Source organism: Pelomonas cellulosilytica (assembly GCF_021353265.1).
GTDB classification, from domain to species: domain Bacteria; phylum Pseudomonadota; class Gammaproteobacteria; order Burkholderiales; family Burkholderiaceae_C; genus Pelomonas; species Pelomonas cellulosilytica.
The window spans coordinates 459,153-573,083 of sequence record NZ_JAJTWU010000003.1; the positions used below are offsets into that span (position 1 = coordinate 459,153).

Annotated in this window: 100 protein-coding genes and 4 tRNA genes (2 of these 104 running past the window's edge); 47 read left to right on the top strand and 57 right to left on the bottom strand. The window is 68.6% G+C overall.

The window, feature by feature from the left end; translation table 11 throughout:
- Both LXT13_RS09515 and LXT13_RS09520 read left to right on the top strand, forming a co-directional pair.
- Positions 1-117: the 3' portion of a protein kinase domain-containing protein gene (locus LXT13_RS09515; protein ID WP_233371688.1), read on the top strand. It extends 2,235 nt beyond the left edge of the window; the window shows 117 of its 2,352 coding nt (coding positions 2,236-2,352); its start codon lies off the left edge, out of view; the stop codon is at positions 115-117.
- Positions 118-223: 106 nt separating this feature from the next.
- A complete protein-coding gene (locus LXT13_RS09520; RefSeq protein WP_233371689.1) occupies positions 224-2,140 on the top strand; it encodes a PEP-CTERM sorting domain-containing protein in 1,917 nt (638 codons plus the stop codon).
- A 33-nt stretch (positions 2,141-2,173) separates the two neighbouring features.
- On the opposite strand, the gene LXT13_RS09525 is transcribed toward LXT13_RS09520, so the two are convergent.
- From LXT13_RS09525 to hmgA, 11 genes are all read right to left on the bottom strand, one after another.
- A complete protein-coding gene (locus tag LXT13_RS09525; RefSeq protein WP_233371690.1) occupies positions 2,174-2,473 on the bottom strand; it encodes a hypothetical protein in 300 nt (99 codons plus the stop codon).
- A 299-nt stretch (positions 2,474-2,772) separates the two neighbouring features.
- Complete coding sequence (locus LXT13_RS09530; protein ID WP_233371691.1) at positions 2,773-5,217, bottom strand: hybrid sensor histidine kinase/response regulator; 2,445 nt, start codon at positions 5,215-5,217, stop codon at positions 2,773-2,775.
- 240 nt (positions 5,218-5,457) lie between these two features.
- Positions 5,458-5,691, bottom strand: a complete 234-nt coding sequence (locus tag LXT13_RS09535; RefSeq protein ID WP_233371692.1) for a hypothetical protein — start codon at positions 5,689-5,691, stop codon at positions 5,458-5,460.
- Positions 5,692-5,852: 161 nt separating this feature from the next.
- Positions 5,853-6,263 carry a GNAT family N-acetyltransferase gene (locus LXT13_RS09540; protein WP_233371693.1) on the bottom strand — a complete coding sequence of 137 codons (411 nt, stop codon included), beginning with the start codon at positions 6,261-6,263 and terminating at the stop codon, positions 5,853-5,855.
- Between the two features lie 358 nt (positions 6,264-6,621).
- Positions 6,622-7,314 carry an urea ABC transporter ATP-binding subunit UrtE gene (gene urtE, locus LXT13_RS09545; RefSeq protein ID WP_233371995.1) on the bottom strand — a complete coding sequence of 231 codons (693 nt, stop codon included), beginning with the start codon at positions 7,312-7,314 and terminating at the stop codon, positions 6,622-6,624.
- 1 nt (position 7,315) lies between these two features.
- On the bottom strand, positions 7,316-8,149 hold the full coding sequence (gene urtD / locus LXT13_RS09550) for an urea ABC transporter ATP-binding protein UrtD (RefSeq protein ID WP_233371694.1): 834 nt from the start codon (positions 8,147-8,149) through the stop codon (positions 7,316-7,318).
- A complete protein-coding gene (gene urtC / locus LXT13_RS09555; protein ID WP_233371695.1) occupies positions 8,146-9,192 on the bottom strand; it encodes an urea ABC transporter permease subunit UrtC in 1,047 nt (348 codons plus the stop codon). Before urtC ends, urtD begins: the two co-directional genes overlap by 4 nt.
- A complete protein-coding gene (gene urtB, locus LXT13_RS09560) occupies positions 9,189-10,730 on the bottom strand; it encodes an urea ABC transporter permease subunit UrtB (protein ID WP_233371696.1) in 1,542 nt (513 codons plus the stop codon). Before urtB ends, urtC begins: the two co-directional genes overlap by 4 nt.
- Before the next feature lie 128 nt (positions 10,731-10,858).
- Complete coding sequence (gene urtA, locus LXT13_RS09565; RefSeq protein WP_233371697.1) at positions 10,859-12,109, bottom strand: urea ABC transporter substrate-binding protein; 1,251 nt, start codon at positions 12,107-12,109, stop codon at positions 10,859-10,861.
- A gap of 242 nt (positions 12,110-12,351) precedes the next feature.
- Complete coding sequence (gene fahA / locus LXT13_RS09570; RefSeq protein ID WP_233371698.1) at positions 12,352-13,581, bottom strand: fumarylacetoacetase; 1,230 nt, start codon at positions 13,579-13,581, stop codon at positions 12,352-12,354.
- Positions 13,578-14,861, bottom strand: coding sequence for a homogentisate 1,2-dioxygenase (hmgA, locus tag LXT13_RS09575; protein ID WP_233371699.1), 1,284 nt, complete (start codon positions 14,859-14,861; stop codon positions 13,578-13,580). The genes fahA and hmgA overlap by 4 nt, the downstream gene beginning before the upstream one ends.
- A 161-nt stretch (positions 14,862-15,022) precedes the next feature.
- On the opposite strand from hmgA, the gene LXT13_RS09580 reads away from it, so the two are divergent.
- On the top strand, positions 15,023-15,730 hold the full coding sequence (locus tag LXT13_RS09580) for an aspartyl/asparaginyl beta-hydroxylase domain-containing protein (RefSeq protein WP_233371700.1): 708 nt from the start codon (positions 15,023-15,025) through the stop codon (positions 15,728-15,730).
- 35 nt (positions 15,731-15,765) lie between these two features.
- Here the strand turns inward: LXT13_RS09580 and LXT13_RS09585 are convergent, their stop codons facing one another.
- The 4 genes from LXT13_RS09585 to LXT13_RS09600 form a co-directional block, all read right to left on the bottom strand.
- Complete coding sequence (locus tag LXT13_RS09585; RefSeq protein ID WP_233371701.1) at positions 15,766-16,503, bottom strand: SapC family protein; 738 nt, start codon at positions 16,501-16,503, stop codon at positions 15,766-15,768.
- A complete protein-coding gene (locus tag LXT13_RS09590; RefSeq protein WP_233371702.1) occupies positions 16,500-17,807 on the bottom strand; it encodes a hemolysin family protein in 1,308 nt (435 codons plus the stop codon). The genes LXT13_RS09585 and LXT13_RS09590 overlap by 4 nt, the downstream gene beginning before the upstream one ends.
- An 85-nt stretch (positions 17,808-17,892) precedes the next feature.
- Entirely contained in the window at positions 17,893-19,110 is a 1,218-nt protein-coding gene (locus LXT13_RS09595) for a glycosyltransferase (protein WP_233371703.1), read from the bottom strand.
- A gap of 69 nt (positions 19,111-19,179) precedes the next feature.
- Positions 19,180-20,166: a PEP-CTERM sorting domain-containing protein gene (locus LXT13_RS09600; RefSeq protein WP_233371704.1), complete on the bottom strand. Its 987-nt coding sequence runs from the start codon at positions 20,164-20,166 to the stop codon at positions 19,180-19,182.
- Between the two features lie 218 nt (positions 20,167-20,384).
- Here LXT13_RS09600 and LXT13_RS09605 point away from each other — a divergent pair, with 218 nt between their 5' ends.
- Together LXT13_RS09605 and LXT13_RS09610 are read left to right on the top strand one after the other, a co-directional pair.
- Positions 20,385-21,209 (top strand): symmetrical bis(5'-nucleosyl)-tetraphosphatase, encoded by an 825-nt coding sequence (locus tag LXT13_RS09605; protein ID WP_233371705.1) that lies wholly within the window; start codon positions 20,385-20,387, stop codon positions 21,207-21,209.
- Positions 21,210-21,224: 15 nt separating this feature from the next.
- A tRNA-Ser gene (locus tag LXT13_RS09610) sits at positions 21,225-21,314 on the top strand.
- An 874-nt stretch (positions 21,315-22,188) separates the two neighbouring features.
- Here LXT13_RS09610 and LXT13_RS09615 read toward each other — a convergent pair.
- From LXT13_RS09615 to LXT13_RS09625, 3 genes are read right to left on the bottom strand one after another with little or no spacing between them, the layout of a single operon-like run.
- Entirely contained in the window at positions 22,189-25,302 is a 3,114-nt protein-coding gene (locus LXT13_RS09615; RefSeq protein WP_233371706.1) for an efflux RND transporter permease subunit, read from the bottom strand.
- 11 nt (positions 25,303-25,313) lie between these two features.
- Positions 25,314-26,432 (bottom strand): efflux RND transporter periplasmic adaptor subunit, encoded by a 1,119-nt coding sequence (locus LXT13_RS09620; RefSeq protein ID WP_233371707.1) that lies wholly within the window; start codon positions 26,430-26,432, stop codon positions 25,314-25,316.
- Complete coding sequence (locus LXT13_RS09625; RefSeq protein WP_233371708.1) at positions 26,429-27,889, bottom strand: efflux transporter outer membrane subunit; 1,461 nt, start codon at positions 27,887-27,889, stop codon at positions 26,429-26,431. The genes LXT13_RS09620 and LXT13_RS09625 overlap by 4 nt, the downstream gene beginning before the upstream one ends.
- 124 nt (positions 27,890-28,013) lie before the next feature.
- Here LXT13_RS09625 and LXT13_RS09630 point away from each other — a divergent pair, with 124 nt between their 5' ends.
- The 4 genes from LXT13_RS09630 to LXT13_RS09645 all read left to right on the top strand — a co-directional run bounded on the left by LXT13_RS09630 (position 28,014) and on the right by LXT13_RS09645 (position 30,710).
- Positions 28,014-28,718: a response regulator transcription factor gene (locus LXT13_RS09630; RefSeq protein ID WP_233371709.1), complete on the top strand. Its 705-nt coding sequence runs from the start codon at positions 28,014-28,016 to the stop codon at positions 28,716-28,718.
- A 2-nt stretch (positions 28,719-28,720) separates the two neighbouring features.
- The gene (locus tag LXT13_RS09635; RefSeq protein WP_233371710.1) at positions 28,721-29,782 is read left to right on the top strand and encodes a HAMP domain-containing sensor histidine kinase; all 1,062 of its coding nucleotides are present in this window, start codon (positions 28,721-28,723) and stop codon (positions 29,780-29,782) included.
- Between the two features lie 71 nt (positions 29,783-29,853).
- A complete protein-coding gene (locus LXT13_RS09640) occupies positions 29,854-30,054 on the top strand; it encodes a hypothetical protein (protein ID WP_233371711.1) in 201 nt (66 codons plus the stop codon).
- 8 nt (positions 30,055-30,062) lie between these two features.
- Positions 30,063-30,710, top strand: coding sequence for a hypothetical protein (locus tag LXT13_RS09645; RefSeq protein ID WP_233371712.1), 648 nt, complete (start codon positions 30,063-30,065; stop codon positions 30,708-30,710).
- A 267-nt stretch (positions 30,711-30,977) separates the two neighbouring features.
- On the opposite strand, the gene LXT13_RS09650 is transcribed toward LXT13_RS09645, so the two are convergent.
- Entirely contained in the window at positions 30,978-31,214 is a 237-nt protein-coding gene (locus tag LXT13_RS09650) for a hypothetical protein (protein ID WP_233371713.1), read from the bottom strand.
- A 163-nt stretch (positions 31,215-31,377) separates the two neighbouring features.
- Between LXT13_RS09650 and LXT13_RS09655 the strand changes: the two genes are divergently transcribed.
- Positions 31,378-32,361, top strand: coding sequence for a diacylglycerol/lipid kinase family protein (locus tag LXT13_RS09655; protein ID WP_233371714.1), 984 nt, complete (start codon positions 31,378-31,380; stop codon positions 32,359-32,361).
- A gap of 10 nt (positions 32,362-32,371) precedes the next feature.
- A complete protein-coding gene (locus LXT13_RS09660; RefSeq protein ID WP_233371715.1) occupies positions 32,372-33,196 on the top strand; it encodes a metallophosphoesterase family protein in 825 nt (274 codons plus the stop codon).
- On the opposite strand, the gene LXT13_RS09665 is transcribed toward LXT13_RS09660, so the two are convergent.
- The 4 genes from LXT13_RS09665 to LXT13_RS09680 all read right to left on the bottom strand — a co-directional run bounded on the left by LXT13_RS09665 (position 33,187) and on the right by LXT13_RS09680 (position 38,846).
- Complete coding sequence (locus LXT13_RS09665; protein ID WP_233371716.1) at positions 33,187-35,097, bottom strand: carboxypeptidase-like regulatory domain-containing protein; 1,911 nt, start codon at positions 35,095-35,097, stop codon at positions 33,187-33,189. The genes LXT13_RS09660 and LXT13_RS09665 overlap by 10 nt on opposite strands.
- Before the next feature lie 76 nt (positions 35,098-35,173).
- On the bottom strand, positions 35,174-36,742 hold the full coding sequence (locus LXT13_RS09670; protein WP_233371717.1) for an ABC transporter substrate-binding protein: 1,569 nt from the start codon (positions 36,740-36,742) through the stop codon (positions 35,174-35,176).
- Positions 36,743-36,802: 60 nt separating this feature from the next.
- On the bottom strand, positions 36,803-38,065 hold the full coding sequence (locus LXT13_RS09675) for an HD-GYP domain-containing protein (RefSeq protein ID WP_233371718.1): 1,263 nt from the start codon (positions 38,063-38,065) through the stop codon (positions 36,803-36,805).
- A 136-nt stretch (positions 38,066-38,201) separates the two neighbouring features.
- Positions 38,202-38,846: a c-type cytochrome gene (locus LXT13_RS09680; protein ID WP_233371719.1), complete on the bottom strand. Its 645-nt coding sequence runs from the start codon at positions 38,844-38,846 to the stop codon at positions 38,202-38,204.
- 85 nt (positions 38,847-38,931) lie between these two features.
- Between LXT13_RS09680 and LXT13_RS09685 the strand changes: the two genes are divergently transcribed.
- From LXT13_RS09685 to LXT13_RS09715, 7 genes are all read left to right on the top strand, one after another.
- On the top strand, positions 38,932-39,786 hold the full coding sequence (locus LXT13_RS09685; RefSeq protein ID WP_233371720.1) for an AAA family ATPase: 855 nt from the start codon (positions 38,932-38,934) through the stop codon (positions 39,784-39,786).
- Positions 39,786-40,013 (top strand): hypothetical protein, encoded by a 228-nt coding sequence (locus LXT13_RS09690; protein WP_233371721.1) that lies wholly within the window; start codon positions 39,786-39,788, stop codon positions 40,011-40,013. The genes LXT13_RS09685 and LXT13_RS09690 overlap by 1 nt, the downstream gene beginning before the upstream one ends.
- Positions 40,010-40,606, top strand: coding sequence for a GNAT family N-acetyltransferase (locus LXT13_RS09695; protein ID WP_233371722.1), 597 nt, complete (start codon positions 40,010-40,012; stop codon positions 40,604-40,606). The genes LXT13_RS09690 and LXT13_RS09695 overlap by 4 nt, the downstream gene beginning before the upstream one ends.
- Entirely contained in the window at positions 40,603-42,594 is a 1,992-nt protein-coding gene (locus LXT13_RS09700; RefSeq protein WP_233371723.1) for a S9 family peptidase, read from the top strand. Before LXT13_RS09695 ends, LXT13_RS09700 begins: the two co-directional genes overlap by 4 nt.
- Before the next feature lie 75 nt (positions 42,595-42,669).
- The gene (locus LXT13_RS09705; RefSeq protein ID WP_233371724.1) at positions 42,670-43,860 is read left to right on the top strand and encodes a vWA domain-containing protein; all 1,191 of its coding nucleotides are present in this window, start codon (positions 42,670-42,672) and stop codon (positions 43,858-43,860) included.
- Positions 43,857-45,671 (top strand): autotransporter assembly complex protein TamA, encoded by a 1,815-nt coding sequence (locus tag LXT13_RS09710; RefSeq protein WP_233371725.1) that lies wholly within the window; start codon positions 43,857-43,859, stop codon positions 45,669-45,671. The genes LXT13_RS09705 and LXT13_RS09710 overlap by 4 nt, the downstream gene beginning before the upstream one ends.
- Before the next feature lie 94 nt (positions 45,672-45,765).
- Positions 45,766-49,698, top strand: a complete 3,933-nt coding sequence (locus tag LXT13_RS09715) for a translocation/assembly module TamB domain-containing protein (RefSeq protein WP_233371726.1) — start codon at positions 45,766-45,768, stop codon at positions 49,696-49,698.
- A 155-nt stretch (positions 49,699-49,853) separates the two neighbouring features.
- Here the strand turns inward: LXT13_RS09715 and LXT13_RS09720 are convergent, their stop codons facing one another.
- Both LXT13_RS09720 and katG read right to left on the bottom strand, forming a co-directional pair.
- A complete protein-coding gene (locus LXT13_RS09720; protein WP_233371727.1) occupies positions 49,854-50,204 on the bottom strand; it encodes a GFA family protein in 351 nt (116 codons plus the stop codon).
- Between the two features lie 62 nt (positions 50,205-50,266).
- Positions 50,267-52,480 (bottom strand): catalase/peroxidase HPI, encoded by a 2,214-nt coding sequence (gene katG, locus LXT13_RS09725; protein WP_233371728.1) that lies wholly within the window; start codon positions 52,478-52,480, stop codon positions 50,267-50,269.
- A 109-nt stretch (positions 52,481-52,589) separates the two neighbouring features.
- On the opposite strand from katG, the gene LXT13_RS09730 reads away from it, so the two are divergent.
- The 16 genes from LXT13_RS09730 (at position 52,590) to LXT13_RS09805 (ending at position 71,088) form a co-directional block, all read left to right on the top strand.
- A complete protein-coding gene (locus LXT13_RS09730; RefSeq protein ID WP_233371729.1) occupies positions 52,590-52,862 on the top strand; it encodes a hypothetical protein in 273 nt (90 codons plus the stop codon).
- A gap of 4 nt (positions 52,863-52,866) precedes the next feature.
- The gene (locus LXT13_RS09735; RefSeq protein WP_233371730.1) at positions 52,867-53,172 is read left to right on the top strand and encodes a hypothetical protein; all 306 of its coding nucleotides are present in this window, start codon (positions 52,867-52,869) and stop codon (positions 53,170-53,172) included.
- A gap of 10 nt (positions 53,173-53,182) precedes the next feature.
- Positions 53,183-53,707: a cell division protein FtsI gene (locus LXT13_RS09740; protein ID WP_233371731.1), complete on the top strand. Its 525-nt coding sequence runs from the start codon at positions 53,183-53,185 to the stop codon at positions 53,705-53,707.
- Positions 53,708-53,736: 29 nt separating this feature from the next.
- A complete protein-coding gene (locus LXT13_RS09745; protein WP_233371732.1) occupies positions 53,737-54,432 on the top strand; it encodes a flagellar basal body L-ring protein FlgH in 696 nt (231 codons plus the stop codon).
- A gap of 148 nt (positions 54,433-54,580) precedes the next feature.
- The gene (locus LXT13_RS09750; protein WP_233371733.1) at positions 54,581-55,333 is read left to right on the top strand and encodes a Crp/Fnr family transcriptional regulator; all 753 of its coding nucleotides are present in this window, start codon (positions 54,581-54,583) and stop codon (positions 55,331-55,333) included.
- A 45-nt stretch (positions 55,334-55,378) separates the two neighbouring features.
- Positions 55,379-55,453: transfer RNA gene (locus LXT13_RS09755), tRNA-Arg, on the top strand.
- 800 nt (positions 55,454-56,253) lie between these two features.
- The gene (locus tag LXT13_RS09760) at positions 56,254-56,451 is read left to right on the top strand and encodes a hypothetical protein (RefSeq protein WP_233371734.1); all 198 of its coding nucleotides are present in this window, start codon (positions 56,254-56,256) and stop codon (positions 56,449-56,451) included.
- 12 nt (positions 56,452-56,463) lie between these two features.
- The gene (locus tag LXT13_RS09765; protein ID WP_233371735.1) at positions 56,464-56,676 is read left to right on the top strand and encodes a hypothetical protein; all 213 of its coding nucleotides are present in this window, start codon (positions 56,464-56,466) and stop codon (positions 56,674-56,676) included.
- 112 nt (positions 56,677-56,788) lie between these two features.
- Positions 56,789-57,340 carry an NADPH-dependent FMN reductase gene (gene ssuE, locus LXT13_RS09770; protein ID WP_233371736.1) on the top strand — a complete coding sequence of 184 codons (552 nt, stop codon included), beginning with the start codon at positions 56,789-56,791 and terminating at the stop codon, positions 57,338-57,340.
- 125 nt (positions 57,341-57,465) lie between these two features.
- A complete protein-coding gene (locus LXT13_RS09775; RefSeq protein WP_233371737.1) occupies positions 57,466-58,440 on the top strand; it encodes a sulfonate ABC transporter substrate-binding protein in 975 nt (324 codons plus the stop codon).
- Between the two features lie 204 nt (positions 58,441-58,644).
- Positions 58,645-59,817, top strand: coding sequence for an FMNH2-dependent alkanesulfonate monooxygenase (gene ssuD / locus LXT13_RS09780; protein ID WP_233371738.1), 1,173 nt, complete (start codon positions 58,645-58,647; stop codon positions 59,815-59,817).
- Between the two features lie 63 nt (positions 59,818-59,880).
- On the top strand, positions 59,881-60,642 hold the full coding sequence (ssuC, locus tag LXT13_RS09785) for an aliphatic sulfonate ABC transporter permease SsuC (protein ID WP_255719355.1): 762 nt from the start codon (positions 59,881-59,883) through the stop codon (positions 60,640-60,642).
- 2 nt (positions 60,643-60,644) lie between these two features.
- Positions 60,645-61,436 carry an ATP-binding cassette domain-containing protein gene (locus LXT13_RS09790; protein WP_233371740.1) on the top strand — a complete coding sequence of 264 codons (792 nt, stop codon included), beginning with the start codon at positions 60,645-60,647 and terminating at the stop codon, positions 61,434-61,436.
- Between the two features lie 27 nt (positions 61,437-61,463).
- Positions 61,464-62,033 (top strand): DUF1439 domain-containing protein, encoded by a 570-nt coding sequence (locus tag LXT13_RS09795; RefSeq protein WP_233371741.1) that lies wholly within the window; start codon positions 61,464-61,466, stop codon positions 62,031-62,033.
- A 26-nt stretch (positions 62,034-62,059) separates the two neighbouring features.
- Entirely contained in the window at positions 62,060-62,413 is a 354-nt protein-coding gene (locus LXT13_RS09800) for a thioredoxin domain-containing protein (RefSeq protein WP_233371742.1), read from the top strand.
- Between the two features lie 137 nt (positions 62,414-62,550).
- On the top strand, positions 62,551-71,088 hold the full coding sequence (locus LXT13_RS09805; RefSeq protein ID WP_233371743.1) for a GH36-type glycosyl hydrolase domain-containing protein: 8,538 nt from the start codon (positions 62,551-62,553) through the stop codon (positions 71,086-71,088).
- A 48-nt stretch (positions 71,089-71,136) separates the two neighbouring features.
- Here the strand turns inward: LXT13_RS09805 and LXT13_RS09810 are convergent, their stop codons facing one another.
- A complete protein-coding gene (locus LXT13_RS09810; protein ID WP_233371744.1) occupies positions 71,137-71,502 on the bottom strand; it encodes a S41 family peptidase in 366 nt (121 codons plus the stop codon).
- A gap of 183 nt (positions 71,503-71,685) precedes the next feature.
- Between LXT13_RS09810 and atzF the strand changes: the two genes are divergently transcribed.
- Genes atzF through hpxZ form a run of 4 tightly spaced genes read left to right on the top strand, consistent with a single transcriptional unit; the run spans position 71,686 to position 75,528 of the window.
- Positions 71,686-73,497, top strand: coding sequence for an allophanate hydrolase (gene atzF / locus LXT13_RS09815; RefSeq protein WP_419964659.1), 1,812 nt, complete (start codon positions 71,686-71,688; stop codon positions 73,495-73,497).
- Positions 73,498-73,523: 26 nt separating this feature from the next.
- Positions 73,524-73,733: a DUF4089 domain-containing protein gene (locus tag LXT13_RS09820; RefSeq protein ID WP_233371746.1), complete on the top strand. Its 210-nt coding sequence runs from the start codon at positions 73,524-73,526 to the stop codon at positions 73,731-73,733.
- Entirely contained in the window at positions 73,730-75,142 is a 1,413-nt protein-coding gene (locus LXT13_RS09825; protein ID WP_233371747.1) for an AtzE family amidohydrolase, read from the top strand. The genes LXT13_RS09820 and LXT13_RS09825 overlap by 4 nt, the downstream gene beginning before the upstream one ends.
- 8 nt (positions 75,143-75,150) lie before the next feature.
- A complete protein-coding gene (hpxZ, locus tag LXT13_RS09830) occupies positions 75,151-75,528 on the top strand; it encodes an oxalurate catabolism protein HpxZ (RefSeq protein WP_233371748.1) in 378 nt (125 codons plus the stop codon).
- A gap of 4 nt (positions 75,529-75,532) precedes the next feature.
- Here the strand turns inward: hpxZ and LXT13_RS09835 are convergent, their stop codons facing one another.
- On the bottom strand, positions 75,533-75,733 hold the full coding sequence (locus LXT13_RS09835; protein WP_233371749.1) for a hypothetical protein: 201 nt from the start codon (positions 75,731-75,733) through the stop codon (positions 75,533-75,535).
- Positions 75,734-75,876: 143 nt separating this feature from the next.
- Between LXT13_RS09835 and LXT13_RS09840 the strand changes: the two genes are divergently transcribed.
- Positions 75,877-77,403: an ABC transporter permease/substrate-binding protein gene (locus LXT13_RS09840; protein WP_233371750.1), complete on the top strand. Its 1,527-nt coding sequence runs from the start codon at positions 75,877-75,879 to the stop codon at positions 77,401-77,403.
- 203 nt (positions 77,404-77,606) lie between these two features.
- Positions 77,607-79,205, top strand: coding sequence for a hypothetical protein (locus LXT13_RS09845; RefSeq protein WP_233371751.1), 1,599 nt, complete (start codon positions 77,607-77,609; stop codon positions 79,203-79,205).
- A gap of 237 nt (positions 79,206-79,442) precedes the next feature.
- Here LXT13_RS09845 and LXT13_RS28790 read toward each other — a convergent pair whose 3' ends face one another.
- The 16 genes from LXT13_RS28790 to LXT13_RS09930 form a co-directional block, all read right to left on the bottom strand.
- On the bottom strand, positions 79,443-79,940 hold the full coding sequence (locus LXT13_RS28790; RefSeq protein WP_349254831.1) for a hypothetical protein: 498 nt from the start codon (positions 79,938-79,940) through the stop codon (positions 79,443-79,445).
- 40 nt (positions 79,941-79,980) lie between these two features.
- Entirely contained in the window at positions 79,981-80,262 is a 282-nt protein-coding gene (locus tag LXT13_RS09860) for a hypothetical protein (protein WP_233371752.1), read from the bottom strand.
- Between the two features lie 164 nt (positions 80,263-80,426).
- Positions 80,427-80,502 (bottom strand) — tRNA-Lys (locus LXT13_RS09865).
- 73 nt (positions 80,503-80,575) lie between these two features.
- Positions 80,576-80,651, bottom strand: a tRNA-Lys gene (locus LXT13_RS09870).
- A gap of 51 nt (positions 80,652-80,702) precedes the next feature.
- Complete coding sequence (locus LXT13_RS09875; protein WP_233371753.1) at positions 80,703-81,497, bottom strand: tRNA threonylcarbamoyladenosine dehydratase; 795 nt, start codon at positions 81,495-81,497, stop codon at positions 80,703-80,705.
- Positions 81,498-81,499: 2 nt separating this feature from the next.
- Positions 81,500-82,264, bottom strand: a complete 765-nt coding sequence (gene ybgF, locus LXT13_RS09880; RefSeq protein ID WP_233371754.1) for a tol-pal system protein YbgF — start codon at positions 82,262-82,264, stop codon at positions 81,500-81,502.
- 101 nt (positions 82,265-82,365) lie between these two features.
- Positions 82,366-82,899: a peptidoglycan-associated lipoprotein Pal gene (gene pal, locus LXT13_RS09885; RefSeq protein ID WP_233371755.1), complete on the bottom strand. Its 534-nt coding sequence runs from the start codon at positions 82,897-82,899 to the stop codon at positions 82,366-82,368.
- A 96-nt stretch (positions 82,900-82,995) separates the two neighbouring features.
- On the bottom strand, positions 82,996-84,285 hold the full coding sequence (gene tolB, locus LXT13_RS09890) for a Tol-Pal system beta propeller repeat protein TolB (protein WP_233371756.1): 1,290 nt from the start codon (positions 84,283-84,285) through the stop codon (positions 82,996-82,998).
- A 74-nt stretch (positions 84,286-84,359) separates the two neighbouring features.
- Entirely contained in the window at positions 84,360-85,853 is a 1,494-nt protein-coding gene (gene rng, locus LXT13_RS09895; RefSeq protein WP_233371757.1) for a ribonuclease G, read from the bottom strand.
- Between the two features lie 48 nt (positions 85,854-85,901).
- Positions 85,902-86,504, bottom strand: coding sequence for a Maf family protein (locus tag LXT13_RS09900; RefSeq protein ID WP_233371758.1), 603 nt, complete (start codon positions 86,502-86,504; stop codon positions 85,902-85,904).
- A complete protein-coding gene (rlmH, locus tag LXT13_RS09905; protein WP_233371759.1) occupies positions 86,497-86,964 on the bottom strand; it encodes a 23S rRNA (pseudouridine(1915)-N(3))-methyltransferase RlmH in 468 nt (155 codons plus the stop codon). The genes LXT13_RS09900 and rlmH overlap by 8 nt, the downstream gene beginning before the upstream one ends.
- Positions 86,964-87,647 (bottom strand): ribosome silencing factor, encoded by a 684-nt coding sequence (rsfS, locus tag LXT13_RS09910; protein ID WP_233371760.1) that lies wholly within the window; start codon positions 87,645-87,647, stop codon positions 86,964-86,966. The genes rlmH and rsfS overlap by 1 nt, the downstream gene beginning before the upstream one ends.
- Positions 87,648-88,241 (bottom strand): nicotinate (nicotinamide) nucleotide adenylyltransferase, encoded by a 594-nt coding sequence (nadD, locus tag LXT13_RS09915; RefSeq protein WP_233371761.1) that lies wholly within the window; start codon positions 88,239-88,241, stop codon positions 87,648-87,650.
- Positions 88,232-89,167 (bottom strand): oxygen-dependent coproporphyrinogen oxidase, encoded by a 936-nt coding sequence (gene hemF, locus LXT13_RS09920; protein ID WP_233371762.1) that lies wholly within the window; start codon positions 89,165-89,167, stop codon positions 88,232-88,234. The genes nadD and hemF overlap by 10 nt, the downstream gene beginning before the upstream one ends.
- Positions 89,164-90,450, bottom strand: a complete 1,287-nt coding sequence (gene purD, locus LXT13_RS09925) for a phosphoribosylamine--glycine ligase (RefSeq protein ID WP_233371763.1) — start codon at positions 90,448-90,450, stop codon at positions 89,164-89,166. Before purD ends, hemF begins: the two co-directional genes overlap by 4 nt.
- 5 nt (positions 90,451-90,455) lie before the next feature.
- A complete protein-coding gene (locus tag LXT13_RS09930) occupies positions 90,456-91,178 on the bottom strand; it encodes a YebC/PmpR family DNA-binding transcriptional regulator (protein WP_233371764.1) in 723 nt (240 codons plus the stop codon).
- Between the two features lie 77 nt (positions 91,179-91,255).
- On the opposite strand from LXT13_RS09930, the gene LXT13_RS09935 reads away from it, so the two are divergent.
- From LXT13_RS09935 to LXT13_RS09955, 4 genes are all read left to right on the top strand, one after another.
- Positions 91,256-92,782 carry a helicase HerA-like domain-containing protein gene (locus LXT13_RS09935; protein ID WP_233371765.1) on the top strand — a complete coding sequence of 509 codons (1,527 nt, stop codon included), beginning with the start codon at positions 91,256-91,258 and terminating at the stop codon, positions 92,780-92,782.
- Positions 92,783-92,910: 128 nt separating this feature from the next.
- Positions 92,911-94,470: a methyl-accepting chemotaxis protein gene (locus tag LXT13_RS28665; protein WP_304622807.1), complete on the top strand. Its 1,560-nt coding sequence runs from the start codon at positions 92,911-92,913 to the stop codon at positions 94,468-94,470.
- A gap of 64 nt (positions 94,471-94,534) precedes the next feature.
- Positions 94,535-95,368 carry a hypothetical protein gene (locus tag LXT13_RS09950; protein ID WP_233371766.1) on the top strand — a complete coding sequence of 278 codons (834 nt, stop codon included), beginning with the start codon at positions 94,535-94,537 and terminating at the stop codon, positions 95,366-95,368.
- Positions 95,369-95,438: 70 nt separating this feature from the next.
- Positions 95,439-97,208: a glutamine--tRNA ligase/YqeY domain fusion protein gene (locus tag LXT13_RS09955; RefSeq protein ID WP_233371767.1), complete on the top strand. Its 1,770-nt coding sequence runs from the start codon at positions 95,439-95,441 to the stop codon at positions 97,206-97,208.
- Between the two features lie 89 nt (positions 97,209-97,297).
- Here the strand turns inward: LXT13_RS09955 and LXT13_RS09960 are convergent, their stop codons facing one another.
- The 6 genes from LXT13_RS09960 to LXT13_RS09985 all read right to left on the bottom strand — a co-directional run bounded on the left by LXT13_RS09960 (position 97,298) and on the right by LXT13_RS09985 (position 102,351).
- Entirely contained in the window at positions 97,298-97,528 is a 231-nt protein-coding gene (locus LXT13_RS09960) for a hypothetical protein (RefSeq protein ID WP_233372005.1), read from the bottom strand.
- A 346-nt stretch (positions 97,529-97,874) separates the two neighbouring features.
- Positions 97,875-99,221, bottom strand: coding sequence for a type II toxin-antitoxin system HipA family toxin (locus tag LXT13_RS09965; protein ID WP_233371768.1), 1,347 nt, complete (start codon positions 99,219-99,221; stop codon positions 97,875-97,877).
- Positions 99,222-99,224: 3 nt separating this feature from the next.
- The gene (locus LXT13_RS09970; protein WP_233371769.1) at positions 99,225-99,491 is read right to left on the bottom strand and encodes a helix-turn-helix domain-containing protein; all 267 of its coding nucleotides are present in this window, start codon (positions 99,489-99,491) and stop codon (positions 99,225-99,227) included.
- 233 nt (positions 99,492-99,724) lie between these two features.
- On the bottom strand, positions 99,725-101,119 hold the full coding sequence (gene dbpA / locus LXT13_RS09975) for an ATP-dependent RNA helicase DbpA (RefSeq protein ID WP_233371770.1): 1,395 nt from the start codon (positions 101,117-101,119) through the stop codon (positions 99,725-99,727).
- Between the two features lie 46 nt (positions 101,120-101,165).
- Positions 101,166-101,378, bottom strand: coding sequence for a hypothetical protein (locus LXT13_RS09980; protein WP_233371771.1), 213 nt, complete (start codon positions 101,376-101,378; stop codon positions 101,166-101,168).
- 121 nt (positions 101,379-101,499) lie between these two features.
- Complete coding sequence (locus LXT13_RS09985; RefSeq protein ID WP_233371772.1) at positions 101,500-102,351, bottom strand: hypothetical protein; 852 nt, start codon at positions 102,349-102,351, stop codon at positions 101,500-101,502.
- Between the two features lie 266 nt (positions 102,352-102,617).
- Between LXT13_RS09985 and LXT13_RS09990 the strand changes: the two genes are divergently transcribed.
- Positions 102,618-103,103: a hypothetical protein gene (locus LXT13_RS09990; RefSeq protein WP_233371773.1), complete on the top strand. Its 486-nt coding sequence runs from the start codon at positions 102,618-102,620 to the stop codon at positions 103,101-103,103.
- Here the strand turns inward: LXT13_RS09990 and LXT13_RS09995 are convergent, their stop codons facing one another.
- The 5 genes from LXT13_RS09995 to LXT13_RS10015 all read right to left on the bottom strand — a co-directional run bounded on the left by LXT13_RS09995 (position 103,104) and on the right by LXT13_RS10015 (position 108,228).
- A complete protein-coding gene (locus LXT13_RS09995) occupies positions 103,104-103,697 on the bottom strand; it encodes a hypothetical protein (RefSeq protein WP_233371774.1) in 594 nt (197 codons plus the stop codon).
- Positions 103,698-103,709: 12 nt separating this feature from the next.
- Entirely contained in the window at positions 103,710-104,855 is a 1,146-nt protein-coding gene (locus LXT13_RS10000; protein ID WP_233371775.1) for a M48 family metallopeptidase, read from the bottom strand.
- On the bottom strand, positions 104,852-105,559 hold the full coding sequence (locus LXT13_RS10005) for a hypothetical protein (protein WP_233371776.1): 708 nt from the start codon (positions 105,557-105,559) through the stop codon (positions 104,852-104,854). The genes LXT13_RS10000 and LXT13_RS10005 overlap by 4 nt, the downstream gene beginning before the upstream one ends.
- 99 nt (positions 105,560-105,658) lie before the next feature.
- Positions 105,659-106,003 (bottom strand): translation initiation factor Sui1, encoded by a 345-nt coding sequence (locus LXT13_RS10010; protein ID WP_233371777.1) that lies wholly within the window; start codon positions 106,001-106,003, stop codon positions 105,659-105,661.
- Positions 106,000-108,228, bottom strand: coding sequence for a S9 family peptidase (locus tag LXT13_RS10015; protein ID WP_233371778.1), 2,229 nt, complete (start codon positions 108,226-108,228; stop codon positions 106,000-106,002). Before LXT13_RS10015 ends, LXT13_RS10010 begins: the two co-directional genes overlap by 4 nt.
- A gap of 106 nt (positions 108,229-108,334) precedes the next feature.
- Between LXT13_RS10015 and LXT13_RS10020 the strand changes: the two genes are divergently transcribed.
- Together LXT13_RS10020 and LXT13_RS10025 are read left to right on the top strand one after the other, a co-directional pair.
- Entirely contained in the window at positions 108,335-109,831 is a 1,497-nt protein-coding gene (locus LXT13_RS10020) for a protein adenylyltransferase SelO (RefSeq protein WP_233371779.1), read from the top strand.
- A 102-nt stretch (positions 109,832-109,933) separates the two neighbouring features.
- Complete coding sequence (locus LXT13_RS10025; RefSeq protein ID WP_233371780.1) at positions 109,934-110,593, top strand: peroxiredoxin; 660 nt, start codon at positions 109,934-109,936, stop codon at positions 110,591-110,593.
- Positions 110,594-110,807: 214 nt separating this feature from the next.
- Here the strand turns inward: LXT13_RS10025 and LXT13_RS10030 are convergent, their stop codons facing one another.
- The 3 genes in view from LXT13_RS10030 to LXT13_RS10040 are tightly spaced (at most 38 nt apart) and all read right to left on the bottom strand, a layout consistent with a single transcriptional unit that may run on beyond the window.
- A complete protein-coding gene (locus LXT13_RS10030; protein ID WP_233371781.1) occupies positions 110,808-112,499 on the bottom strand; it encodes a hypothetical protein in 1,692 nt (563 codons plus the stop codon).
- A gap of 38 nt (positions 112,500-112,537) precedes the next feature.
- Positions 112,538-112,873 carry a hypothetical protein gene (locus LXT13_RS10035; protein ID WP_233371782.1) on the bottom strand — a complete coding sequence of 112 codons (336 nt, stop codon included), beginning with the start codon at positions 112,871-112,873 and terminating at the stop codon, positions 112,538-112,540.
- An 18-nt stretch (positions 112,874-112,891) separates the two neighbouring features.
- Positions 112,892-113,931: the 3' portion of a hypothetical protein gene (locus LXT13_RS10040; RefSeq protein WP_233371783.1), read on the bottom strand. The gene runs 184 nt beyond the window's last position; only the last 1,040 of its 1,224 coding nucleotides appear in the window; the start codon falls outside the window, past its right edge; it ends in the stop codon at positions 112,892-112,894.

Genomic DNA, 113,931 nt, shown 5'->3' on the forward strand with positions numbered 1-113,931 from the left:
CGCCAGGGCCGGGCCGCCGAAGCCAGGCCGCTACGACAGGCCGCGGCCGCCACGCGCGAGCGCCTGCTGCCGGCGGGCCACCCGCTCCGGGCCACTAGCCCCTCCAACGCCCCCTGATCGCGGGGGACGGTGGGGCGTGGCTGACAGGCGGCCCCGCTTTCCTGCGTTGAGGCCACCACGGCGGGCTTCGCGGCCCGCGCCACGCCTCACCCGGAGAAGACTGATGAAAGCATTCCAACGCCTGGCGCTTTGCGCCGCCCTGTCGACCGCCCTGCCTGCGTTTGCGGACCTGATCGATGACCTGAACGGGGACGGAACGACTGCGCCGCCGACGCCGCGCGTGTGGTGGACGGGCGGCCCCAAGGTATCGGTGGACCAGCCGCGTTTCCGCCTGGACCTGAGCCAGAACTGGAGCTCGGCGCTGGCCATGCCGGACGACGTGGGCTTCGGTTCCGGCGCCCGAACGACCTCGCTGACCAACGGTGGCAGCTTCGTGGCACGCAGCATGCGCTTCGATGGCTACGAGGCTTACACGCTCGACGGCAATGCCATCCAGCTGCAGGGCAACCTGTACAACGGCAGCACGGTGCGCCAGATCATCGCGGCCGAGCTGGTGCCCACTGGCGGCAGCTCGCAGTCCTGGGACGGTGGTGGCGCGGGCATGGACGTGCGGCTTACCTCCCAGGTCGCCGACCGGCTGACGATGATGAACATCAACGCCAACGTCGTCGGCACGTTCAAGCTCAAGCGCGAAATCATGTCGCCCGACTACGGCCGGGGCGTGGCACTGAACCTGACCTATGGCGGACTCAACACGCCCGGCGGCGCGGCCATCACCGGCGGCTGGGAGCAGGCTTCCATGCTGCTGGTGCGCAGCACGTGGACGAGCGGCAACACCTTGCAGATCGGCGGCGGAACGAAGAGCGCGCAGGTCGAACTGCAGAAATCGGCCCGCATCGATGCGCACCAGCTGACGCTGGCCCAGAACGGCCGCCTGACGCTGGACGGCGGCGACCTGAGCTTCGACAGCATGAGCCGCAGCGGCAACGGCCTGCTGAACTGGGTGCGCGGCACGGTCGAGGCGCGCGGCGCGCTGGAGCTGGGCGCGCTCGGTCCCACCGTCGCACTCAGCAACGACCGCTTCCTCAAGGTGGCCGGCACCCTCACGGTGGCCAGCGGCCAGACGCTGACGATGACCGGCAAGAGCCTGCTGACGACGCCCGAACTGCACCTGGCCGGCGGCGTTCTGCAGGTCAACATGCTGGGCGGCGAGGCCCCGGTGCTCAGCGGCTACGGCCAGTGGCGGGGCAGCGTCACCGGCGCCACCACCATCAACGCCGCCGGCGGACGACTGCGCATCGGCGACGAGACGCGAGCCGGTGCGGTGATGCTGTCCGGCCCGATGACGCTCGCCGCCGGCGCCAGCGTGCAGTTGGACAGCCTGGACCTGGCCCACCTCGGCAGCAGCACGACGCTAGTGGCTGGCAACGTCCTCGCGTCGGCGCATGGCATCGCGCTCGATACCGGGCGCCAGCTGTTCGCGCGCAACGGCGGCACGCTGCAGGGCCTGTTCGTCAACGACGGGACGGTGAGCACCCGCCGGCGCCAGGGCGGCAGCAGCGCGGGCGCCGGCCTGCTGACGCTGGTCGGCGACGTGACAGGTACCGGGCGCTTCGACGGCGCCTTCAGCTTTCTCGACGGGCTGAGCCCGGGCGCCAACCTGGGCACCGGCATGGGCACGCTGGCTTTCGGCGGCAGCGAGGTCTGGCTGGGCCCGCAGTCCAGCCTGACGCTGGACATCGCCGCCGGCCCGAATGGCTGGACGGGCGACCGGCTCGACGGCATTGGCCGCCTGCATGCCGGCGGCGAGCTGCACCTGCGCTTCCACGGCGTGGTGCCGCAGGCGGGTCAGAGCTGGCAGGCGTTGAGCTTCAGCCAGCTCGACGGCAGCTTCAGCCACATCACCCTGGAAGGCCTGGACGGCTGGCAGGTGGACGGCACGCAGTTGCTGGCCAGCGGCCGCATCAGCGTCACGGCCGTGCCCGAGCCCGCCTCGGTGGCGCTGCTGGCCCTGGGTCTCGCCGTGCTGCCCTGGTGCCGCCGCCGGTCGAGCTCGTGGAATCAGAACGCGGCTCGCTGAACGGCCCAGCGCCTGGCGACGCCGGCTGGCGCTTCAGTCCCGGCGCACCCGAGCGCAAGCGGGAGTGCGCCGACGCCAGGCGGCGATACCCCCCAGCGCGAGGCTCCCGGCCAGCAACTGCGCCACGCGACCGGGTTCGGGGACCGGCAACGGTGCGGCGTTGAAGACGACCGGCACCTCGGTCAGTCCCGCGGCTGTGACGGACACCTCCATGTAGCTGGCAGGCGTCAGGAAATCGGCGAAGTACGGATTGGCGTAGCCACCCGCTGTGGCAAAGCCAAAACCGTTCATCGTCAGCTGCCGCGTGCTGTCGACGCGGATGAGGTTGTCCACTGCAAAAGGCTCGTTGCCCGGAATGGCGCTCCCCGCGGGATGGAGGGCAACGATGGACTGACCGTTTCTCGTGCCGGTGAGGGACGTTATCGCATGGAAGCCATTGGCGTCGGCCTGGTCCGCTACGACGAAGCTGCCTTGCGCCGCGACGCCGACGCCGACGCCGACGCCGCTATAGCCCCACTGCCAGGTGGTGTCCGCCGACGCTTACTGGGCCATGGAGCACCCCGCCACGCAACCCGCGGCGATCAGAACCTTCAAATCCATCGCGTCCTCCCACAATTCAAGCTCGCCGGGATTTATCCCGGCGAACCCTCTCCTGGTCGAGCCGCCACGGACATCGTGGCCATCAGCGTGGCCAGAAGCGCGAGGTCGACGGGTTTCACGAGGAAATGGTCGAAGCCCGCGCGCCGGGCGCGCTCGCGGTCGCCGGCCTGCCCGTAGCCGGTGACGGCCATCAGCACGGTGCCGGCCGTGGCGGCATGGCCGCGCAGCTGCTGGGCCACTTCGTAGCCGTCCATGCCGGGCATGCCGATGTCGAGAATGACCACCTGCGGATGCCACCGATTGGCGCGGTCCAGCACGTGCATTGCGACCGTTTCGATGGCGACGTCATGCCCTTCGCTCTGCAGCAGCAGCGCCAGCATCTGCGCGGCGTCGACGTTGTCGTCGACGACGAGGATGCGTTTGCCGGGGCTCATCTGCTCCGCCTGCAGCGGTGGCTCGACGGGCAACACGGAAGCCTGCACCAGCGGCAGCCGGACCGTGAATCGGCTGCCGTGGCCCGGCCCCGCGCTTTCGCAAGCCACCGTGCCGCCATGCAGTTCGGTCAACCGTTTGACGAGGGCGAGGCCAATGCCCAGGCCGCCCTCGGCCCGGTCGGCGCCACGCTGGGCCTGCACGAAGAGCTCGAAGATGTGCGGCTGCACCTCCGGCGCGATACCGATGCCGTTGTCGCTGATCCACAGCTCGACGTGGCTGTCGCCCGTCGTCATGGACAGCGCGATGTCGCCGCCGTCGGGCGTGTACTTGGCCGCGTTGGTCAGCAGGTTGGCGACGATCTGGACCAGCCGCTTGCGGTCGCCCAGCACGACGGGGTTGTGCGCCGAGAACCGCGATGCCAGCCGGTGGCGGCGCGACTCCATCAGCGGGCGCACCTGCTCGATCGCATCGAAGGCCACCGCGGCCATCGCCTGCGGCTGCCGGTCGATCTCCACAAGTCCGCGCGTGACGCGCGACACGTCCAGCAGATCGTTCACCAGTGCGGCCATGTGACGCACCTGCCGTGCGATGGTGGCGCTCGCCGTCATGACGGCGACGGAGTCGGCACGGCCTGACCGCAACAGCTCGGCCGCGGAGCTGATCGGCGCCAGCGGATTGCGCAGCTCGTGTGCCAGCATGGCCAGGAACTCGTCCTTGCGCCGGTGCTCCAACTGCAATTGCTCGGCCAGCGCCTGGGCCTCGCGCTGTGCGCGCACCTGGTCGGTCACCTCGTGGAAGAACACCAGGATGCCGGTCGTGCGCCCCTCCGCGTCGCGTGTGGGCTGGTAGACATAGTTGAAGAACTTCTCTCGCAGCACGCCCTGCTCATCGACCAGCTGTGCCACCTCGCCGCGCCCGACGTAGGCCTCGCCCGTGCGGTAGACGTCGGCAAGGATCTGCAGGAAGGGCTGGCCCTGCAGCTCGGGCAGCAACTCCCGCAACGAGCGGCCGATGACGATGCGCCCGCCGACGCTGGCCTGGTACAGCGGGTTGGCCAGCGCGAAGACGAGATCGGGCCCCTCCAGCAGCGCGATGCCGGCAGGCGCCTGCAGGAACAGGTCCGACAGGGAGGCCTGCTGCCGCTCGACGGCCCGCTGCATGGCCAGCTTCTGCAGCAGCCCGGCCACCTGGCGCGCGACGCTGCGCTGGAACTCGCGGTACTTATCGTCGAAATGCAGTCGCGGGTTGATGCCCAGCGCCAGCGCGCCGACGATGCGGCGCTCCTGCAAGGACGGCAGCGGCAGCACGTGAACACGGGGTTGGTCCAGAAGCACCGACTCCCCGGTGGCACAGGCACGTATGGCAGCACTCCGTACCTGTTGTAGCTCGGTGTCGTGCCAAAGCCTGCCGATGACGCCCACCAGCGCATCGCATGAGCCCGGCCGTTCGCCGTCGAGAAACAGCGCTGCGCTCGGCACGTCCTCGCTGGCGGCCTCCAGAACGCGCAGCACGTCGTCAGCGCTCCGTGCGCCATGCCGGTCGGGCGTCAGCTCGGCCAGCACGGCGGTGCGCCGTTCGCTGAGCACCGCATCGGTCACCTCGAACACCGGCTGCAGGATGCCGGCTATGCGCCCCTCATCGTCACGCAGCGGGCTGAAAGTGAACGTGAAATAGGCATCCTCCTCGAAGCCGTACCGCGTTACGGAGATCGGCTCCCGCACCACCTCGACGACCTCACCGTGGTCCAGCACGCGGCGCATCCACGGATAGATCAGCGGGTAGGTGTCGGGCCAGCAGTCGCGGTAGGGTGAACCGAAATACCGCGGATGCCGCGGCCCCATGATGGCCGCATAGCCGTCGTTGTAGATCTGGATCTGCTCGTCGCCCCAGAAGATGATCGCCGGCGATGGCATCTCCATCACCATGGCGGCATGACTGCGCAGGCTGGTGGGCCAGTTTTCCATCGGCCCCAGCGCCGTGCGGCGCCAGTCGGTGCTGCGCAGCAGCGAGGCCGTGGCGCTGCGAAGGACGCGAGCTTTCATGCGGGGAGCGCCGGGGCGCGGGTCCGGACGAGTGCGGCAGTGTAGGCCGCCCGTGGCCACATCATCCCGTCGCTGAGGCGATCTCCTAACGCCACTGCCAGGTGGCCGCGTAGCCATCTCGCACAGCGAGGTGTCAGGCCGTACCAAGCGCCGGCGCCGGCAACACTTTGTTCCCAGTCGTGTATCTGAATGGCGAGGACCAGCCGAGCCTCGCTGGCAGTCCTCGCCGGCATGACCTACCTACTTCATTGCTTCTTCCGTGATCCGAACATGGGCGTCGGTCACGTGCAACCCATAGGTCTCAATGTCGTCGAGACACTCCTCCACATTGAGTCCGGGCGCCTTCTCTCCGCGATGTAGGTCAAGCGCTTTGAAGCTGACCCATGGCGCGTATTTTTCAGGAAGATTCGAGGCGTCGGAATTTTCCGTGACGCCAAAGATGCGGCCAGAGCCGCGAAAAATGAACAGCTGCATTGTGTATTCCGGAAGTTGAAACTTCAGTCACTTGGGCAAACCTCCTTTCATGAAGTAGCTGGAATTGCGCGCCGGCTGCTAACTTGAGCAAACAGCAACGGCGAGCATCGAACACCGCCCGCACCATCCCGCTTGATGAACGGGGAAGTCCATACGGAGTTTCAGGCCTCGCCCGCGACATTGAGGACACCCGCTTCCGAAGCGCGGAAGCCGCACTCGGCATAGAAGGGCTTGAGGTGCGGCTCGTAGTCCACATGCACCCACGCGACTCCGCGCAACCTTGCTTGGCGAGTTGCTTGGTTCACCAACTCCTTGCCGATGCCTTGGCGTCGCTGTTCCGGGTGCACGGTGGTATCGAGGATGAAGGCGTGCGTCTTTCCGTCCCACGCGACGTTGACGAAGCCAATGAGCTTCGTTCTTCGGTAGGCGCAGACATAAGCCATGCTGTAGCTCAGAATGGCCTTGAAATCGCGGGGGCGATGACCTGGCCACGAGGCAGTGAACAGCTCGTTCAACTCTAGGTTGTCCACCGGCTCGGAGACCGTGTATTCAATGGATGAACCGGGACTCACGATGCTTCTGCCTCGACCCTGCTATTCGCTTGAGAAACGCTTCATCCGAGCTGCGTCGTGAGTTGGTTCCACAGAAAAGCCAACCCCAACATCGGTCGAAGTCCACGGCGATTCTGACCGTGGGAGTCGACCTCGCCAAGAACGTTTTTGCGGTTCACGGCTTCAATGAAGTGGGCCGGGCCGAGTAGGTGCGCCCTGCCGTGCTGCGGACGGACAGTGAGTCCGCACGGCGCGGGTGCCGCCGGGCTACTCGGACGTTTCCACGACCACGATCTGCACCGCCCGTGCTGAGCTGGGCGGCGGCGCGGTGCGCCGCCCGCTCACCACGCTGGCGACGGCTGCGCCGGCTACTTGCTGATCAGATCGCCAGCCGCTCCCGCACCCCGTCCGCCGCCATGTCCTTGCCGCGGCCACACATGACGATCTCGCCGCGCTGCATCAGCAGGTACTGGTCGGCCAGTTCGGCGGCAAAGTCGTAGAACTGCTCCACGAGCACGACGGACAGTCCCTTGTCGTGCGCGAGGTGTTTGATGACGCGGCCGATGTCCTGGATGACATTGGGCTGGATGCCTTCGGTCGGTTCGTCCAGCAGCAGCACCTTGGGCCCGGGCGCGAGAGCGCGGGCGATGGCGAGCTGCTGCTGCTGGCCGCCTGAGAGGTCGCCGCCACGGCGGCCGCGCATCTGGTCGAGCACCGGAAAGAGCTGGAACAGCTCTGGTGGCAGCGGCGTGCTTGCCGGCTGGCTGGCCAGGCCCATCTGCAGGTTCTCCATCACCGTGAGGCGGCCGAAGATCTCGCGCCCCTGCGGCACGTAACCGAGGCCGGCGCGCACGCGCTGGTGTGAGCGCAGCTTGGTGATGTCGCTGCCCGCTAGCGTGATGCTGCCGCGGCTGGTGGTCACGACGCCCATCAGGCTCTTCAGCAGCGTCGTCTTGCCGACGCCGTTGCGCCCGAGGATGACCGTGATCTCACCGGGCTGCAGTGCAAAGCTCAGGCCCCGCAGGATGTGCGAACCGCCGTAGTGCTGGTGAAGGTCGTCGACCTTGAGGATGTCATCGGCCAAGGTACACCTCGATCACCTTCTCGTCGGATTGAACTTGCGCCATCGTGCCTTCGGCCAGCGTCTTGCCCTCATGCAGCACCGTCACCGTGCGGTGCGTGCTGGCGAGCGTGGCCACGAAGCTCATGTCGTGCTCGACGACGACGAGGCTGTGCTTGCCTTCCAGGCTCAGGAACAGCTCGGCGGTCCGCTCGGTCTCTTCGTCGGTCATGCCGGCGACGGGCTCGTCGAGCAGCAGCAGCTTGGGGTCCTGCGCCAGCAACATGCCGATCTCCAGCCACTGCTTCTGGCCGTGGCTGAGCAATCCGGCGCCCCGGTCACGCTGGTCGGCGAGGTGCACCGTCTTCAGCAGTTCGGCCAGCCGATCACGCTGCTCGCCGGTCAGGCTGGCGCGCATCGCGAAACGGGCACGGCGGTCGCCGGCCAGCGCCAGTTCCAGGTTCTCGGCCACGGTCAGCGCCTCGAAGACCGTGGGCTTCTGGAACTTGCGGCCAATGCCGGCGCGGGCGATCTGCTGCTCGTTCATCTGCCGCAGGTCGAGGTTGCTGCCGAAGAAGACGCGGCCGCTGTCGGGCTTGGTCTTGCCGGTTATGCAGTCCATCGTCGTCGTCTTGCCGGCACCGTTGGGGCCGATGATGCAGCGAAGCTCTCCGACGCCGATCGTGAAGCTCAGGCCGCCCAGCGCCTGGAAGCCGTCGAACGCGACCTTGAGGTCTTCCACGTACAGCGCCACGCCCTGGTTGAACACCGGCTCGCCCGAGGTGGCGATGCGCGTGAACGCGCGAGCATGGGCCTCGGCACCCGCTTCTAGCAACTCAGGAGTCATTTCTTGAACCTCCGCGCCAGGCCCACCAGGCCGGTCGGCAGGAACAGCGTCACCGCGATGAACAGCGCGCCGAGCACGTACAGCCAGCCCTCGGGCCACACGGCCGTGAAGACCGACTTGGTGCCGTTGACGAAGAACGCGCCGAGCACGGGGCCGATCAGCGTGCCGCGCCCGCCGACCGCCGCCCAGATGGCCATCTCGATGCTGGCCGCAGGGCTCATCTCGCCGGGGTTGATGATGCCCACCTGCGGCACGTATAGCGCGCCGGCCAGCGCGCACATGACGGCAGAAATGACGTAGGCGCTGAGCTTGAAGGCCACTGGGTCGTAGCCCAGGAAGCGCACGCGCCCTTCGGCGTCGCGGATGGCCTGCAGGATGCGGCCCCAGCGGCTTTGCGTCAGGGCGCGAGCCACCAGGTAGCAGCTGATCAGCGCCACGCCGCTGGCGACACACAGGCCCACCTTCATGCCCGGCGTGTTCAGCGGCATACCGGCGATGCGCTTGAAGTCGGTGAAGCCGTTGTTGCCGCCGAAACCCGTCTCGTTGCGGAAAAACAGCAGCATCGCGGCCACCGTCAGCGCTTGCGTGATGATGGAGAAATACACCCCCTGTATGCGCGAGCGGAAGGCGAACCAGCCGAACACCGCGGCAATCAGGCCGGGTACCGCGAGCGCCAGGATGAGCTGGGCGACGAGCGAGTCGCTGAGCGCCCAGTGCCAGGGCAGCTCCTTCCAGTTCAGGAACACCATGAAGTCCGGCAGGTCCGACTGGTATTGCCCTTCGCGGCCAATCTGGCGCATGAGGTACATGCCCATGCCGTAGCCGCCGAGCGCGAAGAACAGCCCGTGGCCCAGCGACAGAATGCCGCCGAAGCCCCAGATCAGGTCCAGCGCCAGCGCGCAGATGGCAAAGCACAGGAACTTGCCGAGCAGGCCGACGTAGAACTCGCTGAGGTGCAGCGGGTGGCCAGGCGGGAAGACGAGATGCAGCAGCGGCGCGAGCAGCAGCACCGCGGCCACGGCGATCAACAAGGGCTTCTTCATTCGACGGACCTGCCCTTCAGTGCGAACAGGCCTTGCGGCTTTTTCTGGATGACGAGGACAAGCAGCATCAGCAGCGCGATCTTGGCCAGCACGGCGCCCTGCCAGCCTTCCAGCAGCTTGGACAGCACGCCCAGGCCCAGGCCCGCGTAGACCGTGCCGGCGAGCTGGCCGACGCCGCCCAGCACAACCACCATGAAAGCGTCGACGATGTAGCTCTGGCCGAGATCCGGGCCGACATTGCCGATCTGGCTCAGGGCACAACCGGCCAGGCCTGCGATGCCCGAGCCCAGCGCGAAGGCCATCGTGTCGACTTGCGCGGTGTTGACACCCACACAGGCCGCCATGCGGCGGTTCTGCGTGACACCGCGCACCATGAGGCCCAGCCGCGTCTTGGCCAGCAGCGCGCCCATGCCGAGAAGTACCAGCGCTGCGAACGCAAGAATGGCCAGCCGGTTATAGGGCAGCGTCAGGTTGGGCAGCAGCGCCCAACCGCCGGACAGCCACGCGGGGTTCTCGACCGCCACGTTCTGCGCGCCGAACAGGCTGCGTACCGCCTGCATCAGCACGAGCGAAATGCCCCAGGTGGCCAGCAGCGTCTCCAGCGGCCGGCCATAGAGCCAGCGGATAACGCTGCGCTCCATGGCTGCACCGACGAGCGCAGCGGCAAGAAAGCTGGCCGGCAGTGCGACCCACAGGTAGTAGTCGAAGGCGCCCGGTGCCCAGGCACGGAAGGCCTGCTGCACGCTGTAGGTGGCGTAGGCGCCGACCATCAGCAGCTCGCCGTGGGCCATGTTGATGACGCCCATCAGGCCGTAGGTGATCGCCAGGCCCAGCGCCACCAGCAGCAGCACCGAGCCGAGGCTCAGGCCCGAGAACAGCAGCTGCGCGCGCTCGCCCCAGGCCAGGCGCGCGCCGATGGCGTCGATGGCCTGCTGCATGGCCACCTTGGTGGCAGCGTCACTCTCGCTGCCGAGCTTGTCGAGCAACAGCGCGCGGGTGGCCGGATCGGCACTGCCCGCAAGTTCCAGCGCGGCGGCCTTGCGCTGCGCCGCGTCGTTGGACGACAGCTTGGCACCGGCCACGAGTGCATTCAGTTGCGCCTTCAGCGCGGCGTCGCTTTCGGCCGCTAGCGCCTTCTCGAACAGCGGCAGCTTGGACGCATCGGCATCGTCGCGCAGCGTGGCCAGCGCCTTGGCGCGAACGTCGCGGTCCTTGGACAGCAGGTCCAACCCGGCCAGCGCGCTCTCGACCTCGCGCCGCATGCGGTTGTTGAGCATCGGCTCTTCGGCATCCGCCGGCGGCGTGGTGCCTTCCGCGATGACGAGCGCCTGACCCGCCTTCAGGCGGACGCGCCCGTCCTGCAGCGCGCGAAGGAAGGGCCCGAGCGATTCATCGCCCGCCGCCAGCGCCTGCTGCAACGCCGCGACGCGGTCATCGCCCTCGCCCGCCGCGATGCGGTTGGCCAGCTCGGGGGGCAGGGCCCACGCCGAAACCAGGCCCAGCGCCAGCACGCACCCAACAAATAGTCGTTTGATCATGAAGATCCAAGCGAACACAAACAGCGCCGTGCGCAGCACGCGCGCTCCTCAAGCGGCTGCCATGGATCCGGCTTTGCCGGTCCATCGGCAGCGCCCCCTGGGGGGAGGCGCCTTGGCGCCTCGGGGGCTTACTTCGCCGGCTCGTCCTTCTTGCCCTTGTTCTCGGGGATGTACGGACTCCACGGCTGGGCCTTGACCGGGCCCGGCGTCTTCCACACCACGTTGAACTGGCCGTCCGCCTTCACTTCGCCGATGAACACCGACTTGTGCAGGTGGTGGTTCTTCTCATCCATCTTGGACGTGATGCCCGACGGTGCCGTGAAGGTCTGGCCGGCCATCGCGGCGATGACCTTGTCGGTGTCCGTGCTGCCCGCCTTTTTGACGGCCTGCGCCCACATGTTGATGCCGATGTAGGTAGCTTCCATCGGGTCGTTGGTGAGCGGCTTGTCCTTATGGCCGGCGATGCCCTTGGCCTTGGCGTAGTCGCTCCACTTCTTGATGAAGGCGTCGTTGGCCGGGTTCTTGATGGACATGAAGTAGTTCCATGCGGCCAGGTGGCCCACCAGCGGCTTGGCATCCACGCCGCGCAGTTCTTCTTCACCCACCGAGAACGCGACGACCGGCACGTCGGTCGCCTTCAGGCCTTGGTTGCCCAGTTCCTTATAGAACGGCACGTTGGAATCGCCGTTGATGGTCGACACGACAGCCGTCTTCTTGCCTTCAGCCGAGAACTTCTTGATCTTGGCAATGATGCTTTGGTAGTCGGAGTGTCCGAACGGGGTGTACTCCTCCATGATGTCCTCGTCCTTGATGCCCTTGGAGTGCAGGAAGGCGCGCAGGATCTTGTTGGTCGTGCGGGGGTAGACGTAGTCAGTGCCCAGCAGCACGAAGCGCTTGGCGGCACCGCCGTCCTTGCTCATCAGGTATTCGACGGCGGGAATGGCCTGCTGATTGGGCGCCGCACCCGTATAGAACACGTTCTTGGACAGCTCTTCACCCTCGTACTGGACGGGGTAGAACAGCAGCGAGTTGGTCTGCTCGAAGACCGGCAGCACGCTCTTGCGGCTGACCGACGTCCAGCAGCCAAACACGACGGCAACCTTGTCCTGCGAAATGAGCTGCTTGGCCTTTTCAGCGAACAACGGCCAGTTGGAGGCCGGGTCCACCACCACGGGCTCCAGCTTCTTGCCGAGCAGGCCACCCTTGGCATTGATCTCGTCGATGGCCATAAGCACCGTGTCCTTGAGCACGGTCTCGGAGATGGCCATGGTGCCGGACAGCGAGTGCAGCACGCCGACCTTGATGGTGTCGGCGGCAAAGGCGGCGGGAGCGAACAGGCTGGCAGCGGCGGCCAGGGCAAGTGCGGAACGGCGAAGCATCGTTGAATCCTCCAGTGTTGGATGTCGAGGGGTCGGAGTAGCCGTAGGGGCTAAGCGCAAGCGCCGTGCCAGCCCATGACCGATGTCACACCCTTCAGCACCGGCAGATGCGCACACATCTGGCCCATTCAGCACCCATGTCGTGCGTCAAGCACCAGTGGAGCGCCAAACAGGCCTCCGGCCGCACGGAAACGGCCCAGCACGCCCCGGTTTAGGCGCCTGCTGACCACCGCGTGAGCACGTCAGACCGCCGCGGTGATGACGCCGTCGCAGGGACCGAAGCCAAGGCGCCGGAAGCCTGGCTTCTCGGCAAACGCCCGCAAGCCAAGCTGGTCACCGTCGCGCAGGAAGGTGCGCTGCTCGCCGTTCGCCAACGTGACCGGCTGCCTGCCGCCGGCCGTCAGTTCCAGCAGCGATCCGGCCTCTTCCGGCGCCGGGCCGCTGATGGTGCCGGTGCCCAGCAGGTCGCCCGGCTGCAGGTTGCAGCCGTTGCTAGCGTGGTGCGTCAGCATCTGCGCCAGCGACCAGTACGCATGTCGCAGGTTGGAGCGCGAGAGGCGGGTCGGCGCCGCCATCGCGGTGGTCTGCAGCCACACTTCCAGCGCGATGTCGTAAGCCGCGCCGGCGCGATGGGTCGGCGAGTCCAGGTAGGGCAACGGCTGCGGGTCTTCCGGCGGCCGCGTGAACGGCAGGCGGAACGGCTCCAGCGCCTCCATCGTGACGATCCACGGCGAGATCGTCGTGCCGAAGTTCTTCGCGAGGAACGGGCCCAGCGGCTGGTACTCCCAGGGCTGGATGTCGCGGGCCGACCAGTCGTTGAGCAGCGTCAGGCCGAACGCATGGTCGTCGGCCTCGTCGATGGAGAACGGCTGGCCCAGCGCATTGCCGGGGCCGACGAACAGGCCCAGCTCCAACTCGCAGTCGATGCGCGCGCTGGGCTGGAAGACCGGCCCGTCGGCATCCGGTGGCTTGACCTGGCCGCGCGGCCGGCGGATGGGCGTGCCGCTGACCACGATGGACGAGCTGCGCCCGTGGTAACCGATGGGCACCCACTGATAGTTGGGCAGCAACGGGTTGTCGGGGCGAAACAGCCGCCCCACGGCGCGGGCGTGGTGGATGCCGGTGTAGAAGTCGGTGTAATCGCCAATGCGGCACGGCAGCGCAAACTCGGCCTGCGCCTGGAGCAGCAACGGGATCTCCGGCGCGCCGGCCTTCAGCGCGTCGAACAGCCGGTGGCGCAACGCCACGCGTTCGGCACGCGGCCGGCCCATCAGTGCGTTGAGGTCGTCGATGCCCCAGCCGGCGAGGTCCAGGATGCGATCGCCGATGCCGACACCGATGCGCCAGGGTGCGAGGCTGCCGCGCTCGCGGAAGCGGCAGAACGGCAGGTTCTGCAGCGGGAAGTCAGTGGCGGGGTCGTTGGCGGCGGCCACCCAGGACAGGGCCGCGGGGTCGTGCGTGTGGTCAATCATGGCTGGAACTGGTCCTTCAGGTCTTGCCAGCAGTCGGCATAACTGGCCTCCAGCGGCGCCTCGCGCAATGCCCATGGCGTGGGCTTGAGCGGCCAGCGCGTCTCGAACATGAAGGCCAGCGTCGCGTCGAGCTTGTGGGGCTTCAGCTCGGCATTGCTGGCCTGGCCGAAGGCCTCGCTGTCGGGGCCATGCGGCACGTAGCTGTTGTGCAGGCTGGCGCCGCCCGGCTTGAAGCCCCCGGGCTTCGCGTCGTACTGGCCCGTCACCAGGCCCATGAACTCGCTCATCACGTTGCGGTGGTACCAGGGCGGTCGGAACGTGTCCTCGGCCACCATCCAGCGCGGCGGGAAGATGACGAAGTCCACGTTGGCCCAGCCGGGCGTGTCGCTAGGGCTGGTCAGCACCGTGAAGATGCTCGGGTCGGGGTGGTCGAAGCTGACCGTGTTGATCGTCATGAAGCGCGCCGTATCCCAGCGATACGGCGCCAGATTCCCGTGCCAAGCGACGACGTTGAAGGGGCTGTGTTCTTGCGTGGCGCGCCACAGCCGTCCGCCGAAGCGCTTGACGATTTCGTACCCGCCGGCTTCCGGCTCATGCCAGGCGACCGGCGCCTCGAAGTCGCGTGGGTTGGCCAGGCCGTTGGAGCCGATGGGCCCCAGCTCCGGCAGCCGGAAGGCGGCGCCGCAGTTCTCGCAGACATAGCCGCGCGCCAGCGCGTCCAGCGGGTCGACCTTGAACGCCATGCCGCGCGGCAGCAGCACGATGAAGCCAGGCGCCACCTCCAGCCGGCCCAGCTCGGTCGTCACGAGCAGCCGCCCTTGCTGGGGCACGATCAGCATCTCCGCATCGGCATTGACGAGCGCGCGGCGGCCCATCGCGCGGGTGGCGACATAGGCCAGCGCGCCCATGCCTTGCACGCCAGGCTCGCCATTGACGGCGTAGCTGCGCAGGCCGTCGATGAAATCGCCGCCGCCGTCCACCGGCAGCGGGGCCCAGCGCAGCGGCTCGGGCGGCGCGGCCTCGCCCTCGGCGGCGCCGCTCTTCCAGCCGCCGTGCGGCAACGGCGCATAACGGCCCACGACGACGGCGGGCCGGCGGCGGTACATCCAGGTGCGACGGTTGTCGGCCCGCGGCGCCGTGAAGGCGCTGCCGGACAGCAGTTCGGCATACAGGCCCAGCGGCGCCCGCTGCGGGCTGTTGCGGCCGATGGGCAGCGCGCCCGGCTCGGCCTCGCTGCTGTGTTGATTGCCAAAGCCGGTCAGGTAAGTCAAAACGGTCATGGTGTCCGGTCAGCCATCGCGGCTCGACCCGAAGCGGTGAACCCGGCAATTTAGCGCGCGGCGGCGGTACTTCGGCCGGGGGCTTGCAGGTGTTGACGCAGCCGGCCACGGCACGCCGATTGCCGCGTTTGGGCTGCTCGTCACCTCCATCCCACACCGCCGTGGACTACCACTCTCCCAAACGCGCCGTGAATCACCTGCTGCTGCGCTACGCCGGCCAGCAGCAGCGGCCGGTGTTCTTCGACATCGACGTCGTCTACCCGTCGCTGCGCGCGCTGGAGCGCGCTTATGCGCTGATCCGCGCCGAGTGCGATGCGCTGCTGGCCGAGCGGGTCGACATGCCGCGCTACCACGACGTGAACCGACCCGCCACGGCCATCTCCGCGACGACCCCGGGGGATTGGAAGGTGTTCATGCTGGAGCTGCTGGGGCACCGTCCCGGGACCAACCGCGCACTCTGCCCGGCCACCTGCGCGGCGCTGGCCGAGGTGCCTGGCGTACTGCAGGCGTTCTTCTCCGTGCTGGACCCGGGCAAGTCCATCCCGGCGCACGACGGCCCCTACTTGGGCTATCTGCGCTATCACCTCGGCGTGCGCGTGCCGCGCCGCAACCCACCCATCATCCGCGTGGCCGGGCAGCGCTACGAATGGAAGGAAGGCGAAGGCGTGCTGTTCGACGACTCCTGGCCGCACGAGGTCATCAACGAGGCCAGCGAGCCGCGCGTCGTGCTGATCGTCGACGTACCCCGCCCGCTGCCGCTGCTGCCGCGGCTCGTCAACCACTTCGTGCTGTGGGGTCTGGCGGCGCCGCTGTACGGCAAGAAAGTGGTCCAGAAGGCCGACCGCCATGGCGGCGACCTGCTGGCGTGACGCGGGCCGGCCCCTCGGGCCGGCCCGCGAGCCGCTCAGGCGGCGTAGCGCGACGCGAGGCGGTTCATGTTGCTCATCGAGAGGCGGTGCATCTCGATCAGCGCCGTGAGGCCGTTGCGGTGCAGTTGCAGCACCTTGTCATCGGCCAGCTCGGCGTACTTCTTCTCGTCCAGAGCGAGGAAGCCTTCGACGTCGATCTTCTCGCCGCCGGGCAGCGTGGCCTCGAAGCGCATGTCCTGCAGCAGGTCCAGCTCGACGAGCAGGTTGCAGATCAGCCGCGTGCGCTCGGACTCCTGCTCGAAGTTCTCGAGGAAGGTGCGCGCGTTCAGCAGGAACTCGGTCGGCTCGCCGTCCTTGAACAGCGCCTCGCCGCTGGCGTCGTTGAAGCCGCTCCACTTGGCGTCGTAGCAGACGGCCAGGCTGTCTTCGCGGCTGCCGTCGATGCGGGCCATCGCGAAGGGGTAGCGGCGGATGTAGGCCGGCACGTAGTTGCCGGTCCACTTGTCGCCGTCGACGAACAGGTTGGAGCCCGGCTTCAGGCCCAGCACGGCCAGCGGCGCGATGGGCGCCTTGCCGTCGGGGCCCGGCTGGCCGGCGCGCACGAAGACGACGGGATATTCCTTGCAGGCATCACCGAACTCGACCGCGGTCAGGAAGACCGAGTTCTGGTCCGCCACCTGGCCGACGACGGCCTTGTTGACGTCCAGCTTCAGGTTCTTGTGGACTTCACGGTCCAGCGGCTGCAGTTCGCCGTACATCGGGGGGTTGCTCATGTGTTTCTCTCTTCAGGTTCCTCGGCCAGCCGACTGACCAGCACTTTATCCACACGCTTGCCATCGAGGTCGACGACCTCGAATCTCCAAACGTCCCACTCCACCACGTCGGTCGTGCGCGGCAAGCGCCCCAGCAGCAGCATGATCATGCCGGCCAGGGTGTTGTAGCGCCCACGATCCTCCTCGGGCAGTTCCTTCAGGCCCAGGCGGTCCTTCAGCTCGGGCACGGGGATCAGGCCGTCGATCAGCCAGCTCCCGTCCTCGCGCTGCACCGCCCAGGCATCGCCGTCGCTCGGGGCATTGAACTCCCCGGCGATGGCTTCCAGCACGTCGCGCACGGCGATGACGCCCTGCACCTCGCCGTACTCGTCGACGACGAAGACCAGCGGCGCATCCGACACGCGGAAATGTTCCAGCAGCTCCATGCCCGACAGCGTCTCGGGCACGAACAGCGGCGCCTCCAGGCCCACGGTCAGGTCCAGCGGCTGGCCTTCGAGCATGCGCGCCAGCAACGTCGGCGCGTTGGCCACGCCCAGTACATCGTTCAGGCCGCCGCGGCAGACCGGATAGCGGCTGAACCCATGCTCGCGCAGCACGGCCAGCACCTGGGCGGGCGTCGCGTCGGCATCCAGCCAGGCGATCTCGGCGCGCGGGATCATCATCGAGCCGATCTGGCGCTCGTCCAGGCGGAACACGTTGCGCACCATCTGGTGCTCGTGCTGCTCGATGACGCCAGCGTCCAGGCCTTCCTCCAGGCTCGCGGCGATCTCTTCTTCCGTCACGCCGCGCGAGCCCTTGTTGCGAAGGCCCAGCAGGCCCAGCGTCGCCTCGGTCATGAAGCTCAGCGCCTTCACAAGCGGCCGTGCCGCGATGGAGATGAAGTTCATCGACGGCGCCACCAGTCGCGCCACCGTCTCGGGGTAGATCTGGCCGACGCGCTTGGGCACCAGCTCGCCGAAGACGATGGTCAGCAGCGTGATGATGACGACCACCAGCGCCGTGGCAGCGATGTCCGTGGCATGCGGGTTCAAATGGAAGGTCTCGGTCAGCCACTTCGACAGCGGGCCCGAGAACGCAGCGTCACCGACGATGCCGTTCAGCACGCCGATGCCGGTGATGCCGATCTGCACCGTGGACAGGAACTTGGTGGGGTTGTCGTGCAGGTCCATCGCGGCCTGCGCGCCGCCCTCGCCGCTTTCCACCATTACCTGTAGCCGCGCCTTGCGGCTTGCGGTCAGGGCCATCTCCGACATTGCGAACAGGCCGTTGATCAGAATGAGGAAGAGAACGAGAGCGGTGTCCATCTAGGGCGCCGGGCCGGCAGACTGCGGTGGCGCGGGGGTTGAAAACGAAGCCCGGGAGACTAGCAGATGGGCATGACGGCGCCCATCACGGATTCCCGAAGCGTGGCTGCGGCGCCAGCAGGGTCTCGCACCGATCGGCCACGACGCGGATGGTGGCGTGCTGGTCGTAGCCGGCGTACTTCTCAGCGAAACGCTCGGCGTTCTGCTTTAACGACGGGTCGGCCAGCGCCCGCTTGACGAGGCGCTGGAACTGGCCAGACGCCGCCTCCGGGATGCTGACCGCCAGGCCCAGCGCCTCGACGCCGCGGGCGAACATCGTCTGCTCCAGCTGCTGCGGGAACAGCAGCACCGGCCGCCCCGCCAGCAGCATGGCCGCGACGGTGCTGATGCCCGCGTGCAGCACGGCCACGTCGCAGCTGCGGCGCACCTGCTCGATGTCCAGGGGCTGGCGCGAGATGGCCAGGTTGTCGCTGGAGAACGTCTCCACCAGCCGCTTGGAGACGCCCGGGATGTGCACCAGCACGCTCGCGTCCAGCTGGCGCAGCACGGTCAACAGCGCCTCCAGGCCGCCGTAGTCCGGCTTCAGGTAGGCAAAGATCTTCAGCGCGCCCCGCGCCGGCCAGCGCACCTCCTCGCCGCGGCCAAGCGCAAACATCGGGCCGACGAAATCGCCGCCGTTTCGATGGGGATAGTGGTCCAACTCGGGCAGCGTCGCGAAGACGTCGATGCTGCCGGACAGGATGTCGCGCATGCCGGCCACGGGCGGTGCGCCCAGCTCGTACAGCACCTGATTGGCCACGTGCAGCACCTGCTTCTCGGAGTCCATCAGGCGCGCGGCAGGCGCCTTGTCCTTCTGCCACCAGCGCAACGGCGGCAGGGGCGTCGTGTCCGGCGGCACCTGGAAGCCGTTCGCGAGGTTGAGCTGCGGCAGGCCCAGGCCACGGCTGGCGAGCACCGCAGTGGGCGCGTAGTCGAAGACGAGCGCATCCACGCTCAGGGCGGTCAGCAGGTTGCGCCAGGCGCGGCAGATGCTCAGCAGCGCCGGCACGTCCAGGAAGCCGAAACCCATCAGCAGCTCGGCGAGGCTCAGCGGGTCTGGCAGCTTCATGACACGGCCGATCCATAACGGCGCCTGGTACCACTTGAAGCCATGCGGGCCGAGCAGCCGCTCAGCCTCCACCAGCTCGCGGATGATGAAGACGACCTCATGGCCGCGCCGCTGCAGCTCCCGGGCGACGGGAATCATGCGCCCCAGGTGGCCGTAAGCGCCGCCGAGTTCCCAGATGAATGCGTAGCGAGCCATGGCGCGCGAGTCTAGGGGTGGGAAGCAAAGCGGCACCCGCAGGTGCCGCTTCTCAGGGATGGGGCTGGATCAACCCGCCGAACCGCCGTTTCGTCGGCGTCGGCTCAGCCACCAGCCGCCGCCGGCCGCCGCCAGCAGCCCAAGGCTGCCCGGCTCCGGCAGGTCCACCGCCGTTGCGGTCACCAGGAAGTCGGCCGTGTTGACCGGCGTGCCACCGTCGAACGGGTCGCCGGAACGGGCGATGGCGCTGAAGTCGGCGCACTCGTAGGTGGGCAGCGGGTTGCCATTGCCACCATCACCGCCGTAACCGCCATAGCCCTCGTAGCCACCATAGCCGCCATAGCCACCACCGCAGGTATGGACGTTGCCACGGCCGCTGACGATGGACACGATGTCGTAGTCGATCAGGATCGTTTCACCGATACCCACCAGGCCCATGTTGACCGTGAACGGGCCGCCGGCGCCGTAAACACTGCTGTCGGTGGCCGACGCGCAATTGGCCCAGTTGCCCAGCACGCCGATGTCGGACTCCGAGCAGGTGACGCCGGAGGTGGTCTGGACGATCGTCGTGTCGCCCTGGCTGACGACCGAGCCATTGCGGCGGATCTGCAGCCGCGTATTGGCCGAGCCGGTGCCGTCGCCGGACAAGCCGACGTTGCCGCTGTCCACATTGAAGGAGAAGTTCAGCAGTTGGACGCTGCCCGTCGTGTTCGTGTAGGAGCCGCTGTAAAGGGCACTCGTGCGGGCATAGAAGTCCAGACCCTGGCCCGAAGCGCGTGCACCGAAGTACGAGGAGCCATTGGTGTCCCCATAGGTGTGGAAGAACACGCCGGAGCCCGCTTCATCCTTGGAGAAGTAGAAATCGGCACCGCCCCCGGGCAGCGGCGTCGTCGATCCCTCGGGGATGGCGTCGGCCGGCGCATTGCCATTGAGCGCATAGGTGGCCGTCAGCGTGATGGTGGGATCGGCAGACGCGGTGGCACACAGGCCGCCGCAGGCCGCGGCCACGAGCAGGCTCAGCAGCCTGGCGCGGGGAGCGGGGATGTCGTCGTACATGAAAAAGCTCCAGAAACCAGATTGGGGCAGATCCGGGCCGGGCAGTCCGGCGCGGGCACCGATCGGGTGCAATTTCCAAGCCAGCGGTAATTTCTCTTCGGGGACAACGACTTGCCAATCACTTCTCCAAAAACGTCACGCTTCTGTCAAGAAAGCCGACATCCCTAGAACGCAGAGCGACTCAGGGCACGAGTCCCGCTCCCGTAGCATGCCGCGCGATGAACTACCTCATCGGCGACCTCCAGGGCTGCTGCGACGCATTCGAGCGTCTGTTGACCCGGATCGACTTCTCGCCCTCGCGCGACCGGCTGTGGCTGCTGGGCGACCTCGTCAACCGCGGCCCGGCCTCGCTGGCAACGCTGCGCCGGCTGCAGGCGCTGGGCGGTGCTGCGACCTGCCTCCTCGGCAACCACGACCTCCACCTGCTGGCGGTCGCCCACGGCGTGCGCCCGGCACACCGCAACGATACGGTCGCGCCCATCCTCGCTGCCCCCGACCGGGACGCCCTGCTCGACTGGCTGCGCCAGCAGCGCCTGGCCGTCTTCGATCAGGGCTGGCTGATGGTGCACGCCGGCGTCGTGCCGGCCTGGAGCCGCGACGACACGCTCGCGCTGGCCGCCGAAGTAGAAGCCGTGCTCCGCGGGCCCGACCTCGCGAGCTTCCTGCATGTGATGTACGGCAATGAGCCGGCCCGCTGGTCGCCGCACCTCGTCGGCAACGACAGGCTGCGGTTCACCGTCAACACGCTGACGCGGCTGCGCTTGTGCACGGCGGACGGCAAGATCGACTTCAAGACCAAGGAAGGTGTCGGCGCCGCGCCCGCCGGCTACCTACCGTGGTTCGAGGTGCCGGGTCGCCGCACGGCCGACACGCCCATCGCGTTCGGTCACTGGTCCACGCTCGGCCTGCTGGACCGGCCGACGCTGCTGGGCCTCGACACAGGCTGCATTTGGGGCGGAAGGTTGACGGCCGCGCGCGTCGACGGCACGGACCGCGAGATCATTCAGGTGGAATGCGAGCAGGCGCAGAAGCCGGGCTCGTAGAATGCCCAATCTTCGGGAAGCTTGGGGGAGTGGTTTAACCCAACGGTCTTGAAAACCGTCGGCCGGTCAAACGGCCCGTGAGTTCGAATCTCACAGCTTCCGCCATCCAGGTAAACGACCAAGAAGAAAACCAGGCCGGACAACGGCTTACCGCCGCAAACTGCGACAGTCGACTGTGACGCTTTGACCGTCTTCAACGCATGAAGACAAACAGTGCAAAGCCTCTCGGGTGCCGTCGGCCGCGAAGGACCGGGCACCGGCAACCTGTACCTTCGTCCCGCTGGACCTCCACGCCGCCTATGGGGACCGCGGGGGCTTCGGAATCGGTCTCGGCAGGTGCAGGCTGGGCAACCGCCAAGAGTCGAGGTCCTTCGAGTCAAGTACGAACAGGACTTCGCCCGCGAGAGGGCCGAGCTGTTCAACGGCAGGTGGCACACGTCCGCGACGGGCGCAGCCTCGACACCTGCCGCTGACACCACCCAACGACAAGCACGCAGTGTTGATGGCTTGCCCCGAGCATTTCCCGCCGTTACTGCGATTGCTCAGCGGAGCCGCATTGCTGGCAAGTTGCATTGCGCATGCTGCTGGCTTTTGCGCGGTCGAATCCGCGCGGAAAGAGGGGACGGGGTCGCCGTTCAACGCACCCCCGGCGCCTCACTATGGGTAGATGTCGAGCCAGGGGGAAATACCTGTGGAAAGCTGGGCAACTGACACAGTGGCCGCCCTCCCGCGAAGGCAGCAGCTCACCTGCACAGTCGGCGCTCCGACTAGAGCCCGGCCAGGTCGTGACCTACGACTTCGGCTCTCACCACAGTGGTTGCGCCTTGACTGTCGTGCACGAAAACGCAAAGCTGGGCGTCAAGATGCACTCATGGACCTACAGCACGTTGGTGGCGACTGAATGATTCGTGAGAAGCGCTAGAGAGGTCAGGCCCAGGAGATAGCGCTAAGGTCCACGCTAGAGACTCCATGCGAATGCTCACCCATACCGGCCGTTCCCAACGCGTCGGTGTGGTGAAGGTGTCAGTGGCTTCACCCTCCGCATGCGCATGCGAAACCACACCAGCACGTCGTCAACATAGGTGAAGACGACCGGCACGACCAGCAGGCTCAGAACCGTCGACGTCAGCAGCCCGCCGATGACGACGATGGCCATGGGCTGGCGGAAGCTCGGCTCCGCGCCCACCCCCAGCGCGTTGGGCAGCATGCCGGCGCCCATCGCGATCGTGGTCATGACGATGGGGCGGGCGCGCTTGTGGCAGGCATCGATGATGGCTTCCAGCCGCTCCATGCCATGCTCGCGCCGAGCGACGATGGCGTACTCCACCAGCAGGATGGAGTTCTTGGTCACGATGCCCATCAGCATCAGCACACCGATGACCACTGGCATGGAGAAGGCCTGACTGGTCATCCACAACGCCAGCAGCGCGCCGCCCAGGGCCAGCGGCAATGCGCACAGTATCGTGGCCGGCTGCAGGAAATCGTGGAAGAGCAGCACCAGCACAGCATAGATACAGAAGATGCCGATCGCCATGGCGACGCCGAAGCTGGTGAACAGCTCCGACATGCGCTGCAGTTCGCCCTGGTCGACGTAGCGCACGCCAGTGGGCAGGGTGCGCAGCGCGGGCAGCGCCATCGCCTCGCGCTGCACTTCGCCGATGGCGCGGCCGTTCAGCTCCACGCTGAGCGTGACATTGCGCGAGCGGTCGATGCGGTCGATCTGCGACGGGCCGCTTCCCATCGCGAGGTCTGCCACCGAGGCCAGGCCGACCGAGCCGTTCGTGCCCGGCACGCGCAGTTGCCCGATGGCGTCCAGGTCCTGGCGCACGCGTTCGTCAAGGCGCACGCGAATGGCGATCTGGCGCTGTGGCAGGTTCAGCTTGGGCAGAGCCTGCGAATAGTCGCCATACGTCGCGAAGCGCACCGCATCGGCCAGCGCCTCGGAGGTGACGCCCAAGGCCGCGGCCTTGGCGCTGTCGGGGCGGATCTGTATCTCGGGCCGCTGCAGCGCGGCGCTCGAGGTGACGTTGCCGATGCCTTTGAGCGTGCGCAGCTGTGTCTCGGCCCGCGCAGCGGCCAGCATGAGCGCCTGCGGGTCGTCGCTTGCCAACGTCAGCTGCAGGGACTCGCCACTGCCGCCGCCGCCTACCGAGATGCGCGCGCCGGGTAAGGTCCGCAGCAAGCTGCGCATCCTGGCCTCGACCTGGGACTGCTTGACGTCGCGGTCGCCGCGGGCGACCAGGTCCACCGTCAGCGTCGCGCTGGTCAGGTCGGCCGCGCTGGCGCCGCCCATGCCGACGCCGGTCGAAGCGGTGCCCGCAGAGACGAAGACGCTATGCACCTCAGGCAGCTGCTTGAGCAGCTCGGCGGCACGACTAGCGGCGGCAGCGGTCACATCCAGTGTCGTGCCGGGCGCTAGCTTCAGACTGACGCTGCTCTGCGCCTTGTCCTGGGCCGGCAGGAAGGCGGTGGGGATGAAAGGCGTGACTGACACAGCCACGACGAGGAACAGCGCCGCCAGTGCCACTGTGGTCTTGCGGCGGCCAAGAGAGGTACGCGCCCAGCCCAGGTAGCGCGTCATCAGCGGGCCATCGGTGGAGATCTCGTGATGGCCGGGCGTCGTGGGCTTGAGCAGATAGGCCGCCATCATGGGCGTCAGCAGCCGCGCCACCAGTAGCGAAGCCAGCACGGCCACCGAAGCTGTCACGCCGAACTGCCGGAAGAACTTGCCCGGTATTCCGCCCATGAAGGCGGTCGGCAGGAACACGGCAACCAGCGTGAAGGTTGTCGCGATGACGGCTAGGCCAATCTCGTCGGCCGCCTCCATGGCGGCCTGCAAGGGCGTCTTGCCCATCAGCAAGTGGCGCTCGATGTTTTCGATCTCGACGATGGCATCGTCCACCAGCACGCCCACCACCAGCGACAAGGACAGCAGCGTCACCGTGTTGAGCGAATAGCCCAGCAGCCACATGGCCAGGAAGGCCGGCGCGATTGACAGCGGCAAGGCCGCCGCCGACACCAGCGTGGCGCGCCAGTCGCGCAGGAACCACCAGACGACGATGACTGCCAGCACCGCGCCCTCGATGAGCAGGTGCATGGAGCCGCGGTAGTTCTCCTCGATGGGCTCGACGGTGTTGGACGCCTCCTCGATATTGACGTTGGGATGGGCCACGGCGAAGGCCTTGACGGCGGCGCGCACGTCACTGGCCACGCCGGTGTCGGAGAAGCCGCGCGAGCGCGTGAGTTGGAAGCCGATGACCCGCTTGCCGTCGCGCAAAGCGATGGTGGAGCGTTCGGCATGGCCGTCGCTGACGCGGCCGATCTGGTCCAGGCGCACATAGCGGCCGTCAGCCAGCGGCACAGCGATGGCGGCAACCTCTTCGGGCCGCCCGACCGTGGCGAGGGTGCGCACCGACTGCCGCTGGCCGCCGAGTTCGCCCTGGCCACCGGAGCTCTCCTTCTGCACGGCCTTGAGCCGCGCCGACACGTCCGACGGCGTTACGCCCAGGCCGGCCATCAGCGTGGGCTGCAGCTCCACGTGCACCTCGCGGTCCACGCCGCCCACGCGCGCGACCGACGCGACGCCCTTGACCGCCAGCATGGCCTTGGCCACGTCGTTGTCGACGAACCAGGACAGGTCCCGCTCGTCGAGCTGGCTGGACTCGATGGTGTAGGTCAGCAGGGCGGAGCCAGCAGCCGTCAACTTGGACACCGTCGGCGAGGCCATGCTGACAGGCAGTTCAGACTTAGCACTGTCGACGGCGTTGCGCACCTCGTTGAGCGCTTCCTCGGCGTTCTTGTCGATGTCGAAGCTGACGCTCATGCTGACGGCGCCATCGGTGATGGTCGTCGTCACATGATCCAGCTTGGAAAGCGAGGCCAGCTTGTCCTCGATCTTGCGCGCGACCTCGGTCTCCAGTTGCGACGGCGCGGCGCCTTCCAGCGCGGCGTTGATGCGGATGGTCGGCAGGTCCATGTCCGGGAAGTCCTGGACCTGCAACTTGCCGAAGCCGATCAGGCCGATGACCGTCAACAGGATGAACAGCAGGATGGACGGGACGGGGTTACGGATGGACCAGGCGGAGACATTCATACCGTCCCCCATCAGCGCGAAACAGCCGAGGCTGCCGAAGCAGCCACCACCGTCACCCGGGCGCCATCCGAGAGGAACGCACCACCGCTTGCGACGACAAGTGCATTGGCCGGCACGCCAGCAAGCACCTCAACGCGCTGCTGCTGGCGCCGGCCCACGGTCACGACGACGCTGCGAACCTTGCCGTTGGCATCCACCAGATAGGCGTAGTCGCGACCGTCGCGCGCGACCAGGGCACTCTGCGGCAGCGTCAGTGCCGGCCTGACCGGCAGCTCGAATACGCCATCGGCAAACATGCCAACGCGCGCGACGCTGTCGGTCGGCAAGCCGACGTAGACCAGGGCCCGGCCCGTGTTGGTGCTGAGCACCGGCCCGACCAGGCGTACCCGGCCTTCCACGGTCTGACCGGTGGGGAGTGACACGTTGGCGCGCTGGCCTTCCTTGATGACGGCGAGCTGGCGAGCGTCGACCTCGGCCCGCCATTCGACGCGGCTCTGCCGCACCAGCCGGAACAGCTCGGTGCCGGCGTTGACGACGTTGCCCAGCACGCCCGTGCGAGACGACACCAGGCCGTCATCCGGGGCGGTGATGCGCGACTGGCGCAGCTTCAGCTGTGTGGCGGCCAGGTCCGCCTTGGCAGACGCCAGGCTGGCGCGCGACGTGGCCTCGGTGATGCGGTACTGCTCGATGGCTTGGGCCGACAGGCCGCCCGCGCTCTCGACCTGCTTGGCGCGCTGCACGTTGGAGACCGCCTGGTCCAGGCTGGCCTGGGCTTGCGCCACCAGCGCCTGCTGCTTGCTTAGGTCGTTCTGCAAGCTCTCGTCGGCCAGGCGAGCCAGCAACTGGCCACGCTTTACGCGCGCACCCACGTCCACCAGCAGCTCGGCGATGCGCAGTCCGCCGGTTTCGGGGCTTACGACGACTTCCTGCCAAGCTGCCAGCGCGCCGTTGGCCTGCACGGTTTGTGGCCATGACTGGCTGGTGGGAGACACGACTTCCACCGTCAGCACGCTGGGCGCGGTGGCTGCGCTGGCCGGGCCATCGGGGCCGTCCTGCTTGGGCTTGCATGCCGACAAAAGCAACAGGGAAAGGGTGGCAGCGCCGATGGCGCGCAGGCAGGGCCGGTTCAAGGCGTTGCTCCTTGGGGATTCTTCGAGGTGTTAAGGCCGGCAGCAGCGGCATCGAACGGGCGCGTGATGGGGGAACCAGCCGTCCAGCCGCCTCCCAGGGCCTTGTAGAGGGCGATCCAGTAGCTGACCTGGCTTTGTCTCAAGGTCAGGTCCTGCACCTCGGCTGACAGCGCCGAGCGACGCGCCTCTTCGAGGGGCAGCAAACTTGCCGTGCCCGCCCGCCAATTGGCCTCTGTGGCGTTGAAGTAGCGCCGGTACTCCTCGGTCGAGCGTTGGGCTTCAGTGGCAAGCTGGCATGTGCTGTCGAGATTGACCAGGGCTTCCTCGACTTCGCGCACGGCAGCTCGCACGCCTTGGCGGTAGCCGGCCAGCGCGCCGGCGTAGCTGGCTTTGGCGCTGTCGACGGCGGTGCGGCCCCGGCCGCCGTCGAAGATTGGCAGCGACAACTGCGGTCCAAACGACCACGCCGTGTAGCTGGTACCCGAAACCGTGTTGCGGCTGATCGAGCCGCCAAGTGACAGGCTGGGATAGAGGTCTGCCCGTGCTGCGCCGATCTCCGCGCTGCTGGCGGCGAGTTCGCGCTCCAGCGAAGCAAGGTCAGGTCGCTGTCGCAGCACGTTGGCCGGCACGCTGTCCACGTTCAGAGCCGCGGGCTGCGGCAGATCTCGGCTGCCCGTCATGGCGGACAGCAACGCAGGCTCGTCCTGGCCAGTCAGATAGACCAGGGACTTCAGCAAGAGCGCGCAGTCGGCACGCTGGCGCACCGCGGTGGATCGCGCACTCGAGAGGCTGGCGCGTGCCAGCGCCCCTTCGGCCGGCGCGGTGAAGCCCGCCTTGACCATGGACGCGGTGGTGGCCTCCGTCGCGCTGACCGATGTCAGCTCGCGCTCATAGACTTCGGCCAGCAGGCCGCAGGCGCGATATCGCACATAGGTGTCTGCCACCTCGGCGGCCAGAGACACCCTGGCATCGTGCCAGTCCGCCTCGCGTGCCTCAACGCGGGCGCTGGCCGCCTCGGCATTCCGGCGCACGCGACCGAACAGGTCGATCTCCCAGGATGCATCCAGGCCGGCACTCTTCACCGTCGTGGTGGCCGCCTGGCTGCCGGCCTGCTGCCGGCTGCGTGCAGCACTTCCAGAGGCGTTGACAGTGGGCAACGCGCCTGCGTTCGTGCTGGTCAGCGCGGCCCGTGCCTGCTCAATGCGGACCCAGGCCTGGCTCAGCGACGGGCTGTCCGCCTCGGCCCAGTCAACCAGCCGGGTCAGCGCCGGGTCGTTGAACTGGGCCCACCAGTCATGCAGTGCCCCTCCCTGCCCGCCGTGCGGCAGTGGGGACCGCCAGGCCGTCGTGAGCAACTGGGCCGGGCCGGAATAGGTGGGCCCGACGGCGCAACCGGCCAGCGCTGCCAGTGCGGCGCTCACGGCGATCAGGGAGCGGAAGGTAGATGGTTTGAGCATGGCGATCCTGCAGTCCTCATGCTAGGAAGGCCGCCGGTTAAACGCCCCCCGGCTGGGTTAAGGTGGGTAAAACCGCCTGCCCGCAAGTGGCATGTCGCCAGGCCGGGCCGGATACTTTCTGGCAATGAACAAGGTCCTGCTCGTTGACGACGACGTCGACCTCACCGCCATGCTGTCGCAGTACTTGGCGCGCGAGGGTTTCGAGGCGTATGCCGTGCACGACGGCGAAGCCGGTGCGGCCGAGGCCTTGAGCCAGCCCTACAGCATCATCATCCTGGACATCATGATGCCGCGGCTGTCGGGCATAGAGGCGCTGCGCCGCATCCGCGCCCGCAGCCAGGTGCCCGTGCTGATGCTGACCGCTCGCGGCGACAACATCGACCGAATCGTCGGCCTGGACATGGGCGCCGACGACTATGTGCCCAAGCCCTGCACGCCGGGCGAACTGGTGGCGCGCATCCGCGCCATCCTGCGCCGCACGGAGGGGCGTGAGCCGATCGCCTCGGCCGCACCACGCGAGGCGTCCAAGCTGCTGCAGGCCGGGCCGTTGACACTATCGCCAGGCAGCCGCCGCGCCACCTGGCAGGGTCAGCCGCTGGAGCTGACCGGCACCGAGTTCTCGCTGCTGGAAGTGCTGACTCGGCACGCTGGCCAGCTCGTCAGCAAACAGGACATCTCCGTGCAGGCCTTCGGCCAGCCACTGGCGCGCTTTGACCGCCGAATCGACGTGCACATCAGCAGCATCCGCCAGAAGCTCGGCCTGCGCGACGACGGGCAGTCTTGGATACAGAGCGTGCGCGGTCGCGGCTATCAGCTGCTGAAGGACTGACCATGGCGGCAGCGCGCCGGGCCGGCCGCCTGTTCTGGAAATTCTTCCTCTCGCAATGGGTCGGCATGATGCTGACGCTGGTCGTCTTGACGACCTATTTCCACTTGACGGGCCGCAAGCCGCCTCCCGCCGCCGAGGGCATGCTGTTCGGCGTGATCCCGCTGGTACCGTTGGCGGCCGGCCTGTGCACCATGCTGCTGACCAGCCTGGGCCTGGCTTGGTATCTGTCGCGCCCCATCCGCCACCTCAGCTGGGCCCTGCACCAGGTCGCCGAAGGCCATCTGCACACGCGAGTGCAGGACCGCATGGGGCGGCGCAATGACGAGATTGTCGACCTCGCCGGCGACTTCGACCGCATGGCACGGCAGTTGCAACAGCTGACCGAATCGCGGCAGCAGCTGTTGCATGACATCTCGCACGAGCTGCGTTCGCCGCTGGCACGGCTGCAGGTCGCCATCGGTTTGCTGAAGCAGGACCCAGCCAGCTTCGAGTCGATGCTCGACCGCATCGAGCGCGAAAGCCAGCGCCTGGACGGCCTCATCGAGGAACTGCTGACCTGGCACCGCCTGGAGGCCGGCGCAGCCGTGCCGCCGGCCAGTCGCGTCGACGTCATCGAGCTGCTGCACGCAATTGCCGACGATGCGCAGTTCGAAGCGCAGGCGCGGCGGCAGTCGGTGCGCATCGAGGCCCCAGGCGAGTTCGTGGCCTTGGTGCATGGCGAGCTGCTCTACCGCGCTTACGAGAACGTCATACGCAATGCCATCAAGTTCAACAAAGTGCTGGGCGAGGTGGTCATTACCGCGCAGGTGGATGTCGAAAGGGACGAGTTGATCTGCACGGTGGCGGACCAGGGCTCAGGCGTGCCGGCGGAGTTGCTGGACACCATCTTCGAGCCTTTCGCCCGCGTGGCGGGGTCGGAGAACGTGCAAGGCGTCGGCCTCGGGCTGGCGATTGCCAAGCGCGCCATAGCGCTGCACGGAGGGCGCATCCATGCCGAACCCAGGCCGGGCGGCGGCCTAACGATGCTGCTGGCATTGCCTCGGTCACATCTTTACCCAATCTAACCCTGGCATAACCCAGCTAACGCGCCCCCTTCCTAGCATCGACGCTTCGCCAGCCGTTCCAACGAAGCGCCATGTCCAAGCCCACCCACCCGCCCCATGCCTTCTGGCGGGCTTGGCTCCTGCTCAGTGCCTGCATATTCCTGCGCATCCTGCTCTGCCTGTGCTTGGGCTGGGCGCTGTTTGCCTGCCTCCTGCCCGTGCTCGCGCCACCGCCACCGGCGCTGTCCTCCCGCAACAATCTTGATCTCGCCACCTTGAGGCAGGACAAGTGATCAGGGTTATGGCATTTGCCACCGGGCCGGCGGGGCCGCGGTGGCCCCGCCGGCGCGTGCTGGCCGCGACTGCCGTGCTCGGGACGCATCTGCTGCTGCTCTGGGTGCTGTGGCACCTCAAGCAGCCGGCGCGGCCTCACGGCAAGGCTAGCGTGTCGATTCCGATCCGCTTCGTCCCCGATCGCCAGGCACGGGTCCGACCCGCGGACGAGCAGGTGGCGGCGACGCGGGCGCGCGTACGCACGCCTCCTGTTCAAACGCCGGTGGTCATCCCACCCGTCGAGCCTGGCGTTGAGGCTGTTGCTCCGTCGGTTAGCGAGGCAACTTCTTCGACGGGGGCAATCGGCCAAAGCGGACCTTTGGCCGGAACACCGGGCAACTCAGCTTCCGCGCCGGGTGCGTTGACCTTGAAACCGAGCCGGGAAGTCATGCTCGGCTCGCTGTCCAACCCCGCAACCACCGATCCACGCAGCAATACGCCCAAGCCGACCTTTGAGGAGCGCATTGCGATGGGGCTCGACCCCGAGTTGTGCGTCAAGGTCGAGCGCCTGCCGAACGGTGAGATCCGCCGTCGCATGGGAAAAATGGTGAACGCTCAGTCGGCCATTCAGAACACTCATGGCACGGGGCCGCATGGCATCAAGGTGTGCCAGTAGGGGGTGGCTCGAGTGCTGGAAGGCCTGAGCAGCAGGAAGTACCCATGGGCCAAAACACGCCTTATGCCCGCCCCACCTCCTCAAAACGATGCCCAGATCGTTCTGAGGCCTGACGGCCTTGCGGTTGACCAAGTGCAACCAGGATCATGACCTAACGACGACGTGCAATGTGACCGTTCAATGCCGACGCGGACGAGCCGACGAAATAGACTAGAAGTGCGGCAAGGCGAGCGCGAAGGGCAATCAGTTCCCGCAGCCCCGTTGCAGTCAATCATTCACGTCACAGATCTCCAAACCTCCGCGAAGATCGACAAACGTCAATCCATCTATCAAGACGCCGCCGCATTCAACCGCTGCGGCGTTTTGCTTGTGGACGTTGACGAAACTCAGCCAAGGCCATGGCTGATCATTTCGCACGGTCACCTCCGCGATCGGCGGCTTGCGCAGTGGTGGCTCGCGGAGGTCGGCGAAGCCACCGGTTGGGGCACGAACGCGTGCGGCCACGCGGCAAATCCCGTGACGCCCACGTTAGCGTTGACGACCGGCCGGATCTGTTTGAAACCCGCTGAGTGCCTCACTTATCCGCCTCTTCCGCTCGACTCTCACAGCGTTCGCCGCCAAGGTCTGGCACGCGGATTGCCCTAGGCGCGCAGCTCCTGACCACCCCATGCCTATCTCACCGCCCCTCTTCGTCGTGTTCAATCGAGCGTCCGGCCACAGTGACCGCGATGAACTCGGCCCGGCCGTCGAAGCCGCCTGCGCGGCGGCTGGTCGGCGCTGCGAACTGTTGCCTGTGAACCATCCGCGGGATCTCGCCGCCAAGGCAGGCGACGCGGTGCGACGAGCCCGGGACACGCAAGGCATCGTCGTGGCCGCCGGGGGTGACGGCACGATCAACGCCGTTGCACAGGCGGTGCTGGGCAGCGGCTGCACCTTCGGCGTGCTGCCGCGCGGCACGTTCAACTACTTCGGACGCACACACGGCATCCCAGCGGACCTGGACGGCGCGTTGCGGGTGTTGCTGCAAGAGCAGCCGGTCCCCGTCCATGTGGGCCTGCTGAATGAGCGGGTCTTCCTCGTCAACGCCAGCCTGGGCCTGTATCCGCAACTGCTGGAGGACCGCGAGGCCTGGAAGCAGCAGTTCGGCCGCAGCCGCCTCGTGGCGCTATTCGCCGGCCTGAAGACCCTCCTGCGCGGCCATCGCAGCTTGCGGCTGTCCATCGAGCTCGCCGGCGCCCTGCAGCAGGTGCGCACGCCCACACTGTTCGTCGGCAACAACGCACTGCAGATGGAACAGGTCGGCTTGCCGCAGGCCCGGGCGATCGACGACGGTCAACTCGCAGGCGTCATGCTGCGCCCGGTCGGGCGCTGGTCGTTGCTCGCGCTACTGGCTCGCGGTGCCTTCGGTCAGCTGGGCGAGGCCGACCAGGTGCAGAGCTTCGCGTTCGAACGCCTGACGGTGACCGCACGCGCCTTCGGCGCCCGGCGCCTCAAGGTCGCGACGGACGGCGAGGTGCTGTGGATGCCGCTACCGCTGCGCTTTGCTGTGGCGCCGCAGCCGCTGATGCTGATCCGGCCGACCGGCATGGCACCAGAGCGCCGCGAGGTGCAGGCTGCCGCAGCGGGTGATATGGAGGCCGACGCGGCATGACGACACACCTGTGGAGCACTTCACATTGAGCCAGGTGCTGCACGTCTCCGATCCGCATTTCGGCACCGAAAGGCCGTTGGCGATGGCCGCGCTGGAACAGTTGTGCCGCACGCTGAAGCCAGACCTGCTGCTGGTCACGGGGGACATCACCCAACGAGCGCGCCGCGAAGAGTTCGCCGCCGCGCGCGCCTTCTTCGACCGGCTAGCGGTGCCGCGGCTGCTGCTGCCCGGCAACCATGACATCCCGCTCTTCGACGTGCTGTCGCGCGTCCTGCGCCCCTACGGCCGCTACCTCGAGGCCTTCGGCCCGGCACTGGAGGGCGAGTTCGAGCGGGAGGATCTGCTCGTCGTCACGCTGAAGACGACGCGGCGCTACCGCCACACGCAGGGCGAGATATCCGCCAGCCAGATCGAGCGGGCGGCGGCCCGCATGGCGCAGGCGCGTCCTGGCCAGCTGCGCCTCGTCGCCGTCCACCAGCCGGTAGCAGCCGTGACGCCGGACGATGTCGACAACCTGCTGCGCGGCCGCGCACGCGCGGTGCAGCGCTGGGCCGAAGTCGGCGTGGATGCCGTGCTGGGCGGCCACATCCACCTGCCCTACGTACTGCCGCTGCGTCAGCGCTGGCCTGCGCTGAGTCGCGAGGTGTGGGCCGTGCAGGCCGGCACGGCGCTGAGCCACCGGCTGCGCGGCGGCATCAACAACTCCGTGAACGTCATCCGCACCGGCGTGTCCGACCCCGCCGTCGTCGAGCGCTGGGACCTGAACGACGCATCGGGGCAGTTCGAGCGTGTCGCCGTGACGCCGATCGGCGGCGACGTGGCCGCTCAGGGTTGACCGGTGTAGCGCGTGTGGAAGCGCCGGCCCTGCGAGTCCATGGCCTGCAGCCACAGCTCGGACTTGACGTCAGCGGACGGCGCAAAAGCAGTGGCGAGGGTGGCCGTCGTCCTGGGCGGTAGCGGCGCCGGGGTGTCGAGCACTGCAGGAGCGCCGCCTGCCGTCGGCGTGAAGACGCGGCTGATGCCGACGAGGCGCAGGTCCGGGTTGGCCGTGGCCCAGGCGGACCAGTTGATCACGTAGGTGCCACCCTGCAGGTCCAGCGCACGCAGCGGCTGGCTCGTGCTCAGTCCGTCGACCGCTGGGAAACGGGCAGCAGCGGGGTCCGCGAGCACGTCGGCGCGCAGGTAGGCATTGCGGGTCTCGGCGGTGCCGGCGACCGTGTAGCTTGCGGTGTACTTGGCAGCGCGTGTGCTGTCGGCGCCGCCGACCCAGCCGATGGCCGGGCGCAGCAGCGCGACGTCGGCGACACCGCCGGCGGGCGTGACGTCGGTGGCGCCCGCGGTGGATGACACGCACAGCTGCGACCGGTTGCAGTATCCGAACGGGATGCTGAAGCCCCCCGGCAGCTGCACGACAGCCGACGTCAGCAACTGCGTCGGCGGGTTCACGCCGGCCGGGTCCAGCGTCTGCGCCTGCACCTCGATCTGCAGGCCGATGACAGGGTTGGGCGACAGGCCGGTGTCGGCCGTGCCGTCGGCGGTCTTCGCGGCGAAGGCCAGCGGCAGCACGCTAAACGAAAGCTTCTTGCCATTGCCGGCGAGGTTCCACTTGTTGGTCGTCGTGGCGGCCTTGTTGAAGCGGATCGCGTCGCTGAACACGTCGATGACCGCGCCCGTCGAATCGCTGACGATCGCGCCGACCAGCACGCGGGCGCAATCGCTGGCAGCCGGCGCGTCGTCGGCGCAGCCCAGCAACTGGAAGCGGCCGAGCTGGCGGTTGCCCGTCGTGTAGGCCGCCAGGATGGCGGCCACATCGGTCTTGGCGCGGCCGTCGTGCTTGTCGTAGCCCGCCAGCAGCGCATGGCCGGCGATGGTCGTCGCGTCCTTGCCCTGCGCGATGAGCTGGTTCAGCGCCGCGCCCAGCTCGTCCACCGACGGCAGGTTGGCCAGCAGCTTGGTCGCGCTGGTGGCGGCCTTCAGCGTGGACGTGATGGCGTTGGCCGGCGTAGCGCCGCTCGTCTTCAGCAGCTCGGCCTGCGCCGTGGGCAGCTCGACGACGACCTCCGCCGTCGGCGCGGCCAGGAACTTGTTGGCGACCTGCAGCAACGGCACGTTGCGCGCGGAGCGGGCGAGGTCCACACGCACGCTCTCGATGAGCAGGTCGTGCGGGCCTTTGTTGGCAGCAAAGGAGGCATCGGCCATCAGGTCCAGCGACGCGATCTTCAGGTCCGTCATCTGCGTCTTGACCAGCGTCTTCAAGAAGTCGCTGGCCGCAGGCACGGCGCCGGCCATCTGCGAGAGCTGGCTGCCACTCGTGGCGGCTGCGGCGAACACCGGCGCCGGCTCCGTGCCCAACGCGAGCGCGACGACCGCGTTCGTCAGCGGGGTGACATGGCCCACCATCGCCGGGCCGATCGACGGCACCGTGGAATGCAGCACCTGCGGGTTGCCGCCGGCATCCATGCCGCGGACCTGGATGAACAGCGGCGCGGCAGGGTTGGCGGTGGCTAGCGTGATGCTGTAGCTGCCGTCGGCCGCGTGCGTCGTGGCGCTGCCCACGACCTTGCCCTGGCCGTCGACGACGCTGACCTGCGCATTGACCAGCGGCGCGCCAGTGGCGGCCACACCGCGCAGCATCAGCGGTGCGCTGCCCGACGAATCGCCGCTACTGCTGCCGCCCCCGCCACCGCAGGCGGCAAGCAGCAGGGCGACGATGAAGGCGAGGAAGCGGTACGGCATGGCGCAGGCGGAAGACGGTTCTTGCGCCAGTGTGCCGCCGCGGCCGCACCCGCGGTGGGCCGGAAAGCGGGCGGATTCAGCGGCTGATCTTCACCCAGCTGAGCTCCACGAAGTTGTCGGCCCGGTGCACCACCGTGACGTTGCTGCGCGCCGCCCACGGGATGACCTGGCGGTGCAGCGGGATCAGGTTGACCTGCTCGCGCAGCTCGGTCAGCGCGCCGCGGATTTGCTGCTCGCGCGCTTTCGGGTCCCGCTCGATGCTGCTCTGCGCGGCCAGCGCATCGGCCTTGTCGTTGCGGAAGTTGCCGTAGTTGTAGTCGCCCACCCCCTTGGCGCCGCGGTTGCGCAGCAGCGGTGTCAGGATGGTCTCGGCATCCGTCACGGCGCCACCCCAGCCATACATGAAGAGGCTGGTATCCAGCTTCTCCAGCTTGGGGAAGTACAGCACGCGCGGCATCGCGTTGACCTTGACCTTGATCTTCAGTTGCGCCCACATCGCGGCCAGCGCGGCGCAGATCTGCTCGTCGTTGATGTAGCGGTTGTTGGGGCAGTCCAGCGTCACCTCGAAGCCATTGGCGTAGCCGGCGTCTGCCATGGCCTTGCGCGCGGCGGCCAGGTCGTATGGCAGCCGTGTCTGCAGGGCCGGGTCGTCGAACGACGCCGAGCTGGACGGCGTGAGGCCGCCGGTGGGCACGGCCAAGCCGCTCATTAGCTTGGTCTTCAGCGCCTCGATGTCGATGGCCTGGTAGAGCGCGCGGCGCACCCGGACGTCCTTGAATGGGTTCTTGCCGCCGGGCACACTGCCGTACAGCAGCTTGTCACGCGCCTGGTCCATGCCGATGAAGACGAGCCGATTCTCCGGTCCGTCGACGATCTTCACGCCCGGCGTGCTGCGCAGCCGCGTCACGTCGCGCGGCGCCGGGTCGTGCAGGAAGTCGATCTCGCCGGAGACGAGAGCGGCCAGCCGCGTGGCATCGCTGGCGATAGGCGTATGCACGACCTCCTGCACATTGCCGTCGAACTTGCCCCACCAGTTCGGATTGCGCTGCAGCACCGTCTTTATGCCCGGCTGGCGGCTCACCAGCATGAAGGGCCCCGTGCCATTGGCGTGCGTGCCGGCGAAGCTCTCTTCCTTGTTCTTGAAGTCCAGCGGCTTCGTGACGCGGTTCGTCTCGCACCACTTGCGGCTCATGATCCACAGCTGGTCGATGTGCTGCAGGAAGATGGGGTTGAACACCGCCAGCTGGAACTCCACCGTCAGGTCGTCCACGCGCCTGGGCGTGCCGACGGCATTGGCGTAGACGGCCGTCTGCGAGGTCGGCTCCTTGGCGCGCTGGATCGAGAAGACAACGTCGTCGGCCGTCAGGGGCGTACCGTCGTGAAACCTGACGCCGCTGCGCAGCTTGAAGCGCCAGATCAGCGGGCCAGTCTGCGTCCATTGTTCGGCCAGGCCCGGCACCAGCCCGAGCTTGGCATCGCGCTGCGTCAGCCGCTCGTAGATCTGGCTGTTGATGTTGTTCGTCAGCGTCTCGTTCTGCGAGTGCGGGTCCATCGTCTGGGCGTCGCCCTGGCTGGCCCATCGCAGCGTCTGTGCCGACACCCCCACGGCCACGCCCAACAGGGCCACGCCAATCCACCGTTTCATTGCCGATCTCCGGATCACGTTCATTGAACGTGAGTTTAGGAGGGGCCCTATTTCACGGTGTCAGCGCTTGGAATTGGGGTTCCAGAGTTCCTCGAGGTGGGTGAAGCCCCAGTTCTCCGGCGGCTCGCGGCCGACGATGCGATCGGACGTGCCGGCGGCCAGGTCGACGACCTGCACCGGAATGGGCAGGTTGGACTTCGTCGAATAGAACACCTTCACCCGCGGCGACACAAGCGAGCCGCCGTTCTGGTCGACGACAACGGCCAGCCGGCCCGACTGCAGCCGCACGAGCGTGCCGGTCGGGTAGATGCCGACGCTCTTCACGAAGGCCTGGAAGACGACGGGATCGAAGTGGCCCTTCCACTGCGACATGCGCTGCAACGAGCCGGCCGGGTCCCAGGCGTTCTTGTAGGGCCGGGTGGACGTGATCGCGTCGTACACGTCGCAGACGGCGCCCATGCGGGCGACGAGGCTGATGCCCTCGCCCGCCAGCTTGTGCGGGTAGCCGCTGCCGTCCATCTTCTCGTGGTGATGCAGGCAGACGTCCAGCGCCACGTCGGGCACGTTGGTGCCGGTCTTCAGCATCTCCCAGCCTCGCTCGGGGTGTGTGCGCATGACGGCGAACTCGTCGTCGGTCAGCGCGCCCGGCTTGTTCAGCACCTCCAGCGGCATCATCATCTTGCCCACGTCGTGCAGCAGACCGGCCAGGCCGGCCTCGCGGACCTGGGCGTCGGACAGCCCAAGATGCCGTCCCAGCGCCACCATCAGGCCGCAGACGGCCACGGAGTGAAGGTAGGTGTAGTCGTCCTTGTCCTTAAGACGGGCCAGGCTGACGAAGGCCGAGGGGTTGCGCGCCAGCGACGACGTGACCTCGTCGACGATGGGCAGGCAGGCCTCGCTGTCGATGGCCTTGCCCAGCCGTGCTTCGCCAAACAGCTTGATAACGGCGACCTTGGAACGGTTCAGCAGCTGGCTGGCACGGTCCAGCTCGGCTTCCATCGTCACGCGGGCTTCGGGCACCGCCGGCGCCGGCGCCGGTGCTGGCAAAGGCGCAGGCGGCCTGGCTTCGGGCATGCGCGGGAGCTCCGCCGGCGCGGGCGCCCGTGCGGGGCTGGGCTTGTCTGCCTCGCCCGTCGCCACGTCACAGCCCTTGCTGATGTCGATCCAGACTGCGGGCACGCCGCTGGCCTTTAGCGCCGCAAGATCGGCCGCATCAGTCAGCACAAACTTGGTCTTCCAGAACGGATGGGAAAGCCACGCGCCCTCCATCGCCTGGAGAAACATGCCCAACCTGACATCAGCAGTCGGAATCTTTTTCAACATGACGGCAAAGCCCCTGTAACTCAGAGTATCGGGGGCCGGCTGCCGGGTCTCTGTGCAGCTCTGCACGGTTTCTCACGGCATGTCGAAAAGAAAAAGCCGCCTCGATGGGCGGCCTTCGCAGAGCGCTCCCGGCGCGTCAGCGAAACTTGCTCTGGGGCACCGTGGCCAGCTCCGTGGGCAGCGTGGCGATGTAGCTGGCGATGACCTTGAGTTCGGCGTTGCTGAACTGCTTGACCTGGCCGGCCATGATGGCGTTGCCGCGACCGACCGTGTGGCTGTTCTCGGTCTTGTACGCCTTCAGCGCGACGGCGAGGTAGTCGCCGTGCTGGCCGGCGAGCTTGGGATAGCTCGGGTCGATGGGCTTGCTGAAGTTGGCGCCATGGCAGGACACGCAGGCGCCCTTCTTGACCAGCTCGGCCACGTTGGCCGGTGCGTCGGGAATGGTTTCGGGCACGGCAGGCAGCTTGGCCTGCTGCTCGTAGTAGGCAGCGATGTTGGCCATGTCCGCGTCACTGAGCGAGCCGGCGATGCCCTGCATGGTCGGGTGCTTACGCTCCCCCTTGGCATAGGCCTGCAGCGCCGCGACGATGTACTTGGCATTCTGCCCCGCGATCATGGGCACCTTGTGCACCTCGGGGAAGCTGGCCTGGTATCCCGGGATGCCGTGGCAGCCGATACACATCGCGATCTTCTTCTCGCCCGCCTTCACATCCTGCGCCTGGGCAGCGAAGGCACCGAGGGCAGCGACCAGGGCAAGCGAAATCCGCAGCAGTCTTTTCATGTCTCGTTGGATGTGGTTCTTGAGCGAATCGAGTATAGGAGGCCTCCTATACTGAAACAGCCCCCTCCAAGCCCCGGTTTTCCCCATGAGATTTGCAGGTTCCGACCAGTATGTGGCCACCGCCGACCTGATGCTCGCGGTCAATGCCGCGGCGACGCTGCAGCGGCCCCTGCTTATCAAGGGAGAACCCGGCACCGGTAAGACGATGCTGGCCGAGGAGGTCGCGCGGGCGCTGGGCATGCCGCTGCTGCAGTGGCACATCAAGAGCACGACGAAGGCGCAGCAGGGCCTGTACGAGTACGACGCGGTCAGCCGGCTGCGCGACAGCCAGCTCGCCGGCATCGAGGGCAGCGAGCGCGTCCGCAACATCGAGAACTACATCGTCAAGGGCGTGCTGTGGCAGGCCTTCGAAGCCGAGCAGCCGGTCGTGCTGCTGATCGACGAGATCGACAAAGCCGACATCGAGTTCCCGAACGACCTGCTGCGCGAGATCGACCGCATGGAGTTCTACGTCTACGAGACGCGGCAACTCGTCAAGGCGCGGCACCGGCCGCTCGTCTTCATCACGTCCAACAACGAGAAGGAACTGCCGGACGCCTTCCTGCGCCGCTGCTTCTTCCACTACATCAAGTTCCCCGACGCCGAGACGATGCAGAAGATCGTCGATGTGCACTTCCCGACGCTCAAGAAGGATCTGCTGGCCGCCGCGCTGAAGAGTTTCTATGACGTGCGCAACCTGCCGGGCCTGAAGAAGAAGCCCAGCACCTCCGAGCTGATCGACTGGCTCAAGCTGCTGGTGGCCGAGGACATGCCGGCCGAGGCGCTGCGCTCGCCCGACGACAAGGTCGGCATCCCGCCGTTGGTGGGCGCGCTGCTGAAGAACGAGCAAGACCTGACGCTCTTCGAGAAGCTGGTCTTCATGCAGAAGCACAGCCGCTGATGGCCCAGAACTTCGATCGCGCGCTGCGCGAGGGCCTGGCCGACGCGATCGGCTTCGTGGGCGGTGCGCTGGGCGGCTGGGCGGTGGGCCGGGAGGTGTTGGGCATCGACTTCATTTCTAGCCCGGACTGGAATGCGCCGCAGTTGCTGGGCCTCGTGCTCATCGTGGCCGGCTGCGGCGTGGGCCGCCTGCTCGCCCGGCGGCTGATGCTGAAGGACAAGCCATGAAGCCGATCGAACCCGTCGAACTGGCCGGCGGCCCGGTCCGCCTCGTGCCGCTGACGGTAGACCACGTGCCTGGCCTGCAGGCGGCCGCGGCCGATGGCGAGTTGTGGAACCTGCGAATCACCAGCGTGCCGGCGCCGCAGGAGACGCTGGCCTATGTGGAGACTGCGCTGGCCGGCCAGGCGGCGGGCCATCGGCTGCCGTTCGCCGTGCTGGACGCTGCCACGGGCGAAGTGCTCGGGTCCACCAGCTATCACGACATCGTGCCGGCCATCGACCGGCTCGAAATCGGCTACACCTGGTACGCCCGGCGCGTGCAGCGCAGCGCGGTCAACACGACGGCCAAGCTGCTGCTGCTGACGCACGCCTTCGAGACGCTGGGCGCGCAGCTGGTGGGCTGGCGCACCGACAACTTCAACCATGCCTCGCAGCGCGCCATCGAGCGGCTCGGCGCCAAACGTGACGGCGTGCTGCGCCACCACGCGCTGCGCCGCGACGGCACGGTACGGGACACCGTCATGTACAGCCTGGCCCGCGGCGAATGGCCCGAAGTAAAGGCGCATCTGCAGTGGCAATTGACGAGACCCCGACCATGACCCAGGCCCCTCGCGCCTTTGACGTCGAAGCGTTGTGGGCACTGGACCGCATCGCCGCGCCCAGCCTCAGCCCCGACGGCGCCCAGGCCGTCGCCGCGGTCACGCGCTACGACATGGACGCCAACACCGGGCGCACCAGCCTGTGGCTGTTCTCCACGCTGGGCGGTGCGGCGCGCCGCCTGACCGAAGCGGGAGACAAGGACGGCTCGCCGCAATGGAGCCCGCGCGGCGACCTCATCGCCTTCACCGCCAAGCGCGAGCAGGGCGGCGTGAGGGACGACGAGACGCAGCTCTACGTCATCGCCGCCGATGGCGGCGAGGCGCGCCGCGTGGGCCAGGTGGCCACCGGCGTCGAGGCCTTCAAGTGGTTCCCCGACGGGCGGCGCATAGCCTTCGTGTCTTGGGTCTGGCCCGACCGCAAGGCCGCCGCGCAGGCCGACGCGCTGCGCGAGTTCAAGGCCCGCAAGGAGACGGCCTACGTCACCGACGAGGCGCTGTACCGTTTCTGGGATCACCACGTCCCCGCCGGACGAGTGCCGCACCTGCATTTAATGGACGTGACCACCGGCCAGGTGCGCGACCTGTTCGAGGGCAGCGCCTGGGAGCTGGAGCGCGCCGAGCCCGACGCGAACTGCTTCGACATCTCGCCCGACGGCCGACGCATCGCCTTCGCCTTTGACCCGGCCGCCGACAAGCGGCTGGACAACCGCTTCGCGCTCGCCGAGCTCGACGTGCGCACGCGCCGCGTGGACACGCTGCTGCAGGACGCCGACTGGTCGTTCACCGCCCCGCGCTACAGCCAGGCCGGCGGCCATCTCGCCTTCCTCGCCAGCCACCAGGCGGTGGGCCACAACCAGCCCGACCGGCTGGCCGTGCTGGACCAGCGCGGCCACTGGGCCGTCTTCAGCGACGACTGGGACCATGAAGTCACCGCGCCGCTGTGCTGGACCGAGGACGACCAGACCGTGCTGCTGGCCGCCGAGGAGCGCGGCCGACGCCACCTGTGGCGCTTCGCGCTGGGCGACCGCCGCGCCGAGCGCGTGTTCGAGGGCGGCCATGTCGGAAGCTTCGCGCATGCCGGCGGTCTCACGGTCGTCAACCATGACAGCCTCCGGTTCCCGCCGCGGCTGTCAGTACTGGACGGCGCGACAGCCCAGCGCATCGACAAGCTCAACGACGAGCGCCTCGCCGGCCACCGCTTCGGCCACCCCACGGAGGTGAGCATCACCGGCGCCCGCGGCGACGCGGTGCAGATGTGGCTCGTCCACCCGCCCGGTTTCGATGCGAAGAAGAAGTGGCCGGTCATGCACGTCATCCACGGCGGGCCGCACAGCGCCTTCGGCGACAGCTGGCACTGGCGCTGGAACCACCAAGTGTTCGCCGCGCAAGGCTATGTCGTGGCGTGCGTGAACTACCACGGTTCCTCCGGCTTCGGGCATGAGTTCCTGGACAGCATCACCGGACATTGGGGCGAGTACGAGCTGCAGGACATCGAGGCCGCGACCGACTGGCTGCTGCGCCAGCGCTGGGTCTCGGCCAGGCGCATCGTCGCCACCGGCGGCAGCTATGGCGGCTACATGGTGGCGTGGATGAACGGCCATGTGCAACCCGGCCGCTACCAGGCTTACGTCTGCCACGCCGGCTGCTACGACTGGCAGGCGATGTACGCCGATGACGCCTACGCCTGGCACCGCAAGGAGCTGGGCGCCGCCTACTGGGACGACCCGGCCCGCGTCGCTGCACAGAGCCCGCATGCCTTCGCGCAGCACTTCAGCACGCCCACCCTCGTCATCCACGGTGCGCTGGACTACCGCGTGCCGGACGCTCAGGGCCTTGCCTACTACAACACGCTGAAATCGCTGGGCGTGCCGGCGCGGCTGGTTTGGTTCCCGGACGAGAACCACTGGGTGCTCAAACCCCGCAACAGCCGGCTCTGGTACCGGGAGTTCTTCGACTGGCTGGCACGTCATTTGCCGAAGGCGCACTGAGTTGCGCGGACCGGCCCAGCCAGGGCCGCACTGCATAATCGATTAGAGCCTGCCGCCCCTGCTCCACGAGCCGTCATGCTGATCCAGTTCTTCTACACGCTGAGGGCCGCGAGGCTGAAGGTGACAGTGCCCGAGTACCTGACCCTGCTGCAGGCGCTGCAAGCCGGCGTCATCGCCGGGCCCGAGGACAGCGGCGTGGCAAGCCTCGACCAGTTCTACCACCTGGCCCGAGCTAGCCTCATCAAGGACGAGACGCAGTACGACAAGTTCGACCGCGCCTTCGCCGCCTACTTCCAGGGCGTGGAGCTGCTGACCGACTTCACGGCCGATGTGCCGCTGGACTGGCTGCGCAAGACCCTCGAGCGGGAGCTCACTCCCGAGCAGAAGGCCGCCATCGAGACGATGGGCTGGGACGAGCTGATGGAGACGCTGAAGCAGCGCCTGGAGGAACAGAAGGAGCGCCACGAGGGGGGCAACCGCTGGATCGGCACCGGCGGCACCAGCCCGTTCGGACATTCCGGCTACAACCCGCAGGGCATCCGCATCGGCGGCAAGGGCGGCAACAAAAGCGCCGTCAAGGTCTGGGAGCAGCGGGCCTACAAAGACTACGACGATTCGTTGGAGCTGAACACGCGCCACCTCAAGGTCGCGCTGCGCCGGCTGCGCCGGTTCGCCCGCGAAGGCTCAGAGCTGGAGCTGGACCTCGACTGCACCATCCACGGCACCGCCGCCAATGCCGGGCTGCTGGACATCCGCATGCGGCCGGAGCGCCACAACAAAGTCAAGGTGCTGCTGCTGATGGATGTCGGCGGCACGATGGACGAGCACGTGCACCGTGTCGAGGAGCTGTTCTCGGCCTGCAAGAGCGAGTTCAAGCACCTGGAGTTCTATTACTTCCACAACTGCGTCTACGACTTCGTCTGGAAGAACAACCGCCGCCGCTTCAGCGAGAAGATCGACACCTGGGATCTGATCCGCAAGTACAACAAGGACTACAAGCTCGTCCTCGTCGGCGACGCGACGATGAGCCCTTACGAGATCCTGCAACCGGGCGGCAGCGTCGAATACAACAACGACGAGCCCGGCGCCGAATGGCTGCAGCGGCTCACGCAGGCCTTCCCGCGCTACGCCTGGATCAACCCGGAGCCGCAAGGCGTGTGGCCCTACAGGCAGAGCATCGCGCTGGTCCAGCAGTTGGTGCAGCAGCGCATGTTCCCGCTGACGCTCTCCGGTCTCGAAGGGGCGATGCGATTGCTCAGCAAATGATGCGACTGCTCGCGCCGCTGCTGCTGGCGGCGTTCCTGGCCGGCTGCGCCTCGCCCACCACGCCAACACCGGCAGTGCCCGGGCCCGAGGCGCCCGCCAGCGCACCGGCCGTCTACAACCTGGACATCCAGGTGCAAGGCGAGGACCGCGGCAACCGGCTGCGCGACCTGTTGCAGCAGCACCTGGACCTCGCCCGCTACCGCGCCAGCGAAGCCGCGCTGAGCCCCGGCGAACTCGCCCGCCTGGCCACCGCCGCACCGGCGCAGGCCGCCACCTTGCTGGAAACCGAGGGCTACTTCAACGCGTCCGCCGACGTGCAGCGCGACGAGCAGGACGCCACCCGGCTGCGCCTAGTCGTCACGCCCGGGCCGCAGACCCACGTGGCCAGCGTCACGCTTGAATTCCAGGAAGGCATCGCCGCCGACGACACGCAAGCCTTGCGCGAGACGCTGCGCCAGGCCTGGCCGCTGAAGCAAGGTGCAGCCTTCACGCAGGCCCAGTGGGCCGCCGGCAAGAGCGACTTGCTCGTGCGCGCCCGCAGCGGCGGATTCCCGCTGGCACGCTGGGGCGAGACCGCCGCGCGCGTCGACCCCGACACGCAGGCCGCCGAGCTGCACCTCGTGCTGGCCAGCGGCAACCGCGCACGGCTGGGCGCGCTGCGCATCGACGGCCTGAAGCGCCAGAGCCGCGAGACGGTCGAGCGGCTGGCCGGCTTCGAGCCCGGTGCGCCCTACACCGAGCAGCAGCTCGCCGAGTTCCAGGAGCGACTGGCCAAGACGCAGCTGTTCGACGCCGTGCGCGTGCAGCTGCTGCCCGAGACAGTCGAGGCCGACGGCACGTCGCCCGTGCTGGTGTCGCTGACGGAATCGTCGTTGCAGCAGGCCACCGTCGCCGTGGGCTACCACGCCAACACCGGCCAGAGCATCAGCGTCGAACACCTGCACCGGCGACCGTTCGACCTCCCCGTGCGGGCGCGCTCCAAGGTGCAGCTCAGCCGCGACCTGCGCGGCCTGGAGCTGGAGCTGAGCTCGCACCCACAGCCCGACCTGAAGCGCAACCTCGCGTCGCTGCAGTTCGAGCAGGACCGCAGCGGCGACAAGATCGCCACCAACCTGGGCCTGCGCCTGGGCCGGCTCTACGAATCGCCCCGCGACGAGCGGCTCACCTACGTCGAGCTGCTGCGCGCGCGCGAGACCTCCGCGAGCGAGGTCAACACCAACCTCGCGCTGTCGCTGAACCAGCAATGGGTGCGCCGCCGGCTTGACAGCGCGCTGCTGCCCACCGATGGCTACCAGGCGCTACTGCTGGTCGGCGCTGGCCAGGTGCGTGGCGGCGGCAGCGACGACAGTGGCCCCTTCGGTCGCGCGCAGTTCAAGCTGGGCGCCTACCGGCCGTTCGGCGGCTGGTTCGGATCAGCGCGGGCCGAGCTGGCGCAGGTGCTGGCGCGCGAGCAGGTGGGCGTGCCGGAGAAGCTGCTGTTCCTGGCCGGCGGCGATGAGTCCGTACGCGGCTACGCCTACCGCAGCCTCGGCCCCCGGGATGCCAATGGCCTGACGACGGGCGGCCGCGTGATGGCCACCGGCAGCCTCGAGATGGCCCACCCGCTGCTGACCAGCATGCCCAGCCTCTGGGGCGCCGTGTTCGTCGACGCCGGCAATGCGGCCTCGCGCTGGCAGGACTACCGCGCCGTTGTCGGGGTCGGCGCCGGCGTGCGCTGGCGCAGCCCCGTCGGCCCGTTGCGGGTGGACGTCGCGCGGGCGCAGGAGACGGGCAAGTGGCGGCTGCATTTCAGCGTGGGGATCACGCTATGAAGTCAGACGCTGTGGCTGACGCCGACCAGCGTGGGGATCACGCTATGAAGTCAGACGCTGCGGCTGACGCCGATCAGCGAGAGGTCGCTGCGCCATGAGCCGCTCCCTGCGCCTGCTCCGCAACAGCCTGATCGGGTTGGTGCTGCTAGTCGCCTTGTCAGCCGGCTTCGTCGTCTGGCTGCTGCAGCGGCCTTCGGGAGGCGCATGGCTGCTGGCGCACCTGCCGGGGGTCCAGGTGGAGGCGCCGGAGGGCTCGCTGATGGGCGACTTCCGCGCCCGCCGGCTCGTACTGACCTGGGCCGGCGGCACCGCCGAGCTGCGCGGACTGCGCTGGTCGGGCCTCGGCGTCACGGCCAGCCAGGGGCTGTTGCTGGCCCGCGAGCTGGCCATCGACGAGGTGATGATCCGCACGACGCCCAGCAACACGCCGACCGCCCTCCCTGACGACCTGACGCTGCCGCTGGGCGTGCACATCGGCCAGCTCATCATCGGCCGGCTCAGTTGGGCCGCCGACCAGCCGCCGCTGCAGACGCTTGTCGCCGAGATCGACCTTCCGCGCCGGGGCACCCACCACATCAAGCTGACCGGCGCGCGCTGGCAGCAGTTGCTATTGACCGGCGACGCCCGCGTCGACAGCGCCGCGCCCATGCAGGCCGAGGCCACGCTGACCGTGCAGCCGCAGGATGCCGGCAGTCTGCCCTGGCGGGCCGTGGCCGCCGCGCGCGGGCCGCTGGCGCGGCTGCAGGCCAAGGCCGAGGTGGAGGCCGCACACCAGACGCTGAAGGCCGCCGGCGAGGTGCAGCCCTTCTCCGCGTGGCCCGTCAACACACTTCAGCTGCAGGCCGACCGGTTCGACCTGTCAGCGCTCGCTGCGCTGGCCCCGGGGCTGCCGCGCACGTCGCTCAGCGGCAGCGCGACGCTGAAGGCACCCGCCCGCGACGCCGAGGCCACGCTGCAGGCCGAGCTGCGCAACACCGCCGCCGGCCGCTGGGACCAGGGCGCCCTGCCGGTGCAACGCCTGGCACTGGCGCTGGCCGGCCGCCCCGACCTGCCCACCAGCCTGCGCCTGACGACGCTGGATGCAGAACTGGCTGGCGGTGGCCGCGTGCAGGGCCAGGGCCGGCACGAGGCCGATGGACGCTGGCAGCTCGACGCACGCGTGCAGGGCTTGCGCCCCGAAGCGCTGGATGCCCGGGCCACGCCGGCCCGGCTCGACGGCCCGCTGACGCTCACGGGCGGCGCCCAAGAGCCGCTGTCCGCGCAACTGGACCTGCGCGGCAGCCTGCAGCAGCGGCCACTGCGGCTGCGGGCCCAGTTGAAAGGCCGGTTGCTGGAGCACGGCAGCCGATGGCAGATCGAGGAGGCGCGACTGGCCAGCGGCGACGCGGAGATCCGGGCCAGCGGGCAGGTGGAAGCCCTGCGTCCGCCCCAGGACGCGCTGCAGCTGGCCGCCAAGGTCGACGCCCAGGTGCGCCGCTTCGACCCGCATCTGCTGTGGCGCGGCGAGCCGGGCTCCGCCTGGGCCCGCCTGCCAGGTGCTACGCAATTGAACGCCGATGCGCGGCTGGACGTGCGCGGCAGCCGGCTGGACGATGCGACCGGCACGCTAGAAGCGCGGCTGCTGCCCGGTAGCTTCGGCGGCCTGCCGCTGGAGGGGCACCTGACGCTGCAGCGCCCGCGCGTGCAGGACGCCGCCACCTTCGACGTCGACACCCGGCTCGGCGGCAACCGTGCACAGGCCAGCGGACAGGCCCGACCGGCGGCTGTCACCGCACAATTGAAGCTGCAGGCGGGCAAGCTCGCGGAACTGAACCCGCTATTGGCGCTGTGGGGCCAGGGCCCGGTGGCCGGCCAGGCCGAGGGCGACGGCGAGCTGCAATTGCAGCGTACGGGCAAAGCCGCCAACTGGCAGGCCGGGGGCAGCGGCCGGCTGGCCGTGACTGCCTCCAGCGCGGCAGGCGTGACAGTGGCCAATGCGCGCGGCCGCTGGACGCTGCCGCTGCCCGGCGCCGACGGCGATGGGTCGATGGCCCTGGCGCTGGAGGTCAACGGCCTTCGCCACCCCAGGGCGGAGGTCAAGACGATGCGGCTGGACCTGCAGGGGCGGCGCAGCGCACACACGCTGCAGGTCCAGCTTGGCGGTCGCGCCCACCCAACGCCGGAGCAGGACCTGAATGTCGGGGTCACGCTGCAGGCGCAGGGCGGCTGGGACGGTCAGGCCTGGGCCGGCCGCATCAGCCGGCTCGACATGGCGCCGCTGCGCCCCAACACACCCGCGCTGCTGGCCGCAAGCGGCGTGGCGCTGAAGGTCGGCCCGGGCCCACGCGTGGTGGCCGAGCCCGGCCGGGCCGAGGTGGGCGGCGCGTTCGTCCGCTGGCAGACGCTGAGCTGGCAGGGCGGCGAGCGGCCAGAGGCCCGCGCCGAGCTGCAGCTGGAAGATCTGGCCGTCGCGCCGCTGCTGGCCCGCTGGCAGCCCGACTTCGGCTGGAGCGGCGACCTGCGTGTCGTCGGCCATGCATCGCTGCTGTTCAACGATCGACTGACCGCGGAACTGCTGCTCGAACGCCAGGGCGGCGACCTGCGCGTGACCGACGAGTTCGGCACGCGCGCGCTGGGGCTGACGGACCTGCGGCTGGCGCTGAACGTGCGCGACGGCGTCTGGCAGATCGCGGAGGGCCTGGCGGGCCAGGAGCTGGGCAGCTTCGGCGGCGCGCTGACGCTACGACCCAGCGGGCTGCTGCCCGACGCGCAGACGCCCATCGACGGCGTGCTGCAAGCCAACGTCGCCCAGCTCGGCAGCTGGGGCGCCTGGGTGCCGGCCGGCTGGCGGCTGGGCGGGCGTGTGGCGGCGCAGGTGCGGCTGGCCGGGCGACTGGGTGCGCCCGACCTCACGGGCCATGCCGAGGGTGACGGCCTGGCACTGCGGCATCTGCTGTACGGCGTGGATTTCACCGACGGCCGCTTTGCGCTGGACCTGAACGGCCAGCATGCCCAACTCACTCAGCTGGAAGCGCGCGGCGGCGGTGGCTGGCTGCGCGCCACCGGACGTGCCGAGCTGGGCGATAAGCCCAGTGCGCACGTCGAGATCCAGGCCGACAAGCTGCGCCTGATGTCCCGCGTGGACCGGCGCATCGTCGCCAGCGGTCAGGCCCAGCTGGACCTGGGGGAGCAAGGGCTGCAGCTGAACGGCACGCTCCGCGCCGACGAGGGCCTGTTCGACGTGACCCGCGCCGACGCGCCGACGCTAGCCGATGACGTGACTGTCGTGCGCGGCCAGCGCAGCGCCGAGCCAGCCGTGGCCGCGCCCCCCCGGACGCCGCGCAACACCAGCGTCAACGTCGCGCTGGACTTCGGCAACGACTTCAAGGTGCGCGGCCGGGGCCTGGCCACGACGCTGCGCGGCCAGTTGCAGATCACGCAGAAGAACGACGGACCGCTGCGCGTGACCGGCCGCCTGGACGCCAACGGCGGCCAGTACGCCGCCTACGGCCAGAAGCTGGACATCGAGCGCGGCGACATCCGCTTCACCGGCACGCTGGACAACCCCACGCTGGACCTGCTGGCCGTGCGGCCCAACCTGGACCTGCGCGTGGGCGTGCGCGTGAGCGGTACGGCACTGGCGCCGCGCGTGGCGCTGTACTCCGAGCCCGACATGAGCGACACCGACAAGCTGTCCTGGCTGCTGCTGGGCCACGAGCCCAGCGGCCAGGCCAACGACACGGCGCTGCTGCAGCGCGCCGCCGTCGCACTGCTCAGCGGCGAAGGCGAGAGCGCCACCGGCCGCGCGCTGCGCCAGCTGGGGCTGGACGAGCTGGCGCTGTCACAGAGCGATGGCGACACCAAGTCCACCATCGTGCGCCTGGGCAAGCAGATCTCGCGGCGCTGGTACGTCGGCTACGAGCGCGGCCTGAACGCGACGACGGGCTCGTGGCAGCTGATCTATCGCATCGCCCAGCGCTTCACGCTGCGAGCCCAGGGCGGGGAAGACAACGCGCTGGACCTGATCTGGCAGTGGAAGTGGAATTAGGGGCCCCGTCCGGTCTTGCCGCGCTGAACGCGGCAAGACCAGTCGATGCCCGAGGGGATGGCGACGCTTGCGCCATTGAGTCGCAAGCACATCGCCTGCGGGCCGGCTGAGGGCGGCCCGGCGCCGGTTAGCGATTCATGCCCGACGCGTCGGAACTATTTCGACCGACCGTCGAAGTGGTGCACCGGCACCTTGTCCAGGTCGATGCCCTCGATGCAACGGATATTGATAGCCGCCGTGGCGTCGCCGTTCGGTGCGGTGCCTTCGCCATACGGGTGCATGCCGCAGGTGGGGCAGAAGCGGTGCTGGATGACGTGCTTATTGAAGGTGTAGCTCGCGATGTCGCTCTCGGGCGTGGACACACGCAATGCGCTGCGCGGCACGAACCACAGCAGCGAACCCTTGCGCTGGCAGATCGAGCAGTTGCAGGAGACGGCCGCGGTGATGTCGCCGTCAACGTCGAACTGGATGCGGCCGCAGTGGCAGCTGCCATGGTGGGTGGTCATGAGGCGCCTCTCGTAGAAGGAGAGGCCCATTCTGGCACCCGGGCCGCGGCCGCACCGCTCGGTCAGACCGTCAGGTCGAAGCGGTCGTTCTCCATGACCTTAACCCACGCGGCGACGAAGTCGTCGACGAACTTGCGGCCGGCGTCGGCGCCCGCGTAGACCTCGGCCAGCGCGCGCAGCTGCGCGTTGGAGCCGAACACGAGGTCAGCCACGGTGGCCGTCCACTTGCGCTCGCCGGTGCGGCGATCCAGGCCTTCGAGCACGCCGTCGGCACCGCGCTGCCACTTGGTCCGCATGTCCAGCAGGTTCACGAAGAAGTCGTTGGACAGCGTGCCGACGCGCCTCGTGAAGACACCATGCGCGCTTCCACCCGTATTGGCACCCAGCACGCGCAGCCCCGCCACCAGGACGGCCATCTCCGGCGCCGACAGGCGCAGCAGCTGGGCCTTGTCGACGAGCATGTCCGCCATCGCCGCCTCGGGCAGCCCCGGCGCCAGGTAGTTGCGGAAGCCATCGGCACGCGGCTCCAGCGGGGCGAAGGAGGCGGCGTCGGTCTGGTCCTGCGTGGCGTCCATGCGGCCGGGGCGGAAAGGCACGGTGATGTCGACGCCGGCCTGCTTAGCGGCGGCCTCGACGGCGGCCCCCCCGGCCAGGACGATCAGGTCGGCCAGCGAGATCTTCTTACCGCCCACCGCCTGCGCATTGAACGCCGCCTGCAGCGACTCCAGCCGCGGCAGGATGCGCGACAGTTCCGCCGGCTGGTTGACGGCCCATTCCTTTTGCGGCGCGAGGCGGATGCGCGCTCCGTTGGCGCCGCCGCGCCTGTCACTGTCGCGATAGGTCGAGGCCGAGGCCCAGGCGGTTGAGATGAGCTGCGCCACGCTGAGGCCCGAGGCCAGCACCTGCGTCTTCAACGCGACCACGTCCTGCGCGTCCACCAGCGGATGGTCTGCCTTCGGGATCGGGTCCTGCCAGATCAGGGGCTTGCGCGGCACCAGAGGGCCGAGGTAGCGCGCGATGGGACCCATGTCGCGGTGCGTCAGCTTGAACCAGGCGCGGGCGAACGCATCGGCGAAAGCGGCCGGATCGGCATGGAAGCGGCGCGAGATCTTCTCGTAGGCTGGGTCCACGCGCAGCGCCAGGTCGGCGGTGGACATCATCGGCGCGTGGAACTTCGTCGGGTCGTGCGCGTCGACCACGTCGTTCGCACCGGCGCCGCCCTTGGGCACCCACTGGTGCGCGCCAGCAGGGCTCCTGGTCAGCTCCCAGTCGTACTTGAACAAGGTGTCGAAGTAGCCGCTGTCCCAGGTCGTCGGATTGGGCTTCCAGGCGCCTTCCAGGCCGCTGGTGATCGTGTGCCCGGCCATGCCGGACTCAAAGCTGCTGCGCCAGCCCAGCCCCTGATCGGTGATGTCAGCACCCTCGGGCTCGCGGCCCAGATGCTTGGCGTCGCCCGCGCCATGGGCCTTGCCGAACGTGTGTCCACCGGCGACGAGCGCCACGGTCTCCTCGTCGTTCATCGCCATGCGCGCGAAGGTCACGCGGATGTCGTGCGCCGAGGCGGCCGGATCGGGGTTGCCGTCCGGGCCTTCCGGGTTCACATAGATGAGGCCCATCTGCACGGCGGCCAGGTGCTCGGCCAGCTGCCGCTCGCCGCTGTAGCGGCTGTTGCCCGCACTGCTGAGCGCCAGCCATTCGGCCTCGGCGCCCCAGTCGATCGCCTCCGGCTCGTAGATGTCTTCACGCCCGCCACCGAACCCGAAAGTCTTGAAGCCCATGGACTCCAGCGCGACGTTACCGGTCAGGATGAACAGGTCGGCCCAGGACAGCTTGCGACCGTATTTCTGCTTGACGGGCCACAGTAGTCGGCGTGCCTTGTCGAGGTTGCCGTTGTCGGGCCAGCTGTTCAGTGGCGCGAAGCGCTGGCTGCCGGTGCTGGCGCCGCCGCGCCCGTCGGCCACGCGGTAGGTGCCGGCTGCATGCCAGGCCATGCGGATGAAGAACGGACCGTAGTGGCCATAGTCGGCGGGCCACCAATCCTGCGAATCGGTCATCAGCGCATGCAGGTCGCGCACGACGGCGTCCAGGTCCAGCGTCTTGAACTCGGCCGCGTAGTCGAAGGCCTCGCCCATCGGGTTGGAGCGCGGCGCATGCTGGTGCAGCACCGCGAGGTTGAGCTGTTCGGGCCACCAGTCACGGTTGGCGCGCGAGCGGGCCGGCGACGTATGAGCAGTGCCGGCTTGGCCGGTGAACGGGCATTTGGATTCGTTGGACATCGGGGCCTCCTGAAGTTGTCCGCAAGTGCCGAAGCAGTCTAGGAGTCGACCCCAAGCCGAATCAACGCAATCCGGCCAATGACGGCGATAGCAATAAATGCGGCCCTGGGTGAAGCAGTTCACCGAGCGGGTCGTCAACACGGGGGCCGGCATGGTCATCGGCGGACCAGGCGGGAAGGCGCGGGCAAAGAATTTCCTCACCCTTTTCAGGAACCCCGCCATGCAGATCAAGCCACCATCCGCCATCCAGAACACCGCCGCCGCAGCGCCGCCACCAAGGCCGGGTGCCGCCGCATCGGGCAACTTTGCGCAGTTGCTAAAGACCGCCCAGGCCGAAACGCCCGCGGCGCCCGCCGCAGCAGGCACATCTGCCAAGGCCTGAAGCCATGAACGCCGTGGACATGCGTTGCAGCAGCCAGGTCAGCACGTCGAAGACGCCACGCAATGAGCGCTGCACCGCGCAGGTCCGCATCGGCAGCGGTGGCCACCAGGTCGGCGTGACCGTCTCGCTGAGCTCACGTTCTCTTGGCAGCGTCGCCCACCTGGCCGACTCGGTCGTCCGCGCGGGCAGCCAGGGCGCGCAGTGGCTGGTCAACGCCGCCGACACCACCGCCGACGCCGCCGGCGAGGTCATGGACCGCGGGGTGTTGGCGGGCGTCGTCGGTGCGGCGCTCGTCAGCGTGCTCGCATGAGGAGGCCAAGATGAAGCACTGGTTTCGACTGGGCCTGATCGCCTCGCTCGCCAGCCTGTCCGGGTGCACCGCGCTGGGTCCCATGGCGACGTGGGAAGTCGTCAAGTGGGGAGGCTCAATGGCGATCTCCCATCAGGACGCCAAGCCGGTCAACACCGTTCACCACGGCGACGCTCCCGTCAAGGATGTCTGCGTCGAATACAACCGGGACATGCCGCTCGACGAGCTGGTGCCTGCACTGCAGGCCGAACTCAAGTCGCAGGGCGTGCAAAGCCGTGTGTATGACGCGGGCACCGGACCCAACAGCTGCACCCACTGGCTGCGTTACGTCGGCAGCATCGAATGGGGCACGCCGCCGCTGAGCCAGCAGCAGCGCCCCTACCTCAGCTCGGCGGCGCTGAGCCTGCGCGACGCCGATGGCCGCCTGCTGTCGAGCAGCGCCTACATCAGCGAATCGAGCGGAGCGCGCTGGTCCAGCACCCGAAAAAAGATCGCGCCTGTCGTCAAGGCGCTGATCACCGGCTTCGAGACCTGACCCTTCTTCCGCCCCTTCCGGACATCGCCATGCCTGCCCAGCATTTCCGCCCTACCCTGCTCGTCGCCACCTGCACCGTGCTCGCGGCCTGTTCTTCGGTACCGCCCAGTCTCGTCAACGTGCCCGTCGTCGCGAAACCACCGACGACGCCCATGTTCCTCGAACAGCCCGCCAACGGCGCGATCTTCCAGGCCCACATGGCCAACTCCGCGCTGTTCTCCGGCGAGCGTCGCCCACGCGCCATCGGCGACACGATGAAGGTCGACATCGCCGAGAGCCTGCGCGCGACGCAGAAGCAGACCGGCGAAACCAGCCGCGAAAGCAAGCTCGCCAGCAAGGGTCCCGGTGGGGCGAAGCCAGGCACGGCGCTCGCATCGCTGATCAACGTGGACGCCACGGCCTCGGGCAGCGATTCCTTCAAGGGCTCCGGCAATGCCGAGACGGCCAACAGCTTCAACGCACAGCTGGCCGTCACCGTCATCAACGTACTGCCTAACGGTCACCTGCTCGTGGCCGGCGAGCGAAGCATCGGCCTGGCCGGCGGCGTCACGACGCTGCGCTTCTCCGGCATCGTGGACCCGCACGACATCGGTGCGGGCAACGTCGTCGCCTCCAAAGACGTCGTCAATGCCAACCTGGAGAGCGTGGCCCGAGGTGACGTGTCGGAGGCCAACTCCCGCACCTGGCTGCAGCGCGTGCTGGCGCGGACCTTGTCCATTTGGTGAGCGCCAGGTGTCAGGCCTTCGCACGTGGCGCTCAAGCGCTTTACACGCCCCGCACAGCCTCTATTGCATCGATCACATGACGGCGGTGGCGACTACAAACCATCCCGCTGCGGCGTGCCGCGCATGAGCAAGAAGAACAGAAGTCGCGATGAAAAATCGACGCCCCTCAGCGCCGAAGGACAACTCCGCCCCCTGGCTGGCGCAAGGCAAGGTCAAAACCTACCGACGTGGTCAGCGCATCATCGAAGCCGGCAGTTCGCTAGGCGACTGGGTCGCCATCTGTCGAGGGGCGGCCTACCTGGTTTCTCAAGTGGCGCCCGGCACGCGCGTGGCGGTGGCGGCACTGTGGCTGGGTGACGTGATCGGCGGTGAGTCGCCGCTCGGCAAGCTCGCTGCGCGCTACGACGTGACGGCGCTGGTGGATGTGACCACTATCAATATCCCGCTGGACGCGCTCCATGCCGACACGCCACCGTCGCTGCCCGCCGAGACCCATGACGAGCTCTACACCGCCACGGCCAGCCGGCTGCACGGCCAGATCTCTATGCGCCTGGCCGGCAACGGCCTGCAACGCCTCGTCAGCGTGATGGCCACGCTGGCCACTGCGCTCGCGCCCGAACGCGACACCCGGCAGGCCGTTCGCCTGGCGCTGCCGATCTCGCAGGCCTGCATCGGTCAGCTGTCGGGACTATCCAGGCGCCAGACCTGGATCTATCTCGGTCAGCTGAGCCAGCACGGCTGGGTGACGACCTCACGCTCTAAGGTCACGCTGGAAGCGCTGGCGGCATGGCTGGCGCTGATGGCCGAGGTCGAGGCTGCGGGTATCGACTGCATCGCAACGCTGGAACAATGCGACATGACGCTGCAACGCCTCAGCGCCCGGCTGCTGGGCGTCAAGTGACAGCGGCCATGCGAGAATCCGCGCCCTCGCGGGCCCACCCGCGGCCTCGCCGTAGTTCAATGGATAGAACGGCCGCCTCCTAAGCGGCAAATACAGGTTCGATTCCTGTCGGCGGGACCAACTCGGATTTCGAGTGGGGCCTCCGCAGCATCATTTGCACGACTAAGTCCTTGTCGCAACATGCAGTTGCGGGTGAGCCCAAGGTGGCCAGTTGGCGGCCTGTCGCCTGCTGCACTCTCGCCTGGCCAGCTGCGTGCTGTGTTGTGGCGCACACCTGTGGCAGCCCTCGCCGCGAGCCGCGCTAGAACGCGACAGGAGACGCGCACCACCTCACTGCCCTCGGAGCGCCAGCGCTCACGCAAGGGTTTCCACTAGGTGAGGCAGGGCCGCTCAAACGTCTCACAGAGAAGGGCCGCCGGTGCGACCGGATCATGACTATAGAGCGCCTGGTGAATCAGAGGATCGTCGCCACCGCTGGCCGCAATGGCTGGCGCTCCAAGTTGGAAGAGCAGCCCGAGAACGAGACCGTCGCCGCCTGAGGCCGCTCGCCGTCATTTTCGCCCGGTGGCCTGCTTTTGTGTCGCCAGGCTGGCGATGAGCGACCAGGCTGCACACCGAGTGCACACGACGACCTGCATAAATGCTGCGACGGACACGCGCCTCTTGCCTGGCCGACTATTGGGATGCATAGGTGTCCACCAAAATCAGGTGGACGCCATGTTCACGCGATCGCTATCAGCGCGAACGGTGGTGTCCCTGGACGCTCCGCTCCTCGACGGCGGCCGTCCATCCCCCTTTAGGGGGAGACGGGGGGTGGTAGCGGGGGATCCTGCCCCTCGGTCCCCCGTCGGGCCCCCTCCGGGGTGATAGCACGAGGACAGACCGAAGCCGAGACTGCCTGCATGACTTCGGAGCCCGACATGCACATGCCCCTCGCCGCCCTGGCCCCGGCCTCGGTCCTGCAGCTGCGCGACACCTTGCGCCGCGTGACCGCGCTGTATGCGCCGGCGGACAACGCCCGGGACAAGACGGCCTTCCTCACCGGTGTGGAAGTGACCGACAGCTCCTGGGGCGAGTGGGAACGGGCCACCGCTGCCGACCAACCCCGCCAAGCCTGAGGAGAGCCCGCCATGCAACACGATGTGCCCATCGCCCGCTGGAGCTACGACGCCAGCGCCGGCCAGATCCGCGCCTTCGACAGTGAAGACCGGGTGCTCATGGTCATTCCGTCAGGGCCGCTGTTCGCGGCGCGGCTGGTGGCCGCCTTCAGCTCGCCCACGCACCTGCCCCCGCCGCGCACGGTGCCCGCTACGGCGCCACGCCTCCACGGCCTTGTGCGCTGATGCGCCCGCGCGCTTCACAAAATCGCCCGCCTCATAAGCATCGCCGCTTTCCTTCGTTCCGCGCAAATGCGCCGCTGCCTATCGTGGTGGCCTGCACTCCAGACAGGCCACCATGCACATCACCAGCATTTCAGGCAGCCCCAGCGAACGCTCCCGGTCGGCCTGGCTGACTCAACTAGCGGTGACTCGCCTCGAAGCCTTGGCCACGCGCAACGCGCACATCGCCGTGCGCGACCTGCCCGCAGCGGCGCTCATCAACGCTGACGCGCAGCACCCCGCCATCGCGGAAGCGGTGCGGGCCGTCGCCACCGCGCGCCTCGTCATCGTCGGCACCCCCATCTACAAGGCGGCCTATTCCGGCCTGCTGAAGCTCTTCCTCGACCTGCTACCGCCCGACGCGCTGCGCGACAAGGCGGTGCTGCCGCTGGCCACCGGCGGCAGCCCGGCCCACCTGCTGGCGCTGGACTACGCCCTCAAGCCGGTGCTGTCCGCCCTCGGCGCCCGACATGTGCTGGACGCCGTCTTCGCGACAGACGCCCAGATGCAACGCCACGAGGCCGGCGGCTTCGTGCCCGAACCCGAACTGCTGGCACGGCTGGACCGCGCGCTGGCGCCGCTGACGCCTCAGCGACTTGGCGAATCCGCACTCAGCTGTCGCCCTTGACGGCGCCCTCCCTCGTCTTTCGTCGCTTCGCCCCCATGCCCGGGGCAGGCGACATCCTCCCGGCGCTCCGGGCGTGGATCGGGTGCGCCCGAGCGCCGGGACCTTTTTGCACAGGACCTGACACCATGCTGCCTTCCTCCCTCCGCACCGTTCTCCGCTGGACCGCGCCGCTGCTCCTGGCAGCCGCCAGCTTCCACGCCGCCGCGCAGGCCGGCACCACGTTGCGCATCGGCTTCCAGAAGTCGGCCAGCCTGCTGACTTATCAGAAGTCCAACGGCTCGCTGGAAAAGCGCCTCGCGCCGCTGGGCGTGGCGGTCAAATGGGTGGAGTTCCCCGCCGGCCCGCAGCTGCTGGAAGGCCTGAACGTAGGCGCCATCGACGTCGGCTTCGTCGGCGAGGCGCCACCGATCTTTGCGCAGGCGGCGGGCGCCCGGTTCGTCTACATCGGCTTCGACCCCGCGGCGCCCGAAGCCGAGGCTATCGTCGTGCCGAAGGATTCGGCCGTGAAGTCCGTGGCCGACCTCAAGGGCCGCAAGGTCGCGCTGAACAAGGGCAGCAACGTCCACTACCTGCTCGTCAAGGCGCTGGAGAAGCAGGGCCTGAAGCTGACCGACATCCAGCCCGTCTACCTGCCGCCGGCCGATGCGCGCGCCGCCTTCGAGCGCGGTGCCGTGGACGCCTGGGTGATTTGGGATCCCTTCCTCGCCGCCGTCGAGAAGCAGAGCGGCGCGCGGCTGCTGCAGGACGGCCGCGGCCTCGTCAACAACTACGCCTACTACCTGGCGGAACGCGGCTTCGCAGAGAAGTCGCCGCAGGTCATCCAGGCGCTTTTCGACGACACGCAGACCCAGGCCATTGCCCTGAAAGCCAACCTGAAGGCCGCCGCCGCCGTCATAGCACCGCTGCAGGGCCTTGAGCCCGACGTCGTCGAGAAGAGCTTGTCGCGCTACCAGTTCGGCGTGAAGCCGCTCACCGCCCAGGTGGCCGCCGAGCAGCAGAAGATCGCAGACACCTTTCACGGCCTGGGCCTGATCCCGAAGGCCATCCGCGTGGCTGATGCGCTGCCCACGGGTGCGAAGGTGGCAAACGCGGCCAGATGAACACGCCGACAGTCCCGGCGACGCGTCGCGCGGCCCTCGCCATCCTCGCAACGACGGCTGCGGCATGGAATGCAGCCCAGCCCGCGAGCCGCGCGCGTCTGCACGTGCCAGGGCAGCGTCCACCTCCACCTCCACCCGATGCAGCCCACCGAAGCGCCGCGGACCGACACCCGGCCGCCCAAGCCAACCCTGCCTGAGAACGTCATGAAGATCTTCTGGTTTATTCCCACGCACGGCGACAGCCGCTACCTTGGCACGTCGCGCGGCGCCCGCGTCGCCGACCATGCCTATTTCAAGCAGATCGCCATCGCCGCCGACAGTCTCGGCTACGAAGGCGTGCTGCTGCCCACGGGGCGCTCCTGCGAGGACTCGTGGATCGTCGCCGCCAGCCTCATCGACGCGACGCGCAACCTCAAGTTCCTCGTTGCGCTGCGGCCCGGGCTCGTCGCGCCGTCCCAGAGTGCCCGCATGGCGGCCACGCTCGATCGTCTTTCCGGCGGTCGCCTGCTCGTCAACCTCGTCACCGGTGGCGACCCGGACGAGCTGGCCGGCGACGGTCTGTTCCTCAACCATGCCGAGCGCTACGAGGAGTCCGCCGAATTCATCCGCATCTGGCGCGAGCTGCTGACCCGCTCGCACGAAGGCACGCCGCTGGACTTCGCGGGCAAGCACCTCGGCGTGAAGGGCGGCAAGGTGCTGTACCCTCCCATCAACCGGCCCTACCCGCCGGTGTTCTTCGGCGGCTCGTCGGGCCCGGCGCACGAGCTGGCCGCCGAACAGGTGGACACCTATCTGACCTGGGGCGAGCCGCCCGCCGATGTCGCAAAGAAGCTGGCCGACGTGCGCGAACGCGCCGCCGCCCGGGGCCGCACGCTGCGCTACGGCATCCGGCTGCACGTCATCGTCCGCGAGACCGAGGACGAGGCCTGGCGCGCGGCCGCCGAACTGGTGTCAGAGCTGGACGAGGCCACCGTGGAAGCGGCGCAGCAGCGCTTCAAGACCATGGATTCCGTCGGGCAGCGCCGCATGGCCGAATTGCACGGCGGCCGGTTCGACAAGACCGATGTTCGTGCCGGCCTGGAGATCGCGCCCAACCTGTGGGCCGGCGTGGGGCTGGTGCGCGGTGGCGCCGGCACTGCCCTCGTTGGCAACCCGCAGCAGGTGGCGGACCGCATCAAGGAATATGCGAACCTCGGGCTTGAGTACTTCATCCTCAGCGGCTACCCGCATCTGGACGAGGCGCACCGCTTCGCGGAGCTGGTGTTCCCGCTGCTGCCGCTGGCCGTGCGCGAAAGGCTCACGGCGCCGTCTCTGACCGGGCCGTTTGGCGAAGTCGTCGCCAACAGCTACGTACCCAAAGCGGTCTCGGCGTCGTGACCAGAAGCCCATCGCCCACGGCATTCCCCCGCCCGTAACGCACGACCCACGACTGACATGACGATGGCCCGTCGCCTCATCCCCTGGCTGCTCCCCACGGCCATCCTCGTCTCATGGGAGCTGGCCTCGCGCAGCGGACTGCTGGCCGCGCGCATCCTGCCGGAGCCGGCCGCCGTGCTGGCGGCGTTCTGGCAGCTGCTGCGCTCCGGCGAGCTGGCGCGCCATGTGGCCGTCAGCACCATCCGCGCCTTCTCGGCGCTGGCCGTTGGCGGCGGTCTGGGGCTGGCACTGGGGCTAATGACCGGCACCTGGCGGCAGGCCGAGGCCTTGCTGGACACGACGCTGCAGATGCTGCGCAACATCCCGGCGCTGGCGCTGATCCCGCTGGTCATCCTGTGGTTCGGCATCGATGAGGCGGCCAAGCTCGTGCTGGTGGCCGTCGGCGTGTTCTTCCCGGTCTACCTGAACACCTTTCACGGCATCCGCGGCGTCGATCGCGATCTCATCGAGATGGCGCGCAGCTACGGCCTGAGCGGCTGGCCGCTGTACCGCCAGGTCATCCTGCCCGGCGCACTGCCGTCCATCCTCGTGGGCCTGCGGTTCTCGTTGGGGCTGATGTGGGTGCTGCTCATCGTCGCTGAGACGCTGTCGGCGCAGGAAGGCATCGGCTACCTGACGATGAATGCCCGCGAGTTCCTTCAGACGGACATCGTGCTCGTGGGCATCCTGCTCTACGCGCTGCTCGGCAAGTTGGCCGACGTGCTGGCCCGTGCATTGGAGCGCGCCTGGCTGCCGTGGCATCGCGGCTATGCCGAGGGGAAGTGACGATGTGGCTGACTGAACTCGACGCACCCGTGCTGCCCGACGCACCCGATGCCGCCCACGCTGCGCAGCCGCTGGACACGCTGCGCGGGCTGGCGCTCACGCTGCGCGGCGTGAGCAAGTCCTTCGGCCCGCGGCATGTGCTGCAAGACCTCGACCTCGGTGTCGCCCCCGGCGAGTTCGTCGCGCTGGTGGGCCGCAGCGGCTGTGGCAAGAGCACGCTGCTGCGGCTGATCGCCGGGCTGGACGCCCCGAGCGCGGGAACCGTCGATGCCGGCGCGGCGCACGAGCGGCGACTGATGTTCCAGGACGCGCGGCTGCTGCCGTGGAAGCGCGTGGCCGACAACGTCGCGCTGGGCCTAGCGGGGCGCGATGCCCGCGACCGCGCCATGGAGGCACTGGCACAGGTGGGCCTTGCCGGCCGCGGCAATGACTGGCCAGCCACGCTGTCCGGCGGCCAGCGCCAGCGCGTCGCCCTCGCGCGGGCGCTGGTGCATCGCCCTCGCCTGCTGCTGCTGGACGAGCCGCTCGGCGCGCTGGACGCGCTGACGCGGCTGGAGATGCACCGCCTCATCGAGCAGCTGTGGCAGCGCCACGGCTTCACGGCGCTGCTCGTCACGCACGACGTGGCCGAGGCCGTGGCGCTGGCCGACCGCGTGCTGCTCATTGATCGAGGCGGCATTGAGCTGGACGCCGCCGTGAGCCTGCCGCGGCCGCGCTCCCGCACGGCGCCGGACTTCGCAGCGCTGGAAGAGCGCGTGCTGCGCCACGTCCTGGGCCACCCGGTCAACGCCTGACGGTACACCGCTGGCCCACAATGGGCCATGGTCCTTCGCCTGCGCACCCGCCTGCCTGTCCTCGTCGCCACTGTGCTCGCGGCGGCCGGCCTGTCCTACTGCAGCTATGCGACGCTGGTGGCCCACGGCCACCTCGACATCACGCAGGCCGAGCTGCAGTCACGCATCGCGCCGCGCTTCCCGGTCCACCATTGCAAGCTCGTCATCGCCTGTCTGGACCTGGCGAACCCGCTGGTTGTGCTGACCGACGGTGACGACCGCATCGGCTTCACGGCCGACGTGAGCGTCACACTGGGCTCGCAGCAGCGCACCGGCCACCTTGGCCTGGCCGGCCGGCCGCGCTACGCGCCCGATGCAGGCCAGCTGTTCATCGACGAGCTGGAAATCACGACACTGTCGCTGCCGGGCTTTCCCGCCGAACTGGCCGAACTCGTCAAGGCCCGCGGCGTGGCCGCCGCCCGCGAGGCGCTGCAGTCCCGGCCCGTCTACACACTGGACACGACCACAGCCAAGGGCGCGCTGGCCAAGCAGACCGTGCGCGACGTCAAGGTGGTGGGCGGCAGGTTGCGCGTGTCCTTCGTCGGCGCCAGCGGCTGACGCCCGGCCATGGCACCATGCCGGCCATGACAGCGCCCCTCGTCCACATCGCCTGCCTCTGCGCGGCCTGGTGCCGCACCTGCGAGTCCTACCGCCAGGTCTTCGAAGCCGCCTGCGCCGAGCTGCCCCGGGATGGGCTGCAGGTCCGCTGGATCGACATTGAGGACGAGGCCGAACTGATCGGCGACCTGGACATCGAGACCTTCCCCACGCTGCTGATCGCCGATGCCGCCCACGTGCGCTTCGCCGGTCCGCTGACGCCGCAGCCCGAGACGCTCCGGCGCGTGCTGCGGGCGCACCTCGCGGACGCCACACCCGCTCGCGTCGGGCCGGAGTACACCGAACTGGCCAGGCGGCTGGCTGGCCACGAAGCCCCCTAGGACGAAGCCCAAAACCGACGCCGGTTTTCGCATCGCGAAGCAGGCGCACCACCTACACCAAACTGTAGGAACGCACTGACATCCACAAGGGACGGTTGCCGGTGCCGCCCCTGGCCGCGCCCGCCGACAGTGGGTGCATGGCCGCATCTCCCCCCGCTTCCTCCGCCACGCCTTTGCACGACTTGACGCCGGGAGGGGCCGCCACGGGCTTCCTGAAGGTGGTGGCGGGCCCCGACGCCGCCGCGCCCGCGGTGCGCGCCGTGCAGTTCGGCGCGGAGCGCTTCGCCGAACACGGCCGCAGCTTGGCCGCCGCGCAGCGCGTGGAGGACGACAGCCGCAAGCCGCGGCCGTTCTTCCCCCGACTGCGCAGCAATCTGCAGGTCTGGGGCGCCTCCCTGGACGTGCTGGCCGAGCACGGCCTGCAGCCCGACTCCGACGCCGCCCATGCCTGGCTGCTGGACAACGCCCGCCTTGTACAGCAGCAGCTCGACGAGGTGCTGCACGACCTGCCGCGCAGCTATTTCCAGCGCCTGCCGCGCCTGAAGGACGAGCCGCTGCAAGGCCTGCCGCGCGTCTACGGCGTCGCCTGGGCCTGGGTCGCGCATGCCGACAGCTCGCTGGACATGGCGCTGATGACGCACTACCTCGCCGGCCATCATGAGGCCGAGGCGCTGACGCTGCGCGAGCTGTGGGCACTGCCGTCCACCTTGCGCGTCGTGCTGGTGGAGAACCTGCGGCGGCTGGCCGAGCGGGCCGCCTGGCGTCATCTGGCGCGCCGCGCCGCGCAGTCGCTGTTCGAGGCGCTGCCGCAGCTCGGCCCGGACGCTGTTCAACGCCAGCTGGCCGATTGGCAGTCGCGCTGGCCGCACGACCCAGCCATCACCGCGTTGGCGATCCGGCTGCACGAGCGTCTGGTGGACCGTGCGCTGGCCCAGCCCGACGAAGGCGAGGCCCCCAAGTCCCAGTGGGTCGCGGCGCGGGCCTGGGTCGACGGCCTGCTGCCCGACCCGGCCGCCGCGCAGGCCGCTGAGCAGTCCGAGGGTGCGGCCGACCACCAGAGCATCCGCAACGCCATCGGCAGCCTGCGCCGGCTGGGCGCCGCCGACTGGAGCGCCGTCTTCGAGACCGTGCACCCGGCGTTGAAGGCGCTGGACCGCATCGACGTCTACCGCGAGGAGGACGACAGCACACAGGGCCGCACGGTACATGCCATCGAGGCGCTCGCGGCCTGCTACCGGCTGCCCGAGTCCGACATCGCGCAGGTGCTGCGACTGCTGTGCAGCGACCCGGCCTGGGCCCCCGACGCCGCCGAGCGTGCGCCGCTGCACTGGCTGACCGGCCGTGGGCGGCCGCAGCTGCTGTGTGAGCTGCGCCTGAAAGCGCAATGGGCCGAGCGCGCGGCCGCCGCGCTGCACCGCCACCGCACACCGGTCTACTTGCTGAGCCTGGCGGTGCTGGGCGCGGCGGCACTGAGCCTGCTGCTGGCGCTCGGCCTGGCGCATGACGCCGGCTGGCCAATGACGGTGGTGGCCGCGTTGCTCGCCGCGCTGCCCGCCAGCGAGGCCGTCGTGGCGCTGGCCAACCGACTCATCAGCGAGGGCGCCCGGCCACTGCGGCTCGCGAGGCTGGCCTGGCCCGGCGGCATCCCGCCGGCGCAGCGCACGCTGGTCGTTATCCCGTGCATGCTGACGCGGCCCAAGGGCATCCAGACGCTTCTCGCGCAGCTGGAGCGCCATCATCTGGCCAACCTGGAGGCCGAGGCGCAGTTCGCGCTGCTCAGCGACTTCGCCGACGCCAAGGCCCAACACCTGCCTGACGACGCGGCGTTGCTCGCGCAGGCACGTGCCGGCATCGACGCACTGAACGAACGCCACTGCCCCAGCTGCGGCGGCCTGCCGCGCTTCTTGCTACTGCACCGCGAGCGCCGTTGGTGCGAGACGGAGCAGAAGTGGATCGGCTGGGAGCGCAAGCGCGGCAAGACCGAAGCGCTGATCACGCGGCTGGCCGGCCTTGACGCGGCACTGCAGCCCGATCAGTTCATCGACCTGGGCGCGCTGTCCGAGCCAGCGCCGGGCATCCGGCATCTGGTCACACTGGATAGCGACACCGCGCTGCCGCCCGGCACGCTGCGCGAGCTGGTGGCCATTGCGGCCCATCCGCTGAACCGGCCGCGCGTGGTGACGTCGGCACATGGCGCCGTCACGGTGCGGCACGGCCACGGCATGCTGCAGCCGCGCATCGCCACACCGCTGGCCACGGCCGCCGGCAGCTCCACGGTGCACGGCACTTGGTTCCACAGCCTGTTCGCCGGCCAGCCTGGGCTAGACCCCTACAGCACCGCCGCCTCCGAGGTCTACCAGGATCTGTTCGACGAGGGCAGCGCCACCGGCAAGGGTCTCATCGACGTGCAGGCCGCCGCGCAGGTGCTGGCCCACCGGCTGCCCAAGGACCAGGTGCTCAGCCACGACCTGCTGGAAGGCTCTCTGATGCGGTGCGCCGGCGTCAGCGACGTGCAGTTGGTGGAGGCCGCGCCGATGCATGCCGACGTGGCGGCCTCGCGCATCCACCGTTGGACGCGCGGGGACTGGCAGCTGCTGCCCTTCATCGCCCATCCGCGCCGCTGGGGCCTACGGACCGTGCATGTCTGGAAAATGCTGGACAACCTGCGCCGCAGCCTCGTCGCGCCGGCTTCGCTGCTGCTGCTGGTCACGTCGTGGCTGGGTTTCGGCCTGTCGCCGGGCTGGGCGCTGGCGGCCGTCGCCGCAGCCTTCGGCGCCGGCCCCCTGATGGGCGCGCTGGCCGCCTGCGCGCCGGCGCGCGACCGCATCTCGCTGCCGCGCTTCTACCGCCATGCTGCCGTCGAGCTGGCGCGCGCCGTGGCCGGCACGCTGTGGCACCTGGCCTTGCTACCGGCCGCGACCTGGCTGCAGCTGGACGCCATCGGTCGCGCGATGTGGCGCCAGCGGGTCAGCCGCCGCCACCTGCTGGAGTGGACGACCGCCGACGCCGCCGAAGCCGCCGCCCGCATCGACTGGCTGCCGCTGTGGCGCCAGCACCAACGGTTGAGCATCTCGGCGCTGGTGCTCGCCACGGTGCTTGTCAATGTCGACTTCATCGGCTTCTTCGTTGCCTGGCCGGTCGCACTGCCTATGCTGGCAGCCTGGCTGCTGTCGCCGATGTGGATCGCACTGGCCAGCCGGCCGCGCCCCAAGCCACGCCGCGAGTCCATCGACGACGACGAGCGTCACTACCTGTTGACCATCGCGCGCGATACCTGGCGCTGGTTCGAGCGCTGGGTGACAAAGGACGACAACGACCTGCCGCCCGACAACGTGCAGTTCGACCCCGATATCGCCGTGGCCCACCGGACGTCGCCCACCAACATCGGCCTGTACCTGCTGTCGGCCTGCTGCGCGCGCGAGTTCGGCTGGCTGCACGACGTGGGTCTGGCCGAGCGCGTGCAGCGCACGCTGGACACGCTGGACCGCCTGCCCCGCCACCGTGGCCATTTCTACAACTGGATCGAGACGCAGCGGCTGGCCGTACTGGAGCCGCACTACGTGTCGACCGTGGACAGCGGTAACCTGTGCGCCTTCCTGCTCGTCGTGGCGTCGGCCTGCGAGAGCTTCGCCCGCGGCGGCGACGGCATGCCGCCACCGCCCGATGTGGCCGACGCGCTGAACCGCGTCGCGACCCGCGCGCGGGCAATGGCGCTGGAACACGACTTCGCGTGGCTCTACGACACGCAGCGCCGCCTGCTGCACATCGGCGCCGTCGCCGCACCGGGCGTGGAGCCCGGCGACGAGCTGCTGGACCAGAACCACTACGACCTGCTGTGCTCCGAGGCGCGACTGGCCAGCCTGGTGGGCATCGCCAAGGGCGACCTGCCCGCCTCGCACTGGGGGGCGCTGGGCCGCCCGTTCTTCTCGCGGGGCCGCGTGACGGGGCTCAAGAGCTGGTCGGGCTCGATGTTCGAGATGCTGATGCCATCCCTCGTGCTCGACGAACCCGCCGGCAGCGCGCTGGAGCAGGCCGCGCGCGCGACGGTGATGGAGCAGATCCGCGCCGGCCGGGGCAAGGGCGTGCCCTGGGGCGTTTCGGAGAGCGCTTACGCCAAGCGCGACGAGACGCTGGCGTTCCAGTACGGCCCGCAGGGCAACGCCGCGCTGGCGCTGCGCGACACACCGGCCGACGAACAGGTCGTCGCACCGTACGCCACGGTGATGGCGGCGATGGTGTTTCCGCGCGCCGCGGTGGCCAACCTGCGTCAGCTGCAGGCGCTGGGCGCGCGGCACGAGCTGGGCTTCATGGAAGCGCTGGACTACACCGCCAGCCGCCAGCCCGAGGCCGCTGCCGACACGCCGGCGCCCCGCGTGCAACGCATCGGCACGACGATGGCCCACCATCACGGCATGAGCCTGGTCGCGCTGACCGAGGTGCTGTGCGGCGGTGCGCCGCAGCGCTGGGCCGATGCCGAGCCGCGCCTATCGGCCGTGCGATGGCTGCTGCACGAGCGCGCGCCCCACGAGGTGCCGCCGCTTAAGGAGCCGCCGGTCACGCCAACGCGCGCCACGCCGCGCAAGACGCACATCTCGCTCGTCGTACCGGACACGCGGGGTCGCGCGCTGCCGGCCACGTCCTGGCTGGGCCATGGCCGGCTGAGCGCGATGCTGCGCGAGAACGGCGCCGGCACGCTGCTGTTCGGGGAGCCTGGCCAGCAGGTGCTGGTGAGCCGCTGGCACGACGACCTCGCGCAGGACCTGCTGGGCCACCACCTGCACCTGCGTGATCTCGACCAGCCCTGGCGCACCACCCCCGACGGCGCCGCCTGGCGTGGCGGACCGGAGATCAACCCATGGCGCTCACTGACGCTGCGGCCCACCCCCGGCCCGCAATGGCGCTACTCGTCTCGGCTGCATCCAGCCAGCGCGCAGTTCACGGCCGAGGGGGAGCAGCTGCACGCCCACACCGAAGTGTGGGTGGCGGTGGAGGACGATGTGGAGCTGCGCCGCGTGACGCTGCGCAACCTGTCGGACCGCGAGCGGCGCGTCGCGCTGGTGTCCAGCTTCGAGCCGGTGCTGGCGCCGGCCCGCGCGGACCTGGCCCACCCCGCCTTCGGCAAGCTCTTCCTGCAGGCGCGCTGGGCACCCGAGCAGCGCGCGCTGCACTGGCAGCGCCTGCCGCGCGGCCACAAGGAGGCGCCGGTCTACGCGGTGCATGCGCTGGTGGGCGTCGATCCCGAGGGCGGCGCCCGGCTGGAACGCGTGGCGGCCTCGGCCGACCGCGCGCACTGGCTGGCCCGCGGCGGACGCGCCGGCCAGCCAGGCGGCGTCGTGGCGCAGGCCGACGCCAAGGCGCTGTTCACCGGACAGGCGCCCGGGCTCCACGCCGATGCGGGGGCGCTGGACACGGGCAACGACCCGCTGTCGCTGCTGCATGCAGTGCTGACGCTGCCGCCCGGCGCGCGCGTGACGCTGACCTACGCCACCGCCGCCGCACCCGAGGCGCAGACGCTCAACCACATGCTGGACAAGCTGGCGCAGGCCCCGCTGCGCGAGCGCGCGCTGATGCTGGCGCACACGATGGCCGGCGTGCGCACGCAGGGCGCGGGCCTCGCGCCGGGTGCCTGGCGAGCGGGCCTGGCGCTGCAGACGCTGCTGACCTCGCAGGCCGCCCGCGACGGCGTGCCCGCGCTGGAAGGCAGCTTCAACCGCGACGCCCTGTGGCGCCATGGCATCTCCGGCGACGCGCCCATCATCACGATCCGCGTGGCGGACACGACCGGCGTGATGACCGTGCGCGAGCTGTGCGCGCTGCTGCAGGCCCAGGCCAGCCCACAGGCGTTGGACATCGTCGTGCTGGACGCCGAGCCGGCCTCCTACCTCGCGCCGGTGTCGCGAGCGCTGCGCTCCCTTGCCGAGCAGCAGCAGCGCGGCCGCGCGAAGCTGCACGTGCTGTCCGACGCTGCGGTGCAGGACGACACGCGCTTTGCGCTGAACCTGCTGGCCCGCGTGCGCTGGTTTGCCGACGGCCGGCCGCTAGCGCAGCAGCTGGAGCGCATCGCCGTGCCGCACGAGCAGGCCGCCCAGGCGCGCCGCGCGCTGGGCGCCACGCCGGTGCTGTGGAAGCCTGCCGAGCCCGGCGCGGCCACGCCGCCGCACGACTTCGACACCGCCAGCGGCGCCTGCCGATTCACGCTGGCGCCGCGCAGCCAGCCGCCCAGGCCCTGGGTCAACGTCATCGCTAACGAGCACTTCGGCTGCCAGGTCTCGGAGCGCGGCGCTGGCATGGCCTGGGCCGGGAACAGCCGGCTGCACCAGATCACGCCGTGGTCCAACGACGCGCTGCTGGACACGCCCGGCGAATGGCTCGTGCTGCACTGCCTGGACAGCGGCTGTGCCTGGCTGCTGGGCCGTGCCAGCGCGCATCAGCTGGTGAGCCACCTGCCCGGCGCCACGGCGATGGCGTTCACGCTGCCGGGTCTTGTCGTGCGGCTGCGCTGGACGGTGGACGCCGAGGCCGCCGTGCGGCAATGCCAGGTGGAGCTGCACGCCGCGCCCGGCACCGCGCCGCGCCGGCTGCGCCTGCTGGCCGGCGCGCAATGGCAGCTGGGCATGGACAGCAGCGCTCGCCGCAGTGTCGTCACACGCATTGAGGCGCCGGCCGGCACCTCGCCCGACGCCCCGCTGCTGGTGCTGGCCACGCAGGCGGACGGGCTCAATGGCTTCGGTGGCCAGACGGCCTGGATGACGCTGCGCCCCACCCGCGGCGGCGACGTGACGCACGACCAGCTCGACACGCTGGCCAATGACCATGCGCTGTGGCCCTGGCCCGATGAGGCCGGCTTCCAGCCCGACCTGAACCCGCCCCGGCTGTGGAACGCCGCTGTGGAGGCCAGCGGTGACCGCCGCCTGCTGTTCGACGACGAGGGCCGCCTCGTCATGCCGCACGCGCTGGATGGCCAGGCCGGCCCGGGCACCGACGCGGCGGCGCTGCTGGCCGTGCCGCTGCGACTGGAGGCCGGTCACGCGTGGCATGCCACGGTCCTGCTGGGCCATGCGCCGACGCTCAATGCCGCCCGCGAACTGGCCCGCTCGGCCTGGGACGTGGACCCGCTGCAGCGCCTGGCTGGCCAGCGCGCCGTGTGGCAGCGCCTGAGCGCGCCGGTGCAGGTGGCCACGCCTGACGCGGCCTTCGACGCCCTCGTCAACCATTGGCTGCCGACCCAGGTGCTGGCCTGCCGCATCTGGGGCCGCGCCGGCTTCTACCAGGCCGGCGGCGCCTTCGGCTTCCGCGACCAGCTGCAGGACGCGATGGCGCTCGTGCAGCACGCGCCGGAGCGACTGGCCGAGCAGATCCGCCGGCATACGCAGCGGCAGTTCCGCGAAGGCGACGTGCAGCACTGGTGGCATGAACCGGCCGGCGCCGGCGTGCGCACACATTTCGCTGACGACCGGCTGTGGCTGGCGCTGGCGCTGGCGCTCTACACCGAGCGCACCGGCGACACCGCGCTTGCCGACGAGGCCCTGCCCTTCATCGACGGCAAGCCCGTGCCCGAAGGCGCCGAGGACATCTACGAAACGCCTGCCGTCACTTCGGAGACGGCCAGCGTCTATGAGCATGCGGCCCGCAGCATCGACATCAGCCTGCCCGTCGGTGCTCACGGCCTGCCGTTCTTCGGCACAGGCGACTGGAACGACGGCATGAACCGCGTCGGCGCCGAGGGCCGCGGCGAGTCGGTGTGGATGGGCTTCTTCCTGTGCGCCGTCATCGACGCGCTGCACCCGCTGGCCGTGGCCCGGGGCGAGCAGGAGCGCGCGCAGCGCTGGCGCCAGGCTCGCGAAAAGCTGTCGGCGGCGCTCGATGCCCACGCCTGGGACGGCGACTGGTACCGCCGCGGCTGGTTTGACGATGGCTCTGTCCTCGGCACGCACACCGACAGCGAATGCCGCATCGACCTCATCGTGCAGGCGTGGGCCGTGCTGACCGGCGCGGCCAGCGACGAGCGCGCCCAGCAGGCGCTGGACAGCGCCTGGCGCGAACTGCACGACCGCGACTCCCACCTGCTGCGCCTGCTGTGGCCGCCGCTGAAGGATCATGTGCCCGAGGCCGGCTACATCCAGGCCTACCCCGGCGGCGTGCGCGAAAACGGCGGCCAGTACAACCACGCGGCGACGTGGGCGCTGATGGCCAGCGCCAGGCTCGGCCAGGCCGACCGCGCGTGGGCAGCGTTCACCGCCATCAGCCCGGCACACCGCGCAGGCCATGGCGCCACCTACGGACTCGAGCCGTTCGCCGTGGCCGGCGACATCGAGACTGCGCAGCCGCACGCCGGCCGCGGCGGCTGGAGCTGGTACACAGGCGCCGCCGGCTGGCTGCTGCGCGCGGCGGTCGAGTCAATCTGCGGCGTGCGGCTGGCGGCCGGCCGGCTGACCGTGCAACCTTGCCTGCCGCCGCACTGGAGCCAGGCGCGCGTGAGGCTTGAGGTGCAGGGCCGCCGCATCGAGGTAATGGTTCAGCGCGCCGCGCCCGCCGCCCACCCGCCGGCCGGCTATCGACGGCTGGCGCCGGGCACAGCGCTGGTGCTGGACGAGGCGCCTGGCGATCTGCGACTGTGGGTGCCGGCAGCAGAGCGGGCGATGGCGCCGCGCGCTGAGGCGGCGGTGCTCGTGTGAACGTCGCCGTGCAGGGCGCAGCAAAGCGCGACGTTCAGCGCGCGGCGCCTATTTCTTCGCTGCGGCGGTGACGACGATCTGCAGCGCCTCCGCGCCCTCGCCGCCCCGGCGGACCGTCAATGTGAGCTTGTCGCCCGCCTGCGTCTGCAGGTGCTGGGCGAGCTCGCCGGTCTTCATGCCCTGCAAGGCCTTGCCGTTGATGGCCACGATGACGTCGCCGGCCCTCACACCGGCTGCCTCCGCCGGACTGCCCGGCCCGGTCGACGCCACCGTCACCTTCTCGATGCGCCGGTCGAACAGGCCACCGGTGGCTTCGACGTCGCTGCGCAGGCCGAGCCAGCCCTCGGCGGCGATGGCGAGGGTCGCGGCAGCCAGGAGGATCAGCGCAACGACGGCGCGGCGGGGTTGAAGCATGGGGCATAGCCTAACCAGCGCAGCGCGACTTCACTGCCAAGGTGGCTGCCACCCCCTATGTTGGATGCAACGCCTTTCGGCCACCTCGGCCGGCGGTCGCTGGGCACAGATCGTGCTGCGTACAGACCTGTATACCAGCAAGCGCCTACTCGCATGGATCAGCTTCAAGCCCCGCCTGCCCCGTTGACCCTCGCCGAGTGGCGCCGCGCCTACCGTGAGGGGGCTGCCCCCCTGGACCTGCTGGCGCCACGGCTGGCGCGCATCCAGGCCGACAGCCCGCCCGCCGCCTGGATCAGCCTGATCGGCGCTGACGCCCTGAAGGCGTGCACCGATGCACTGCTGGAGCGCGCCGCAACCTACGCCACGCGTGACGCAGCGCTGGCCGCCATGCCGCTGTTCGGCGTGCCCTATGCCGTCAAGGACAACATCGACGTCGCCGGTTTTCCCACCACCGCCGCCTGTCCCGCGTTCGAGCGCGTCGTCAGCGCCGATGCCTTCGCGGTGGCGCGGCTGCGCGAGGCGGGCGCCATCTGCCTGGGCAAGACCAACCTGGACCAGTTCGCCACCGGGCTCTCGGGCGCACGCTCGCCTTACGGCCGGCCAAGCAGCGTGTTTGCCGGGGAGCGCGTCAGCGGCGGCTCCAGCTCGGGCTCGGCAGTCGTCGTGGCGCGCGGTGACGTACCTTTTGCGCTGGGCACCGACACCGCCGGTTCGGGGCGCGTGCCGGCCGGGTTCAACAACCTCGTGGGGCTCAAGCCGACGCCGGGCCGCGTCAGCACCGCCGGCGTGCTGCCGGCCTGCCGCAGCCTCGACTGCGTGTCGGTGCTGGCGCTGACGGTGGACGACGCGGCCGAGGTGCTGGCCCTGATGGAAGGGTCGGACGCCGACGATGCCTACAGCGCCTTCGCACCCGGCCCGGCGCAGCTGAAACGGTCCCTGCGTGTGGGCGTGCCCGGCCGCCCCGTGTTCGGCCCCGAGGACCTCGGCTACGCCGCCGCGTTCGATGCCGCGCTGCAGCGGCTGGCGACGCTGGGCCACACGGCCGTGCCGCTGGACTTCGGACCGCTGCTGGCGGTGGCCGAACTGCTGTACGGCGGCCCGTGGGTGGCCGAGCGGCATGCCGTCGTGCAACCACTGCTAGACGCCAACCCCGCCGCGCTGGACCCGACCGTGCGCGGCATCGTGGAGCAGGCCCGCGGCTTCACGGCTACCGACGCATTCCGCGGCAGCTACCAGCTTCACGCCGCTCAGCGCTCGCTGGCGGCGCTGTGGCAGCAGGTGGACGCGCTGATGGTGCCCACCGCGCCGCATCACCCGCGCCATGTCGATCTGGATGCCGAGCCGCTGAAGGCCAATGCGTTGCTGGGCACGTACACCAACTTCGTCAACCTGCTGGGCTGGTGCGCACTGGCGCTCCCCTCTGGGATGACGGCGCAGGGCCTGCCCTTCGGCGTGACCTTCATCGCACCGGGCGGGGCCGATGCCGCGCTGGCCCGCTTCGGCCAGGCCTGGCAGACACGCACGGGCCTGCGCCTGGGCGGCACGACGGCGCCCTGCCCCCAACCCGGCACAGCGCTGCGCTGGCCGGCCAGCCTGGCAACGCTGCCCATCGCCGTCGTTGGCGCCCACCTCAGCGGCATGCCGCTGAACGGCCAGCTGACGAGCCGCGGCGCCATGCTGCGCGAGGCGACGACGACGGCGCCGCACTACCGGCTGTTTGCGCTGCCTGGCACGACGCCGCCCAAGCCCGGCCTGCAACGCGTCGCCAGCGGTGGCACCGCCATTGCGCTGGAAGTGTGGGACGTGCCGAGCAGCACCGTCGGCAGCTTCCTCGCGCTGATCCCGCCGCCGTTGGGCCTGGGCAGCGTGGAGCTGGCTGATGGCCGCTGGGTGCATGGCTTCATTTGCGAAGGCCATGCGCTGACCGACGCGCGCGACGTATCTGCCTTCGGCGGCTGGCGGGCCTACCTGCAGAGCCTGCCCGGCACCCGCTGAATCGCCACCCACCCGAGGAGCTCCGCATGACCCCCGAGCAGATTGCCGCCTACGTCGACGCGACGGCCGCCGCCCTCGGCCTGCCGCTGCAGCCCGCCCACCGCCCGGGCGTGCTGCACTACTTCGCGCTGGCGGCCCAGATGGCCGCGCTGGTGGAGGCGCATCCGCTGGCGCCTCACGACGAGCCGGCGCCGGCCTTCGTGCCGCTGTCGCCGGTGGAAGGCGGTGCCGCATGACGGCCGACAGCTTGCTGCAGGGCAGCGCCACGGCGATGTCCGACGCGGTGCGCTCGGGCCGCAGCACCGCCACTGCGCTCACGCAGGCCAGCCTCGCGCGCATCGAGGCGACCGACGGCCGCGTCAATGCGTTCACCGACGTGACAACCCGCCGCGCGCTGGACGCGGCCGCCGCGCTGGACCGGCGCCTGGCCGCGGGCGACGTGGACGCGCATGGCCTGCCGCTGCTGGGCGTGCCCTTCGCCGTGAAGAACCTGTTCGACGTGGCCGGCCTGACGACGCTCGCCGGCTCCAAGATCGAACGCGGTCAGCCGCCCGCCACCGCGGACGGGCCGCTGGTGGCACGGCTGGAGGCGGCCGGCGCCGTGCTGGTGGGCGCGCTGAACATGGACGAGTACGCCTATGGTTTCACGACCGAGAACTCGCACGAGGGGCCGTGCCACAACCCGCATGACCTGACGCGTATCGCAGGTGGCTCGTCGGGCGGCTCGGCCGCCGCGATCGCGGCGGGCCAGGTGCCGCTGACGCTTGGGTCCGACACCAATGGCTCCATCCGCGTGCCGTCGTCGCTGTGTGGCACCTTCGGCCTCAAGCCCACGTACGGCCGGCTGCCGCGCAACGGCAGCTACCCGTTCGTCGCCAGCCTGGACCATCTCGGTCCCTTCGCCCGCGACGTGCACGACCTCGCGCTGACCTACGACGCGCTGCAGGGCTTTGACGCACGCGACCCCGGCTGCGTGCAGCGTGCCTTCGAGCCCACCGCCGGCTCGCTGGCACTGGGTGCCGACGGGCTGCGCATCGCCGTGCTGGGCGGCTACTTCCACGACCATGCCGACGACATGGCCCGCGCCGCCGTGGCCCGCGCCGCGCAGGCGCTCGGCGTCATGCGTACCGTCGAACTGCCCAAGGTGGCACACGCGCGCGCCGCGGCCTTCGTCATCAGCAACTCGGAGGGCGGCACGCTGCACTTGCCCGACCTGCGCACGCGGCCGCAGGACTTTGAGCCGCTGTCTCGCGACCGCTTCATGGCCGGTGCACTGCTGCCCGCCGCCTGGGTGCACAACGCCCAGCGCGTGCGGCGCTGGTTCGCGCTGCGAGCGGCCGAGCTGTTTGAGGACGTGGACGTGCTGATCGCGCCGGCCACGCCTTGCGTCGCGCCGCCGATCGGCACCGAATGGATCGAGCTGAACGGCCAGCGCCTGCCGGCCCGGCCCAGCCTGGGCCTGCTGACGCAGCCCATTTCCTGCATCGGCCTGCCGGTTTGCGCGGTGCCGGTGTGGGGCGTGCATGCCACGCTGCCCATCGGCCTGCAGCTCATCGCCGCGCCGTGGCGCGAAGACTGCGTGCTGCGCGTGGCCCACCAACTGCAGCAGCTGGGCGTGGCGTCGTCCCCCGTGGCTGCACTGTGAGAGGAATGATGGACATCAACCTGCCCGACGTGCTAGCCGAAGTTACCGCCATCTTCGAGCGTTATGAAGACGCGCTCGTCAACAACCGGCTGGACGTGCTGGACGAGCTGTTCTGGGACTCACCGAGCACCGTGCGCTACGGCGTGGGCGAGAACCTCGTCGGCATCGACGCGATCCGCGCTTTCCGCAGCGCACGGCCCGCCACGGGCCTGGCGCGCACGTTGCAGCGCACCGTCATCACGACCTATGGCCGCGACACCGCCACCGCGATGACCGAGTTCCGCCGCGAAGGCAGCACTCGCTGCGGTCGACAGAGCCAGACCTGGGTACGCTTGCCGCGAGGCTGGCGCGTCGTCGCTGCGCATGTCAGCGTGATCGACGTGTGACGGCTCAGCTGAAGCTCAGCACCAGCGCCATGACGGCGCTGCCCAGCACGACGGTCGTGAACAGGCGCTGACCGACAGCGGCATCCAGAGCCTCCAGCGAGCACAGCGCCCGCTGACTGCGATCCGACAAGGTGCGGCACTGGCGCAGATGAGCGCCCAGGCTGTCCCGATGCTGGCGAAGAAAGAGTTCGGTGGCGCGGGACATGGTGGGAGCTCCTGACTGCTAGGGGATGGCGGTTGCTTGTGACTTTAGGTCTGGACACGCGCCGTTGCATTCAGCGACAGACGCCCTGGCCAGTAGGAGCGCTCCTACCTGCGCGCCGGTGGCGCCTCAGGCACCATCGCGGCATGACGAACCGACTCCTCCTCAGGGCCGGGTTGGCCCTCCTGCTGCTATGGCTGGCCGCGGCGCACGGCCAGCCGGTGCAGGTGGGCTCCAAACGCTTCACCGAAAGCTATCTGCTCGGCGAGATCACGCGCCAGACGCTGCTGGCCCAGGGCATCCCGGCCGAGCACCGCCAGGGCTTGGGCAACACGGCGATCCTCGCGGCAGCGCTGCGCGAGGGGCAGATCGACGCCTATCCGGAGTACACCGGCACCATCGTGCGCGAGCTGCTGCACCGCGAAGGCGCCGCCGACGCCCAGGCGCCGCTGGCGCAGATCAACACCTGGCTGCAACCGCTGGGCCTGAAGGCGGGGGTGCCGCTGGGCTTCAACAACAGCTATGCGCTGGCCATGCGCGAGTCCGACGCGGCCAGGCTGGGCATTGCGACGATCTCCGATCTCGCTACCCGAGCGCCACCGCTGAAGCCCGGCCTGTCGCACGAGTTCATCGCGCGTGCTGACGGCTGGCCGGCGCTGCAGCGGGCCTATGGCCTGACGCTGGCGGCCGGCGCGGGGCTGGACCACGGCCTTGCCTACCAGGCGCTGGCTGCCGGCCAGGTCGACCTCATCGACGTCTACACGACCGACGCGCAGATCGCCCGTCAGCCGGTGCGCGTGCTGCGGGACGACCGCGGTTTCTTTCCACGCTACGACGCGGTGCTGCTGATGCGCGCCTCGCTGGACGACCGGCCGCTGCAGCGCCTGGCCGGGCGGCTGCCGGAGGCGCGCATGATCGAGCTGAACGCCGCCGCCGAGCTGGACGGCCAGCCGTTTGCCGACGTGGCCCGCCGCTTCCTGCAGGCGTCGGCGGCCGCATCCACCCCGACAGCGGCGCCGCCCTTGAACCGCGGCGTGGCGGCCCGGTTGCTCGCGCCGGATCTGCCCCGGCTGCTGGGACAGCACGTGGCGCTGGTGCTGGGCTCACTGCTGCTGGCCGTGGCGGTGGCGGTGCCGCTGGGCGTGGTCGCGCACCGGCTGCCGCGCGTGGCCGGGCCGGTGATGGCCGCGACGGGCCTGCTGCAGACGCTGCCTTCGCTGGCACTGCTGGCCTTCCTGATCGCCGCGGTAGGCCGCATCGGCTTCGTGCCAGCACTACTGGCGCTATTCGTCTACGCGCTGCTGCCCATCGTGCGCAACACGCACGCGGGCCTGCAAGGCGTATCGCACGGCCTCGTCGAGGCCAGCCGGGCGCTGGGTTTCACGCGCGGCCAGACGCTGCGGGCCATCGAGCTGCCGCTGGCGCTGCCGACGCTGATGGCGGGCGTGAAGACGGCGGCCGTCACGAACGTCGGCACCGCCACGGTCGCAGCCTTCGTCGGCGCGGGTGGTCTGGGCGAGCGCATCGTCGCCGGCCTGGCCGTCAACGACGCCGCGCTGATGCTGGCCGGTGCGCTGCCCGCCGCCGCGTTGGCGATCCTCGTGCAAGGGATCTTCGACTTGCTGGAACGCCGGGCCTCGCGCTGGCATCGCGGCGCTGCGACGCGGCTGTAGCCTCCCCCCCCTACGCGGCGACGTTGACGCCGTCAGAACCGCCCCCCCACTTTGAAGTCGCCGCGCGATGTCGTGCGCGGGCAGCGCATATCGTTTAAGAAGAGTGAGGGCGGTGCCGCTGCATGGCGCACAAGCGCCCAGCACACCCGGAGCCCGCCGTCGACTCCGGGCGCCTTGTCCCCGACGGCGCCCCTGGAGTCATCATGAGCCCATCTCTCGTTGCGAGCATCCTGCCGTTGCCTGGCGTCAGCGACCTGACCGGCACCGTCGGCGTCTGCCTGTCCGGCGGAGGCAGCCGTGCGCTGTCCTGCGCCATGGGCCAGTTGCGCGGCCTGCGTCATCTCGGACTACTGGACCGCGTCTCGGCCATCTCATCGGTGTCCGGCGGCACCTGGGCAAACGCACTGTTCAGCTACCTGCCCGCCGACATCAGCGACGACGACTTCCTCGGCCCCGTCATACTGGATCCATCCACGCTGACGCTCAGTCAGCTGGAGCAACTCTCGGACAACAACCTCGGCTGGGTTCCTACCCGGCTGAATCCGCCGGACCTGATCCTGAAGCTGGGCGAGCTGAAGGCCTGCTACGGCTACGAGAACAGCGAGCTGTGGCAGGGCGTCATCGGCGAGCTGGTATTGAAGGACTACCAGCTCTGGCAGGCTGATAGCGACGGCTTCGACACCCGCTACCTGAGTGGCACCGACGCCTACCTGCGCTCACCCGACGGCCCGCTCGCCCGCAACCCAGAGCTCACGTCGGACGATTTCATCACCATCAAGCGCCCGCGGCCTCAGCCCATCTTCAACACCAGCATGTTCACGAACGATGGGGTCGACGCGGACCTTCTGCCTTTCGAGACGAACCTGCTGGCCGGCGTGCGCGCCAGCTTCGAGCCAGGCCCCGGCAGGCTCGGCGCCGTGGGCGGCGGCCTGCTGGAGACGCTGGCCATGAACAGCAGCTTCCAGAGCGACGCTGGCCCAGGCACCGTCAACACGACGTTGCCTGCGCGCGCCTTCACGCTGAGCGACATCGTCTGCGCCAGCAGTGCCGCCTTCGCCCAGATGTTCGAGGAGCAGTACCCCGAGTTCTCGGGCCTCGTGCCGCGCTACCCGTACTGGCCCATTGCGGCGCGCACGTCACAGCCCGTCATGACCTACCGCTTCGCCGACGGCGGCAGCCTGGAGAACCTGGGCATCAATGCGCTGCTGGCGCGCGGCGTGTCGCGGCTCATCGTGTTCGTCAACACGGATCAGGGCGTGTGCCGCGACCCGGCCAGTAGCGAGGTCATCGTGTCGGCGGACCTCCCGCCGCTGTTCGGCCTGCAACCCTACGTCGCCGGCCAGGGCTACGTGCCCTACTCCGACGAAAACCCCGGCCAGGGCCCCACGCGGCTGTACCGTCACAACCAGGTGTTCGACACCGCGGCCTTCGACTCACTGAAACAGAGCCTGCTTGCCGCCCGTCGCGCTGGCGGTGCATTGCTGGTGAGGCAGCAACTGACCGTGCTGCGCAACGACTGGTTCGGCATCCAGCCACAGCCGCAGCCGGTCGACGTACTGTGGGTCTACAACGATTTCGTCAGCAGTTGGTGGGACCAGCTGCCATGGGAATCGCGTGACGTGCTGACCATCGAGAGCCTGGACGACTTCCCGCTCTACAACACCTTCACGCAGCTCTTCTTGACGCCGACGATGGTGAACGCCCTCGCCCACCTCGCTTGCTGGGTCGTCGCGTCCGACTCGACGCTGGGCAACCCGGGTGGCGTCAGCAACGCCGGAATGTTCATCGACATGTTCGACTGACGATGACGCACGGTCGGTGCGTGTGCGCCGACCGAATCCGCCGAATGCCGCAGATGCAGGGAGCGCAGCATGTCCGTCAAAGCGTTGTGCGCCCGCCGAAGCCACCGACGGCTTCGCCCGTCGCTGGACTACATCAGTCCAATGCATTTCGAAAGGGCATGGCTTGCCGGCCAGCAAGGTGCCGAATGCCAGCTTATGAGGAAGGTGGCCCGCCAAGGCCCGTGCGAAGACCGAGGCTCAGCAACTCGGCGAGGCCGAAAGGTCAGGCGGCCTCAAGAACGCGAAGTTCGACATGGAGCCCGGCAGCTTCCATGTCGTGCGGCATGTGCGGCCCAAGCTGGCCTGTGCGGCTGCCAGGACATCAAGCAGGCCGCGGCACCTGGCCGACCGATCAAGATAGGTCGCAAGACCGACCGCACCCGCACTGAGAAGCCACCCGAATACTTGGCCGAGCATGTCGCTGCTCCGGACCGTTCGCGCTTGGTACTTCGTTGCGATGCGCTGAGCATCGAGTTGCCCCCCCGCCAGGTCGAGCTGACGCCTCTGCGCTTCGATATTGGCTTCAATCGCAAGCTGATCCATGCGACGCTGATGGGATTGCTCCTCCTCGTTCCATCGGACCAATAGATCCATGGTGCCGGGGCGAACACGCTCGTACTCGGCCAGAAGACCGGGTGGGGGCAATTGAACATGAACCGTGACGCTCTGCTCTTGCACCGTCACAGTCTGCTGCATCGCTTGGGCAACTGGGCCCAGCGCCTCCCTGACTGCAGCGTCAGCCGGCCTTAGCGCCCCTGGTGGTCGATTCCCCGATTTCTTCTTCATGCTTTCCCAGGGCTGCGTTGAAGTCCATCCCCAACCGCTCCATGTCGGTGAGTGCGGTCAACGCCCCGGGCACACGCACGGGCGACACTTGTGGGATTTTCACCGCGTGCTGCGTATCGACGTGAGCTTGATTCGATGCGAACAGCATCAAGGGCGCAGCCATGCCCTTCGCAACACCGCGCTTGAAGGCTTGGCGAGACGTTTCATTGAAGTCGACGAGGACGACTGGCATGTGGACAAGCTTGCCACAACGGGGAGTTATTGCATCACAACAACTCCGCCACAACCCTTCTCAAGTAATGTCGCGTCGCGCATACACCGACGCCTACATGCGAGAGGCAAGAAAAAAGCACTTAGCCGCTGGCGCCGCTAAGTGCTTGATTCAATTATAAAAATTGGTGGGCCCTGAAGGATTCGAACCTTCGACCAACGGATTAAGAGTCCGCTGCTCTACCAACTGAGCTAAGAGCCCTGATTCAGTTCAACAAGCTTCCTTGCTGAGCCAAACATTATAGCATGATTCAGATGAATCGGCGCTAGAAATCTGGTGGGATGTGCAGGATTCGAACCTGCGACCAACGGATTAAAAGTCCGCTGCTCTACCGACTGAGCTAACATCCCGCGTCAAGCAGAGCCTGCCATTATAGACAGGTTTTTATCTGGTTGGCAAGTCTATTTGGCTGAGCCCGTGTGACCCATCGCAGAAGCGAGGTAGAGCCTCTGCAACTCGGCCGCTGCGCACATGCCGAACGTCGCCGTGACGGCGACGCTTGAACCATAGCCATGGCAGTTGAGGCTGCCATCGATATCGCAGGCCCCACCATCGCCCTGCTGAGGAAGATGCACGGGTTCACGCGAGTACACGCAGGCCACGTCCAAGCGGCCGGAACGCGGTGCGCCGTGATGCTTGCGCAGCCGCTGGCGCAGGGAGGCCAGCAGCGGGTCGTGTGTCGTGGCGCTCAGGTCGTCGAGCTGCACGCGGTGCGGCTCGCGCTTGCCGCCGGCCGCGCCCACTGTCACGAAAGGCAAGCTCAGTTCGCGCGCCCAGGCGGCGAGCGCCGCCTTGGCGCGAACCTGGTCACAGCAGTCGATGAGGCCATCCAGCGGCTCGCTGCCGATGAGCGCGGGCCAGTTGCCCGGCTCGACGAATTCCTCTACGACGCGGACCTCGCACGCCGGATGGATGTCGGCGATGCGCAGGCGCAATGCCTCGGCCTTTGCCATGCCGACGGTGGACCCGAGAGCCTGGATCTGCCGGTTGATGTTGGATTCGGCGACTTGGTCGAGGTCGATCAGCGTTAACGCCGCGATACCGCTCCGCGCCAGCGCCTCGACGGCCCAGGAACCCACACCGCCCAGACCCACGACGGCAAAACGCGCAGCGCGCAATTGCCGGTAGGCCGTGTCGCCATGCAACCGGCGCAGCCCGCCGAAGCGGCGCTCCAGATCAGCGTCCGGCTGATCCACGCTCACTTCAGCGTCGCGAGGCGTTCCTTGGCGGCCTGGGCGGCCTCGGTGCCGGGGTAAGACTTGACCACGTCCTCGAAACTGCGGCGCGCCGTCTTGTTGTCCTTCAGTTCGACCTGGCAATTGGCCAGCGCGAGCAGCGCTTCGGCGGCACGCGGATGGTCAGGATTGGCGGCGATGAAGGCGCGGAAGGTCGCGATGGCATCCTTGTAGTCGCGCTTGCCGTACTGCGCATTGCCGAGCCAGAAGCGCACCGAGTCGGTATAGCCGCTGACGGGATAGCGCTTCAGGAAGGCACCCAGCGCAGACACGGCCTCGGCGAAGTCGCCACGGCGCACGAGGCCGATCGCGGCCTCGTATTGGCTTCGCTCGTCAGGCGCCACCTGGAACTCGCGGCCATCCAGGCTGACCTTCTGCGGTTCGAGCGGCTTCAGGCGAGCCTCGACGGCCTGGGACTGGTCCATCAGCTTACGCTGCGTGTCGGCCAGGTCGCGGGCGAGTTGCTCGTTGGTGCCGCGGAGCTTGGCCAGCTCGGCGCGCAACGCGTCGATCTGGCTGTTGAGGTCCAGCATGCTGCGGCGCAGCGGCTGGACCTGGTCCTGAATAAGCGCGTTGAGCTGCTCGGCCTGCTTCTTGGAAGCGTCTTCGTTGGCCTGCAGCTTGGAGCGCAACTCGAGGATGGCCCGGCGGGCCTCGTCATCCTCGAACAGGCCGGCGCGCGCCGGCTGTACGAAGGCGGCGCCCGCGGCGAGGGCCAGAACAGTCATGCGCACCAGGCGCAAAGCGTTCCGACTTTTGCCCGGCACCGGCGACACGGCCTCTCCGCGAAGCCGTGGTGACTGGAAACGACCCGCCGTAGCCACTTGCATCACTTGTCCTTGAGCTCGACGCGGCGGTTCTTGGCCCAGGCTTCTTCGGTGCTGCCCTGGACGGCCGGACGCTCCTTGCCGAAGCTGACAGCCTCGACCTGGTTGGCGCCCACGCCCAGCAGCGTCAGCGACTTGCCAACAGCTTCGGCACGGCGCTGGCCCAGAGCCAGGTTGTATTCGCGGCCGCCGCGCTCGTCGGTGTGGCCTTCCAGCGTCACGGCCCGCTTCTTGTTGTTGTTCAGGCGCTTGGCGTGCAGATCGATCAGGCCGCGGTACTCTTCCTTGACCACGTCGCTATCAAAGTCGAAGTACACGACACGCTTGTCGCTCACTTGCTGCGTGTACTGGGCGTCCAGATCGACGGTGGCCACCTTGGACTCGGGCACCGGCGTGGTGTTCTGCGCAGCCGTCGGCTTGGGAGCCTCACGGTTTTCCACCGGAACCGTCTTCGGTTCCTCAAGCTTGACAGCGGACTGGCAGCCTGCCAGAGCGGCGGCGGCAATCAGGGTGAGCGCATAACGGGTCAGTTTCATTCGAATATCTCCAACGGGAGGCAGGAAAGAGAGCAGGGAGCAAGTTCGGCACGAACGCCGAACCGCGGATTGTCCAACATGACGCGAGTTGTCAAGTTACTGACGTGTAAATGGACCCCAGGTCGGCTCGCGCACCTCCACGAGCGTGACGAGCAGCGGCGTCTTGATCTTGCCGTCGAGCGTGGTGGTCATCAGCACCTCCTTGCCGCCAGCGCGGCTGGCATAGACGATGAGCTTGCCGTTGGGCGAGAAAGCAGGGCTTTCGTCGTCGCTCGCGTCGCTGATCTGCTGCGACTGGCCGGTGCCGAGGTCCATCACGCTCAGGCGGAACGCGCCGCCGATGCGCGAGATGTAGGCCATCGTTCGGCCGTCCGGGCTGATGGACGGGCTGATGTTGTAGTTGCCGTTGAAGGTTACGCGCTCGGCCGCGCCCCCGCTGGCCGGCATCCGGTAGATCTGCGGACCGCCGCCGCGGTCGCTGACGAAGTAGATCTTGCTGCCGTCCGGCGCATAGCAGGCTTCGGTGTCGATGGCGCTGCTCTGCGTCAGGCGGCGCAAGCCCGAACCGTCACGGTTGATGACGAAGAGCTGCGTGCCGCCGTCGCGCGAGAGGCTCAGCGCGAGCTGGCTGCCGTCCGGCGACCAGGCCGGCGCGCTGTTCGTGCCCTTGAAGTCGGCCAGCACACGGCGCCCGCCGGTCTGCACATCCTGGATGCGCACGGTCGCCTTGCCACTCTCGAACGACACATAGGCCAGCTCGCGGCCGTTCGGCGCCCAGGCCGGCGAGATGATGGGCTCCGGGCTGGCGAGCGCGACCTTGGCGCCCTCGCCATCGGCATCGGCGATGACGAGGCTGTAGCGCCGGCCGGCCTTGGTGACGTAGGCCATGCGCGTGGCGAACACGCCCTTCTCGCCGGTCAGCTTCTCGTAGATGACATCGGCGATGCGATGCGCAGCGAGGCGGGCGTCGTCCGGCAGCACGGCCTGGGCCTGGCCGATGACCTCGGCGCCCTTGACGACATCCCACAGCTTGAAGCGGATGTCCAGCCGTCCATCGGCCAGCCGGCTGACCGAGCCTGCCACCAGCGCATCGGCCTGCTTGGCACGCCAGTCGACAAAGGCCGGTGCGCTCAGTTCGCTCAGCGGCTCGGACGAATCGATGCTGCGGAACTGCCCGCTGCGCTCCAGATCGGCGCGAATGATGGCGGCGATGGGCTGGGGCGAACGCGACTCGTCACGGAAGTCGACGATGGCCACGGGGATGCGCGAGCCGCCGACACCGGCGATGTCGATGCGCAGTTGCGCTAGTGCCGGGCTGGCGGCGAGAGCGGCCAGGGCCAAGAGGCCGAAGCGGCGGGAGACGGCAAGAACTTGAGGACCGAGCATGGCGCGGCATTCTGCCGCAGGCGCGTGACTTGTAACGTCGGACGGGACCGCGTCCGACGCCCGCCGGTCGGCCCTCAGAGGAGCACGATGTCGTAGTGCTCGGTCTGGTTGGTCGGCTCAGCGGTCAGCGAGATGGGCTTGCCGATGAAGTCCGACAGCCCGGCCAGGTGAGCGCTCTCCTCGTCCAGCAGCATTTCGACAACGTTGGCCGCGGCGACGACGCGGAACTCCTTGGGCGAGAACTGCCGCGCCTCCCGCAGGATCTCGCGCAGGATGTCGTAGCAGACGGAGCGCGCCGTCTTGACCTGCCCCCGCCCCTCGCAAGTGGGGCACGGCTCGCAGAGCATGCGCGCCAGCGACTCGCGCGTGCGCTTGCGCGTCATCTCCACCAGGCCCAGCTGCGTGAAGCCGCCCACGGTGACTTTGGTGCGGTCGCGCCCCAGCTGCTTGCGGAACTCGGCCAGCACAGCCGCCCGGTGCTCATCGCGCGCCATGTCGATGAAGTCGACGATGATGATGCCACCCAGGTTGCGCAGCCGCAGCTGGCGAGCGATCGAGCCCGCCGCTTCCAGGTTGGTCTTGAAGATCGTGTCGTCGAAGTTCTTGGCGCCGACGAAGCCACCGGTGTTGACATCGATGGTCGTCATCGCCTCGGTCTGGTCGAAGACCAGCGACCCGCCGGATTTCAGCTCGACCTTGCGGGCGAGCGCCCGGGCGATCTCGGCGTCGACATTGCACAGGTCGAAGATCGGCCGCTCGCCGCGGTAATGCTCCAGCTTGGCCGTGGCCGCCGGCATGAAGGTCTCGCCGAACTGGCGCAGCACGTCGTACTGCATCTTGGAGTCGATGCGGATGTGGCCGGTGCGCTCGTTGGTCAGGTCGCGCAGCACGCGCTCGACGAGGCTGAGGTCCTGATGCAGCAGGTTGGTGGGCGGCGTGGTGAGTGCCTTCTCGCGGATCTGCTGCCAGGTCTTGCGCAGATAGGCGATGTCGGCAGCCAGTTCCTCGTCGCTCGCATCCTCCGCGTTGGTGCGCAGGATGAAGCCGCCACCACCGCCCTGCTCCTTGCTGCCCACCAGTGCCAGCATGCGGGCGCGCAGCGCCTCGCGCGCCTCGGGCGAGCCGATCTTCTGGCTGACGCCGATGTGCTCATCCTGCGGCAGGTAGACGAGCATGCGGCCGGCGATGCTGATCTGGCTGGACAGCCGCGCACCCTTGGTACCGATCGGGTCCTTGATGACCTGCACCGTCAACGGTTGGCCCTCGAAGACGAGGCGTTCGATGGGCGTAGGCGGCATGTCCGGTCCATGGGCGCCCTGGTGCCGGCCATGGCCGAACTGCGACGCACTGTGCAGGTCGGCCACATGCAGGAAGGCCGCGCGTTCCAGTCCGATGTCGATGAAGGCGCTCTGCATGCCCGGCAGGACGCGGACGACCTTGCCGAGATAGATGTTGCCGACCAGGCCCCGCTCCAACGTGCGCTCGACGTGCAACTCCTGCACCGCGCCGTTCTCGACCACGGCCACGCGCGTCTCCTGCGGGGACCAGTTGATCAGGATGTCTTCCATCGCCCGTCCTTGAATGCTGATGCGTGCCGCCGTACCGGGCGGCACGCATCAAAACTCGAAGTCGAATTGTTGGAGCAGTTGCGCCGTCTCAAAGAGGGGCAACCCCATGATCCCCGAGTAGCTGCCGGCAATGTGCACGATCCACGCCGCCGCCTGGCTCTGGATGGCATAAGCCCCCGCCTTGCCGAAGGGCTCACGGCTGGCGACGTAGCGGTCGATCTGTGCCGCCGACAGCGGTGCGAAATCGACCTGCGAGACATTCAGCGCCTCGGCGCGCCGGCGCTCGTCGGCCACCGCGACCGCCGTGATGACGCGATGCCGGCGGCCTGACATCAGCGCGAGCATGCGGCGCGCCTCGGCGTCGTCCGCGGGCTTGCCGAGGATGAGGTCGTCCACGGCCACCGTGGTGTCAGCGCAAAGGATGGGTGCGGGGGCCAGGCCGCGCGCCGCAAGCCGCACCAGCGCGGCATCGAGTTTGGCCGCCGTCACGCGCGCGCAGTAGGCCTCCGGCGACTCGCCGAGCTGTACGGCCTCCAGCCCCTCGGCGTCTTCGTCAGCGCCGGGGAGCAGCAACTCGTGGGTCACGCCGAGCTGGTCCAGCAGCTGGCGTCGCCGCGGGCTCTGCGAGGCGAGATACAGACGCTTATTCACGGTGGTAGGGGTGGCCGGTGGTCACGGTCCAGGCGCGATAGAGCCCTTCGGCCAGCAGCACGCGGGCGAAGGCGTGAGGCAGCGTCAGGTCGGACAGCCGCAGCGTCTCGTCGGCCGTGGCCTTGAGGTCCGGATGCAGGCCATCGGGCCCGCCGATGATCAGCGCGGCATCGCGGCCTTCGCCCATCCACAGCTTCAGCCGCTCGGCGAGCTGCACGGACGTGCGGCGCTCGCCGCGCTCGTCGAGGATGATGCGGCGCACGCCCTTCGGCAGCGCCGCCTCGATGCGCGCGGCTTCGGCCGCCATCAGCTGCTCGGCCGTCTTGCTGCCGCGTGTCTCGGCCTTGATGGCCTTGAGTTCGAGGCGCAGCTCGGGCGGAAAGCGCTTGGCAAAGTCCTCGTAGGCCGTGTCGGCCCAGGCCGGCTGGCGCTGGCCCACGGCGATGAGCAGCAGGCGCATCAGCCCTTTTTGGGCTTGGACGCAGCCTTCTTGGCCACGACCTTCTTCGCCGGCGGCGCCTTCTTGGCCGGGGCCGCCTTCTTCGCCGGAGCGGCCTTCTTGGCCGCCGGCTTTGCAGCGCCGACCTTGACGGTCTTGGTCGCCGGGGTCTTGCTGCCCACGACGCGGCTCACGCCCTTCTTCGCGGGTGCCGCCTTCTTCGCAGCAGGCTTGTCGGCCGCGGCGGCCTTCTTGGCCGGCGCCTTCTTGCCGCCGACCGGACCGAGCTCCTGCGCCGCCTTCTTGCGCGCCGGCTTGGCCGAGGAGTCCTCGGACGCCTTCACCAGCTTGACCTCGACGCTGCCGAGCTTGAGCTTGACGGGCTTGTCGCCCCAGATCTCTTCGAGGTGGTAATAGTCGCGGATGGCCGGCTGCATCACGTGCACGACGGCGGCGCCGCAGTCCACGATGATCCATTCACCGTTGTCCTCGCCTTCCGTGCGCATGACCTGCATGCCGCGGCCCTTGACCGTCTCACGGACGCTCGAGGCCAGGGCCTTTGTCTGCCGGTTGCTGGTACCCGACGCGATGATGACGCGCTCGAACAGCGGCGACAGGTGCTCGGTGTTGAACACAACGATGTTCTGGGCCTTGACGTCTTCGAGACCATCGACGATGGCTCGTTGCAGCTTGCGAATGTCCATTCAGGGCTTGTTTCCGTAAAGGCGGTGCGAGGCAATATAGCTCGCGACTTGCGCGCCCACCATGGGGCTGAGGTCCTCCCCGCGTGCGGCGGCAGCGCGCACGACGGTGGAGGACAGCGGGATTTCGGGCATCGGCAGCACGTGCAGCCGGTGCGGGCCGAGGCCAGCTGGCGTCACGACAGCTTCGCCAGCGCGCGGCACGACGACGAGCGTGGCCAGTTGGGCGACCACTTCGGCCTGGTACCAGGTCGGCAGTCGAGCGTATTGGTCTTGCCCGATGAGGAACATCAGTTCGGCGCCGGGATGCTCGGCGGTGAACTCACGCAACGTGTCAGCCGTGAAACTCGGGCCGCGCCGGTGCAGCTCGCGGTCATCAATGGCAAAACGGGGTTCGTCGGCCGTCAGCAGCTGCAGCATCTGCACGCGGTGGGCCGGCGCCGCCATGACCTGGTCGGGTTTCTGCCACTGGCGACCCGCGGGCAGCCACAGCAGACGGTCAGGCGCCAGCGCATCGAGCGCAAAGCGCGCGAAGGCCAGATGGCCTAGGTGAGGCGGGTCGAAGCTGCCGCCGAACAGCGCGAGTCTCAAAGCCACAGGGCGGTCGGCGTTTCGTCGGCCCAGTCGCGCGGACGGAGGAAGTCGGTGTAGAGCCGGGCTTCCGGCGTGCCGGGCTGCGGCGCCCAGTCATAGCGCCAGACCACCTGTGGCGGCATGGACATCAGGATGGATTCGGTGCGCCCGCCGGACTGCAGGCCGAACAGCGTGCCGCGATCCCAGACGAGGTTGAACTCGACGTAGCGCCCGCGCCGGTAGGCCTGGAAATCGCGTTCACGCTCGCCATAGGCATAGCCCTGGCGGCGTTCGACGATGGGCAGGTAGGCGGGCAGGAAGGCATCGCCCACCGACTGGATCAGCGCGAAGCCGGCGTCGAAGCCGCCCTCGGCGAAATCGTCGAAGAAGACGCCGCCGATGCCACGCGGCTCCTGGCGGTGCTTCAGGAAGAAGTACTCGTCGCACCAAGTCTTGAAGCGCGGATACAGCGCGTCGCCACGCGGCGCCAGCGCGTCACGGCAGGTGCGGTGAAAGTGCTGGGCATCGCGCTCGTAGCCGTAGTAGGGCGTGAGGTCCATGCCGCCACCGAACCACGTCACCGCCGGCGCGTTGGCTGGCAGCGCGGCGAACATGCGCACGTTCATGTGCACCGTTGGCACAAAGGGGTTGTGCGGGTGCAGCACCAGCGACACACCCATGGCCTCGAACGGCGCGCCGGCCAGCTCAGGCCGGTGCTGCGTGGCCGACGGCGGCAGCACGCGGCCCTTGACGTGCGAGAAATTGACGCCACCACGTTCGAAGACGGACCCGCCCTCGATCAGGCGCGACAGCCCATCGCCCTCCAGGCGGCCGCCGGGCTCGCGGCTCCAGCCGTCGCTCAGGAAGGCGTTGCCATCGACGCCCTCGAGCGCGCTGACGATGCGGTGCTGCAGGCCCAGCAGGTAGTCGCGGACGGGGGCGCTGTTCACCGCTTCAGGGCCCGGTGGCCGATGTCGCTGCGGTACTGGCGGCCGGCGAACTGGATGCCCGCTGCCAGCTCGTAGGCTCGCTGCGCCGCCGTGCGGGCCGACTCGCCCAGCGCCGTCACGCACAGCACGCGGCCGCCGCTGGTGACGAGCTTGCCGTCGGCCTGCGCCGTGCCGGCGTGGAACACCATCGCATCGTCCGCGTCGTCAGGCAGGCCGGTGATGGCGTCGCCCTTGCGCGGATCGAGCGGGTAGCCCTCGGCGGCCAGCACGACACCCAGCGCCACGCGGCGGTCCCACTGCAGCTCGACCTGGTCCAGAGTGCCGTCGGTCGCGTGCATCAGCAGCTCGAAGAGGTCGCTCTTCATCCGCATCATGATGGGCTGTGTCTCGGGGTCACCCATGCGCGTGTTGAATTCGACGGTGCGCGGCTGGCCGTGCTCGTCGATCATCAGCCCGGCATACAGGAAGCCGGTGAATGGATGGCCGTCGCGCGCCATGCCGGCAATCGTCGGCTGGATGATCTCGTGCATGACCTTGGCATGCACGTTGGGCGTGACAACCGGCGCCGGCGAATAGGCGCCCATGCCGCCGGTGTTGGGGCCGGCGTCGCCGTCCAGCAGGCGCTTGTGGTCCTGGCTCGTGGCGAGGGACACGACACGCTTGCCGTCGCAGACGACGATGAAGCTGGCCTCCTCGCCGGCGAGGAAGTCCTCGATGACGACGCGCGCACCGCCCGCGTTGTGCGTGACGCCCAGCTTGTTGTCTTCCAGGATCCACGAGATCGCCTCGTGGGCCTCTTCCAGCGTCATTGCGACGACGACGCCCTTGCCCGCCGCCAGACCGTCGGCCTTGATGACGATGGGGGCACCTCGGCCGTCCACGTAGGCATGCGCGGCGGCCGGATCGGAGAAGGTCTCGTAGGCCGCGGTCGGGATGCCATGGCGCTTCATGAAATCTTTGGCGAAGGCCTTGGAGCTTTCCAGCTGCGCCGCGGCCTTGGTCGGGCCAAAGATGCGCAGGCCGCGCTCGCGGAACTCGTCCACGACGCCGGCGGCCAGCGCGGCCTCCGGGCCGACGACGGTCAGCTGGATCTTCTGGCCGACGGCGAAGTCGGCCAGCGCAGCGACGTCGGTCGCGGCGATGGGCACGTTCTGCAGGCGCTCGTCGCGCGCCGTGCCGCCGTTGCCGGGGGCGACGAACACCTGGCTGACACGCTCGCTCTGCGTCAGTTTCCAGGCCAGCGCATGCTCGCGGCCGCCGTTGCCGATGACAAGGACTTTCATCGTGCTCAGCCCATCTCGGCGTTGTGATAAACGGCCTGCACGTCGTCCAGGTCCTCCAGCACGTCCAGCAGCTTCTGCATGCGCTCCGCATCCTCGCCGGTGATCTCGATGGAGTTCTCGGCGCGCATCGTCACCTCAGACAGCTCGGGCACGAGACCGGCCGCCTCCAGCGCGGTCTTCACGGTCTCATAGTCGGCCGGCGCGGTCAGCACCTCGATGGAGCCGTCATCGCCGGTGATCACATCCTCAGCGCCGGCGTCCAGCGCGACTTCCATGATGCGGTCCTCGGACGTGCCGGGCGCGAAGACGAGCTGGCCGCAATGCTTGAACTGGAAGGACACCGAACCCTCGGTGCCCAGGTTGCCGCCGTACTTGCTGAACGCATGGCGCACCTCGGCGACGGTGCGGACGCGGTTGTCCGTCATCGTGTCGAGCATGACGGCCGCGCCGCCGATGCCGTAACCCTCGTAGCGGATTTCCTCGTAGGTCAGGCCGTCGAGGTTCCCGCTGGCCTTGTCGATGTTGTACTTGATGCGGTCGGCCGGCATGTTGGCGGCCTTGGCCTTGTCGACGGCCAGCCGCAGGCGCGGGTTGTCCTTGATGTCGGGGCCGCCCTGGCGCGCGGCGACCGTGATCTCACGGATGATGCGGGTCCAGATCTTGCCGCGCTTCTCGTCCTGGCGGCCTTTGCGATGCTGGATGTTGGCCCATTTGGAATGTCCGGCCATGTGTGGCGCTCCTGGCGGCTCGTCGTTGCAACGGCCTGTTTTATCGTTGGCAGAACTGCGATTTTAGAGGAGCGCCCATGACCGACCCCATCCTGCTCGCCCGCCACGGCCAGACCGAGTGCCTGTTGCTGCCCGCGCTGGCCAACCGGCACGGTCTCATCACGGGGGCCACAGGCACCGGCAAGACCATCAGCCTGCAGACGCTGGCCGAGAGCTTCAGCAGGATCGGCGTGCCCGTCTTCATGGCCGACGTGAAGGGCGACCTGACCGGCATCAGCCAGCCGGGCAGCCCCGGCGACAAGCTGCTCGCCACGCTGAAGGACCGCGGTCTGCCGCCGCCCGAGAAGGTCGCCTGCCCCACGACGCTGTGGGATGTGTTCGGCGAGCAGGGCCACCCGGTGCGCGCGACGATCTCCGACATGGGCCCGCTGCTGCTGAGCCGCATGCTGGCGCTCAACGAGACGCAGGCCGGCGTACTGCAGATGGTGTTCAAAATCGCCGATGACAACGGCCTGCTGCTGCTGGACTTGAAGGACCTGCGCGCCATGCTCCAGCACGTGGGCGACAACGCGAGTCAGTTCACGACGCAGTACGGCAACGTGTCAGCCGCCAGCATCGGCGCCATCCAGCGCGGCCTGCTGCAGATCGAGGCACAGGGCGGCGCCAAGTTCTTCGGCGAGCCGATGCTCAACATCGCTGACTTCATGCAGACGGACGGCGGGCTGGGCGTCGTCAACATCCTCGCGGCCGACAAGCTGATGAACGCGCCTCGGCTGTACGCGACCTTCCTGTTGTGGATGCTGTCCGAGCTGTTCGAGACGCTGCCCGAGGTGGGCGATCTGGACAAGCCCAAGCTGGTGTTCTTCTTCGACGAGGCCCATCTGCTGTTCAAGGACGCGCCGGACGCCCTCGTTGAGCGCATCGAGCTGGTCGTGCGCTTGGTGCGCTCCAAGGGCGTGGGCGTCTACTTCGTGACGCAGAACCCGCTGGACATCCCCGATGCCGTGCTGGGCCAGCTCGGCAACCGCGTGCAGCATGCGCTGCGAGCCTTCACGCCGCGAGACCAGAAGGCCGTCAAGGCGGCCGCCGAGACGATGCGCGCCAAGTCCGGGCTAGACATTGCCACGGCCATCACCGAGCTGGCCGTCGGCGAAGCGCTCGTCAGCCTGCTGGACGACCATGGCCGGCCCAGCGTGACGGAACGCGTGTTCGTGCTGCCGCCGGGCAGCCAGATCGGCCCGATCACGCCCGCGCAGCGCCAGCAGCTCATCGCCGGCTCGCTCGTGGCCGGCGTCTACGAAAAGCAGCTGGACCGCGAATCTGCTTACGAAAAGCTGTCCGGCCAGGCCGTCGCGCCGGCGGTTGCCACACCCCGGCCGGGGGCCACTGCGCCCGCACCGGCACCTGCAGAGGGCGGCGGCATGCTGGACGGCCTGAAGGACATCGTCTTCGGCACCACCGGCCCCCGCGGCGGGCGCCATCCCGGCCTGGCCGAGAAGGCGGCGCAGTCGGCCGTGCGCAGCATCGGCACGGCCGTAGGCCGCGAGCTCATCCGCGGCGTGCTGGGCAGCCTGCTGGGCGGCGGCAGCAGCCGGCGCCGCTGACACCGCAACCCCGACACGATTGCGCAAACATCCGCCGATCGGCGGCGCGAGACGGGAACGGCCGCATCGACGAAGGCACCGCGCTGGGGCAGACTCAGGCGCTTCAACCAGTCCAACCAGGGGGACACATGGGCGGTCTGAAGCAGTTGCGCATTGGCCACCGCCTCGGTCTGGCGTTCGCCGTCGTGCTGGCCCTCATGCTGGCGCTCGCCGGCATCGGCGTCCGAGGCATCTACCGCGTGGCCGACAGCCTGGAGACCGTCTATCTTCATCGCACGGTGCCGCTGGCGTTGCTGGGCGAGCTGGACAACCTGGCCGTCCGCAACCGGCTCGTCATCGTCGAGATGCTGCGAGCCCCCGGCTTCGACGAGATCAAGAAGCGCAACGACGAGCTGGAGGTGAACATCAAGCGCGGCCAGGTCGTGCTGGACCAGTACCTGGCCATGCCGCTGTCCGGCAGTGAACGGGAGCTGGCCCAGCGCTTCGTCGAGGCGCGCAAGGCCTACATCAACGAAGGCCTGCTGCCCGTCGGCGCCGCGCTGTCCACCGGCGGCATGAGCACGGCCATGCAGATCTACGATGAGAAAACGCTGCCACTGGGCCTGAAGGCGCGTGAGCTGGCCGATGCCCTCGTCAAGCTGCAGATCAGCGAGGCCGCGTCGGACTACGAACTAGGTGAGCGCACACGCAACAGCGCCATCGCCACCACCGGCGTGCTGACCGGGCTGGCTCTGGCGCTTGGCGCCGCACTGGCCTGGATGATCACGCGCAGCATCACCGGGCCGGTGAGCCGGGCCGTGCGCTTCGCCCAGGACGTGGCCAACGGCGACCTGCGCACGCACATCGACGCCCAGGGGCGCGACGAGATCGCCGAGCTGCTGCAGGCCCTGGAACAGATGAACGACGGGCTCACCCGCATCGTCGGCCAGGTACGCCAGGGCGCGGACGCCATACTGACCGGCGCCGGCGAGATCGCCAACGGCAATGCCGACCTGTCGCAGCGCACGGAGCAGCAGGCCGCCAGCCTGGAGGAAACCGCTGCCTCGATGGAGCAGATGAACGCCACCGTGCGCCAGAACGCCGAGACCGCCCGCACGGCCACGCAGCTCGCACAGTCGGCCAGCAGCGTCGCCGTGCGCGGCGGCGATGTCGTGCAGCGCGTGATCTCGACGATGGGCGCCATCAGTGCCAGCTCCAGTCGCATCGCCGACATCATCGGCACCATCGACGGCATCGCCTTCCAGACCAACATCCTGGCGCTGAACGCAGCCGTCGAGGCGGCCCGGGCCGGCGAGCAGGGCCGCGGCTTCGCCGTCGTCGCCGGCGAGGTGCGCGCACTGGCCCAGCGCAGCGCGCAGGCTGCACGCGAGATCAAGGCGCTGATCGGCCAGAGCGTGGGCGACGTGGAAGCCGGCTCCCAGTTGGTCGGCGAGGCGGGCGAGACGATGACGGAGATCGTCTCGCAGGTGCACCGCGTGGCCGACCTGATCGCCGAGATCGGCTCGGCCACGCAGGAACAGACGACCGGCATCGGCCAGGTCAGCAACGCCATCACGCAGCTGGACCGCGTCACACAGCAGAACGCCGCGCTCGTGGAGGAGGCCGCCGCCGCCGCGGACAGCCTGCGGACGCAAGCCGAGCGCATGCACGAAGTGGTGGGCGTCTTCAAACTGGACGGCCGCGGCTGACCTGCGCCAGGCAGGCATCCCGCTTGCCGGCGACGCCGTCCACGACAACAACAAGGAGAGCGCGATGACCGACGCGACGACATTGAATTGGTGGCACCTGCTGTGTGCCATCGCCGGACTGAACCTGATCGCCTGGACGGCCTCTACCGCCTGGCTAAACCGCCAGCGCCCCGACGGCACCACCTGGCCGCACCAGCGGCTGCAGTTGCTGCTGTCAGCCTTGTACGTGCTGGGTTGCGGTTACCGGTCCTTCCTGCCCGTGTTCGACGTGCCGCGGGTCGTCATGGTGGACTCGTTCGCGTCCAGCGTCATCGTCGGCCGCACGGTGGCCACCATCGCCGAACTGAGTTTCGCGGCCCAATGGGCGCTGCTGCTGCGCGGCGGCGCGCTGGCCACCGGCCACCGCCCTGCCCTGCGGGTGGCCCATGCCATCGTGCCGATGATCGCCGTGGCGGAAATCAACTCCTGGTATGCCGTGCTGACGACGCGCAACCTCGGCCATGTCGTCGAGGAGACGCTGTGGGGGCTGGCGGCTGTGCTCAGCGTCATGGCCATGGGCGGGCTGTGGCGGCGCGTCGGTCCGCGAGGCCGCACCTGGCTGGGCGTCGCCATCGCCGCCGGCGTTGTCTATGCCGCCTACATGTTCTTCGTCGACGTGCCGATGTACTGGGCGCGCTGGGTGGCCGACCAGGCCGCCGGCCGCAACTACCCCAGCCTCTCGGCCGGCATCGCTGACGCCGCCGGGCGCTGGACGGTGTCGCACGATTGGGCGCACTGGCGTACGGAGGTGGTCTGGATGACGCTCTACTTCAGCGTGGCGGTGTGGATCAGCATCGCGCTGGCCCACGTGCGCCTGCCGCTGAGGCCCGTCCGCTGGCGGCGACTGGGTCGTCAATAGAATCGACCCCAGCACCGGCGGGCCGCCTTGCACACCACAGGCGGCCCGTTTTCCATTTCCCGAGCCGACGATGAGCCACAACGCCTCTGCTGCCGCCCCCGCCACGAACTTCCTGCGTCAGCGCATCGAGCACGACCTCGAGGCCGGCGCGTTCGCCGGCCGCCATTTCGCCGGCACGCCGGGCGACGCCGCCCACCATGCCGCCGGCCCTCTGGACGAAGCCCGCATCCGCACCCGCTTCCCGCCCGAGCCCAACGGCTACCTGCACATCGGCCATGCCAAGAGCATCTGCCTGAACTTCGGCCTGGCGCGCGACTACGGCGGCGCCTGCCACCTGCGCTTCGACGACACCAACCCCGAGAAGGAGGAGCTGGAGTACGTCAACGCCATCAAGGAGATGGTGCAGTGGCTCGGCTGGAGCTGGGGCCCCAACCTCTTCGAGGCCAGCAGCTACTTCGACTTCATGTACGAGGCGGCCGAGGCGCTCATCAACGCCGGACTGGCCTATGTGGACGAGCAGACGCCCGACGAGATGCGCGCCAACCGCGGCGACTTCGGCAAGCCGGGCGTGGACAGCCCCTTCCGCAGCCGCACGCCCGCCGAGAACCTCGCCCGCTTCCGCGAAATGCGCGACGGCCAGCACGCCGACGGCGCCATGGTGCTGCGCGCCCGGATCGACATGGCGTCGCCCAACATCAACCTGCGCGACCCGACGCTCTACCGCATCAAGCATGCGGAACACCACGCCACCGGCAACAAGTGGTGCATCTACCCGATGTACACCTTCGCCCACCCTATCGAGGACGCGCTGGAACGCATCACCCACAGCATCTGCACGCTCGAGTTCGAGGACCAGCGCCCGTTCTACGACTGGCTGCTGAACCACCTCGCCGACCTCGGTCTGCTGGCCCGGCCGCTGCCGCAGCAGATCGAGTTCGGCCGGTTGAACCTGAACTACGTCGTCACCAGCAAGCGCAAACTGCGCCAGCTCGTTGAGGAAGGTCATGTCACAGGCTGGGACGACCCACGCATGCCGACGCTGGTGGGCCTGCGCCGCCGCGGCTTCACGCCCGAAAGCATCCGCGCCATGGTGGAAGCCACCGGCGCCAGCAAGCAGAACGCGTGGATCGACGACACGGTGCTGGACCAGGCCCTGCGTGCGGACCTGGAGCCGCAGGCCTCGCGAGCGTTCGCCGTGCTGCAGCCGCTCAAGCTCAAGCTGACGAACTACGCCGAGGTCTTCGGCTCTGTCGACCACCGCGAGCCCTGCGAGGTCGCCGCCCACCCGCACAAGCCGGAGCTGGGCCTGCGCAAGTTCTCGCTTGGGCCCGAGCTGTGGATCGAGGCGGAGGACTTCATGGAAGTGCCGGTCAAGGGCTACTTCCGGCTGTTCCCGGGCAACAAGGTACGGCTGAAGGCCGGCTACGTCATCGAGTGCACCGGCGCGGAGAAGGATGCGGACGGCAAGGTCACCGCCGTGCTCGCCACCGTCGTGCCCGACACCAAGAGCGGCACGCCGGGTGCCGACGCGGTCAAGGTCAAGGGCGTCATCGGCTGGGTCGCCGCGCACGAGGCCGTGGCCGCCGAGGTGCGCCTGTATGAGCGCCTGTTCGCCGAGCCGCAGCCGGACGCCGGCGGGCGTGACTTCATCGAGTTCCTCAACCCGAACTCGCTACGCGTCGTGCAGGGCTTCGTCGAGCCCTCACTGGCCGGCGCCGCAGCGGACCAGCGCTGGCAATTCGAGCGGCATGGCTACTTCGTCACCGACCGCGTGGACCATCGGGCTGACAAGCCGGTGTTCAACAAGATCACGGGATTGAAGGACAGCTTTCAGAAGTAGGTTGAGAGGCTAATCTGGGCTGCTTCACAATGATGTTGCTGACCCTTCACGGCTGATAGCTCTCCGGCGTCTCGGCGCGCACCAAGGACTTAGCGCCTATCCATAAATTGTGTTTGTGCGCATCGGCACTTTGCGGAAGGCACTGATGGCGGCCGCAGCCCGATGCCCAGGGCCTGCTTGAAGAACTTGTCGCCACGAAGATTCTCAACGGCGTCGAAGTCGCTCTTGCCCTGCACCAGCAAGCCCAGGTAGCTGCGTGCGATGTCGCTGGTGGGCGCGCCCGTGCGCACGGGCAGCGTCGCATCGACATCTGCAAGCACTGGAGCGAGCGTCTTCAGGAAGTGTCCAACGAGGGCCAGGCCGACCGTCGGCTGAGGTCGTAGTCAAGCTGCTCAACTTGATTCGGGCGCATCGCCGAATCGTTCCAAAACCAGCCGGCCCATTGCCATTCGGCCGCCCCCGCAGGGTGAACGCCTACAGAGGTGAGCTCACGGATTCAGGCTGTAGACCAAACTATGCGCAGACCACGACTGCCACGATGCTCACCCGGCATAGACGTCAAAGCCCATACCGGCCGACAAGGTGAACATAGTTGCGAACTGCGCATAGGCAGCACTGGAGAGCTCTCCATAACGCTGCAAACCGGTCGGCTGCGAAGCATTCGTTTCAGCCGGCCAAACGATCTGCGGCTTTTTGCATGCCGCTGAAGATGGCGCTGGCGAGTTGTGCATCAAACCCCTGAGGCAACTGCGCTCCTACCTTGGCGATGACCTCATGCACTTGGTCGACCGTCTCGTCGATCAGACTCTCGGCATCGCGGCCATCCAGCGTCAGGATGCCGTGGCGTGCTCCGAGAGCCGTCCAGTGTCGCCGCAGGATGTCTCTCATCTTCCAATGAGCGTTCTTAGAGCGCACGGCCATGGCCATCTTTGCTTTGAACGGCGAGATCCTTGACGCCCCATCTCCGAGGACCGGGTAGGCTGACATCACGTCATAGAGCGGCGTCAGCTGGTACCGCCCGCCGGGGCGAAGGAAAAGACTGAAATTCTTGGCGTGGCCGTCGGTCGCGCAAAGCATCCAGAAGATCAGCTGCGCCTTGAAGAAGTTGCGACGATCCTCTTCACGGCTCATGGATCCGTCAAGGACGTCGAGGATGCGGTCCATGCCGGGCCCACCGTCCACCTCGTACTTGGCATCAGGTGCCACGCCGGTCGCCTGGCACATGTCTTCCTGCGGCAAGCGGAGCAGGCGTTGGTCGCCGGACGGATGTGTCCACCAGGCGCGGTCGAAGCGCTCCACAACGAGCACCTTGACGTCTTCGAACTGCAGCGGATGGCAGGTAGCGACCGGCAGCCCGAACTCGCGCAGGATCAGCGAACACAGCCATTCGTTCTCGACCGAGCCGCGCATGTCGAGCTCCATGCCGCCGATGAGGCCCAGCGGTAGCTTGAAGATGTGCGTCGTCGGCGTTCCGCCAAGCGGAAGGCACCACTGCCCTTCGTGCAGTAGCAGCGCGGTCTTCTCCTGCGCGCCGGCAATGGAGATGCGGAAGTCCTCATCATCCCGCCAGCCCAGCGCATTCGACGTCGTCGTGCCACGCAGGATCTGTGCGACCTGTGCTTCGCTCAGCACCTCCGCCTCCAGGGGGGGCGTACCGACCGAGGCTGCACCCTCCGGCAGGATCTCCAGCGCGCCGGCGCAGTCCCGGCCGATCTCGGCTAGCAACTCGAACGCGCCGGTCGAGCCGGTATTGAAGCGGCGCGCCAGCCGTTCGCGGATCTCCTTGCTGTCCGGGAGCAGGTTCTCGAAGTAGGCGCGGACCTTTGCTCCGCGGTGCGGCGCATTTCCCGGTGTGAAGGGGAGCGACAGCGATAGCGGCCTCCCCTGCCCTGACTGCGTCCAAGCCAAGTCGTATTGGAGTATGTCGGGCGCGTTGGGTGCGAGGCTCCAGGTGCCGACCGGGGCGCCGTTCATCCAGAGGCCCAGCGTGCGGGTGAGGGAGCGGCGGCCCATGGCTTACCAGGCCGGCTTGTCGACGGACGAACTGGAGGTCTTGGACGACTGCAGCGGCTTGCCGAGCGCCACTTCCACACCAAGGACGTTGAACAGCCTCAGCAGCCGTGCAGCGCCTACCTTGTCGGCATTCCTCTCCATCGCGGAATAGGTTTGCTGCGAGAGGCCCAGCCGCAAGGCCACCTCTGCCTGCGTCAGGCCGGCTTCCTTGCGGAACGCCTGCAACAGGGGTGACAGCTGATCAGGCGTGCGGACGATGAACTGAGACATACAGCTCCTAGGCTGTAAATCTCATTTACAGCTTCTGATGTGTATGTTCAGTTTACATATCGCAGGCAGTAAATTCAATGCACAGTTCACAAGCTGTGACCATCCAGCATCCAAGCCCGCGGGAGGCACAAGGCGCGCTACTCAGGCTATTGCAAAGCAGCAAGTGCCTGCGGCGACAAACGTTGGGGTCAGCGCCCCAACCTACGGCACTACGAACGAAACGCGCGCCCTACTCACTCCAGATCCGCCAGTCGCCTCGCCTTCACCTTCCGCCCCTTGAGCTTCCCCGCCGACAGCCGCTTCACCGCCTCCTGCGCAATCCCCCGCTCCACCGCCACATAGCTGTGGAAGTCGGTCACGTTGATCTTGCCGACCTGCGCGGCCGTGAAGCCGGCCTCGCCTGTCAGCGCGCCGAGGATGTCACCGGGGCGGATCTTTTCCTTGCGGCCGCCAAGAATCTGCAGCGTGTCCATGGCCGGCAGCAGCGGGCCACCGGGCGCATCCTTCAGGCCGTCCAGCGGCTCCCAGACGAAGGGTTCGCCCTGCAACTGCTCGATGCGGCCCACGCGGCCCATCTCATCCAGGCTGGCCAGGCTCAACGCCAGGCCTGAGGCGCCGGCCCGGCCGGTGCGACCGATGCGGTGGACGTGTTGTTCGACATCGGCGCTTATGTCCACGTTGATGACGCAGGCGAGGTTGGCGATGTCCAGGCCCCGCGCGGCCACGTCGGTGGCCACCAGCACCGAGGCGCTGCGGTTGGCGAACTGGATCAGCACCTGGTCGCGGTCACGCTGCTCCAGGTCGCCATGGAGCGCGAGCGCGACGAAGCCCTGTGCTGCCAGCACGGCCTCCAGGTCGCGGCACTGCTGCTTGGTGTTGCAGAAGGCAATCGTCGATTCGGGCCGGAAGGCGCGCAGCAGCCGGGGCACGGCGTCCAAGCGCTGGGATTCGACCACCTCGTAGGCGATCTGCCGGATGTTGGACGCCGCGGCGCTGGTGGCGCCGGCCACCTTGACCGTCTGCGGGTCGCGCATGAACTTGGCTGCAATGTCCTGCACGCCATCCGGAAACGTCGCCGAGAACAGCAGCGTCTGCCGCTGGGCCGGCGCACGCTTGGCAATCGCCTTGATGTCGTCGAGGAACCCCATGTCGAGCATGCGGTCGGCTTCGTCCAGCACCAGCGCGTTCAGCGCGGACAGGTCCAGCGTGCCGCGCTCCAGGTGGTCCAGCAGCCGGCCAGGAGTGCCGACGGCGATGTGGGCGCCGAAGGCCAGGCTCTCGGCCTGGGGCTTGAACGGGCTGCCACCGCACAGGCTCAACACCTTGATGTTGTCGGCCGCACGGGCCAGGCGGCGGATCTCCTGCGTGACCTGGTCGGCAAGCTCGCGGGTGGGGCACAGCACAAGGGCCTGCACGCGGTTCGCCTCGGTGTTCAGGCGGTGCAGCAGCGCCAGCGCGAACGCGGCGGTCTTGCCGGAGCCGGTCTGGGCCTCGCCGATGACGTCACGGCCCGCGAGGGCCAGCGGCAGGCTGGCGGCCTGGATGGGCGTCATCCGTTCATAGCCCAGTTGGCCAAGGTTGGCCAGCATGGCAGGGCTCAGGGGGAGTCGGGAGAAGGCGTCGGTCATCCCGCATTGTCCGGGCCCGGCCCGGGGTCCGGTCGAAAAGAAAATTTCAGTCGCGGCGCAGCACGATGGGGCTGGCGTAGTCGCGGCCGACGACGGCGCGGGCGAACAGGTAGTTTTCCCGCGCCTTGTCGCTGAGCGCATCCAGCAGCACGCCACCGCGCTCGTCACACGGGAAGGCCAGTGCCCGGCCGGCCTGGAACAGGGATTCGAACCGTAGCTCGTAGTCGGCGGTCATCAGCGGCATGGGGCGTGAGTTCATGGGCGGCACCTCGTCTGGATGCAGACTAGGTGCGGCATCGCACCGGCGCCCGTGAAAACGTCGCACACCCGGGCCAGGCCACCGTAAACGGGGCGTTAGGGCGCCAAGATGTCACACCGGCTCAACGCCAGGACTTGGCCAGCAAGTCGATCTGGAAAGGCTTGTCGTTCATCTCCACTGTCTGCCCGCTCGGAGGGCTCAGTGTGAACAGGCGGCGGCGCGGCAGATCCAGCTGCGCCAGCGATGGCTTCAGGTAGCGGCGCAGCAGCGCCGGCAGCGATCCGTCGGCGAACGCCATGCGCAGTCCGCGCTCGAGGCGGTCGATCACCGGTCGGTTGTCCGGATGGGTGTAGAGGTACTGCGGCAGGTCGTAGGACAGCAGCAAGCTGTCGTCCAGCGCGAGGCCGTGCATGCCGGCATGCGTGCGCATCTCGTGGCCGATCTCCAGAACGTTGCGGCAGAACAGGTCGGCGCGCCCCAGCGCGACCATCTCGAACAAGGCGTCGTACGTGCCGACTTCCCTGACCGAGAAGCCGTTGGCTCGCAGCACGGCCACGTCCGGCCAGTCACGCCCCTGCACATGGCGCAGCCGGGCCACGGCGGCCAGCGTGTCCGCCGCCCGGATGGCCGCGCGGCGCCCGGCGTGCATGAAGCAGACGCGATAGCGGTTGGTGCCCAAATGGATCGGGAACAGCACGGGCGCCAGGCCCGCAGGCCGTGCCAGGTCCGGGCCCGTGGTGACGAGGAAATTCGGCAGCAAGCGTCGGGAGGCCTCCAGCAGCGCACGCCGCTTGTTCATCAAAGGCGAAATCGACAGCCGGAAGCCGCCATCCGTGGGCTGCGTCTTCTCCAGCGCCAACTGGACGGCGTCCCGCACGTAGGCGTTGCGCAGGTCGTTCTCGCTGTCCGGCGCGCGGAGCGTGACGACGAGATCCAGCGCCCACGCCGGCCGGGCCGCCAGCAGGGCGGGCACGCCTTGGAGTAGGCAGCGTCTTGGCAGCATGGCGGCGGCATGGGTGACGACCGACCCAATGTAGCCCCGCGCCGCGCCCCAGGAAAGGGCGTCTTCCCCGGATAGTGAAATGCCGGCCAACCCCGCAACCGCTCCGAGTGTGACTTCTTTCGCGGACGCGACAGCAGCCGATGCGCTGCTTGCAATTGGTGACGATGTGCTGGAGGTGCGCTCACTAGCATTCGCGGCGTGATCGCGGCGCTGCCGCTAACGCCGATCTCCAACGCATGCCGACCGCGACCCGCTCCTTCCCCGCCACCCAGCCGATCGACCCGCCGACCTCCTCGCGGACCCGTGTGCTGGCAGGGCTGGACAGCACGCCGACACGCGGCCGCCCTCGCGCTGCAGAAGCCGCGCCGGCACGGCAGGCTGCGACGCCCGCACCCGCGGCCCCCGAGCGGCTGCCGGGCTGGGCGCGTGGCGTCGTCATCGGCGGCGTGCTGCTCGCCATCGGGATGCCAGCCTGCGTGCTGCTGTCGCGTTCCATGCTGGAGCAGGAAGCGATGATGGAACAGAGTTCCTCGCAGGCCGCGATGGTCTGCACGGCGGGTGAAGGCCGGGCGCTGGACAGCTCCAGCGTGATCGGCTGGCTGTTCGGCGGCTCGTATTTCCACTGTGGCGACTGGGAGACCCGCGAGGCCCGCCAGCAGCGCGACCGTGACCGCGACCAGGCCAACTTCCTGGCCCGCGAGCGGGCCAGGCAGCAGTACTGATCAGCCGCGCAGCGTGATGCCCTTGATCAGGCTCTCCACCCGGGGCTGATAGCGCGGGAAGAACACCAGCCGCGGCGCGCTGTAGCTGACCAGAAAGAGCTCGCCGTCGCGGACGCGGCCGTAGGCCACGCCCTTGAGCGGCACCTCGTCGACCTTGCGGACCGTCGAGTACTCGACCCGGAACCCCGTACCGCCCAGGAACTCGGCCGGTTCCAGCTTGTCCAGCGAGAAGCTCGAACCATCCAGCGTCTGCAGCGACTGGAACATCGCGACGATGTCGGCCGTCTGCATCGAGGCCTTGAAGATCAGCGGCTGGCGGCCCTTGGGCGGATTGGCCGGACCGAAGGTCTGGCCATCCTTCACGTCGGTGTAGAAGCGCAGGGCATCGATGGTGATGCCCTCCATCGTCCAGGTCGGCACGCCGGCCGTCAGCCCGCCACCGAACTGGTTCCAGGCCGCGTCGACCTTGACCGCCATGCGCTTGCCGATGACGACCTCGCCCACCTCGACGCGGGTGACAGGCGCCGCGCAGGCAGCGAGCAGCAGGCTTGCGCCCAGCATGGCGAGACGGCGGCGGTTGATGGTGTTCTGCATGTCGGGTCCTCCTCAGAGCAGGCTCTTGATCAGCGCCGCGTCCGGCGCGGCGGGTGCTTTGTCGATGTAGCGGCCAAAGGCCTCGCGGGCCAGGTCGTGGCGCTCACGGCTGCGGTGCAGGTAGCCCAGCGCCCGGTGCGCCTCGGCCGGCTCCGTCCCCAGCGCGATCGCACGCTCGAAGTCGGCCTGCGCCTGATCCAGGTCGTCGTTGCCGGCGCGCAGGCGCCGGGCCTCGCCGCGCGTGTAGAGCAGGTCGGCGCGCGCCGGCTGGCGCTCGATGAGGCGGTTCAACAGCGCCAGCGTCTCACCGGTCTGCCCGCGCTTGAGTTCGTCCTCCAGCATCGTCTGCTGCAGCCCGGCCAGCGCGCGGCGGTGTTCCTCCTCGCCCAGTCGGCCCTCGCTGTCAGCGGCAGACAGGTCGCGCAGCGTGGCGCTGCGCTCGGCCGAGCCAGGATGTGTGGCGAACAGCGGGTTGCGCTGGCTCGGATCGCCGCCATGGACGGCCGCCAGCTCCAGCATCAGGTTCTCCCACACCTTGGCGGCCTCGCGCGTGTCATAGCCGGCGCGGCGCATCAGCGTCAGCCCGATCTGGTCGGCCTGGCGCTCCTGGTCGCGCGAAAAGCCGAAGGCACCGGCCAGCGCGGCCATCTGGCCCACCAGACCCACGAGGCCGAACATGCCAAGGAACATGCCGAAGGCAGAGCGTGACTTGACGTCGCGCAGCCGCTCCAGCGTGTGGCGCTGCATGTAGTGCCCGATCTCGTGGCCCAGCACGGCAGCGAGCTGCGCCTCGTTGTCCACCCTCAACAGCAAGCCGCTCCACACCTGCATCATGCCGTTGGGCGCCATGCTTGCGTTGAAGAACGGCGTGCGGACCGGATAGACGCGCACGTCGGGACAATGGTCCCCGGAGAGCTTGCAGGCGATGTCCTGCAGGTACTTCTGAAGGCCGGCGTCGCGCAGCAGGAACGGGCTGCGGCGCAGCCGCGTTTCCTCGCGGTCCATCATGGCCCACAGGCCACCCTCGTCGGTGCCGAGGTCAGGCTTCTCGAAGCGGGGCGGCGCGAGCCAGTCGCCTTGGGCGCGCGCCGGTGCGGCGCCGAGCAGACTCGACAGCGCCAGGCACTGGGCACAGCCGATGAAGGCGCGGCGCCTCATCGGGGCTTCGGGAAGCCCGTCAGCAACACGTCGATGGACTCGGCGGCCTCCTTGGCCTCGCGAAGGTCACCGGTGCCGCGCGCCAACTGGTTGAACCACAGCACCTGGCCGCTGTTCAGGTCCACCAGCGACGCGTAACCCACCTGCACGCCGCCGCCGATGCCCACGCCCAGCAGCGCCAGGCCCACCATCGCCAGCTTGCGCTCGGCACTGGCGTAGCTGTCGCGGACCCAGATGAACAGGCCGTAGTCGGCACCGCTCTTGGCCTTCAGGTCGCGCATCGCGTCGTCGAAGCTCCAGTCGAGCTTGCCCGCCTTCGTGGGCAGCGACCAGGCGCCGCCCGTGGCATGGTGCAGCGCGATGGAGCGCGCCACCGCCGCGTGAAGCGCCATGGGCTCGGCGAACTCGTCGGCGTCCTTGTCGTCCATCAACTGCGTGCTCAGGCCGATGGACTGCGTGCGGCGCACGAGCTCGGCCTTCATGTGCGACTGGGCGCTCGCAGTCCAGTCCGCCTTGGGCTCGGCCACGCCACCGGCGGACAGCGAGTACAGCTCCACGTCCACCGGCATGACGACCAGCTTGGCCGCGGAGGGCAGCGCGACGAAGCCGGGCGCCAGGTTCTTGCTGTTGTCTGCCGCCATCGCGGACATGGTGGCCGCGCAGAAGAACACGCTGGCCAGCAGCGTGCGCAGTGTTGTTCGCATCTTTCCTCACTCCCTTTGATCGCGGCGCAATATAGCGGCCCGCACCGTCCGGCCATGCTGAGGTTTTCACGGTTTCCCGGTCGGCCTGCAAGGCGAACGTCAGCCCCCGGCGCGCTTGACGGTCCAGCCTTCGGGCCGAGCCTGCAGCCAGGCGACGACCTTGTCGAGATGGTCGCCCTGGATCTCGATGACGCCGTCCTTGACCGTGCCGCCGCTGCCGCAGGCCGACTTCAGCTGCTTGGCCAGCACGGCGAGCGCCGCATCGTCCAGCGGCAGGCCCAGCACGGCAGTGACGCCCTTGCCCTTGCGGCCCGCCGTCTCGCGGCGAACGCGCACGATGCCGTCGCCCGCGGGCCGCGCCTTGGCCTTGCAGAGGCACTCGGCGACGGGCCGGCCGCAGCCGGGGCATGCACGCCCGAAATCAGTGGAATAGACCAGGCTCATGCCCCGGGCCTCAGGTGGCGCTCGAAAAACGCGTCCATCGTGCGGTAGAGGTGCAGCCGCGCCGCGCGGCCGGCGATGCCATGCGCCTTGCCGGGGTAGATCTGCAGGTCGAAGGTCTTGCCGGCCGCCTGCAGGGCTTCGACGAGACGCAGCGTGTGCTCGAACAACACGTTGTCGTCCGCCGTGCCGTGCGCCAGCAGCAGCGGCCTCGACAGCAGGTCGGCGCGGGGCGGCAGGCTGGCGTTGGCATAGGCCGGGGCCAGGCCCGAGGCACCGGACACGCCGGGCAGCACCGGCTGGCCCAGGTAGCGCTCGGCGTAGGCCGTGTCGTAGAGCGTCCAGTCGGTCACCGGCGCCACGGCGATGGCGGCGGCGAACGGCGTGTTCGCATCCAGCACCGCGCGGGCGGCCAGGTAGCCGCCGTAGCTCCAACCGAACAGGCCGACGCGCGCCGGGTCAACGCCGGGCACCCGACCCGGCAGCTGGCGCACGGCGGCGAACAGATCGGCCACTTCGACCTGGCCGAAGGCCTTTGCATGGGCCCGCGTGAAGTCGCGATCGCGGTGGGCCATGCCGCGCGTGTCCAGCATCAGCACGCCGTAGCCACGCTGCTGCCAGTAGGCGATCAGCGGCATGTCGCGGCCCCAGGCCCAGCTGACCGTTGCAGCACCCGGTCCGCCGTAGGCCATGACGATGACCGGATGCCGCCCCTCGCGGCGGTCCTGCGCCGGAAAGAAGAAGCCGTTGAGCGGCGTGTGGCCGTCAGCCGACGTGAGGTCCAGCGCGAGCGGCGCGGTGCCGTAGTCGCGCAGCGCCGGGTCGGGCGGATCCCCTGCGATGGCGATGGCCGTGGGCTCACCCACACGGCGCAGCTCCAGCCGCGGCGGCACACCCCAGGCAGACCGTTCGACCAGCAGCCGTGTGCAGCCCGCGTCGGCCTTGGCGTCGCGCCAGTGCCGATTGCCGGCGCCCGGCAGCACCAGTGCACGGCCACCGGCCAGCGGCAGCGTGTAGAGCTCCTGTGACTTGCCCCGGTCTCCCGCAACGGCGAAGACGACGTGCTCGGCATTCGCACAGACGGCGTGCGCCACCGGCTCTGCCGTTTCGGTCAGCGGTGTGCGTGCGCCACTGGTGCGGTCGACAAGTAGCAATTGGCGCCTGCCCGAAGCCTCGCTGGACCACAGCAGTCCACGCGGCGTCTCGAAGAGGTCGCCCTGCACCTCGACCCAGGCCGGGTCGGTCTCGACGGTGATGTCATGCGGCGCGGCGCCCGACCTGAACTCGGTCAGCGTGAGCCGTGTCTGCTCGCGGTTGAACCACTGCAACCAAGGCGTGCCGTCGGCAAACCAGCCGGCCCGGGCGATGTATTCCGCCGTGGCCGGCAGCGCCAGCGCGCGGCGGCGACCGCTGGCTGCGTCGATGACGTAGGCTGTGACACGCGCATTGGCCTCGCCGGCCGCCGGGTAGCGCTGCTGCGTCATCTCGGTGCGGTCGGCGTAGATCTGCGCGCGCGTCTTCAGCGCCACGCCCGATTCATCCACGCGCAGCGCGAGCAGCGAGCGCCCGTCGCGCGACCACCAATAGCCGCGCTGGCGCCCCAGCTCTTCGGCGGCAACGAACTCGGCCCGGCCCCACGTGACCGTGGCGCTGCCGTCGGTCGTCAACTGGCGAGGCCGGGCTCCCGGCGCCAGCGGCAGCACGAACAGGTTGCCGGCCTGCACATAGGCCAGCCGCTGACCGTCCGACGCGCAGCGCGGGTCCAGCTTGGGCTGGGCACCGCCCGGCGCGAGCTTGCGCACCTGCGGGCCGCTTCCGGCCAGGCGCACAAGGTGGAGGTCGCCCGACAGCGGAACAAGCAGAGCTGCGTCGTCTTCGCCGCACCACTGGTAGCCGGTGATGCCCCGCTGGCTGATGCGCTGCCGCTCCAGCGCCATCTTCTCGGCCTCGCTCAGCCGCTGCGCCGCGCCGCCCAACAGGTCGGCTGCGGCCACCAGCTTGCGCGGCTCGCCGCCCGCGCTAGGCTGCGCCCACAGCTCCAGCACCTCGCTGTCGGCCTGCGACGGCCGCAGCAGGCTCACCCATTGCCCGCCAGGCGACAGCTCGGCCTGCCGCGGCAGGCGGCCGGCGAGCGGCGGGTCGGCCGTGATGCGGTCGAGCGTGAGGGGCGCTGGCTGGGCCAGCGCTGCGCTTGTGGCGCAGGCCAGCAGGGCAAGAAGCGACTTCATCGTCGCATGCTACCGGGCAGCATCGGCGCCAACCCCTCAACCCGGACAAGCATTTGCATACCGTGCCAGCATGGCCGCCCTGCCCTCCCTGCTCTCAAGGTCTTCGATGCCCCGCTTCGGCTTTGACAACACCTACGTCCGCGACCTGCCGGCCGCCTGGATCTCCCGCCGGCCGCTGGCCGTGCCAGCGCCCCGCCTCCTGTTCGCCAACCACCCGCTCGCCGACGAGCTGAGCCTGCCGGCCGGCACGCTGGAGGGGCCGGACGCCGCGGCGCTCTTCACTGGCAACCTGCTGCCGGACGACGCGGAGCCCATCGCGCAGGCCTATGCGGGCCATCAGTTCGGGCACTTCTCGCCGCAGCTGGGCGACGGCCGCGCACTGCTCCTGGGCGAAGTGGTGGACCGCCACGGCCGGCGCCGAGACATCGCGTTCAAGGGCTCCGGCCGCACGCCGTTCTCCCGTGGCGGCGACGGCAAGGCGGCTGTAGGTCCGATGCTGCGCGAGGCGCTGATCGGTGAGGCGATGCACGCGCTGGGCATTCCGACGACACGCGCGCTGGCCGTGGCGGCGACGGGCGAACGCGTCTTCCGCGACACGCCGTTGCCCGGCGCGGTGCTGACCCGCGTGGCCGCCAGCCATCTGCGCGTGGGCACCTTCCAGTACTTCGCCGCGCGCGGCGACCTGGAAATGCTGGCCCGGCTGGCCGACTACACGATCGCCCGCCATGACCCGCAGCTGGCCGGCGCGCCAGACCGGCACCTGGGTCTGCTGCGCGCCGTAGCCGGGCGGCAGGCGCAGCTGATCGCGCAGTGGATGAACGTGGGCTTCATCCACGGCGTCATGAACACCGACAACATGGCGCTCTCCGGCGAAACCATCGACTACGGTCCCTGCGCCTTCATGGAGGCCTACGACCCGGCCACCGTGTTCAGCAGCATCGACCACCATGGCCGCTACGCCTATGCCAACCAGCCCGCCATTGCGCAGTGGAACCTGGCCCGATTTGCCGAAACGCTGCTGCCACTGATGGCGTCACCCGACGACGAGCCGGCGATGGCACGGGCCGTGGCCGACGCGACCGCCGTGATCGATGAGTTCCCCGGGCTGCTGGACGCCGCACTGCGCGCCGGCCAGCGCGAGAAGCTGGGGCTTGCGGACGCCACCGCTGACGACCTTGCCACCGATGCCGCACTCGCCGACGACTGGCTGGCACTGCTGCAATCGCAGCGGGTCGACTTCACGCTGGCCTGGCGCCATCTCGCCATTGCTGCCGACGGGCGGCGAGAGCCATTGCGCGACCTGTTCCTGGACCGCGCCGCGCTGGACACCTGGCTCGCCCGCTGGCAGGCCCGCTGCGACCGCAGCGCAGACCCCGCCGCCTCGCGGGCGGATCGCATGCGCCGCGCCAGCCCTGCCGTCATCCCGCGCAATCATCTCGTCGAAGAAGCGCTTGACGCGGCCACCGAGGGCGACCTCTCGCCGTTCGAGGCGCTGATGGCCGCGCTGCGCTCGCCGTGGGACGAGGCCGCGCTGCAGACGCGTTATGGCGCGCCGGCGCCGTCGGAAGTGACGGAGGGCTACCGCACCTTCTGCGGGACCTGAGGGCTGGGACGTTCAAGCGCGCGCCGCAGTTGCTTATGCGGATTTAGCGGATGCAGCCGATGCGGGATTGACTACGCTCGCCTGACCTCAAGGAGAGCCACCATGTCCCTGCGCATCAACGACATCGCCCCCGACTTCACGGCCCAGACCACTCAGGGCGCCATCAAGTTCCACGACTGGATCGGCGACCAGTGGGCCATCCTGTTCTCGCACCCGAAGGACTTCACGCCAGTGTGCACGACAGAGCTGGGCTACCTCGCCAAGATCGAGCCTGAGTTCACGAAGCGCAACGCCAAGCTCATCGGCCTGTCGGTGGACCCGGTGGACAACCACCACAAATGGGCGCTCGACATCGAGGAGACGCAGGGCCACCTGCCGAAGTACCCGTTGATCGGCGACCACGACCTGAACGTCGCCAAGCTCTACAACATGCTGCCGGCCGACATCGAAGGCACGTCCGAGGGCCGCACCGCAGCCACCAACGCCACGGTGCGCTCGGTCTTCATCATCGGGCCGGACAAGCGCATCAAGCTCATCCTCACCTACCCGATGACGACGGGCCGCAACTTCGACGAGATCGTACGCGTGCTGGACAGCCTGCAGCTCACCGCCCGGCACAAGGTGGCCACGCCGGCCAACTGGCGCCAGGGCGAGGACGTCATCATCGCGGGCTCGGTCAGCGACGAAGACGCGAAGACGCTGTTCCCGCAGGGCTGGAAAGCCCCCAAGCCCTATCTGCGCATCACGAAGCAGCCGGGCTGAACCCGAGCACCTCCCCCTTCGCACGTGCGCACCGGCGTGCCCACCAGCGACATCGCAGCAGTTACCTGGGCTTGCTGGTGCAGGCCAAGAGCGACTTCGACGGCATCGAGAACCTGCGTGGCGATAAGTTCTTGTACGCGCGGAACCGCAACGCCCCCGCTCGATGACACGGCGTGGTGTGCCAGTGGTCAGCTCAGCACGCCCTTTGGAACGTTTAGCGCGTCACGTTGAAGCCGGTCAGAACCGAGCTCACGTTGATGCCCAAAGCGGCCGCGCCCGTGCCCAGGCCCAGTCCCCAGAAAAGGCAATTGAGCTCGTCAGCAAGCGTGCCGAACCCAGGGTTGCTGAGGATCAGCAGGTGAGTGCCAACGCCTACCGTGACGAACACCACGAGCGCCCAGACCAGGAACGTCCCTTCCTTGACTCGCAAGCGAAGGTGTTCAGGTGTTGGCAACGCGTCCGCGATCCCGGCGCTGAACAGCGCAAAGGCTTCTTCTCGGCCACGAACCTGTGGCTCAAGCGCGCCCTGGAAATTCGCAATGACATCATCCACGCGTTGCGCTACCGCGTTTGAGTCCAGCGTTGTCGACTTGGCAAGTAATGCCAGGTCCTCGTAGGCTTTTTCGTAGGCCTTCTGCGCCTCAGCAGTCAGGCGACCGTAGCGCTTCCTGAGCGCTTCAAGGCCAACCACACCGCGTTGGATGATCACCTGCAATCGAAGAATGATCAACGCCTGCGCATCAATGTAGCTCTTTAGCTGCTCGACCTGAGCTGTGTCGATCGCGACCCAAGGATTCGGGATCGACGACGGCAGGCCATTTTCAGAGAGCTGCTGGGCCGATAGGGAGCCATACGCAACGCTTAACTCACTCCGAAGAGGCTTGGTACGAGCATCGTCGATTTGATGCTCGGCTGAGGTTTTCGTCAGCTCTGCCTGTAGGTTTTTGACGGATTCCTGAAGGACCGCAGCGGGAATCATCAAACGCTTCCGATCGACCCAGCGGCGACCAAACGATATGCCCACTGTGGAAATCAGGACGCCAGCAACAACGGCAGCAAAACCCAACGCTCTGGCAGCGGCCGAAGTCGCGTAGAGGGTGGCGCTGACACTTTCCACGACTCCGTCGGGTGCACCCTCGCTTGAGACAACCAGCACGCCGTCGTACTTCCCCGGATCCAAGTTTCCATTCGCAGGTGGCCTGAGTCGAACCTCATGCATGCCCTTGCTGAACTTCGTAAATTCGATGGGGCCACATACTGCCTCAACTAACGGGTCACACAGCCGCCAATCGCGACCGACGGTAGTCTTCTTCGTCGACTGCTCAACAAGATCGAAGCTCACGACTTTCAGAGCGGCGCGCGGAGCTTGAGCAGGGACGGCAATGAACAGAGGCACCCCTTCGTCGGGCTCAAGCGCGCGGCCATTGGTAGGCCACGGCTTAACGCTCCATTTTTCCGGCACTGTGATCGCCTCTGGCCCTGGGGCGGTGACCGCGAAGGGCATTTGCCACACGGTCTGGCCCAGGTTGAACTTCACGTACCTCGTCAACGTCAAGCCAGCGGGTATGCCAGACACCTTGAACGTGAACGCCCAGTCTGTCGACGCGTCGTCTGACTTGATCTCAGTCGCCGCATCGTCAAACTCAACCTTGGTGCGGCTGGACGGGACGACCAGCGCCTCTTTCAGTTCCGACGGCTTCACCAGGGGCTTCGATGGATCGCGCTTCTCGTCCCGCACTGTGATCACGAGGACACCCCCGAACTGCGCTGGAGCCGTCGATTGCTCCGCAGTCTGCAGGGGTGCCAGATTGATGGGTGCTTGAGCGATCGTCGGTTGAGGCCCTGGGCTTGCCTGAACTGCGGCCATCGAGCCCATGAGCCAGAGGCCCACAAGGCTGCCGCTCATGAAACTGATCCGTCGCATTGACGAAGCCCGGGCTATCGTCACAAGGCGTTGACCGCAGCGATTGCCGTCGTTACCGCGTTGATCACGGTGTTCTTGCTCAGCGAACTGCTGCCGGCACTGTTGATCAGGTTCAACATTGCAAGCGCGGCGTTGACCTTTTGCTGCGCCGCGAACAGCGCTGGCTGAGAAATGGGGCCCGGATCTTTCTGGCGGAAGGCCGCGGCGCAGTTGGCAGCATTGGTGCCCTCGCTGGCCAGATTTGCCTGGTCCGCCGTTGAGAATGGCGGCTTCGGACTGATTGCCATCTGCGTCACCGCATAGGCAAGCTGCGTCAGCGACGCATACAGGTGGGCTGCACTGGTTTGGTCGGCCATGTCGATTCCTTGTCGAGGTCACACGAAGAGCTTCGCCAAGGCAGCAACGTCGCTGGCGATGGACTTGAACTCCTGGAAGGCGGCTTGAGCGATCGCTCGCTTGTCTTCATCGCTAGGGTTTTGCACCAGCTGGATCAACGCCGCGTGAGACGTCTTCATCGCTGCGAAGAGTGCCGTCACAGATCTGGTCAATGCCGGGCCATCCGAATAGGTGAACTTCTTGCGCTCCTCGACGAGCATTAGGTAGCGCCGATCCGCGGACCTTTCGGCGGTGAAGCGGTCCTGCAGCCACTCCCGCTGCTTGAGGCGCGCCAAGTCACTCAGGGCGGCGGCTAGCATGGCGTCACCAACGGCGACGTCTTGAATGCTGTCGACCAGAGCGTCCACATCGGCACTGCGGTCGTTGACGATCTTTCGGATGGCTGCCGCGTCACGCGCGTTCGCCGCGATCACCTGCACGCTGGAGATCAGCTTGGCGGCCGCCCCGAGCATCCCTGTGATCTTGGTCTTGGTGGCCGCGTCCGAGGCAGAGAGCGACGCACCAGTCAGCTCCTTGACATCGTTCAGCGTGTTGTCGAGCCGTTTGACGAGCTTGTCTGCGTCAGCTTTGACTTCAGACTCCTGCTTGGTCGTCAGCTTGCCCAGCAGGTCCAAATACTCTGTCAACGCGGTCAGGTTGGCCTCGATCAGCTTGCTCTCAACCGCCGCCGGGCTTCCATACTCCGCGTCGGCGATTGCAGCGGCCAGGGTCTTGGCCTGTTGCCTAGCGTCGTCAGCTACAGCCTGGTCCTTGAGCACGCTGGCCCCCTCGCCGTCCAACAACGCGATGCAGGCACCTTCCGCTGCCGAGTAACAGGCGCTGCTGCAGCCGGCGCTTCCAGGATTCGCCTTGCAGCGCAGGACGCCCTGGCAGTCGCTTGATTGCTTTGCCTTGGGATAGCTGCCGACCGCGGTTGCAAACAGGCTGGTATTCGATGGCGATCTGACGAAGAGTCGCCGTTCCTTGATGGGGCAGCTAGCGTCAGCGGCGATCTTGATGGCCTTCTGGTCGTCTTGCG

What these genes read in the sequence shown, in the direction of transcription:
- LXT13_RS09705 (WP_233371724.1), top strand. Translation starts at nt 42,670, where the DNA reads ATGCTGATCCAGTTCTTCTACACGCTGAGGGCCGCGAGGCTGAAGGTG.
- urtA (WP_233371697.1), bottom strand. Translation starts at nt 12,109, where the DNA reads ATGCTTCGCCGTTCCGCACTTGCCCTGGCCGCCGCTGCCAGCCTGTTC.
- LXT13_RS09990 (WP_233371773.1), top strand. Translation starts at nt 102,618, where the DNA reads ATGCCGACCGCGACCCGCTCCTTCCCCGCCACCCAGCCGATCGACCCG.
- LXT13_RS28790 (WP_349254831.1), bottom strand. Translation starts at nt 79,940, where the DNA reads ATGCAGCAGACTGTGACGGTGCAAGAGCAGAGCGTCACGGTTCATGTT.
- LXT13_RS28665 (WP_304622807.1), top strand. Translation starts at nt 92,911, where the DNA reads ATGGGCGGTCTGAAGCAGTTGCGCATTGGCCACCGCCTCGGTCTGGCG.
- LXT13_RS09760 (WP_233371734.1), top strand. Translation starts at nt 56,254, where the DNA reads ATGCACATGCCCCTCGCCGCCCTGGCCCCGGCCTCGGTCCTGCAGCTG.
- LXT13_RS09795 (WP_233371741.1), top strand. Translation starts at nt 61,464, where the DNA reads ATGGTCCTTCGCCTGCGCACCCGCCTGCCTGTCCTCGTCGCCACTGTG.
- purD (WP_233371763.1), bottom strand. Translation starts at nt 90,450, where the DNA reads ATGAAAGTCCTTGTCATCGGCAACGGCGGCCGCGAGCATGCGCTGGCC.
- LXT13_RS09645 (WP_233371712.1), top strand. Translation starts at nt 30,063, where the DNA reads ATGGCATTTGCCACCGGGCCGGCGGGGCCGCGGTGGCCCCGCCGGCGC.
- LXT13_RS09735 (WP_233371730.1), top strand. Translation starts at nt 52,867, where the DNA reads ATGAACGCCGTGGACATGCGTTGCAGCAGCCAGGTCAGCACGTCGAAG.
- urtB (WP_233371696.1), bottom strand. Translation starts at nt 10,730, where the DNA reads ATGATCAAACGACTATTTGTTGGGTGCGTGCTGGCGCTGGGCCTGGTT.
- LXT13_RS09800 (WP_233371742.1), top strand. Translation starts at nt 62,060, where the DNA reads ATGACAGCGCCCCTCGTCCACATCGCCTGCCTCTGCGCGGCCTGGTGC.
- rlmH (WP_233371759.1), bottom strand. Translation starts at nt 86,964, where the DNA reads ATGCGCCTGCTGCTCATCGCCGTGGGCCAGCGCCAGCCGGCCTGGGCC.
- LXT13_RS09655 (WP_233371714.1), top strand. Translation starts at nt 31,378, where the DNA reads ATGCCTATCTCACCGCCCCTCTTCGTCGTGTTCAATCGAGCGTCCGGC.
- LXT13_RS09625 (WP_233371708.1), bottom strand. Translation starts at nt 27,889, where the DNA reads ATGCTCAAACCATCTACCTTCCGCTCCCTGATCGCCGTGAGCGCCGCA.
- urtC (WP_233371695.1), bottom strand. Translation starts at nt 9,192, where the DNA reads ATGAAGAAGCCCTTGTTGATCGCCGTGGCCGCGGTGCTGCTGCTCGCG.
- LXT13_RS09820 (WP_233371746.1), top strand. Translation starts at nt 73,524, where the DNA reads ATGACCCCCGAGCAGATTGCCGCCTACGTCGACGCGACGGCCGCCGCC.
- LXT13_RS09590 (WP_233371702.1), bottom strand. Translation starts at nt 17,807, where the DNA reads ATGGACACCGCTCTCGTTCTCTTCCTCATTCTGATCAACGGCCTGTTC.
- LXT13_RS09835 (WP_233371749.1), bottom strand. Translation starts at nt 75,733, where the DNA reads ATGTCCCGCGCCACCGAACTCTTTCTTCGCCAGCATCGGGACAGCCTG.
- LXT13_RS09670 (WP_233371717.1), bottom strand. Translation starts at nt 36,742, where the DNA reads ATGAAACGGTGGATTGGCGTGGCCCTGTTGGGCGTGGCCGTGGGGGTG.
- LXT13_RS09635 (WP_233371710.1), top strand. Translation starts at nt 28,721, where the DNA reads ATGGCGGCAGCGCGCCGGGCCGGCCGCCTGTTCTGGAAATTCTTCCTC.
- hpxZ (WP_233371748.1), top strand. Translation starts at nt 75,151, where the DNA reads ATGGACATCAACCTGCCCGACGTGCTAGCCGAAGTTACCGCCATCTTC.
- LXT13_RS09980 (WP_233371771.1), bottom strand. Translation starts at nt 101,378, where the DNA reads ATGAACTCACGCCCCATGCCGCTGATGACCGCCGACTACGAGCTACGG.
- LXT13_RS09615 (WP_233371706.1), bottom strand. Translation starts at nt 25,302, where the DNA reads ATGAATGTCTCCGCCTGGTCCATCCGTAACCCCGTCCCGTCCATCCTG.
- LXT13_RS09845 (WP_233371751.1), top strand. Translation starts at nt 77,607, where the DNA reads ATGAGCCCATCTCTCGTTGCGAGCATCCTGCCGTTGCCTGGCGTCAGC.
- LXT13_RS10000 (WP_233371775.1), bottom strand. Translation starts at nt 104,855, where the DNA reads ATGAGGCGCCGCGCCTTCATCGGCTGTGCCCAGTGCCTGGCGCTGTCG.
- LXT13_RS09825 (WP_233371747.1), top strand. Translation starts at nt 73,730, where the DNA reads ATGACGGCCGACAGCTTGCTGCAGGGCAGCGCCACGGCGATGTCCGAC.
- LXT13_RS09950 (WP_233371766.1), top strand. Translation starts at nt 94,535, where the DNA reads ATGACCGACGCGACGACATTGAATTGGTGGCACCTGCTGTGTGCCATC.
- LXT13_RS09790 (WP_233371740.1), top strand. Translation starts at nt 60,645, where the DNA reads ATGTGGCTGACTGAACTCGACGCACCCGTGCTGCCCGACGCACCCGAT.
- LXT13_RS09600 (WP_233371704.1), bottom strand. Translation starts at nt 20,166, where the DNA reads ATGTACGACGACATCCCCGCTCCCCGCGCCAGGCTGCTGAGCCTGCTC.
- LXT13_RS09745 (WP_233371732.1), top strand. Translation starts at nt 53,737, where the DNA reads ATGCCTGCCCAGCATTTCCGCCCTACCCTGCTCGTCGCCACCTGCACC.
- ssuD (WP_233371738.1), top strand. Translation starts at nt 58,645, where the DNA reads ATGAAGATCTTCTGGTTTATTCCCACGCACGGCGACAGCCGCTACCTT.
- LXT13_RS09640 (WP_233371711.1), top strand. Translation starts at nt 29,854, where the DNA reads ATGTCCAAGCCCACCCACCCGCCCCATGCCTTCTGGCGGGCTTGGCTC.
- LXT13_RS09840 (WP_233371750.1), top strand. Translation starts at nt 75,877, where the DNA reads ATGACGAACCGACTCCTCCTCAGGGCCGGGTTGGCCCTCCTGCTGCTA.
- LXT13_RS09740 (WP_233371731.1), top strand. Translation starts at nt 53,183, where the DNA reads ATGAAGCACTGGTTTCGACTGGGCCTGATCGCCTCGCTCGCCAGCCTG.
- ssuC (WP_255719355.1), top strand. Translation starts at nt 59,881, where the DNA reads ATGGCCCGTCGCCTCATCCCCTGGCTGCTCCCCACGGCCATCCTCGTC.
- LXT13_RS09935 (WP_233371765.1), top strand. Translation starts at nt 91,256, where the DNA reads ATGACCGACCCCATCCTGCTCGCCCGCCACGGCCAGACCGAGTGCCTG.
- LXT13_RS10030 (WP_233371781.1), bottom strand. Translation starts at nt 112,499, where the DNA reads ATGAGCGGCAGCCTTGTGGGCCTCTGGCTCATGGGCTCGATGGCCGCA.
- LXT13_RS09630 (WP_233371709.1), top strand. Translation starts at nt 28,014, where the DNA reads ATGAACAAGGTCCTGCTCGTTGACGACGACGTCGACCTCACCGCCATG.
- LXT13_RS09700 (WP_233371723.1), top strand. Translation starts at nt 40,603, where the DNA reads ATGACCCAGGCCCCTCGCGCCTTTGACGTCGAAGCGTTGTGGGCACTG.
- LXT13_RS09690 (WP_233371721.1), top strand. Translation starts at nt 39,786, where the DNA reads ATGGCCCAGAACTTCGATCGCGCGCTGCGCGAGGGCCTGGCCGACGCG.
- LXT13_RS10025 (WP_233371780.1), top strand. Translation starts at nt 109,934, where the DNA reads ATGTCCCTGCGCATCAACGACATCGCCCCCGACTTCACGGCCCAGACC.
- LXT13_RS09765 (WP_233371735.1), top strand. Translation starts at nt 56,464, where the DNA reads ATGCAACACGATGTGCCCATCGCCCGCTGGAGCTACGACGCCAGCGCC.
- LXT13_RS10035 (WP_233371782.1), bottom strand. Translation starts at nt 112,873, where the DNA reads ATGGCCGACCAAACCAGTGCAGCCCACCTGTATGCGTCGCTGACGCAG.
- LXT13_RS09810 (WP_233371744.1), bottom strand. Translation starts at nt 71,502, where the DNA reads ATGCTTCAACCCCGCCGCGCCGTCGTTGCGCTGATCCTCCTGGCTGCC.
- ssuE (WP_233371736.1), top strand. Translation starts at nt 56,789, where the DNA reads ATGCACATCACCAGCATTTCAGGCAGCCCCAGCGAACGCTCCCGGTCG.
- LXT13_RS09720 (WP_233371727.1), bottom strand. Translation starts at nt 50,204, where the DNA reads ATGACCACCCACCATGGCAGCTGCCACTGCGGCCGCATCCAGTTCGAC.
- LXT13_RS09595 (WP_233371703.1), bottom strand. Translation starts at nt 19,110, where the DNA reads ATGGCTCGCTACGCATTCATCTGGGAACTCGGCGGCGCTTACGGCCAC.
- LXT13_RS09695 (WP_233371722.1), top strand. Translation starts at nt 40,010, where the DNA reads ATGAAGCCGATCGAACCCGTCGAACTGGCCGGCGGCCCGGTCCGCCTC.
- LXT13_RS09775 (WP_233371737.1), top strand. Translation starts at nt 57,466, where the DNA reads ATGCTGCCTTCCTCCCTCCGCACCGTTCTCCGCTGGACCGCGCCGCTG.
- LXT13_RS09805 (WP_233371743.1), top strand. Translation starts at nt 62,551, where the DNA reads ATGGCCGCATCTCCCCCCGCTTCCTCCGCCACGCCTTTGCACGACTTG.
- rsfS (WP_233371760.1), bottom strand. Translation starts at nt 87,647, where the DNA reads ATGGACATTCGCAAGCTGCAACGAGCCATCGTCGATGGTCTCGAAGAC.
- LXT13_RS09750 (WP_233371733.1), top strand. Translation starts at nt 54,581, where the DNA reads ATGAAAAATCGACGCCCCTCAGCGCCGAAGGACAACTCCGCCCCCTGG.
- LXT13_RS09665 (WP_233371716.1), bottom strand. Translation starts at nt 35,097, where the DNA reads ATGCCGTACCGCTTCCTCGCCTTCATCGTCGCCCTGCTGCTTGCCGCC.
- LXT13_RS10005 (WP_233371776.1), bottom strand. Translation starts at nt 105,559, where the DNA reads ATGCGAACAACACTGCGCACGCTGCTGGCCAGCGTGTTCTTCTGCGCG.
- LXT13_RS09535 (WP_233371692.1), bottom strand. Translation starts at nt 5,691, where the DNA reads ATGCAGCTGTTCATTTTTCGCGGCTCTGGCCGCATCTTTGGCGTCACG.
- LXT13_RS09955 (WP_233371767.1), top strand. Translation starts at nt 95,439, where the DNA reads ATGAGCCACAACGCCTCTGCTGCCGCCCCCGCCACGAACTTCCTGCGT.
- katG (WP_233371728.1), bottom strand. Translation starts at nt 52,480, where the DNA reads ATGTCCAACGAATCCAAATGCCCGTTCACCGGCCAAGCCGGCACTGCT.
- LXT13_RS09520 (WP_233371689.1), top strand. Translation starts at nt 224, where the DNA reads ATGAAAGCATTCCAACGCCTGGCGCTTTGCGCCGCCCTGTCGACCGCC.
- urtD (WP_233371694.1), bottom strand. Translation starts at nt 8,149, where the DNA reads ATGACTCCTGAGTTGCTAGAAGCGGGTGCCGAGGCCCATGCTCGCGCG.
- dbpA (WP_233371770.1), bottom strand. Translation starts at nt 101,119, where the DNA reads ATGACCGACGCCTTCTCCCGACTCCCCCTGAGCCCTGCCATGCTGGCC.
- tolB (WP_233371756.1), bottom strand. Translation starts at nt 84,285, where the DNA reads ATGCTCGGTCCTCAAGTTCTTGCCGTCTCCCGCCGCTTCGGCCTCTTG.
- ybgF (WP_233371754.1), bottom strand. Translation starts at nt 82,264, where the DNA reads ATGACTGTTCTGGCCCTCGCCGCGGGCGCCGCCTTCGTACAGCCGGCG.
- LXT13_RS09605 (WP_233371705.1), top strand. Translation starts at nt 20,385, where the DNA reads ATGAACTACCTCATCGGCGACCTCCAGGGCTGCTGCGACGCATTCGAG.
- LXT13_RS10010 (WP_233371777.1), bottom strand. Translation starts at nt 106,003, where the DNA reads ATGAGCCTGGTCTATTCCACTGATTTCGGGCGTGCATGCCCCGGCTGC.
- LXT13_RS10020 (WP_233371779.1), top strand. Translation starts at nt 108,335, where the DNA reads ATGCCCCGCTTCGGCTTTGACAACACCTACGTCCGCGACCTGCCGGCC.
- LXT13_RS09685 (WP_233371720.1), top strand. Translation starts at nt 38,932, where the DNA reads ATGAGATTTGCAGGTTCCGACCAGTATGTGGCCACCGCCGACCTGATG.
- hmgA (WP_233371699.1), bottom strand. Translation starts at nt 14,861, where the DNA reads ATGACCGTTTTGACTTACCTGACCGGCTTTGGCAATCAACACAGCAGC.
- pal (WP_233371755.1), bottom strand. Translation starts at nt 82,899, where the DNA reads ATGAAACTGACCCGTTATGCGCTCACCCTGATTGCCGCCGCCGCTCTG.
- LXT13_RS09530 (WP_233371691.1), bottom strand. Translation starts at nt 5,217, where the DNA reads ATGAAAGCTCGCGTCCTTCGCAGCGCCACGGCCTCGCTGCTGCGCAGC.
- LXT13_RS09930 (WP_233371764.1), bottom strand. Translation starts at nt 91,178, where the DNA reads ATGGCCGGACATTCCAAATGGGCCAACATCCAGCATCGCAAAGGCCGC.
- LXT13_RS09675 (WP_233371718.1), bottom strand. Translation starts at nt 38,065, where the DNA reads ATGTTGAAAAAGATTCCGACTGCTGATGTCAGGTTGGGCATGTTTCTC.
- LXT13_RS09970 (WP_233371769.1), bottom strand. Translation starts at nt 99,491, where the DNA reads ATGTCTCAGTTCATCGTCCGCACGCCTGATCAGCTGTCACCCCTGTTG.
- LXT13_RS09860 (WP_233371752.1), bottom strand. Translation starts at nt 80,262, where the DNA reads ATGCCAGTCGTCCTCGTCGACTTCAATGAAACGTCTCGCCAAGCCTTC.
- LXT13_RS09995 (WP_233371774.1), bottom strand. Translation starts at nt 103,697, where the DNA reads ATGCAGAACACCATCAACCGCCGCCGTCTCGCCATGCTGGGCGCAAGC.
- LXT13_RS09585 (WP_233371701.1), bottom strand. Translation starts at nt 16,503, where the DNA reads ATGAGCAACCCCCCGATGTACGGCGAACTGCAGCCGCTGGACCGTGAA.
- rng (WP_233371757.1), bottom strand. Translation starts at nt 85,853, where the DNA reads ATGGAAGACATCCTGATCAACTGGTCCCCGCAGGAGACGCGCGTGGCC.
- LXT13_RS10015 (WP_233371778.1), bottom strand. Translation starts at nt 108,228, where the DNA reads ATGAAGTCGCTTCTTGCCCTGCTGGCCTGCGCCACAAGCGCAGCGCTG.
- fahA (WP_233371698.1), bottom strand. Translation starts at nt 13,581, where the DNA reads ATGATTGACCACACGCACGACCCCGCGGCCCTGTCCTGGGTGGCCGCC.
- LXT13_RS09680 (WP_233371719.1), bottom strand. Translation starts at nt 38,846, where the DNA reads ATGAAAAGACTGCTGCGGATTTCGCTTGCCCTGGTCGCTGCCCTCGGT.
- LXT13_RS09715 (WP_233371726.1), top strand. Translation starts at nt 45,766, where the DNA reads ATGAGCCGCTCCCTGCGCCTGCTCCGCAACAGCCTGATCGGGTTGGTG.
- LXT13_RS09965 (WP_233371768.1), bottom strand. Translation starts at nt 99,221, where the DNA reads ATGGGCCGCCGCTCCCTCACCCGCACGCTGGGCCTCTGGATGAACGGC.
- LXT13_RS09710 (WP_233371725.1), top strand. Translation starts at nt 43,857, where the DNA reads ATGATGCGACTGCTCGCGCCGCTGCTGCTGGCGGCGTTCCTGGCCGGC.